This window comes from Paenibacillus sp. LT-B23 (genome assembly GCF_059417685.1).
In genome coordinates, this window is sequence record NZ_JBSQBM010000010.1 from 1 (window position 1) to 115,343 (window position 115,343).

Consider the following 115,343-nt stretch of genomic DNA (forward strand, 5'->3'; position numbering starts at 1 on the left):
CTCCACTGGACCTACCGGAGCCACAGGCACCGCAGGCGCTACGGGCACATCTGGAGTCACCGGGCCCACTGGGGCTACAGGTGACACTGGAGTCACCGGGCCTACCGGACCCACCGGGGCCTCTGGGGGTTTAGCCAGCGCACTAAGCCGTACCAATACGGGACCTAATACCGTCCTGCTCGGCGGCGCGATCACCTTTGCTACAGCAGGCGCTTCTACGGGAACATTTATCACCGTAGTTAACAACACTACCTTTGGACTGACCCAGCCGGGTCTTTATAAAGTAAGTCTAGTGCTCAGCACAGCGACCCTGACCCTGCTGTCTACCATCACTCCCTCATTCACCGGAACAGCTACTCCCAGCCCGGGAAGCTACTCCTTCCCAGCGGTTCTAGCAGGTGGCGAAATCGTTGCATCTCTTCTGTTTCGGGTTACGGTACCCGGAAATTTACAATTTCTTGTATCCGGGTTGACCTTATCACTGGCAGGAGGGACCAGCTCAATGATCGTTATTGAGTACATTTCCGCCTAGCTCTCTTCTTCAAGCCTGGGCGGTCAACACCTGTTCTGATAACGCCCCTCCTTTTCCGGCAGCCTCCAAGGTGGCCTGTGCTTCCACATGCCGCCCCATTTTTGCCAAACAGATGGACATGTAGTACAGCGCATAGTTGCTGCCGACTCCCCGCAAAGTCACATATTTCCATGAGTCCTCGCCCATACGGAGACACTTTTCGAATTCATAATAAGCCTCCAGCCATAGCCCCTGATCCAACAGATACAATGCTTTATAAAAATACAAATCTACATAGTCCGGGTACAGTTGCAGTGCTTTGTCAATTCCCGGCCATATGCCCTTCAGGCTTCCGTGACGAATTAAGGTATCGTACTTTAGCTTGTAAACAAGCGCGGGCGGTAGCTTTCCCTGTTCCAGAAAACCGGTAATCGCCAAATTAATCAGTTCAAATGCCTGCTCCCATTGCTGCAAACGACTGTATTCACTTGCCAAATGGTAATCACACCAAGGGTCATATTCAGCCTGTGCCTTTTCCCGTTCCAGCAGCCGAATATTCCGCTTTGACTTTTCCTTCACCTCTACGACCTTCTCTGCATATCCATAATGGTGTACAGTCACGGGCAGCAGTGGTGCTTCTGGGACATCCTGTTTTCCCGCCGGAGGTTGCAGCCTTTCATGAATATCACGCACAAACCGATACCCGATATCATTGCGGAACAAACGAATTTGCGGACAACTGTATACAAAACCGTCCATCTCGTTCAGTACCTTCAAAGCAGCCGTGTCTGCACGGATCGCCTTTACAAACTCGCGCAGCTGTCCACTCTCATCGTGATCCAGTTCTTCATCCGCATCCAGCCATAAAATCCACTCCCCGGTGGCACGCGCTATTCCCGCATTTCTTGCTTTCGCAAAGCTGTCATCCCATTCGCGCGAATCAACGGATGCCCCCATAGAACGACAAATGTCCATTGTCCCATCCGTGGACCCCGTATCCGTAATAATGATCTCATCCACAACATCCCTGGCGCTTTGCAAGCAAGCTGCGATCCGTTCCGCCTCATTTTTTACAATCATGCACAGTGAAATGAACGGCCGGCTCATGCCTTCCCCCCCTTTCATCAGACTTTGATTTTCTAATCTATTAGAGCGCTACCCCATTTATGATCATCTCCATACCTTCACTTGTTCAACCTAAATTGCTACATAATGAGCAAGCTATCCTAATAAAATGGAAATCATACCAAGTTTTTTGGGAGGGACAAAGAGCATGGTAACCGTCAGCTTATGCATGATTGTCAAAAATGAAGAAGAAGCACTTCACACCTGCCTGAAATCAGTCCATGATCTGGTGGATGAAATCATTATCGTCGATACCGGCTCTACCGACCGCACCCAAGAGATAGCCGCATCGTTCGATGCCCGGATATACGATTTTGAATGGTGCGATGATTTTTCCGCAGCCCGCAACTATGCATTTGATCAGGCAACACAGGACTATCAATTCTGGCTGGATGCCGACGACATACTGGAAGAGCAAGACCGACTGGCATTTCTCGACTGGAAAAAGCAAGCCACCCTCTCTTATGACAGCATTACGATGGATTATGTGCTATCGGTAGATGAACAGGGGCAACCGCTACATAAGCTCAAAAGAAACCGGATTGTCCGCCGGGACCGTCATTTCAGATGGATCGGCTTTGTGCATGAATTCCTGCATGTGACCGGAAGCACCTTTCACAGCAATATGGCGGTGACCCATAAAAAGACACGTGCCTACACTGACCGTAATTTATATATTTATCTCAAGCACCGGGAGCAGGGCACCGCATTTTCTGAACGAGATCACTACTATTTTGCCAATGAACTGTATGACAACGGACGGACGGTAGAAGCCATACAGCAGTACGAACACTATTTAAGCCTGAATCAGGGATGGATCGAGGACCGGATTGCTGCTTGCTTTAAGCTGGCGGATTGTTACGGCCGACAAGGCCAAAAGCAGGAGCAGCGCATCGCTCTGCTTCGCACGCTTAATCTCGACATACCACGCGCCCAGTTCTGCTGTGCCTTTGGCAATTTATTGATTGAAGCAGAACAGTATGCCCAAGCCATTTACTGGTTCCGTCAGGCTACACTGATCGAACCGCCACAAGATTCGATGGCCCTAACCAATTCGTCCTATTACACCTGGCTCCCACACTTGCAATTATGCCTGTGTTATGACCGGATTGGTGACATTGATAAAGCAAAATTGCATCACCGTATGTCCCAGTTGCACCATCCTAACCATCCCAGCGTTTTATATAATGAACAGTATTTCTCACAGCTACAACAGGGATGAGGAAGACGGGGACCGGGTATGGCATTCCATGCAACTGACTATAGCCATGATGCAAATTCGGAGTGAAGGGAGAGATTGAACTTGTCTATGCCCGGTATTCCCGACATCAATCCCCTCATCTCTCTGACGAGAAAAGAAGTTATTCATATGATACTCGCATCCATTGCCATGGAGGAAATGGGCCTGTCCAACATACTTCATGCCGAAGGTGAAAAAATACAACGGTTCGTAAACGATGAGGACGTTTGCCTGCAAGATATCCTGCGATTGAATCGAAGCGTGGAGCGAGTATTGCGAGGGGTGGTGAATAACCAGATTCTGCTCCAGCACAAACTGGAGGACGTCTTAATACTTGAGGAACAAAGCAGGTCTAACCGCTACCCTGACCCGAACCATAAAGGGCAACCCTGCCCGAAAAAGAGTGGTGATCACAATTCATGCCACAAAAAAGAACATTGGGAATGCCACGAAAAGCCTGATGATGAATGTGACGAAGAATAAAGGACATAGCAGCAATCTGCCAGATGAACCTTATGCCCTCCAGCTTTTCCGGGCTGCAGCCCATCTCAACACAGGCCTAGCCGCTTTAGCCCAATCCCAAAGCCGGATGGTTTCCTTTTTGTCGGACAAAACAAACGAAAACATCTCCTCTCCCTTGTGGCTGCAATTGAATCATTCTATCCTCCAGCAATTGGAGATATCACTCCTGATCCAAATGGAAGTCGGAAATCATTGGAACACACTGATATCCACTTTGCATGATGACATCTGGCTCCGTCTCGAATACAGAAGTATCCTGTTCGAAATTTCTTCTTCCATAGATGCTCTGGAGACGGCTGCATCCCTCTTATTCGAACAAATCATCCGCTTACAATTTCTCCTGTCCGTCGTCCCTTCTACCCGCCTATATAAGGATGCCCCTCAGGATTCCCAGAGACTATACCATCAGATTGAACGCTCCCTTCACCTTTTGGAGCATGGGCAGCATCTGATGCATTGGATCAAAAAGCAGATCAACTCCTCCACTTCTTCGGAAAGCTCACAGTTCCATCCGGAGGTGCAGCAAGCGAGGAGAAGCAGCAGTCTGGGCTGGCTGCAATTATTAAAGTTCCAGTGGGATTCAGGCCATGCGGCCTCCACGTTACCACCGGGTCAAATGAATCATTTACCCCAAGCAATCGAGCAATTGCAATCCGTTTACAAAATTTATTCAGGCGATCCCGCTGGCTTCGACGCCTATGTACAGCAACAAAAGCCTGTCACTCCAAAAAGACAGCCTACCTTCGGAAAAGTATGGCTGTCCCCCCTGCTTCCATATTCTAAACATTTCCGATAGCCACAACGTATGAAACACATCAGATTTATGTCATAAGGAGGTTTCACATGTCCTTTCCTAATATTCCCAACGTAACACCTACGATTAACCTAACACGGGATGATGCAATTAATCTGTTGCTGTCATCCATTGCCTTTGAGGAATTGGGACTGAGTCATATCATCAATGCCGAAGGTGAAAAAATTCAATATGTACTCGGTACGATACCTGGGCTGACCGGAGGAACGGCTACCATTGCTGACGTCCTCGCAGTGGACCAAAGTGTCAAAAGCGTGCTGGACACCACCGTGAAGAAAGAGCTGCTGCTACAAGCAAAGCTCGAAAATGTGCTGGCCGCTCCCACGTTGGCCGGACCCACCGGATCGACCGGTCCGACGGGGCCTGCGGGCGGTCCGGTGGGTCCGACAGGGGCCACGGGCGCGACAGGAGCCGCAGGGGCCACCGGGGCGACGGGAACCGCAGGGATTGCGGGGGCCGCCGGAGCTACAGGGGCCACCGGAGCTACCGGAGTTGCTGGCTTAGCCGGCGCCACCGGATCAACGGGTTTGACCGGAGGCACAGGCCCTGCGGGTTCAGCGGGTGCGGTCGGACCTGTAGGACCTGCCGGAGGCACGGGAGCCACAGGGGTGACGGGAGCCACAGGGGCCGGGGTGACGGGGGCTACTGGTATTTCTGGTGCCACGGGTGTAACTGGAGCCACAGGCATTAATATCACCGCTACGAATGCTTTTGTGGCGAATACAACTGGCGGCTTGATAACGGTATTGCTTGGTGGAACAAACGTGACCTTCCCCGGTCCGCCCCAGACGCTGAGCGGAGGCATTACCATCAACGGCACGAACGATGTGCTGACACTGGCGAGTGCCGGAACCTACTACATTACCTATGAGGTGAACACAACGGCTGGTCTTCTGCTAAGCACCCGTTTGCTCATTAACGGCGTGCAGGCTCCAGGCTCCGTCATTTCACCCGTACTCTCCCTCTCTTCTTATATCAATACCGTTATTGTGAACGTAGCAGCCGCAACAACCGTCAGTGTGCAATTTTTCGGGGCCGCAGGCGTGGCTACTCTGATTGGAGGCGGCGCGACAGGCGCATCTGTGACGATTATCCGACTTAATTAAGATGCGCCATCATCTGCTGCCAGTACATCATCTCTCAAATGAGTTACCTATAACCATGCTTGCTCATCTGTATAGGCGCTGCGAAAGGCGCTTCCAACTGGAGCGCCTTCCATTTTACCGATTCATTTTCTTAAAATCTGAAGCCATAAACGCTCAAGTAATACAATAGGCTTATCTCGTCCCCTTCCATACGTTGGATTACAGTGATACACACGCCGTGAAACTGTTCTAACGGAAAATGTACTTAGGGTATCCATTTCCCATTTCCTCAAAACACTTTCTTCCGATCTCGTTCCCCCTTCAAAATTTCCACAGACTCGTGGAAACGGAGCGAATGGATTATTTCGCGTTCACGCAGAAACTTCAGACTATCCTGCAAATCCACATCATCTGTCAAATCAATCAGCCACTGATATGTAGCCCTCGCCTTTTCCTCTGCCGCAATATCCTCATACAAATCCGCGATTGGATCACCCTTGGCTTGAAAATAGGTCGCTGTAAAAGGAACTCCGCCCGCGCTCTGGTAATACAGCGCATGATCATGCGCCGCATAATATTCCCCCAGCCCGGCTGCCTTCATTTGCTCAACACTCGCATCCTTGGTCAGCTTGTAAATCATAGTCGCAATCATTTCGAGATGCGCAAATTCTTCTGTACCTATATCATTAAGTACGCCGATAACCTTATCCGGAATCGTATACCGCTGATTCAGATACCGCAAAGCCGCCGCCAGTTCGCCATCCGCTCCGCCATATTGCTCCATGAGCAATTTGGCCATATGAGGATCACATTTGCTGACACGTACGGGATATTGCAGCTTTTTCTCATATACCCACATTTATGTTCCTCCTTTATAAAAGGTTGTACCTACCTATACCTGCCACGGCCAAGGGGATTGGCTCCATTCCCAAGGATACTTGGAATAGGCACGGCCAAAATTTTGCAGAGGTCCGTACAGGAGCTGGTACTCATTGGCAATCCCCGTCCTTTCCTGCGTCAGCTTATTGAACTGTTCGATAGCCTGTAAATCATCCGGGTGCGTATTGAGATACAAATTCAGTTCCACCAATACAAAATCCACCGTCTGGAGCTTCTCCAGCAGCGCATAAAACTGTGCATCACCCGGCTTGGTCTGGGGCGCATATCCTTGGTATGGGTTTCTGTCATACTGATTGTAGCCCTCAGTATGGTTTTGTTGTTGAAACGGGTTTGAATAGGGGCTTTGATTCTGGTTCTCAACCTGGTTTCGATGCTGAAGATGGTTTTGGGCCTGACCCTGATTTGGATAATCCATTTTACTCGCCTCCCCCCTGGTTTCTACAAGACTCATAAGGGCTGTATAACAAGGGCCATAGCGTTCCCTTCCTCAGCGCCTCTTCTGGACTGAATTGAGGCAGACCTGGGGGCTGAAATTGTACAAACAGGTTCGGTGGAAGCACATAGGTTTTGCACAAAACGGGCGGGCACGGATCGAACGGACCGACAAACGGGGCAAACTCACCATGCTGTGGAAATTTCACGGGCCGGGACCTCCTTTAGTTGATCTATCTGCTTTACTATCCATCATATGCCGCATGGCCCAAGTCTCGAACACAAAATTACAGATAAAAAAAGAACCTTCAAGACCACGATAACGTGGTGCTTAAAGGCTCTTGCATTTACACTCTTTAATAGCTTTCATGCCGGAACGGAACTGACCCAAACCATGTCTATGGATCAGGACTCATCGTTGGAAAGTTCATCTTCGATTACAAGGTCGGGCTTGTGGTGAATCCTCACTCTCATAATACGAAGCCTTGTTGCTTCTTCAACCTCAAAGGTCAGGTTATAAAACTCAATTTTTTTCCCTTTCACCGGGCTGCCTTCCAGTTCTTTAAACAGCCAGCCCCCGATGGAATCCACTTCGTCGTCTTCAATGTTCACTCCAGTTAGATCATTGACATCCTCAATGAGCAAACGGCCGTCCACGGAAATGATATTATCCTTAATCTCCACGCTTGGTCGTTCATCCTCAAATTCATCGTAGAGATCCCCGACGATTTCCTCTAATATTTCCTCCGCTGTCAGTAGTCCGGCCGTTCCGCCGTACTCATCGACCACGAGAGTCATCTGGGAATGCTTTTTCTGCATAAGACGCAGCACGTGACTTACTTCCATGGATTCTGGCACATTCAAAATAGGGCGCACCACCGAGGCCAGATCCAGTTGCTCGCCCTGCTCAGCCAACAGAAGATCGGTAATATGAACAAAGCCGATAATCTGGTCCTTATCCTCAACCGCTACCGGGTAGCGAGAATGCTTGGTATCACTGATGATTTTCAGATTTTCCTTAAACGATAAATTCGTATACAAGCAGTCCATATCCGTACGAGGAAGCATAATTTCACGGGCCAGCAAATCGGAAAAATCAAAAATATTGTCCATCAGCTTGATTTCGTCCTTATCAATAACACCGCTTTTGGCGCTCTGATTCATCAAGATACGGATCTCTTCCTCCGAATGCGCCGCTTCTGCTTCACTCGCAGGCTGGATGCCGAACGCCCGTAATAGCAAATTCGCAGCGGCATTCAACACCCAGATGACAGGCAGAAATATCTTGTAAAAAAGCAGCAAAGGAGCGGATAAAAACAAGGCCACACCTTCGGTTTTCTGGATCGCCAAAGACTTTGGAGCCAGCTCACCCAATACAATATGCAAAAAGGTAATCACGCAAAATCCGACGACAACGGATACCGTTGTAATCAGTGTACCGTCAGTTACACCGAGTTTGTGCATGAGTGGCTCGATCAGGTAGCCGGATATTGCTGGTTCACCAATCCAGCCCAAGCCCAACGAAGCCAGCGTAATGCCTAGTTGGGTGGCGGACAGATAAGCATCCAGCTTCTGGTTCACCTTTAGCGCATAGCCTGCCATGCGATGCCCCTCACTTTGGAGCTGCGTCAATCGGGATTGGCGCATTTTGACCAGCGAAAATTCCGCTGCCACAAATACACCGTTCAGAAAGACGAGCAGCAGTACCAAAAGAAGATTCACCGTTAGCAATCCCCAATGAAACTCGGTATGACCTTCCAATACGAACTCCCCATTTCTATAGTTGTAATGCTTTTCTGGATTTAAAATCTACTCCCTTGTAATACATATCTGCTACGAGCAGATTCGGTCCACAGCAGGCAGCGGCATCACAATGACAGTTCACAGTCTGATTCAACGGATGCTCATTCAGCCATTCACCGAAAATATCGTCCAGACCGCGCTCCTGAATATTTCCGAAAGCCGGAATGTCTGCGAAATCCGTCACATATACGCTGCCCGTGAACATATTCACATTTACGCGGTTTCTTCCGTCCGGATCATTACGCACTGTAATATTCGGTTCTTGGCGCAGTCGGCGAAGCAGCTTGCGATCTTCCTCCCGGTCCGAACAGGCAAAGAACGGCAACGTGCCAAACAGCATCCACATATCCTGATTACGCACATCCAGCAGCTTATGAATGGAGTTGCGCATATCTTCGAGTGAAAGGACAGGTAAGGCAGAGGCAAAATTCGATGCGTACATCGGATGAACCTCATGCCGTCGACAGCCCATTTCATTAATCAACTGATGAATACCATCCAGCTTCGTGTGAGTACGGTAATTAATCATGGATTCGGCAGAAATAAACATACCCATTTCGCTCAACCTGCGGGCGTTTTCCACCATTTTCTCATAAAGGCGAACAGCCCCCGCGCGTGGAGTCGGACGTCCGGTATTTGCAAAACCCACTTCATAAAAATCGTCGGCATTCAAATAATTAAACGATATATGCATGACATCCAGATAAGGGAGCATCTTCTCATATCTGCGAATATCCAATGTCAGGTTGGAGTTGATTTGCGAGCGAATGCCACGCTCTTTGGCATATTTCAGCAGCGGAACGATCACTTCGTCCACCGTTTTATCTAGCAAAGCGGGTTCTCCGCCTGTCATACTGATCGTCTCCAGATGCTCGACTTCATCCAGTCGTTTCAGCATCAGATCTAATGGAAGGAAGGGAGCCTCCTTCATAACAAGCATGTCGCCCACAGCGCAGTGCTCACAGCGCATATTGCACAAATGCGTCACGGTCATTTCCACACTTGTCAGCAAATGGCGACCATGTGTACGCAGCGAGACAATCGGATCCCACGGATCATACACTGGCGATATTTGTGGAAGTGTGTTGTTTTGTAGAACTGTCATTATTTTTCACCTTATTTCTGTTATTAACCTCAAAAGACGTATGAATATCATATCATGATGTGTAAAGTGTCTGCATGTTTTCTTCCACTTCATCTGCTAATCCACGTGTATTGCTCCAAAAGGGGAAGCTGTAGCGCCCAGTGTGTTGGTAATCATCACCGAAAGAGATACAGACAGATCCACATCGTAAGGTGCTTTCAGTTCCTGTCCATCCCGATCCCTCACAATGCGAATAACGGGCCTTTGCGGGATTTTGGAGTGTATGCGTACCACAACCCCTTCTTCCCCCGTATTTAGCACTACGGAGAGCCCCAGCGGGTATATAGCTACACAATCGCGGAATGCCTCCAGCATCCGTTGCTCATACAGCGTGCCTGCACCTGCATACAGTACCTCCATCGCTTCATAGGGCAATAATGCCTGCTTGTATATGCGGCTTGCTGTCATCGCATCGTACGAGTCTGCCAGGCCGATCCATTTGGCGTATTCGTGGATTTGGTCTTTCTTCCAGCCGTTCGGATATCCACTGCCGTTGATACGTTCATGATGCTGTAATGCACAGTGAGCAGACAGCAGGGGGATTCCCGGCTCGTCTTTAAGCAGCTTGTAGCCGATCACCGTGTGCGTTTTCATGTGCTCGTATTCCTCGTCCGTCAATTTGCCCGGCTTATAGAGCACTTGGGGTGAAATTTTCATTTTTCCAATATCGTGCAGTAGTGAACCTATGCCCAGCTCCATGAGTTGGTTGTAATCGTAGCCACTGGATATTCCCAGTACAAGGGAATACAGACATACGTTCAATGAATGATGATACAGATCCTGATCTGCCGCCCCGATATCCATCAGCATAATAATGGCGTCCTGACGGCCTCCGATATCGTCCAGAATGGATTCCATCACCTTATAAAATGACTTGCCAAAGTATTGGTGCTTATGATCCACGGAGTAGGAGGACAGACCCTGAAACTGCTTTTTGATCTCCTGTAGCGCCACAGCCCTCGTCTGTTCATGGATCATTTCGGGGATCACGATATCTTCTGTCACCGCATCCTCAATGTATACATATCCAATTCCGACTTGGCCTAGACGTTCAATCAATCGTGAAGTAAGCTCAACACCTTCCGAGAGCAACACCATTCCATTTTCATTGTATATTTTTTTACCCAGCTTCATGCCGGCTCTCAATAATGTAACAGGTACCAGTCGCAGCTTAATCCTCTCCCGATTGTTTTGATACCTGAAGCCACCTAGCTGCAAAACACTCTTCCATCGCGCCCGGACGCTTCAACTCCATTTCAATCAAATCCCGCAAAAATTCTGGAAGCATAAATCGGAGTTCCGTTCCGTTCGCAAGCACCTCATAACCTGCTCTGAAAGTGAACATATCCAACGTACCCACCGTATATTGCTCATTTTCTTCCAATGAGCGACCCGCTACACGTATATCCGTCACTTTATCATAAGGAGCGCGGGCCGGATCATATTGAATCTCCAGACCTTCCACACACATCGTACCCAACACTTTACCTCTAAAGCCAAATCCCGTCATTTTCTTGTCAGCAAATTCCGGTAGCAAAGACTGCTCCAGCGAGAGCCGAATATCTCTTCCCCACAGCTTCATGACACAGGCATTAATCGGCGAAGGGCATAAGGAATGCAGCATTCCTTTACTGACATCACCTTGAGGTAAAGAGCCAAGCAGTTGGCCCGCATTCACTAGAGAAATAGCAGTTCCCGTAAAATGTGACACCGATTGTGCCAGCAAATTTCCGAAAGGAGATTCCCGATCATATGCGATCTCCAGTTTCCGATCCGTCACCGTAACCGCTCTCTCCATCGCACGATCTGCCTGTCTGCGATGCAGTACAATGGCCGACGCTACCTTTTCATCCAGCAGTGTGTGATCTACAGGAACTACGCCGCCTGACGTAACCCGAAACGGTTCATGACTACTGCTGCGGCTTAGGGTCACTTCACCCAGCAGGGTTCCATACTTGCCAGCTCCGCATAGAACTGTGTTCCCGATCCACAACGGTTCCTCCAGCACATGATGGGTATGCCCTCCAAGAATCACATCAATCTCCGGAAACTGCGATGCCAATTTCTTATCCGAAGGTAAACCCAGATGCGACATTACAACCAGAACATCGACATGCTTTCTCAGGGACTGAATTTGCTCGCCCAATACCTCAAACGGATCGAGTGCATCCCAACCCAGCAATTGATAGAACTCACCGAAAGGAGCCGTCACTCCGAGCAAGCCTATCTTAATGCCAGTCTTGTCCAAAATGAGCGAATCCGTCATCCACGCAGGCTTCATTCTTGTGGCGTTCTCCCTGATATTGCCGCATACGACCGGGCAGTGAATTCCTGCATATGCCTGTTCAAGAATATCCGGGGTAAAAGTCAGACCCTCGTTGTTACCAATCGTAATCGCATCGTACCCCGTCAAATTGATCACATCCACATTCGCCCCACCCAGCGTTCCTTCCGTTTCAGGGGCCATCCGGTCCATGTGGTCTCCCATATCCAGCACAAGCAGCGCATCTCCTGATGCAGCTCTTCGTTCATGAATCATCGCGGCTATCGAAGGCATACTGCCAAAATGACTATGTAAATCATTGGTGTGCAAAATGGTTAACGTTTGCTGAGTCGTCATCTCCATAACCGCCCTCCTCTATAGTTTATATATCGACTCTGTTGCTTCTAATGTTTAAGGATACCATGTTATTTCGCATTATGGTACATGTCGGCGGGGGTGAGCTACAACCTACGATTTAGCTACTCTGTTGTCTCAGGATAGAGACCCGGGGAGAAGCAAGGTCACAGTGTCTTCGTATGCCTCTGAGAAGAGACGGGTTCCTGGGACCCATTTTACAGCTAGGAATAATAGTAAATTAGTCGTTGTCATCCCATATAATTCTTGATATATTAGGTTTGCTTCGTATTTTCGACAAATTTACGACAATAAGGAGGTTAAGCACATGAGAGTTCACGTTACCGATGCCAAGCCAGGAGATCGTCTCAGATCTGATACATACAATGAACACGGCGTACCCGTCTTGATTCAGGGTACCATGCTACAGCACGACGATATTTCCAAGCTCATCATGCACGGTGTCGATTATATCGACATTGATGCCGGTTCAGCGAGCATTCCGGTTGACTTTGCCCCCGATGTTCCCGCTTCCCCCGAATCCCTTAAACGTGCCGTTCCCCTCATGGAGCAGACTATTCATGGCTTTGAAAGCATGTTTCTCAAAGCTGCCTCAACCGGCAAATTTGATGAATTCCGAGTCGATGAGCTGCTCAGCCCCCTCGTTTCAGAGCTGGCTCATCAAAAAGATGTCGTATCTCTGCTGCTCATCATGGAACGGGGAGATCACTATACGTACAATCATTCTCTCCAAGTGGGTGTACTGTCGTATTACATTGCCACATGGCTTGGATATACAGAAGAAGAAGCCTATACCGCTGGCAAGGCCGGATATTTACATGATATAGGCAAGTCCATGATACCGGATGAGATTCTGAATAAACCTGATAAGCTGACGCCTGAAGAATTTCAGGAAATGAAAAAACATTCCCTCTACGGATATAATATAATTCGCAATTCAACCAGCGATGAGATTTCAGCCATCGTCGCCTTGCAGCATCACGAAAGAGAAGATGGAAGCGGATACCCGAATGGACTGTTCAAGGAGGATATTCACCCTTTCGCTAGTATTACGGCGATTGCGGACGTATATAGCGCTATGATCTCTAACCGTGTGTACCAGACGAAGCAGGAGCTGCTCACCGTACTGCGCGAGCTGCACAGCATGAGCTTCGGACATCTTAACCCGGAAGCCACTCAAGTCTTCATCCGGCGTATGCTTCCGAACTTTATTAACAAGCAGGTCCTACTGACTTCGGGTCAGACCGGAACGATTATTTTGAACAATCCTGCTGATTATTTCAGACCTTTGGTGAAAATTAATGAAAATGAGTATGTAGATTTGTCCAGAGAGCGACATGTATCCATTGATGAAATTTTTCTGGAATCCTGATCTGCAACTGCCCATACTCCAGCTACGCGAACGAAAAGAGACTGTCCTTGATCTGTAGGTTCTTCCCTACGAAGGACAGCCTCTTTTTTATGTTACGGACAAATGCCTGATAGTCAATCATGGCTCAGCCCCAACATAACCCTCGTAAAGCGAGAATTATCCTATGGAACCTTCCATTTCGAATTTTATCAAGCGATTCATCTCTACCGCGTACTCCATCGGCAGTTCTTTGGTGAATGGCTCGATAAAGCCCATAACGATCATTTGCGTCGCTTCCGCTTCGGTCAAACCACGGCTCATCAGATAGAACAACTGATCTTCCGATACCTTGGATACCGTTGCTTCGTGCTCCAGCGTAATGTCGTCGTTCATGATTTCATTATAAGGAATTGTATCCGAGGTCGACTGATTATCCAAAATCAACGTATCACACTTGATATTCGATTTTGCCCCTTGAGCCTGACGCCCAAATGAAGCCAGTCCGCGATACGTTACTTTACCGCCATGCTTACTGATCGACTTGGATACAATCGTCGATGTCGTATCTGGTGCCAAGTGGATCATTTTCGCCCCTGCATCCTGATGCTGGCCTTTGCCTGCCACTGCAATGGACAAGACCATACCTTTAGCTCCACGGCCTTTCAGCACAACTGCCGGGTATTTCATCGTCAGCTTGGAACCGATGTTACCATCGACCCATTCCATCGTTGCATTTTCTTCTGCAACCGCACGTTTGGTCACCAGGTTAAAGATGTTTGGTGCCCAGTTTTGGATCGTTGTGTAACGAACGCGTGCGTTTTTCTTACAAATGATTTCCACCACTGCGCTATGCAGCGAGTTCGTGCTGTAAATCGGAGCCGTACAGCCTTCTACATAATGAACGAAGCTGTCTTCGTCGGCAATAATGAGTGTACGCTCGAATTGTCCCATGTTTTCCGAGTTAATACGGAAGTAAGCCTGCAATGGAACTTCACATTTTACACCCTTCGGTACATAGATAAAGCTTCCGCCTGACCATACCGCACTGTTCAGTGCTGCAAACTTATTGTCCGCAGGAGGTACAACTGTCGCAAAATACTCTTTCAGAATTTCAGGATGCTCACGCAGCGCCGTATCAGTGTCCATGAAAATAACGCCCTGATCTTCAAGTTCCTTTTGCATGCTATGGTAAACAACCTCGGATTCATACTGTGCGGATACACCAGCCAGAAACTTTTGCTCCGCCTCAGGAATCCCCAGTTTATCAAAGGTTTCCTTAATTTCCGTAGGAACCTCTTCCCACGTTTTTCCTTGCTTCTCGGAGGGTCTTACATAGTACTGGATATCGTCAAAATCCAGATCATTCATATCTCCGCCCCAGTTTGGCATAGGCATTTTTTCAAACTGCTTTAGTGCTTTCAGACGGAATTCCAGCATCCATTCTGGCTCATCCTTAATTTTGGAGATTTCCTTTACGATTTCCGGAGTGAGACCCTTACCTGTTTGGAAAATGGATTTGTGCTCGTCACGAAAGCCATATTTATACTCTTCCATTTCCGGTGCTTTCTTGGCCATGTTTCTCAAACCTCCTCTATTCTAGTTAAATTATTGTTCTTCATCAATTCCTTTGCGCAGCGCGTTCCAGGCCAAAGTCGCACATTTGATACGGGCCGGGAACTTATTGACACCTGACAAAGCTTCCAGCTCTTCATAATCGTCGAATTCGGTGGCTTCACCCTTCATCAGAGAAGAGAAGCGATTCGCCATATCCAGCGCCTGATCAATCGTTTTTCCCTTAACCGCCTCTGTCATCATTGAAGCGGAGGACATGCTGATTGAACAGCCTTCCCCTGTAAAACGGGCATCCTCGACAACGCCATCCTTCGTCTTGAGTTGAAGAGAAATCCGGTCACCACACGTAGGATTGTTCAAATCGACCGTGACCACGTCATCCTCAAAACGTCCGCGATTCCGCGGATTTTTATAATGATCCATAATTACACGTCGGTACAAGTCATCAAGTTGCATCGCCAAAATACTCCTTCGTTTGGATTAAGGCGCTGATCAAAACGTCGACTTCCTCTTCCGTGTTATAGAGGTAAAAGCTGGCTCGCGCCGTTGCACTGGCTTTCAACCAGCGCATCAATGGCTGGCAACAGTGATGGCCTGCACGTACAGCCACCCCTTTACTATCCAGCACGGTCGCTACATCATGCGGATGTACATCATCCAGATTGAATGTTACGAGTCCTACATGACGTTCAGCAGGACCGTAAATCGTCAAGCCATCCACTTCACGGAGACGTTTGAGAGCATAGTTGGCCAGACGGCTTTCATGCTGTGCAATCGCGTCCAGCCCGATGCTTTCCAGAAAATCAATGGCAGCTCCCAAACCGACAGCTCCGGCAATGATCGGGGTTCCGCCTTCGAATTTCCAAGGTAGCTCCTTCCATGTGGATTCATACAATCCCACATCGTCGATCATTTCCCCGCCGAACTCAATCGGCTCCATGTTTTCCAACAGCGCCTTTTTGCCGTACAATGCCCCAATCCCTGTAGGACCACACATTTTGTGACCAGAAAAGGCATAGAAATCAGCATCTATGTCTTGTACGTCTACTTTCATATGTGGCGTGCTTTGCGCACCATCTACGACGATGATCGCACCTTTGCGATGCGCAATAGCGGCAATCTCTTTGACCGGGTTCACAACGCCAAGCACATTCGAGACATGTGCGATCGCTACAATTTTAGTGTTTTCAGTGATGGTATTCTCCACGTCAGCTAGATCAACGCTACCATCCTCTTGAAGCGGAATATATTTTAAGGTTGCGCCTGTGGCTCTGGCTACCTGTTGCCACGGAATCAGATTGCTGTGATGCTCCATCGGTGTGATGACAATCTCATCACCTTCCTGACAGTTGGCTCTGCCATAGGAAGAAGCAACCAGATTCAGCGCCGTTGTCGTTCCTCTTGTGAAAATAATTTCCTGGCTGCGCTTCGCATTCAGAAAGCGGGCTACCTTCTCCCGCGCACCTTCATAAGCATCCGTAGCACGACTACCCAAGGTATGGACACCGCGGTGAACGTTCGAATTATCATATTCGTAGTAGTGCTTGATCGCCTCGATGACCGCCAGCGGTTTTTGCGAAGTGGCCGCATTATCCAAATAAACCAGCGGATGACCGTTAATCTCCTGATGTAAAATCGGGAACTGTTCACGGATCAATGCAGTATTCATTGGCCTAACTTCCTTTCAACAAGGCTTTGCAGCTGCTGTTGAAGTCCTTCAAGCGGAATTTCAGAAACGACAGGTGCCAGGAAGCCATAAATAATCAAGCGTTCAGCTTCTGCACGGCTAATCCCGCGGGACATCAAGTAATACACTTGTTCACGATTCACCTGACCGACCGAAGCTGCGTGACCTGCGGTCACATCATCCTCATCAATCAGCAGGATCGGGTTAGCGTCACCACGCGCTTTCGGGCTCAGCATGAGAACACGTTCTGTTTGCTGGCCGTCTGCTTTGGTAGCACCTTTTTCAATTTTTGTAATACCGTTAATAATGGAAGATGCATTTTCACGCATAACTGCGCGTGTAATCATCTGGCTGGATGAACTTTTGCCAAAATGCTGTGCTTGTGTCGTATAGTTCAGCTTTTGCGAGCCGGAACCTACAGCAATAATCTTGGCATCCGAGTTGGAACCATTGCCTTTCAGCACGGACATCGTATTGCTCGCTGTATTGCCGTAGTTCATTTCTCCGACAATCCATTCGATAGCTGCGCCATTACCCAACGTAGCGCGGCGGATCGAAATATCCGTTACTTGCTCTCCAAGCTGATGCACGGATGCATAACGCACCTTGGCTCCTGCATTGGCTACCACTTCTACTGCTCCATTATGAATGACAGGTGCTGCCAAATCCGCAGATACATAGTTGTCTACGTACGTTACGGAGCTATTGCTTTCTGCAATGAGCAGTACGTGAGGTGCAAAGGTTGCTGTCGCATCGTCTGTCAGGAAAACAGCCTGAAGCGGAACATTTAACTCCACATTCTTCGGCACATAAGCGAATACTCCACCGTTCCAGATCGCTGCGTGCAGCGCGGACAATGAATTTTCATCCGACTTAATGACCGTATTCAAATGAGCTTTAACCAGATCACCATGCTCCTTAACCGCCGTTTGCAGATCCGTGAAAATAACGCCTTGCGCTGCCAATTCCTCGCTCAGCTTCACATATACCGCGCCGGAGTTGCGCTGGATAATCAGACCGCCCTCCTGCTGATCTTTTACCAGATCGGCAATCGCTGCAGGAACCTGCCCCACCGATGCAATTGCCTCACTGTTTGTATGTTGACCGTAATCGTTGAGATTCCAACGTTCGATTTTGGTTTTTTCAAATACCGGAAGCTCCAGTTTGCCTGCAAGCTCAAGTGCTTTTTGTCTGTCTGCGGTCAGCCATGACGGCTCGCCGTTACGTTCGGACAGAACACGCAGTTGCTCGGAATCTACCGGAAGGATTGTTTGTGTACTCATTAGTTTACCTCCTCGCTTCCGGCTTACGCCTCTTGTCCTACAGTTTCATCAACGATACCCAGTTCTTCCTTGATCCAGTCGTAACCGTCCGCTTCCAGACGCTCAGCCAGCTCAGGTCCACCGGATTTAACGATGCGTCCTTGCATCATGACATGTACGAAATCTGGCTTAACGTAATTCAACAGACGCTGGTAGTGAGTAATGATGAGGAAACCGCGCTCTTCGGAACGCATAGCATTGACACCGCTAGCCACGATTCTCAAAGCGTCAATATCCAGACCGGAGTCGATTTCGTCAAGAATGACGATTTTCGGATCGATCATCATCATTTGCAAAATTTCATTCCGTTTTTTCTCACCACCGGAGAAACCTTCATTCAGGTAACGGTGAGCAAACTCAGGATTCATTTCAAGTTCCTTCATTTTGCTTTCCATTTGGCGGATAAATTTAATCAGGGAAATTTCCTGTCCTTCTTCACGGCGTGCGTTAATTGCACTACGCAAAAAGTCGGAGTTGGTTACCCCTGCAATTTCACTCGGATACTGCATAGCCAGGAACAATCCCGCACGTGCGCGCTCATCCACTTCCATGTCCAGAACATCTTCTCCGTCCAAAGTTACTTTGCCATCTGTGACTTCATATTTGGGATGCCCCATCAAAGCAGAAGCCAATGTACTTTTACCCGTTCCGTTAGGACCCATGATGGCATGGATTTCTCCGCCCTTCATTTCGAGGTTGATGCCTTTCAGAATTTCCTTGCCTTCAATGGTCGCTTTGAGACCTTCAATCTTAAAGTTTGTAGCCATATTCGGAATACCCTCCAAAATTTGTAGTGTGGTGTCGAAATCAGAAAGTATATTTAAACAGGGGAGCCCCCTGATTTCAAGCAAGCGAAATATTTAAAAATTTATTTATAATCATTCTAAACTGATTCTCAATGATTCTCAAGTTATTTTATAATAAATATCTTTAAGGGTGCAACCAACAGACACACGTTAAGCGACTTTCTTCATAAAATATTCATACTAACTCAGCTCACAAATGGCAAAATACCCATCTAAATACGAAGTGTGTTTAAAAGCCAACATGCTGAACAATGAAGAAGAAAGGTGCATTTTACCGTGATTTTCTGCTTCCTATTTTATATTATAGCGTAATTATTCATCATTACCGCATATCCCATCATAATCGTACCCCATCTATGAAAAAACATTAAAATGCTGTAAATTGTCTTTTTCAGCCATAAAAACGCTACCGACAACATGATGTCAGTAGCGTTTTTACATGTGTAGCGCTTATTTCAGAACACGGTCCCACTTCTATCGGGATAAGAATTTAACTGTCAGAATCAAGCTTTCAGCATCATTGTTATGGTTAGCCCAGATAAGAGCGAAGCATCCACATATGTTTATCCAGATCCGCCTTATAACCAATCAGCAAATCTGCGGTTGGCTGATCAGAAGTACTTTCTGCCAATTCAATCCCTTCCTGAAATTCCTCACAGACGGTGGCAAAGTCCTCAATCAGCGTTTGTACCATTTTCGGCGCATCCTCATTACCACTTGCCTCGTGAATCGAGGACAACTCCAAATATTCTTTTAACGTTGCGGAAGGAGAACCTTTCAGCGCCAGCAGGCGTTCAGCGATCTCGTCCATTTTTAGCGTAATTTCATTATATAGCTCTTCAAATTTGACATGGAGTGTAAAAAAATTGGAGCCTTTCACATACCAGTGATAGTTATGAATCTTCACATATAGCACATTCAGATTAGCCACCTGACGGTTTAACAGTTCTTCCACCGATTTCGTTTGCGTATTTTTCGAGTTGCTTGTTGTTTTAGCCATAATAAATCCCTTCCTTTTTCATCAAATTGATCATTCAGGAACGTTTACACATTCATCCACCGTCATTTTGACGGGAAGACGCCAGCGGGCACGGTATTTCGCCTGCCGGACGTCTGTTTATTATTTACCCTTCCAGTATAGAGACGAAACAAAATAACAGAGTTCCTGAGTGCTCTTCCGGCGTTTCGTAAAAAAAATGTACAAAATTCAAGCGTTTTTCGTTATACTTGGCTCTATCCAAGCAAAATGGTTGGTTTAATCTTTTAGTATTTTTGGAAAATCGACTTAAGCACATTTTATGGAGGTGACTTCGTTGTCCCAATATCATCCTTTAACAACAGAAGAAGCAATTGAATTCGTGAAGGGCATCCCCGGATTTTTTAGTCAGGACGCCCGTCTGGAATGCCGAGAAATCGGTGATGGTAACCTGAATCTGGTTTTTCATATTACGGATTCTGAATCTGACAAGAGTATCATTGCCAAACAGGCGCTTCCCTATGTGAAAATTGTGGGTGAATCCTGGCCGCTGTCACTGGATCGTGCCCGTATTGAACGCGAGGCACTTCAGCAGGAGCACCACATTTGCCCTGAGCTGGTTCCTGCGGTACTCGGCTATGACGATGAACTCGCCTTGACTGTGATGGAGGATCTAAGCTCATACACAATCATGCGCAAAGGATTAATCGAAGGAAACACATATCCGCATTTCGCTGACCATATTGGAGAATTTCTGGCACGTACGCTCTTTTTCACCTCGGATCTGGGCATGAATCAGCAAGACAAAAAAGAGCTGGTCAAGCGCTTTATCAACCCGGATCTTTGTAAAATCACCGAGGATCTTATTTTGGATGAGCCTTATCGGTTTTCGGACAATAACAACTATGGTTCGTACATCGAAGACGAGGCTGAGGCACTTCGTACAGATCATGCCATTCATCTGGAAGTGGCTTTGCTGCGTGAGAAATTTCTGACGCGAGCAGAAGCGCTACTGCATGGCGATCTTCATACGGGTAGTATTTTTGTAACAACGGAGTCCACTAAAGTCATTGATCCCGAATTTGCCTATTACGGACCGATGGGCTTTGATATTGGAGCAGTAATTGCCAATCTGCTGTTGAACTACGCAGCACAGCCCGGATGGACTACTGGTGAGACAGCTATGCAGCAACGGCGTGACTGGCTTTTAGAGACTGCCATTCAGGTATGGGAGCGGTTTGAGAGCGGGTTCCGCAAACTGTGGGACGAGCATGTTACCGACCACATGGCCCGCACACCGGGATATCAGGACTTGTACCTCCAGAAAGTGCTGCAAGATACGATTGGCTTTGCAGGCTGCAAGGTCATCCGCCGCATCATCAGCTTGTCGCATGTGGCCGATATAGATACGATTGCCGATCCTGCGATCAAGGAAGCAGCGGAAAGACTGGCGTTATCTATAGGAAAAGCCTTGGTTCTCCACAATCGCGAGGTGCATTCGATCCATGAATTGGGAGACATTATTCAGACAGCAACGGCTGCCCAAACTAAAGGAGCTTAATGGATATGAGTGAAAATAAAGAATCTGCGACTAAAGCTTCCAATGAAGCAATCGTGCCTGGTCAGGCTCTCTCGTCGCTTGTATGGAAAGGTGACCACTTGTCCATGCTGGACCAGCGCCTGCTGCCCGAATCCATCGTGATGCTGGATTTGTTCACAGCCGAGGAAGTGTGGGATGGCATCCATGCCATGAAGGTACGCGGTGCGCCGGCCATTGGTATGGCTGCGGCCTACGGCGTCGTGCTAGGTGCTTCCGCTTACGGCGGAACCGATGCTGCTGGATGGCTGGAACATGTACACAGCGTTTGCGGGCATTTGGCTACATCACGACCGACCGCGGTGAACCTGTTCTGGGCACTGGACCGTATGAAGAAGCGGGCCAAAGAACTAACGGCCGAAGCGACCGGAGGACGGGTCGAAGATTGGAATGCCGGATTGGAGCGTGAAGCAATATCCATTCAGGCAGAGGATGAGGAAGTATGCCGCCTGATCGGCGTCCATGCTTTACCTCTATTCCAAGACGGCATGGGCGTGCTCACTCACTGCAATGCAGGCGGGCTGGCGACAGCGAAGTATGGGACGGCGCTCGCTCCCATGTATCTTGCACATGAGAACGGCATACGCCTGAAAGTGTTTGCCGACGAAACGCGTCCTGTGCTCCAAGGGGCGCGACTGACGGCTTTTGAACTTCAGCAGGCTGGTATTGATGTAACCCTGCTGTGTGACAATATGGCTGGCATGGTCATGGCCAAAGGGTGGGTTCAGGCCGTCATCGTCGGCACGGACAGAGTCGCTGCCAATGGCGATGTTGCCAACAAAATCGGGACTTACAGCTTAGCTGTGCTGGCCAAGGCGCATGGTATTCCTTTTTATGTAGCTTCACCGCTATCTACAATTGATTTGCACACGGCAACAGGCGTAGACATTCCCATCGAGGAACGCCCTGCTGAGGAAGTTACCGAAAGCTTCGGCAAAAGGACGGCTCCACAGGGTATCAAGGTCTATAACCCGGCTTTCGACATTACACCTCAGGAATACATTACCGCCATCATTACCGAAAAAGGGATCGTTCAAGCTCCTTTTAGCGACAGCCTGGCTGCTTTATTTGCAGATTAATTTGTCTGGGCCATGTAGCTCGTATGAAGGTTGAAACGTTTTACTTGATAAAATGTAACTTTTCTATTGAAAAAACCGGAGCGAAGTTGCCCCGGTTTTTTCGCGTTTTTCTACCTTCGTAGAGCAAAAGCTCCACCCCTTAGACCAGCTTCAAAAGCGCCTCATACCCTGGCATACCCGGCTTAATCCCAAGCTGCTCCGCTTCCGTCGTCACCGACTCCATAGGCGCTTCCAACAATTCGCGCAGCGTTTTTACACCCACAGCTCGTGCGGCAAGAATTTTCCGATCTCCCAGCCGTTCATTCAGCAATCCGACATCCAGTGCGCCGCACATGATGTAACCACGGGAATTGGAGATGGTCAACAGCGTTGTTTTAGGCAGTTTGACCTCAACTCCGATAAATGTATGCTCACCCACCTGTACGGGTTCCATGTGTATCATTGTCCTCACGTACACCTCCTCTTTGTTCATCCGGGATATTTTATGCAGCATTTGCGCGTGAGTGTGGACACCCGTGGATATGTATTGAATTTTAGTACACTAATTTTTGTAAAGTCATTTTCCTAAGCCACGTCAAATTTGACACGTTTCGTTTGATACAAGGTGCATGAAATTGGCATACACCCTGTTCATTTAATTAAGTATGTAAAAAGTGTACTACTGTCAATAGAATGGAAACTGGAAATCGAGAAGTTCAAGCGGGTTTTCAGTACAAGTATTCATACTGATTTAAAGTTTCACAACATGGAGAAGAAATGAATTTGATTTATTCTAGGATTCTCAATTCTCTGTGTCCACTTTCTAATCTAAATCCAGGATTTACAAAATTGGACTTCCAATGAGTAGTAATTCAATTATCTTTAGCATATGTTAAATTGCATCCCCTTTATTCAGACAGGATAACTCTACAAAAAAGCCCACCTCTTTATACAATCAAAGAAGTAAGCTCAGATATAAATTATTTTGTAACATCAATTATTTTCTTAGCAATCAATCGACACGCTTCAATACTTTTATCGAACTCCTTTTTAAAAGATTGTGCAAATATAAAATGAATTTGTTCGGCTAATTCATCTACAGAGTTTGTTTCATTACTTTTCTCATAAATTTTACGTATTTCTGAATAATATTCATCCTCTAATAAAGGATATATTTCGATTGGATTCCATTCATTAATGATTTGTACGATATCAGTGTCCATTTCTATATACCCCTACTCTCCAAATAACGATTTAGATAGTGCTTTATATGCATCATCATACTTACTCTTAGGAATAACTGTAACAAGTGTCCCATCGCTAGCAACTACAGCGGCACCTTCTTTTGAAAAAAACAAATGCTTACTACCATTATTCTGGGAAAGGGACTTCCCATTCTCTACCCAAGAATCTGCCATTTCTTTTGTTACGCCTCGCTCTTGCATTCTTTCTAAAGCATGATTTGAAGAATTAGACCAATTTATATGTGTTCCCGGATTCTCAACCAGTGTCCCTGATTTTCCAAAAGTATCACCTATCTGTGCAATTTCACCTTTTCCCTGAGTGTTAGGCACACTTTCTGCCTTAGCTCCCGAAGAAGGAATGGATTTTGATGAACCCCCACCTTCTCCCTTCATCATCTGCCACAATTCCGCTGAGCTTTTCCCTATTCCGCTTGCGCCTTTATATGCAGTGGTGCCTCCATGAGCCGCCAAAGCCGCCGATCCAATCAATCCCGGGATTCCCACGATGCTCCCTACGCCTGAAGCTGAAACAACGGCTGATAATGTTTCTCCACCCGCTCCAACCACCACCTCACCAGCACCCTGTAGTGTTGTAGCTACGTGACCGAGAATTTCACCTACTTTAGCTGCCATTGGATGATCATAGTCCCGTTCTTTATCAGGTAACATCCCCAAGGTTAAATCTTCCTGAATAGCTCCTTTTGCTCCCTGAGCCGTATCCCATAATATTTCACCTTGAACCCTGCTAGCTTCCATCTGAGCTTCAGCCTTGGTAATTTCTTCTTTACCGATCTGTTCAAAGATTTTATGTAACCAACCTTCACCGCTGGATGCCGTTTTAATAGGTGCACCATTCCCCGGTACATCCAATACGACCTTTTCTCCGTCTACCTGTGTGAAGTTTTTTGAGATAAAAATAAGTTCCTGGGCTACCGTAGATAATCGTTCAAGCGTCACACTCATGGATTGTTGTGCTCTTTGGAAGTCTTGGAAGAATCGCTGACTTGTCAATCCATCCCATCCACCTTGGACGAACATCATTTGCCGATTCAGTTGGTCACACATATGTCCCATTTGCTGTTTGCCCTGCAAGAACTGGTCAGCCACTTGCATCAGCTTGTCAGGTGGAACCAATATTCTGCCCATTTGATCACGCCCACTTTAATTTAGATGGAAATAAGCTTATCAGAAGGGGCGATTTAGGGATATCCATCTATTATCCTGAAATTCCCTTTTTAATAATGTGACAAATGGACTGAGATAAAACAGAAACTACCATGACTAAATAGGTACAAATACATATAGTATATGGGAACACCAAAGGTCAACTTGATAGTTGGTCATTTAACTAATACTAATGAAAAAGAAAACTATTTTAATCATTGTCGGAGCCGTCTTAGCAAATCAAAAAGGCTAGACGGACAATCCCATCTAACCTTCTGTATTGATCATAAGAATTTAATGATCTGCTTCAATAACTGATGTGAATTTAAATCATCTTATCCCTATTAGGGATGATTAAATTTCGCCATGATGTGTCGGTTGATAACTAGACCCTTTATCTGGAAATTGTAAAGGTATAGTCACTACTGCTACTAACATAAAGCTGGCTACTAAAAAGGTTAGAATAATTTTACGTTTCATCTTCATCCACCTCATTAATCAAATTTCTGAAAACTGCCCTTGTCTCAGCAGAAGCATGTTCTTGAAAAAACTCAAACAGTCTCATACATTTAATTATATACGATTTATTATTGATTAATGTAGATTTTTCCAAACAACTTAATAAAAATCTAAAACCATCAGAAAATCTTCCTTTGGTCAAATAGTAAACTGTTAATTCCTTCGAAAAATGTATAAAACGTTCTGTTATGAATCGTTGCGTATAAAAGCTTTCGATGCTTTGTTCCTCCAGATAAGATGAAATATCCACCTCAAATTGCTTTAGAATATCATCTACATCAAAATGATATTGGTTAGCAGCCTCAACTATAATATCAAGTGCGGGAAGAACTTCATCTTTTCTTGATGAAAAATAAGCAACATAATCGGGAAGCACGTTTACTTCACCCGCAAGAAGCCTATTCACATAGGTATTGGCGTTTGCCCACTCCTTAAATTGATTTTTCCATTTTAGGGTCGTTTCATCTTCTTCTTCCACCCAGCTTAAATCGGCATATTTCTGGATATGCTGGAGCCCTGTTTCATAATCTTTCTTAGCATCACAAGCTTCAGCACGAATTAAATGTGAAAATGCCCAGTATACAAATGGAGGGTAAAAAGACTTCTTTCTATGTTCGCTCTTTGCATGATACTGTTGATCGATTTTGTATTGTATTTCTGCTTTATTTCCCAAAGTTGTAGCAAACTTATTGGCCTTATCCCACTTACGCAATGAACGACATGTATTCACTAAATCCCTTAACGCATCTAGCTGATCCGCTTCATCCAAGCGCTCAACGTAAGTTTGAAACTGAACTACCGCATCATAGTTTTCCTCTTGATTATCACCTTGTCTAGCCACAAATAATCGGTACTGGCACACAGCCAGACGTTCTGAATATTGCTTTTTCTCACTTACAGCTACATTTTCATAAAGTATAGCTGCCGCCTCATATAACTCTTCTTTAAAGAGTTCTTCAGCAAGTTCGAATAAGGATTCTGAGTATCCCAACTTGTCCATCAATAAGTTTACAACTTCATGAATACAGTCCAATTTGTTTAATCTCGCACAATTATGTAAGAAAGGACTCATTCGACGCCAATTCGGGTTAGCTTCCGCTAAATACTCATGCACATATCGTTCATAATAATAGCCGACAGGATGCCCCATTGCTTTTGTGATTCGATCTAGTTGATCGACTGAAAAAGTGCGGTTCCCATTAATGATGCTGCTCATCGTACCAGGATTCATGTCTACTTCTCTGGCTAAGTTGCTTAGAATTAAATCATTATCTTTCATATGATTGGTTATCTCTGTGAGTATCGTGGCTGTATTAGACAAAATAAACCACCCCTTAAAAGGAACTTGTTAGGAATCAACTCATTAAAAAGAAGGCTATTGCAATCCAATGATAAAACAGACTTACTGCAATACATTGTACCATCTTCTGGAACAATATCATATACCTCTCATATATTTACTTAAGATACCTTTTCGGATTAACTCCTTTTTAAAAGATTGTGCAAATACAAAGTGCATTTGTTAGGCTCATTCTTCTACAGAATTTGTTTCTGGAGCTGAAACGACAGCTGATAATGTTTCTCTCCACCTGCTCCACCCCGTACTTTATAACTTTTTCAAAAACTGTGGTGGTACAAAATCAGAAAGCCAAACCTCGTTGTTTGCATAATAAAACTTCACATTATTAGCTAGAGCACTTGTCGTGTTAACTTCCAGAATCGCCAATTCTCCACGTCTACTGCCTGCTAACGTTGCAAATTCAAGGGTCTCGGACAAATGGACGTACTCTCTCCCCATTGATTTAATTCCTTCTGTAAGGATCTTCTCTATAACCATAGTATTTGTACCATGATAGAGAACAATTGGGGGTTGAAATTCCTTATAGTATAGTCTTCCCGCGCTGTGGCCGTAGTTAGCCCGTATGTACCCATTAACAGTTTCATATCGCTTTTTTGCACAATTCGTTACGACTTGATTGATATCCTCTTCTCTTATATCCGACCACCTATTTTCTGATTTTATTGCTTCAACTAAATCCTGGACATCACAATACCCTTCATGGTTCAACTTAACCCCAAATTGTTCTGGTGTGTGCCTAAGTATTTTGCTCATGAATTTACTAAGTCTCTCTTCTTGCTTAGGTGACAACATAACTTTCTCCCTTTGAATTAAAACCGAAAACACCCCTTATCAACATCATTATTACAACCTTTCGATTCATAAATCAGTTTCAAAGTGTAACTTCTACAATATCGCCATGAAAGCGACCAAAATGTACCGCCCTATGAATGAATAAACCTTTTATTATAGGAACAATATACCATATAACGGTACACTTGTTCGATCATTTATTTAGGATATTAAATAACAACACTCTACAGATGGGTTTTAGACGATGGATTGAAGAAAATTCACGATCTGCTCTTTATGATGCCTGTCATGATACACGAACATTTCTTGCAAAAAGCTTTCCATTGTATACGGCTATTATGGAATTGACTTATAAAAACTGATTCTGAAACCATTTTGAGCTTCCAAATCAACCGCTTACCCATCTGAGATCTCAGCAATCGTTGCCAAGTGAATTCCTCCTGTCTCATATTAGAGCGAGAAGTTCTAAATCAGATTGATTTCAATTCGTACAAGCCATTTTGAAGCGAAAGACTGGCAGGACATGTACCTTTAATCAAGACTTTGGTGTTGTACTCGCGTGGCATCCTATCGTCCGGGAACCAAGGCCGCTGCTTGTCTATTACAATTAATAATCCTTCCGCGTCCCCTAGAGGAGTGAATTGCGGCCCAGCTCCACCCCATGAATCAAGTTGGAACACTTCTGTGATGGTTTTGCAACATTCCGGAACATTATCGACTGGAAGGCCAATCTCACTTATACGAAGTAGAGCCTTTGGCCCGAAAGCTTCATCTACAGCGTTATCGAGTGAATGGTGAGCGATGAACTCGATGAGGTTATGATCTGGATCATAGAAGTAAAGTGCTGTTGCATTCCAGCTTTCGAAAAGAAACTCATCCTCTCCGGTTCTTGAAATCAATGAGATACCCCGGTCGATTACCCATTGTTTTGCTTCAATGAACTTATTGGTTGGAATCGCAAACGCAACGTGATAAAACTCATCCTCCATGAGGGAATCTTCCTGAAAAGCAAGAACCGATTCGCCAGCTCCAAATGATAACCGTGAAGCGGTTTCCTCCAGAACCTCCAGACTCAAGAGAGAGCCGTAAAAATCTTTCATGGCTTCAAATCTGTGTGTATTCAAGAGCACTTCTGTTATTTTCATCGCGTTCGTCATCCTCCTTAAAATAAATGATTTTTGCTCAAGATAGCTTGATTACATAAGCCGTAGATTGATATCCAGTGTCCTTCATGACCCCTGTTGGAATCAACAGCTTTTTACCGGAAGGGCTCCAGCGTAGCTGGTCACTTATACCATTATCGCCCAAGACCGGAGTTTGCTCCCCTGTTTCTGCTTCTGTAATGAAAAAACGGTATTTATCTCCATCCTCAGAAACCGCATAGGCCAGCTTGCTGCCATCCGGCGACCAGCTTGTTCCAAACAGTTGCGTACCCGTAGCCAATGTGGACAGCTCTTTCCCTTTGATATCGCAGAGTACCAATACGTTCTCCCCGGGTTTGGTGTGTTTAACAACCGCCAGCTTGCTGCCATCCGGGGAAGGAAGGACCACCCAGACATCTTTTTTCAGGACTTCGGATTGCCTGGTTTCTGTATCATAGGCGATCATTTCCCCCATAGCGACATAGTAGATCGTATTTCCCGACTGAGCCACGCTAGAAACACTTCTCTGTCCAGTCTTGACCGCGACTTCACTTTTTCCATTCACGTCAGCCCTGATAATGTCCCCTTCCATATTGGGAAAAATAAAGTGACCTGTATCCTCCCATACGCCTTCCCCGGCCATAAACTCCGCATCGTACATCTTCACGGAAACGCCAGTTTCAAGATTCATGATGTAGCCTATTCCTGTGGATTCATACAATTGCTGATAAAGCATATGCTTCCTGTCAGGGGACAGCTTTGCAAATCCGTAGCTTTTCTCCCCCTCCAGCAGCGGCGTCTCCCCACTGGAAGCAAGATCATATTGATAGAGGTTATGTGGATAACGTTTTTCTCCCTCAATTATCACGGGGGAAAGCTTCCTGTTCTCTTTATCAACCGCAAGCGCGCCTTCACTCACCCAATCCATCCCGCGCACACCCTCGATCTTAGCAATGCCCTCCAGCTTCAACTTGGTGTATACGGATTCAGTGGTGTTATCCATCACGGTAATCTTTTTGCCGGACTTCTCTACGACCTGCCGCGCCTCTGTGTTTCCTGTACTGCACGCAGTCATGGACAGAAGAATTGCCGTGGCGAGCAGAATGAGTCCTGTCTTGCCCAGCTTGCTGTGGATATTTGCGTTCATTGCATGATTCCCCCTAAAAACGTTGTACAGCATGGACATGATTGAATTCGATTCATACAAAACTCGCTGTGGAGCCTAATCATGATGAGTCCTGTGTAGCCTTAGCCTGCTCTAAGCATACCGGAGGAGTATTTCCAAACCACAGCTGCTTGTTTCCAAGTTGTAAACTTTTTGCGTAGCTTTGATACAGAGTGCAGACCTGTTAAGATGTGGCCGGAAAAGATAGCTCAAAAACCGAACCTTCGCCTTCCGAGTCCAGCAGCGTAATGCTTCCATTCTGCTTCTCGACCAGATTGCGCACCAGTGACAGTCCCAGTCCCGTGCCGCCCGATTGCCTGGATCGGTCGCGGTTGACCGTGTAGAAGGGCTCGAAAATCCTCTCTCTGGCTTCCTCAGGAATGCCTATGCCGGAATCACGGATCGTGATCCTTACCCGGTTGTCCCTAAGCTCGCTGTGAACATGAATAGTTCCTTGAGGAACATTGTATTTGATCGCATTATCCAGCAAATTAATAAAAATATGCATAAAGCTCTCTTTATCAATCCAGATGTGGGCTGGCTCCGCATCGCAGGAAATAGTGATACCGAAGCGCTCTGCCTTGCCACTCATACGTGCACAAACATCCTGCAGCCCCTCTGCAACCTCCAACAGCTCGGCCTGTGACTCAAAATCATATTTTTCCAGCGCCGACACCTGTAGCACCTTCTCCACCATTTCATATAGCCGCTGAGTTTCCTTGGCGATGCTGGCCTTGGCTTCCAACAGCAGCTTGGGATCATCGTCGTACATATTCAGCAGATCCACGTAAGCTTTAATGGAGGTCAGCGGTGTCTTGAATTCATGGCTAATATTGCCGATATATTGCTTCTGCTGCTGCTCCAGCGCCTGGAGCTTGTGGATAGCCAGTTGCAGCTTCCGTTGCTCTTCATCCTTAGCAGCAATACTCTGCTCAATCTCCATGCTCATAAAGTAGATGCCCTCGGCCAGCTCGCCCAGTTCATCCTTTCTCCTAAGTGGAGGAGCCTGAATATATTCGGCGCGGCGGATATCCTCTGCCGCCTTTTTTAACCGTCCAATGGCTGCGGCTGCCCGGTTAAAATACAAATATCCAATGATGAAGCTTAGCAAAAGCACCGCGATCCCTGTAGTCAGGAACAAATTCTGGAGGGTTCGTAGAAAACTCTGCGAGCTTTTGAGTGAATATTGCAACTGAACTACCCCCATTTGTTCCTCTGGCCCTTGGAGCGGCGCCAGATACAGGAGTGTGTCCCCCACAACCTCATATGCAATTTTATTTTGCAATGCATAGGCCAATGCAGCATTTACTCCACTCTGCTGGTCCACCGCTGGATGATCTTGAATTGAGGTGCCCACCTGGAGTCCCTGCGCATCATATAGCGTGACTCCCAGTCCGGTAAATCCGGCCAACTCTGTAGCCAGCCCCCGGCCCCGCTGTTTCATAAATGTCTGTGGGTCCAACCGCGTACCCGTATAATAAGTCTGCTTCACTCGCAGATTAACCGTTTTGACGTGCTGGGCCAGATAAACCTCGGTTTGAGTCTGCTGGTTCTTTTCCACCCCTTGAAGAACGAAATAGCTTAGCACGCCTAGAGCAAGAATAAGCAGTACAGCCAGGAACAGACTAAATTTCAGCTTGATGCTAATTCTCATGGATAATCACCGCTCATCTTTTCTTTATTTGTCTCCTTTTATCTCACTCAAAAGCCTGGCATTTACATTCAACGCTGAAAATTGAAATAGCACTTCCTTTTCATCCAATACCTTACTTTTCGCTATTTCCAAATAGAGCTTGGGCTGGTCCCGAAATGCTCTTGCACTTCCAATAGAGTACGCCTTCTTAAGATAATCATGCGCCTCCAACGGTTTGCCTTGAAGAAGGAGCGTTTCAGCCATCAAAATATAAGGATTGGCATCCACAATTCGATAACCGGTGATTTCCAAATCAACAATCTCTTCATTTAAAAGCTCTGCGGATCGCTGAGTTTGACCGTTAAAGTTGAGAATTTGAACGTATTGATGCAAGGTCAAGCTTGTAATTCCCCATTTATGCTTAGGTTCAGGTATCAGGTCCCAAGCCTTTTGCGCTTTTTCCTCAGCCATTTTACTGTCTAATGGGAGTCTACCAGCGGCTTCCTCTCCAAGCTCCCAAATAGCCTCTTCCAACTGCAAATCCAAGTCATAATACATCCGAATATTCATCGGTTTACCTCCAATTGATCATTTCATTCTCAACATAATTCAATACCCCATCCGTTTTCATCTACTTCTTTTGGTTATGGTTCAATGCAACGACAATTGTGATGACTAATCCGATCAGCGTCACCAGCAATGTACCGAACATTATCATTAATGTCAGTGCATCTTTAACCTCCACAGGCATCACCTCCTTGGCAGGAGACTAGCCGACCGCCCATCTAAGCCAATAGAATGGTTAAAAACATGATAGCACACGATATTAGTAGCCTGAAACCAAGTCTCTGGCTTCGTCTTCTGCCTTTTCAATAGCTTCAGCTAAAGTCATTTCAGGTTTCACTTGTTTGTACTGAATGGCTTTACTATATGTACCCCCTGCCTCGCTCCACTCCCAATATGTATGAACATCCACAGACTCCAAAAAGTAGACCGATAACGCCTCTACAGGGTTTACAGCATATAAATCCATGAACTTCTGGTTTGAAAGCTGATCGCGCTTAAGAAATTCATTTTTCATATTGTATAATAGATTCAATACATCTTCGTCATTCACATTCACGATGCGATTCACAAATGCATTGCGTCTTTCCACGTTATTCAATATGATTTGGATAGCGTTGCATATATGCCAAGCCTCCGGGCCAATACTGAGCATATGAATTAAATCGTTCGTAGTAAGGTCAGGATGAAATGGGGCTGGCTGAATTATTCGTGTCCACACTTCATCGTTCCCATTCTCAAACACTTGAATCGCATCAGTAACATTCACCCCAATGGTCTGCCATTGGCGGTTGAGGGCATCTGTAATGTGATAGTAGTGCAGCCCGGCTTCTTCGTTTTCTTCTGTTTGCTCCCAAACCTGTTCCATACGAACAATGGTTTTGATGGCTTGTTTGTTGGCTTTAGTGTTTTGCATCATGGTATCATCCCCAATTCTATTTTTGGAAAAATGGCAATAGCAAAGCCAAGGGTATGTTGTACATCCCTTTGATAAAATGATAATATGTTACGAACTAATTGCACTTTCATGGTGCAACTTTACATAAACACAATATATCATATGCACTTTCATAGTGCAATATTTTATTCTAAGTCATCTGGAGGCCTCTATGGATCAACAAAGCTACATTTTACATTGCAAGTTGGATGAGATTTTAAAACAGCACGATAACATGTCTGTTCTGAAATTATCTGAGGAAATTGGACATCGCAGAACTACTATTATGGAACTGGTGCACAATAGCAATATGGAAAAAAAGAAAATATCAGCTACCTTAATCACTAAATTGTGTGTTTATTTCGATATCACTCCTAATGATTTATTTGAAATTCGTAAACTTAATGAATAACATTTAGTGTCATACAGTTTGGACGGAACCTCTGGAGGTTTTTTAATGGATAATAAGGATTGGGTCTTATATTGTAAACTGGGAGAAATAATTGAAAAGCACAATGTGTCTGTATTGAAGCTATCTGAGGATATTAACCATAGAAGAACAACGATTATGGATTTAATGCATAATAAAGACATGGAGAACAAGCGTATACCTGCCTCTCTTATCACTAAATTGTGTGTTTATTTCAATATCACTCCTAACGATTTATTTGAAATTCGTAAGCTCTAAATAAAACGGGGACCCGTAAAATATAGACTCTGAAAAGAGTTATTTTTACGGGTCCCACGTTTATGTAATTAGTAAATAATTATCATTAAAAAGCTCATTCCGATCTCCGAAGACGCTTTATAAAGGAAAGCACTCCCCAGACGAACAACCCCAAAATGCCACCAACGATTAGGAGGGTAATTAGAATAGTGGTCCATTCAAAATGCAATCAACATCACTCCATGCATTATTTTATGGTCATCATGTAGGGTACTCTTCTAATGTCTCTCCATATTTTAACTCACGTTTACTTCCTCTGCATTCGATTTGAACATTTTTACTTCAGCATTTTGCATAATTCGATTCCCAACGCTCGAAAGTACAATATATAGACGAACTAAACCGTTTCAATCTATATATTGCTGATTTGAAATCGCTCTTGGGATTTATGCAAAATGCTCATTTTTATGATGATTGTTAAAAAAGCCAGAAGTGTAAACATTATTCCGCTCCAGATAAGCTGGTGTATTCCCAAGTGTGAGATAAACCAACCGCCAATTGAAGCCCCTATAGTAATGCCAAGATTAGAAAATGAAACAAACAAGCTGTTTCCAAATTCGGGAGCTTCTTTCGTCTCTGTCGTTAGCCATGCTTGGCTAATAATAAGCCCTCCGGAATGCACTGCCCCCCAAATAAAAAATTCCCAAAAATCATGATGATTCCAAAGACCATCAACATGATACTAATCCATGACCCATTCATATGGGTGACCTGACCAAGATATTCAGCAAAGTAGCTGTACACAGAGAACATAGCTGCAAAGATAAAAATAACGGTCACGATATTGAACCATAATTGAGGTTTACGTAGTATACCGAGCTGTTTTCCATAAGACATTTTCTCTTTAACCGGCATAGAAGGAAGCCAAATGAGGATTCCTGTAAAGGCAATCATGCTGACAACAGCCCCAAACAAGAAAGCGGCTTCTAACGATATTTTTTCTGCGAGATAAGAAGTTAAAGGTACGCCAAAAGCAAATCCGACCGTTATTCCGGCGAAAACCTTGGTGACTGCTTTACTGCTTTTTTCCGGCGGGACAAGTTTGGCTGCGGTCACTAAGGCAACCGAAAAAAAGACAGGATGAAAAATAGCAGGGAGAATGCGGAAAATGAGCATCATATTGAATTCGGTCGTAAAAGCATAAACCATATTTGAAATCACAAAACTGAGTACAGCCGTTAAGAGAATGACTTTGCGATTTATACCGGAAACGAGTAAGGTCAGGAATGGACCTGAAATAGCAACGACTAAAGAAAATACACTTACAAGCCCGCCTGTGAAGTCGATATATTAAAATTTTGAGTGACCTGGGGTAAAACACCTATAATCCCCATTTCCGTTGTAATAATGCCGAATGCGCCTAAATGTTCGGTGAAAATATAGTATTAGACTGGGACCATTGATTTAATACGGTTTTTGATTTGAAGAATCGTCAGCACATGAAAAATAAGTTTTAGACTGCCGCTGTTGTCATTCAACTAACGTCCCCCGATAGCTTAACATCGGTATCAGTCGTGGTGAGTTCACAAACTAATTCTTCAAATGAATCCATTTTTTTGATGGGTAACTTGCAAACGAAATATAGATGCATATTATAGGTTGTCAACAAAATTCAAATAATTTTCAGTGCTTTTTTCCACAGTTTCTTCAGATCGATCATATTCCTCACCATAAAATGCAAAGAACGAACGATAATCTGCATCGCAATATAGGAATGTCATTTTAAATGGAACCAGTATTTGTTCAAGCGTATATTGATATCTTCCGTTTTCGTGATAATCTAGCTTTTCGATTCCTGCAGATACACCTAAAGCAACTTTACGATTCTTGAATTTATCTCCTCCATTTGAACCAAAAGCCCATCCATAAGTTAAAACATCGTCAAACCATTTTTTTAGGAGAGGCGGACAATTAAACCAATATATAGGGAACTGCAAAACAAGATTACCATGAGATTCAACCAATTTTTGTTCCTTTTCCACGTCGATGTTTCCATCAGGGTAAACTTTAGACAACTCGTGAACAGTATACTTTTCTGGATATTTTTTCAGTTCTTCTACCCATCGCTTATTAATGACGGATGTTTCCATGCTGGGATGCGCTACAATAACAAGAGTTTTCAAAGATTTGTCCTCCTTAAGTATTATTTATATCTTGATAATAAAATGAACGCTAGAAATATGAAAGTATGCACTTTTAGTACAGATACTTACATAGAGGTAAGTGTTTTTTTACTGGTTCCACGCTTTTTATCACCAGAGAATTAACATAGAGGATTCCGCCATGCTATCCTGCTCGTTAGCTTAACGCAGTACCGGCAGTCTAACACTTTATTTTCTCAGTCTACATCTTTATTTTCCGAGTCTAATACTTAATTTACTTTGAACACTAAAGCCAAAATAATAATAAGCAAAGAGTTATCCTGTTTCATAATTAAAAGTAAGCCTCCATCATATTTATATATACAGATTCATAGATATATTTTACAAAAAAAACCTCCTTTCTGTCTATAGTTCCTTTTGAATGTACTCGGCAAATTCCTGTATTGTCTTTTCGTTCCGACGATAGTACGTCCACTTCCCAATTCGCTCAGACTCCAACAAACCAGCTTTTTGCATCGTTAATAAATAACTTGAGATAACAGACTGTGCAAGTTCTGCTTTAGCCTGAATATCCCCCACACATACACCAATTCGAAGATTAAGCCCTTGCTTTAAATAAGCCTGTTCATCAAAAAATTCCTCTGGATTTTTTAACCACAGCATAATTAGACGGCGTGTCTCATTAGACAAAGCTTTATAAATCAATGACGGTTCCATACAGTACATTATATCTACTTTATTAGATTTGTAAATATAAAATCCAGATAGCTTTGCAGAAGAAATGAATTAAAACTGCAACTGTCTATATAAAAAGAGGCTGTTTCCCCCACGGAAAATCCGCTTGGAAACAGCCTTTTTGCGTACCACTTCAACTACACTGACTTACTACGATTGGAGCGATACATCAAGTACAGGAAATACGGCGCACCGATCAGAGCGATCAGCAGCCCGGAAGGAATCTCCGTTGGCGCAAGCACCGTCCGTCCAATTGTATCAGCCAGCACCAGCATCACCGCTCCCAAGATGCTTGACAGAATAATGGAACGGCGTACATGGTGCCCGATCAACGTACGCACGATATGGGGAGCAATCAGCCCGATGAAGCCAATCGTACCCACGCAGGCTACCGCTCCTCCCGCCAGCAGCACACCCACTGCCATCGCCAGCAGCCGGGTGCGACGCACCGGAAGCCCCAGTCCCATGGCGCTGCTATCGTCAAATACCAAAAGATCGAAGCGGCGAGCTAGCCACCAGGCTACTGGCAACAACACGAGCAGAAAGGCCAGAATCGTCGTCACCTGCGCCCAGCTTCGAGCGTAGGTACTGCCCGTCAGCCAAATATAGCCCGTACTGCCCCACAGCGAGCCTTGGATAATTAGCACCTGAATTCCGGCTGCTCCGATCGCTGATACGGCGATGCCGAGTAATATGACAACAGACGGATTCAGATGTTTGTTCCAGGATAGAAAGAAGATCACTGCCGCTGAAACTGCCGCTCCGGCGATCGCAGCAACTGGCAGCACATAAACAGGCAGTCCGGGCCAGACGATGATTACTGCAAGCGCGCCGAATCCCGCTCCAGAAGAAACCCCGATGATCGAGGCATCCGCCAAGGGATTGCGAACAGCTAGTTGGATCAAGACACCGCTCACTGCAAGCGCGATACCAGCCCCGGCCGCCACCAGCGTGCGTGGAATTCTAAACTGCAGCAAAGCCGAATTCGCGCTCTCGCCGCCAAACAGCCCGGACAGCAGATCGCCCACCGGAATGCGCATTCCTCCAAACATCAGGCTGAATACAGTTAGCAGCACGGCCCCACACGCGAGCAATGTGACCAGCCTGCCATACGGTAATTTCCGAGAGCGAACACCTATGTTCATTGAAGACTGTCCGCCGATGCCAGAAGGCAGTTTCATCCTCCACAGGATAAGCCAAATTAGCCAAGGGGCCCCGATTAATGCCATTACTGCTCCGGTCGGCAGATCCATGCTTGATTGGCGGACCATTTTCGCCAGCACGTCAGCGCCCGTCAACAACAGTGCTCCCCACAGGAAGGAACCAGGCAGCACCCAGCGATGCATTTTCAGGCCGCTTAAGCGCACCAAATGCGGAGCCACTAAACCTACAAACCCGATAGGTCCAATGACGCTGACTGTAATGGTCGACAGCAGGACCGCCAATACAATTCCCGCCGCCCGGGTCAAGCCCACCTTTTGCCCGAGGGACGTGGATGTGGACTCATCCAGATCCAGCACATCGAATTGCCTCGACAGCAAAACTGCGATAACCGAGAGTCCTACAACCCAGGGCCAAGCATAAGTAGTGCCACTCCAATCGTTTTGCACCAACGAACCGGAACCCCATAGAAACAATCCCTGCGTTTCAAAGGAGTAAAAAATATGTAATGCTCCGGTAAACGAACCGAGCACCATAGACACAATGAGGCCAGCAAGCGCCAGCCGGATCGGACTGCCAGCTCGTCCCCCGCCCATAAAGTAAGCAAGCACCGCCGCCAGCAGGCCACCGATGGCGGCAAACAGAAACGGAGCCTGATGCAGCAATCCGGGAAACATCACCGCGCCAAGCACAACCACAAAGTAGGCACCGGCGTTGATTCCAAGTGTATCAGATGCCGCCAACGGATTTTTGGTGATGGCCTGCAACAATGCACCAGCGATCGCAAGTGCACCGCCAGCCAAGATTCCGATAACCGTGCGCGGCATCCGCAGATCCCAAACCATATTATGATCTAGCGTATTCTGACGCTGGGTCAACGCCTCAATTACTGTGTGCAGCGGGATCGGGGCCTCTCCATAGCACAAGCTTACAAAAAAAAGCACAATGAGGACAGCCAATCCACCCCCAAAAATGCTTCCTACACGCCAAGCCTTCGACAAATTCGTTCTGTCTGCTCGGGTCATTTCGTCAGAACTCCAACCACCTGATCAACCAACACTTTGGATGAGATTGGGCCCCCGAACGTCCACGTTGTTCCGTCCAGTGGATAGGTCCGTTTTTCTTTGACGAAATTCAGTTCTTTCCAGACTGAATTGTTCTTCATCGCGGCTCCGAATACATCGTCCGTCTTCTGCGTAATGTAGATAAAATGACTGTCCTGTACCGCCGGAAGAGCCTCAATACCAACTGTGCTGAATCCATATTTCTCGGTTTTGTCCGACTTCCAGTCATTCACCATACCGATTTTCGCAAGCGTTTCCACTACAAGCGAGTTATCCTTGAACATCCGTAGGCTGGCAGCATTTTGAACTGTGGAAGCCTGAGCCAGCGCATAGTGGAAGTCTGCTTTATCCGCTTTTTCCAATGTAGCCTTTGCTTCAATATAATGCTGGTCAAGGTCAATTAGGACTTTATCAGCCTGCTCCGTTTTTCCAGTAGCCACAGCGATCTGCTTAAAGATTTCAACCATGCGATCATAATCATAACCTTTTCCCTTGAAAAAATCGTATTCTATCGTTGGTGCGATTCCCTTAAGCTGTTCGTAGATCGCTGCATTATTGTCTGTGTTTGAGATAATAAGGTCCGGCTTGAGCGCCGCGATCGCTTCCAAATTCGGTTCGCCCCGTGTACCGATATCAGTGACCGAACCAGCCAGTTTCGCCTCCGGCGTTACCCACAGCTTGTAGTTTTCGTTGTCCGCATTACCAACAGGCTGCACACCCAGCGCGATCAGGTCTTCGGTAAACGTCCATTCCAGGACAACAACACGTTCCGCTGGCTTGTCCAGCTTGACTTCCCCGTGATCGTCTTTAACCGTAACCGCCCCGACCACTTTGCTGGTCTGCTCAGACCCCGAAGTGGCTCCCGGCTTCGAACTATCCCCGACTGATCCGCAACCCGCCAATACAATAGCAAAAACCGTAAACAATAATAGGCCATTTAACATCTTTTTCATTTCTCTCATTCACCCCTGCATGTATATGTCTCATTAGAAAATGATAATCATTATCAGTAAAAGAGTATAGGGGTTGATGATTTTTGTCAACAAAGATTGTACTAAAGAAACGTACTATGTCGCATTGGAAAGCTCCATCTGCCCGCTACCCGGAATTCCAAATTGAATCGCAAACGGGTTCCGTATATGATAGCTTTATCATTGTTTTTAAGGGAGGCTTCATTTACGTGGCAGTATTAATCAACGAGCAAATAAAAGCTTCCGAGGTCATGCTCACTGGACTCAACGGTGAGAAGATCGGTATCGTCTCGAGAGAGGAAGCCTTGGCTATGGCCCGATCCAAAGGAATGGATCTGGTCTGTACATCACTCATGAGCAGTCCTCCGCCATGTAGCCTAGTAGCTAAGGGCAAGGGAAAAGCGCTCGCGCAGAAGGAAACCGGAACACGCAAGGCGAGCGGTGGCAACATCGCTGGAAAGAGCAGTAAAGAAAAGGTCAAGGAGCTTCGCTTCACTGCTCATATCGAGGAACATGACTACGATACAAAGCTGCGCCAAGCAGACAAACATCTGCGCTCCGGCAAGCCGGTGCAGTTGGTCGTAAAATCGTCCGGCGCGAAGGAAGCGGCCGCCGCCAAAGCGGTGTTAGAGCGGCTATTGGTCGATCTGAAAGAAGCCGGAATAAAGGAAACCGGAATCCAGACGGGCGGCAAAGGCTCACAGGTGAAATTAAATCCGCGTTGAGTAAATCAGTATCGTTTCTTTATCCGGCGAACCCCATCTCAAAGCAAAAACAGGCTGTTTACACAGAATGAAAAACGGGCCGTTTTGGCCCCCTTCTACCTTCCTCATCAAATTCATAGTGATAACCATACAGCAGGGTCCCTGTTTTCCACACACTCAATTATCGAAAAATTTAACTTGCTGGTGACGTTACGTCACCAAGTATACTAACCTAGTAGGCTATACTGGAAAATCAATGCATAGGAAGGAGGGAGAACCTGTTGAGCAAAGGAGATTATTTATCGACTGGGCAGCTTGCCAAAAATACAGGTATGACACTCCGAACTTTGCGATATTACGATCAGATTGGACTATTGACCCCGGAAGACCATCATTCTGGCTCTGCTCGCAAGTATACGGTAAAGGAACTGAAACGACTGCAGCGGATTCAGACGTTGAAGTATGTCGGGCTATCTCTTCAAGAAATTAAAGACATCTTAAACGCAGAGTTGATATCCGATGGAGACATCAGACATTCGTTGGAAGCACAGCTCGATATTCTCCAGAAGAAGATCGCTCATACGGAACATATCGTCCATGCTATTCGAAAGGCTTTGGAAAAGTTGGCCGATGGAGCAGATTTGGATCGCTTCGCGGAGCTTATACAAGCCGTACAGAAGGAAGAGAATTGGGGGGATCAATATCGGACGGCCACCCGTTTGCAAGCACGGATTAATCTTTACGACAAGTTCAGTACGAATCCTCAAGGCTGGCATCGTTGGGTTTTTGATCAACTGGAAGTGGCACCGGAAGCCCATATTCTCGAGTTGGGTTGCGGTGACGGGACCTTTTGGTTAAGAAATGCCGAACGAATTCCCAATAGCTGGCGCATCACGCTTACCGATATCTCCAGCGGAATGGTGGAGGAAGCACGTTGCCGCTTAGGAAGCAGCAATACAATGTTTAAATTTTTGTCGGCTGACGCCCAACAGCTCCCTTTTCACGAAGAGCAATTCGATGTGGTGCTTGCTAACAATATGCTTTATCATGTCTCGGACATCCCCAGAGCGATCGAGGAAATGCACCGTGTTCTAAAGCCCGGTGGACTAGTTTGCACGTCGACGATGAGTACGCAACACCTTCAGGAGCTTGAGGACTTGGCGGCTTCCTTCGACCCCGATCTTCGCGTATTAGACCAAGCGATTCATCGGTTCCACCTAGGTAACGGAATGGACTTGCTGTCTTCATGCTTCTCAAATCTTCTGTTGCTCCATTACGACGACCGCCTGATGGTAGACGAAGCGGAACCCCTGATCGATTATATGATTTCGACTCCGATGAATGCAAGGGAACGACTTGTAGGAAAGGCCATCGATATGTTTCGTATCCATGTCAACCAAAACCTGAAGCAGACTGGAGTCCTTCAACTGACGAAAGAAAATGGAATATTACTAGGGAGGAAATGAACATGAAAGCAACGGGGCAACAACCAGGAGTACGGATCGTCAAAGAGGAGCTTTTATCGGATAACTGGTACATCTTAAAGAAAGTCACGTTCGAGTATGAAAAAAACAGTGACCAATGGGAGACACAATCCCGTGAAGTGTATGACCGCGGCAACGGAGCAACAATCCTTCTCTATAATCGAAAAAAACAAACCATAGTATTGACCAGACAGTTCCGAATGCCAACCTACCAGAACGGTAATGAGACGGGAATGCTTATCGAAACCTGTGCGGGTCTGCTCGATAAAGAGACACCTGAGGAAAGTATCCTGCGGGAAACGGAGGAAGAGACAGGGTACCGTGTGGACTGTGTACAAAAGGTTGGTGAGGCCTACATGTCGCCTGGATCGGTTACCGAAATCCTGTACTTTTTTGTAGCAGAGTATAACGAAGATATGGCAACAGGACTGGGTGGTGGACTCGAGGATGATCAGGAAAACATTGAAGTGGTAGAGCTTCCTTTTATTCAGGCGCTCAATTTGGTCAAAAGCGGAGAAATTCGTGATGCCAAGACGATTTTGCTGCTCCAATACGCTCAAATCCATGGTCTTTTAAAGGAAAAAACAAATTCGTTGCATATTCTTATAGCGGGACCTTATCGTTCTGGAACGTCAGATGATCCCGTGCTGATCGAGAAAAATGTTCAGTTCATGAATGAAATTGCTCTTCAAGTTTATGAAACTGGGCATTTACCGGTTCTAGGGGAGTGGTATGCATTGCCCCTAATCGACACAGCTGGTTCCACTTCTTTGGGAGATGAGGTTTTCAACCGCATTTTCCATCCGTCCTCCATTCGCCTGCTAGACCACTGCGATGCAGTGCTTCGAATTGGAGGACCCTCGCAGGGTGCTGATGAAATGGTAAAGGTCGCAAGAGAGAAGCAACTGCTTATTTTCGAACATCTTGAGGATCTCCCACCAGTAACCCAACCCTAGACTTAGTCCATCTATTGCTAAACCTAAATCACTCTGAACACTTTACATGCTCCAACACTTACCACTCAAATGAGCTTGCCGTTATTTATGCTAGGGTTCCACCGTGCTATCTATAACGGCAAGTGAAAAAGAGCATCCCGACAGAATACCCCTTCCCTGAAATCACTTGTCAGCGCAGATGAAGCCGCTAACGGAGTCTTATGTTATCCACTTTTCTTCACTTTCCATACATATTACAATTAAATTCCTTTAGAACATGCTTTCTGAATGTAAAGAGACGGTATAGATTTTGAAATATATTTACAAATAACCACATTAATTCCTTACTATTTTATTGTCTTCGCTTAAACCGAAAAAATCAAAAGGAAATATTTAAAATTCAAACTGCTTGATTTCACCCTCACTCTCGTTTATTCTCTGTATATGTATAGTACAAGTTGGTATTTTCATCAATTGGTGATCACTTGCAGGACTTCACAAAACTTTATCTGACGGGGTTCTTGTGCATCTTCGTTCTACCATGCACCTCCTCATTTTTCGTCTGGGATATTGTATACAGTATTTTCGCGTTTGTGTAGGTGAATGAATGTGAACACACCATTGATATACAGTTTATACAGGACCTATTTTTGTTAATCTCCATAACAGAGCCTAAGGTACTATGACAGATTACGTTTTAATGATATATTGATAGGTACTATAAAAGACTAATTACCCAGGGCTTGGGCTGGAGGATGTATGAAAAAAGAATCAAATCAAGACGAAGCCAGTTATTTATTTAATGTAGATGTATTAGTTAAAGGTCGTTCCAATGTAGAGGCCCTTCAGTTCCTGCTTAACCTCTTGAGCCAAAACGAACAAATTGCGGATAGCCGGATTCAATCCGGTATCGAACTTGGTAATTTAATCGAAGCTGCACTGTATCTAAAAAAACAGTCAGCCGCTAACAGCTCATCTGACGCTGCCGCTAAGCTTGCGGAGAAGTTCTCCAAAAAAAAATTAGACGCGGCTATGAACAAGCCACCTGTCGTTCAAGAGATCAAACAATCCCACGTACAGCCGAAGCCTGCAACACAACAAGAACTTAGCACCCATGATTGGATTAAACGTTATATACAAGATAATACGCTTGTACGGTTAATCGTGAACCGCTATGGCGGACAACGAAGCATCCCGTGTCGCATACTTAATTTGGATCATGATAATAGCTTGTTGAGTGTGTATCATGTGGATGAGAAGCAGGTTTACTCCTTTAAAATGAATGAAATTGATGAAATCACATCGTAAAAGTAAAACACTTACATCATGAAATAAACACGCAAAAAGAGAATCGTTTGGAAAAACGTTATGTCTTTCCAAGCGATTCTCTTTTTTGTGATATAATCTGGGAAGTTAAACTAATCCTCTTTCTTCAAACCCAAGGCAGCTAATGCCAGCAAAAGCCAACCTGCGATAAAACACACGCCCCCCAGCGGGGTAATGGCACCTAACACGCGAATCCCGGTCAAGCTCAGCACATATAAGCTGCCGGAAAACAAAATGATTCCCGTAAACAGCAGCCGGGCTGCCCATTTTAAACGAGCCGACGCTCCCCACTGTCCCGCAGCCAATGCAATGATCAGCAAACCGACAGCATGAATCATATGATATTTCACACCGGTTTCATACACGGCCAAAGCGTCCGCGTCGATCCGCGTTTTCACGATATGAGCCCCAAACGCTCCAATAGCTACCGCCAGCAGCATCATTATAGATCCCACAATTATCCATCTGCGTTGCATGTTTGTGTACTCCTTTTCATCTCATCCTATAATCCAAGCTATCTCTTTATTTTATCGAATCCATATGAAGTTTACCAGCTACTCCATTTAAATTTGAACCTTGCAGAATTCCATGATTAAACCCTGCCTTTTGGAGGGTAATGTGTAAGGTCCCTTGCTTTTTTGTTCATTTTGTGGAAAATTAGTACCTGTTCGGATACTGTTCAAGGAGTTGAAAAAATGAGTAACCAAGATCCTAATCTGCAAAAGCCTGTTGCGTCTGAGGAGCATCCTGTTTTTTCAGAAGCTCCCGTCTTCCAGCCTCCAGTCAAGCTCAAGCATTCCGGTCCCGGTATTGCTTCTTTTATTATGTCGCTCGTCAGCCTGATCGGGTATATCATTCTGGCTGTTATGGTCATTAATCTGTTGGCTCATTTCAGCCAATACCAAACCCTGGACCCGGAAGTTGTTCTGCAACAAACCGGAACCATCCTGCTTCCTTTTGTATTTTTAGGCAGTCTGTTATTGAATTGCGCCGGGCTTGTGGTCGGCATTATTGGAATTGCGTTGAAGAACCGTAAGAAAGCCTTTGCCATTGCAGGGTTAATCATTAATGCGTTCATTATTCTGGGCTTCATTGCACTTCTGGCCATGGGTCTTGCCGTTCCGAGTAACACAGCGGATATCTATCCTTCCTCTGTGCAATCCTTATAATTTCTCCGCATCACACAGAGAGGATTCAATGTATGAACAAAATCAAAATTTTTGCGGACAGTACCAGTGATATTCCAGTCCAATGGCGCGAACAGTACGAGATTGGCATTGTACCATTGTATACGGTGTTTGGGGATGAATCATTAAGGGATGGTGTGGATATCCAGCCAGAACAGTTATTTCAGCGCGTAAGTCGTGAGGGACATTTGCCGCGAACCGCCGCACCTTCTCCATCGGACTTTATTCAAGCCTTTGCTCCCTACATAGAACAAGGGGACGACATTTTATATATCAGTCTGTCTTCCGAGCTGTCCTCAACCTACCAAAATGCGCTGCTCGCTACCTCCGAGTTCCCGGAAGGCCGCATTACCGTCTTTGATTCCCTGAATCTGTCGTGCGGCTTTGGGATGCTCGTGATGAAGGCCGCACGCGCTGCAGCCAACGGCAGTACAACGGAACAGATTGTGGACATGTTGACGAGAACCCGCCCCTTGATAGACACGGAATTCGTGATTGATACGCTCGAATATCTGTACAAAGGCGGAAGATGCTCAGGGATGCAAAACCTGATCGGTAGTCTGCTCAAAATTCGTCCGGTGATCAAAGTAATAGACGGAAAAATGACACCTGCGTACAAAGTCCGCGGCAAACGTGAAAAGGCGCTGGATCAGATGCTGCAAAATGCCCTGAACCAGCGGGAACATATGGATAACGATATTATTATTGTCGTACATGCTTTGGCTAAGAAAGATGCACTGATGCTGCAAGCCCGTTTGCAGGAAGAAACGGGAGTGCAAGAGGTGCTGCTGGCAACAGCCGGATGTGTCATTTCCAGTCATTGTGGTCCACAGACGATTGGTATAATGTATGCCAAAAAAGAATAGTTTCGATTGTGAAGTCCCTTGCCTCTACCAGGTAAGGGCTTTTTTGTGTTTTCCAACAATTTAGCAATGAATAACTTTACTATTTTTGATAGTATTAGTCGTCATGTGACGAACGATTCGTCTGACAATCTATCATAAAAAAGAAGGTTATAGTGAATGAGCCCCATACGATCACGCTTGCTAACCAAACTTACCCTGTTGGCGACTGCCGCCATGACTATAATAACTACATCCGCTTCATGTTTAACCGTTCCCGCAGCCGCAGTCGGTGTGGTTTTTCAGGATATTTCAAACAGCTATGCTTATCAATCGATCTCCTCACTGCACGCCAAAGGAATTTTGGCAGGTACACGACCCGGCTACTTTTCTCCCAAAAAGGCGGTTACGAGAGCCGAATGGGTTACCGCGCTGGATCGCACACTCGGTCTGGAACCTGTACAAGCATCGGTCTCCTCCTATCGGGATGTATCCAAACAAGCCTGGTACTACGGATGGATTGAAGCAGCCTCCCAGCTTGACGTGGTGCAGGGCGGAACGTCCGCCACGTTTCACCCCAACAGCCCTGTAACCCGGCAAGAAGCAGCCTTGATGATCGCACGCCTCATACGCTCGACGGGATCAGGAGCAGCGGTTTCCACTTTTACAGACGCCAACAAGATTGCAGATTGGGCTCTTGAAGCTGTAACCACCGTGAACCGTTATGGCTTTATGAAAGGGGAAGACAACCAATTTCGCCCCAAATCTTCCCTGACCCGCGAAGAAACAGCAGCACTTCTGGAACGTCTGCTGACGTATTCAACACAGCATGCTTCCAAAACAGCCTCCACGGCATCTTCCATCCGACTAGGCTGGCAATATGACCAGAGCGTTCAACAGTTTGAAAGCTCCGTGCTTCAATCTAACATCAACACCCTATCACCACGCTGGTTTTTTCTAAACGAAACGGGTAATATTAGCGATCTTACAAACACCTCACTCCTCACCTGGTCCAAACAGCATCAAAAAAAAGTCTGGGCGATGGTAGGGAATCGTTCGAATCTAACGATGACGCACCAATTCCTGTCCAGTGAGGTTTTACGGAACAAAACCATAACTCAGCTTACGAATGCCGTATCTACACATCATCTGGATGGGCTTGTGATTGATTTTGAAAATGTAGCTGGTCAGGATCGTACTCAGCTCACGTTGTTCATCCAACAATTAAAAACCAAGTTAAAAAGCCTGAATGCTGTACTGGCAATCTGCGTATCTCCTGATTACGGTACAGACTGGACAGCTGCCTTTGATTATAAGCAGCTTGGCGCTGCGGCAGACTATTTGATTCTGATGGGATATGACGAACATTGGGGAGGCAGCTCGACACCCGGCTCCGTATCCTCATTACCGTGGCTTCGTGAAAGCGTACGGCGCTTTCTACTAACCACCGACCCGGATAAAGCGATATTGGCATTGCCTCAATTCACACGAAACTGGACCCTCAATGCGAGTGGTCAATCGGTCGCTTCCTCGGATATTTCACTGATTGAGCAGAACCAGCTTGTGTCCCGTTCCTCTTCCAAACCGGTCTGGCATGAGGATATTCAGCAGTATACGGCTTCCTACAAGGATACTCAGCTTCATAAGCTATGGCTGGAGGAAGGGCGATCCTTCACCCGTAAATACCGTCTGGGACAGGACAAAGGCATTGCAGGCTTCGCCTATTGGTATCCAGGCGGGGCAAGTTCTGATCTATGGTCCAGTGTGAAAAATGCAGACCGTTTCGCACAGCGTGGTTTGTAAAAGCCAAAAAACCTTCAACTTCACTTTTAGCGTGAGGTTGAAGGTTTTTTCACATATATTTTATCGCCCGTCTATGATCGGTATGCAACGATTCCGTTCACAACCGTCATGCGTGCTTTAACGTTAAGTAAAGCCTGTGGCCGCTCAGACAAGTCCCGGTCAATGACCGTAAAATCGGCGGCTTTGCCTACAGCCATCGAACCCCGTTCATCCGCTTCTCCCGCAGCCACTGCACTCCCGAGGGTAAAGAGATGAATAGCTTCGTGAATGTCCAGCTTTTCATCTGGAAGATAACCCTCATGCGTCTCTTCCGGCTTGGTGCGGGTCACAGCGGCATGCATACCGAGAAAAGGGTCCAACGGCTCAATCGGCGCGTCACTGCCGCCAGCGCATGGAATACCTGCGTCCAGCAGCTTCTTCCAGGCATACAAATATTCGGTACGTCCCGCGCCAACCCGATCCAGCACCCACGGGAAATCACTTGCTACAAAACGCGGCTGGATGTCCGCAATCAGCGGCAGCTTCGCCATTCTCTTAACTAAATTGGCAGTCAGCACCTGTCCGTGGATCAGACGATCCGGCAAACCGCTTTCCTCCGTTAGCGCATGGGCTTCCATCGCTGTCAAAATCATATGCGCTGCCCCATCCCCTATCGCATGTACAGCGACCGGAAAACCTGCGGCTCTGACAGCCGCCACCATCTGATTCAGCTCTGGTTGCGGTTGAATCGCCATGCCGCTGGTATGAGGAGCATCACTATAGGGCGCAGACAATAGCGCAGTTCTTCCACCAATCGCACCATCGGCAAACATTTTTACCGCACCGATTTTAAACCACTCATTTCCGCCACCAGCACGCAGCCCTTTCGCTTTCACTTCCTCCATAAACGGATGATAGATAAGCTGATGCGTACGAAAAGCAATGCCTTCCTCCCTCAGCTCCCTGTAAATCCGCTGCATGGTGTCCACGCTGCCCAGAAAACGCAAATCCTCCGTGTGCGCAGCCGTCAAACCGAGCCGTAGTGCATCCAGACAAGCTCGGCGGATTGCATCTTTTTTAACCGAATAATCCGGCTCTGGCTGCACACTTGTAAAGGCAGTGGACGCTTCCTCATAAATCAATCCGTTCAACTGTCCATCATCATTTCTTCCGTAGGCACCCGAATCCGGATCAGGAGTGTTCTCGCCAATACCAGCACGCCGAAACGCTTCTGAATTCGCCAGAAACGTATGAAAGCAAGTACGAGTCAAATATACCGGGTGCTGATCCGTAATGGTATCCAGCTCCGATAAGGTCGGAATCTCAACAGGAATAAACGCATTTTCGTTCCAGTTCAGCCCTAAAATCCATTCTCCCGGCGGTGTTACCGCAACCCGTTTGCGCAGCCTATCCAGCATTTCTTCCTTCGAAGTAACCGACGTAAAATCCAGCATCACCAGCTTCATGCCATGCATGGACAAATGCATATGGGAATCGGTCAAGCCCGGCAACACATAAGCGTCCTCCCAATCTACCGTGTCATATTCCTTACCCGACAATTGCAATTCAAGCTCCCGTGCTTGTCCGATGGCCTGTATGATCCCGTTTTGTACAATGACTGAATCTCCCTTGGCAGCCCATTCCCCATACAGCTTGCCGTGCTTGAACAATGTTAGCGTCAACGCAGCTCATCTCCCTTTTTTTTCAACTATATAAACCCAACTAAAGAGTTACTATAGCGCCACTGCGCAGTCGGATGGTGCTTCATATCACGCCTGTGCTGCCGATTCCAAACATAGTGTATGTATGTCTACCTGCTGCACCAGATCGGCAAAGTGGTCATGCGTTGCACAGACAGCCATTTTGTAGTGTCCATCGATCTCATACTGTTTAAAATGACAATACTCGGTGGTAAAGCCTACCGTCGTAAAACCGATCAACGGACGCTTACTTAGATCGAATGAAAATGACTTTAGCGGCAAAGTTAATCCCTGCCCTTCGGCCTTCACAAAGCTTTCCTTGAGCGTCCACAGATCGTAAAAATAGGATAAGCGGCTCTCCGCCTTCTGACGCATCAACGCATCATACTCCGTGTCCGAAAAGCACACCCTTCCCACCTCAAAATCAATAGGACGGAGCTGTTCAATGTCGATTCCGAGCGAATGATCATCCACGGCGCATACCACCCATTTTCCCGAGTGAGAAACATTAAAATGGAATGCGGGTGCATTCAACAAGGAAGGCTTGCCGAAGGAATTATATGTAAACTGAAGACTGGCGTTGGAAACCTTCAATTGCCGACAGGCCAACCATCTTAACAACACATCGGCGTATAAGCCCCTTAAAGCATCCTCCCGATGTAAAAAACGATCCAGCTTCTGTCGCTTTTCAGTCGAAACCCGGTTCAGCAGTGACTCGTAATGACCGTCTGCCTCCGGCTTGCTCGTGTCAATCGCATATATTTCCATGGTCGGCCCCCTATACCGTAATAAATATCATCCCATTCATAACTTCACCGCTCTATTGGAAATTCATTGGAAGTTTATCATCTGCGGTGTACATGGTCAATATACTACTCTAGCACTTTCAATTCAATATGGATACAATTGGGATATAACCCTCTTGTTGCTCACATCGCATCATCAGACAGGTGATAGGCATCATCATGAAGAGCTATTCAGTACAAACATTATTGTAAGCGCTTTAAAAACATACAGAGGAGGACGAAACAATGAAATATGATTTTGCCGTCTTACTGTGTATTATGCTCGCTGTTTTGCTGTCGTTGAGCATTTTCCAGATGTTTTCACCCAAGATCGCTTCAGCCGCTCCAGCGAATGTTGTGAATGGCATTCAGTTTAAAGACACTGCTGGAAACGTGGTCCATGCCCATGGGGGCGGTATGATTAAGGTAGACGGTTACTACTACTGGTTTGGTGAAAATCGCAACCCCAATGGCACGTTCAAGGCGGTATCCGCCTACCGTTCCTCTGATTTAAAAAACTGGGAGTTCCGCAAAAACGTGCTGACCAGCAGTTCGGCAGTAGAGCTGAATGTTTCGAATATTGAACGCCCAAAAGTCATTTATAATGAGAAAACACGCAAATACGTATTGTGGATGCACAAGGAAAATGGAGTTAATTACAACGAAGCCCGAGTGGCAGTTGCCTCTTCGGATACAGTAGACGGGGAGTACACCTATCAGGGCAGCTTCCGTCCACTGGATTACGATTCACGGGATATGACTGTGTACAATGACAACGGTACGGCGTATCTGATCTCAGCTACTCGTGTGAATGCTGACCTGAACATTTATCGTCTGACACCGGATTTCCTGCAAGTAGAATCGCTGGTGACCACGCTCTGGCCGGGACAATATCGTGAAGCTCCGGCGATGTTCAAAAAAGGAGACGTCTACTTCCTGATCACATCCGGGGCAACAGGCTGGAACCCCAACCAGGCCAAATATGCTACGGCATCCAGCATTGAGGGAACGTGGAGCAACACGATTAACTTTGGAGACAGTACGACCTACGGTTCACAATCGGCCTACGTCATTCCGGTAGAAGGTACCCAAACGACCTCGTACCTGTATTTGGGGGACCGCTGGGCGGGAGCATGGAGCGGGCCTGTGCAGGATTCACAATATGTATGGCTACCGCTGCGTTTTCCAACCGGGACTTCCCTGGCTATGGACTGGTTCGACAGTATGAACATCGACACCGCCAGCGGTGTGGTTCAAGGTGTAACCACGCCAATCGTCATTGACCCGGACGGATATTATCAGTTGGTAAGCCGCAAGAGCAACAAGCCGCTGAATGTAATTGACGGTGCAACAACAGACGGCGCGGATCTGGAGCAGCGTGCAAATTCAGGAGCACCCAGCCAGCAATGGCAGCTCAAGGATGCGGGCGGCGGATATTACAAAATCGTCAACCGCAACAGTGGCAAGCTGATCGGCGTTGAAAACGGAGCGACGACGGACGGTGCGGTCATCGAGCAATGGAGCGACGGAGGCTGGTCCAGCCAGCAATGGCAACTGGTTTCTGTAACGGGAGGTTATTACAAACTGAAAAACCGGGCAACGGGCAAGCTGATCGACATTTCCGAAGGCACTACCTCCGATGGAGCCAAAGCGATTCAATGGGGGGATAACGGCGGAACGAATCAGCATTTTCGTGTAGTGAAAGTAGATTAGTTCATTCATCATCGAACGGACATCATCATTGAAGTAGAAGTCTCAAATTTCCAGTTATTTCAAAAGAGCCGTCTTCCTAGCAGATCACTGCTAACGGAAGAACGGCTTCTTTTTGCGGGAAAATGATGGTTGAACCTGTATGTGGGCTATCCCTTGTCCAGATCGGCTTGAAGCACGTCTGCCTTCCCCTTCGCGATATCCACAGTCCACAGCATCAGTATACCGATAGCGAAAAAGGCAAACAGCGATAAAATACCCCAGCGCGAGGAACCGGTTAGCTGACCGACCAAGCCAAAGATAAACGGGCCGAAAATGGATGAAAACTTGCCCGTAATGTTCACGAAACCAAAAAATTCACCCGTCCGGCTGGCTGGCATCAGATCGCTGAATAAAGACCGGGAAATGGACTGACTGCTCCCCTGTACCAGACCGACCATAGCCGCCAGCACATAAAAATGTAGCGCCTGAGTCATGAAAAATCCAAGAATGACGATCAGCATGTAAATCCCGAGCGAGAACATGAGCATCCGGCGCGATCCCCAGCGTTCGGCCCATTTGCCAAGCAGCAGCGTACAGGGAAAGCCAATAAATTGGGTTATCAACAGCGCCGCAATCAGATCCGTCGTGCCAATCCCAATCCCCGTTCCGTAAATAGCAGCCATTAATATAATCGTATTAATCCCGTCATTGAAAAACCAAAAAGATAGCAGCAATTTAAGCAATTGTGGAAAACGCCGAATTTGGCGCATCGTGCCCTGAATCCGCCGAAATCCGGCCTTCCAGTAAGCAGCTTGGAATAAAAGGCTGCCTGTTTGCCTTTCTTGGTCTTGTCTTTCCCCTTCACCGCTCCAGTGCCGCTGGCGACCTTGAAGCAATAAAGGCAAAGAAAACACCAACCACCATACCGCTACCGAAACAAACGCAAGACGTGTTCCCTCCAGTGTGTTTCCTAATCCGAACCATTGAGGCTTTTGGATCATCAGCATGTTGACCGCCAACAAGATCCCTCCACCAATGTAGCCATAAGCGTAGCCTTTGGCCGATACAGTTTCCCGCTTACCGGAAGGCACCAGATCGGGGAGCATCGCATCATAAAAGGTATTGCCGCCCGCAAATCCGATGGTCGACAAGACCAGCAGCGCGGAAGCCAGCAGCCAGTCTCCTTCTCCTACCAGGCTAAAGCCCAATGTGGCGACGATGCCAGTCCCCGTAAAAATTCGCAGGAAAGACAGCTTGCTGCCTGTCAGATCGGCAACTGCCCCGAGCACAGGGGACAATAACGCTACACATAACATACCGATTGCATGTGTGTACCCCAGATAGGAGGATGCGGTTGTCGCATCCAGCGTCGAAGCTGCAACAGAGCTGTAGAAAATAGGCAGCACTGCTGCCAGTATCGTCGTTGCATAGCCTGAATTGGCCCAATCGTAAGTAATCCACGCACGCACTGCTTTTCGATTCACATCGCTCCCGCCCTTTACATTGAACTCATCTCAGGACCATTGTCATTTATTGTATCAGTAATCCATGACACAAGGTCGCGATGTTTGTAAACCTGCGGTGCTCTGGCAACCCACATGACAGGACGTTACAGTTCCCACGGATAATCTGTCGTCAGGAAGCTCGCCAGTTGCTTGCTTTCCTCCCTGCGCTGACGTCGTATCGCTGCACGTGACGGCGCGGTCTGGTGCAGTTGTAATTCCTCTTCTGTCTCTGGAATGACCTGCGGCACGATCACTTTACGGTTGTTCTCGTCCAGCGCCACAAAGGTTAGGAAGGCGGTGGCTGCGATTTTCCGGTCGCCAGTCATCAGTCCTTCGCGGATGACCTTCACGAAGACCTCCATAGAGCTACGGCCTGTCCAGGTTACAAACGCCTCCAGCGTAACGGAATCGCTCGGATGGATGGGCAGCAAAAAATCCACCGAATCCGTAGATGCCGTGACCGTATTCGTGCGGCATAGCTTGGAGGCTGCGATAGACGCAATATCGTCGATATACGACATCAATCGGCCTCCGAAGAGCGTGTTATGATTGTTGATATCGTTGGGAAATACACGGGACGTCTTGAAGCAGTAGGTTTCTCGGATGTACTTGCTTTCCATGGGTTCTCTTCCTCTCTTTTCCTCGTAGCTATCTTTTTATATAGTGGTGGAAGCCTGTTTTAGACTGTGCTAATCATCCCACTAATCCGCATAATAAATCAATACATAAAAATCCGCATCCTCATCCGACTCATTACGGTACGTATGAAGGTCAGTTACTTGAAATTGCACAGCATCCCCTGCGCTCAGTTTAAGCTGTTGTCCCTGCATTTCAAAGTACATTTCCCCACGGATCATGAGTATCGATTCTTCTCCCAGATGCTTCTCTGCCTGATGTGTAAAGCCCGGCTTCAGACTTACCGTGAACACCTCAAACTTCTTTTCCGAATGATACGGGAAGATAGGGTAAACAAAATAGTTGCCGTTCTCATCAATCACCGGATACAGGTCTTCCCTGCTGATTTTAGTGATTTGCGGGGAGTCCTCTTTGAGGAATGTGGAAAAGGACACATGCAAACCGTTGGCAATTTTCCAAAGTGTGGTAACCGTAGGATTGGACTTCCCCTTCTCAATCTGGGCCAGCATTCCTTTGCTGACCCCTGTCAGTTCAGCCACTTTATCCAGGCTAAGTCCTCTAGTCTTCCTGATTTGAGCCAAATTTGAGCCGATAATATACTGCATTGAATCCACAGACCCTGCCTCCTCGTATCCAAAAAGTCTATACAAGAAGAATACACAAAAGTAGGCTCGTTAGCTATAGAGATCGTTCATTATAACATACAATTGTATAATATATTGATCATTTTCAAGGTTCCGTTATATACTATAATGAAATTTAGAATGGAGGGAAGGTTGAAATGTCTATAGCTTCGGGGTTGAGCGAAACGGAGCGCGATCCACTCCACTTTTTACAAGGAGTCAAGGATTGTATCCCTACGTTGCTCGGTTATGTGTGTATTGGCTTCGCGGCAGGCATTGTGGGGGCCTCGTCAGGTGTTAGCACGATGGAAATTGCCCTGATGTCGGCGCTTGTCTACGCAGGAGCTTCCCAATTTATTATGTGCTCAATGTTGGCTACAGCCAGTCCCCCCTCTGTCATTATTTTAACGACATTCATTGTGAATGCCCGCCACCTGTTGTTAAGCGCATCGTTGGCTCCTTATTTCTCAAAATATTCATTGTGGAAAAATATAGGGATTGGCGTTCTTTTGACAGACGAATCCTTCGGGGTAGCCTCTGATAAACTGGCCAAAGGTGGACAGATCAGTGATCGCTGGATGAACGGGCTCAATATAACTGCTTACCTCGTCTGGATTGCCTCCTGTGTGGCAGGAGGGATTCTCGGGAACTGGATTTCCCGGCCAGAGGCATTTGGTCTGGATTTTGCCTTGCCGGCTATGTTTCTTGCCTTGCTCATTTCGCAGCTACAAAGTGTCCAAACCTCCAAGCTCAAGCACCGTCTGCTGCTCGTGCTGTGTATGGCTATCCTGATGTACCTTCTATCCTGGTGGGTGCCATCTCATATCGCCGTTATTGTAGCTACTATGATTACCGCAACGATTGGAGTGTTAACTGACAAATGAACATTGATCCATATGTCATGTACATCATTATCGGCGGTATGATCGTCACAGCCATCCCGAGAATCATTCCCTTCGTCGTGCTGCAAAAGCTGGCGCTGCCCAAGCCTGTGCTCCAATGGCTGTCCTACATCCCTATTTGCATTTTCACGGCGCTCGTGATGGAACATCTACTCGTTCGAACGGAAGGTTCCGTCACTTTTAATTGGCAAGTGCTTATTGCTATCCTTCCTACACTGGTGACTGCCTTATGGAGCAAAAACCTGCTGGCTACCGTTGTTGTCGGTATTGTGAGTATGGCTGTCGTTCGACTGCTGTGGATGGGATAGAAAAAAAGGTGCAGTCCCGTTTTACGGCTGCACCTTTTTAGATATTCATTCTGCGTTCGTTACCCTGCTCCCTTATACAAACTTGCGATGATGCTTCTTGCCATCGTATGAGAATAAGGCCAGCTTGCCTTCAATCATCGTTTCCAAATGAACGGTCCGCCCCCACAACTGATACACATACGGTAGCGTACGCTCCATATATTTTAAATCCAGCTCAATCCCTTCAAACTGATGCTTGAGCTTTAACTCGCCAGTGTGCAGATAATCTCCATCCTCAACGACGATATAAGGGGAGCCGCCATTCACACGCGAGAATACGAGCTGGTCCCGTATGTTCTCCCACGATTTATCTGTGATTTTCCAATCTGGTCCCCGTTTCTCAAATACGTACAGATCCAAATCCTCGGTCAGTTGCTTGGTCATGTAATTGCGTATAAAAGAGGTGTCTGAGTCAAACTCCCGTACCTCGAACATTTTAGCGCGTCCTTCGCCTGGTTTGCGTCCTTGTCGCTCCTGCTCTTCACGGGTTGGGTTATCCCATCGCTTTTCAATATCCTCAAATATTTTAAGCCCCAAATAATACGGATTCAGGCTTTGCTTGGAAGGCTGTACGACAGAAGCATTCAGCAGTGCAAATTCAACGGTTTCATCCCCGGTCAAATCCAATTCCCTGACAATCCGCTGATGCCAATAGGAGGCCCAGCCTTCATTCATAATTTTGGTCTCCATCTGGGGCCAGAAATACAGCATTTCGTCCCGCAGCATCGTCATGATATCCCGCTGCCAGTCCTCCAGCACTTCTGAAAATTCCTGAATAAACCAGACGACATCCTTCTCCGGTTCCGGCGGGAACTGTCGTACCCGAATGCCTTCGCTCTCGGACGGATCAGGCTGCTCCTGTACCGTGTCCAGTGACCACAGATCATCGTAAGGCCCGTCTGGGCGCTTCCGTTTTCCCGGTTCCTTTTGCTCACGGATTTTAAGCTCCATATATCGCTGTTTATCCAGATGCTGCGGTTTGATCAACTGCGGATCAATATGCTCCTGTATAGCCAGTACCGAATCAATGAAGGATTCGACGGCCTTCGAACCGTATTCCATTTCATAACCGTTAATCCGGTCTGCCGTAGCGGACATACTCTCCACCATATTGCGGTTGGAGGCTGAGAAGCGGGCGTTGTGCTTGAAAAAATCACAGTGCGCCAGCACATGGGCGACAATCAGTTTATTTTGAACCAGAGAATTTCCATCTAGCAGGAAGGCGTAGCAGGGATTGGAGTTGATGACCAGCTCATAGATTTTGCTTAGGCCAAAATCGTACTGCATCTTCATCTTGTGAAACGTCTTTCCAAAACTCCAGTGGCTAAAGCGCGTGGGCATCCCATAGGCCCCGAACGTGTATACAATATCCGCCGGACAAATCTCATACCGCATCGGATAGTAGTCCAGCCCGAATCCGTTGGCTATCTCCATAATCTCAGCAATCGCATATTCTAGCTCCTGATGGTCACTACTCATCCCACTGTTCCCCCTTCCCGTTTGCGAAAAAAGGTACGCAAGGCTTGGTATACCTCGCCCTTTTCCTTGATGACATAGTACATAAACTGATCCTTTTTAATGTTCTTGTAGGCTGACATCAGTGTGCTGCTGCGGTTATATTGATTCACTTCTCCATAGCCGAACATATTGCTGCGCTTCATAAGCTCCTCAATCAGCTTCACGCACCGTTCGTTATCCGAGGTCAGATTGTCGCCATCCGAGAAATGGAAGGGATAAATATTATAATGGGAAGGAGGATAGCGCTTGTCGATAATCTCCAATGCCTTGAGATAAGCCGAAGAACAGATGGTTCCGCCACTTTCTCCACGGGTGAAAAATTCTTCCTCGGTGACCTCTTTGGCTTCGGTATGGTGCGCCAGAAAGACAATCTCTACCTTTTCATATTGGCGGCGCAAAAAGCGGGTCATCCAGAAAAAGAAGCTGCGGGCGCAATATTTTTCAAAAGATCCCATCGAGCCTGAAGTATCCATCATCGCAATGATCACCGCGTTGGATTGGGGGATGGTTTTTTCCTCCCATGTTTTGTAACGGAGATCGTCCGGACTGATATGATGAATGCCCGGATTGCCCTGACGTGCGTTGCGGCGCAGATTTTCGAGAATGGTTCGCTTCTTGTCAATATTTGCCTGCATGCCTTTTTTGCGTATATCATTGAATACGATGGACTCAACCTCAATCTGTTCCTTGTCTTTCTGCTGCAAATGCGGTAATTCCATGTCCTCGAACAGCATATCTTCCAGTTCTTCCATGCTGACTTCCGTCTCCATGATATCGTGTCCGGGCTGGTCTCCGGCTTTCTCGCCTTTACCGGGCTTCTGGGAAGCAGGATCGCGTCCGATGACATCCCCCACCTGACTGTCGCCGTCCCCTTGGCCTACATGCTTTTGCTTCTGATAATTATAAATGAAGCGATATTCGTCCAGACTACGAATCGGCACTTTAATAATCTGCTTACCGTCTGACATGATAATATTTTCTTCCGTAATCAGATCAGGCAGATTTTGCTTAATTACATCTTTGACCTTCTGCTGATGACGCTGCTGGTCTTGGTACCCTTTGCGATGCAGCGACCAATCTTCGCGGGATACGACGAATGAATATGGCTGACGTGGTTCCGGCATTGTTAGGCACCCCCCAAGTGGATACACGGCACAGTTTGGCCTTGTTGGTTATTAAGTATATTCACGGGGATGTACGATATGTGATGGAAGCCAAAAAACCTTTCCAATTTCAGGGCACCTTGGTCAAGACCCCATTTTATAGACACTGAAAAAAGCCCCTAGGCTATAAGCTGCTTCCGATACTCTTTCGGAGGCAGCTTATTTAACTTTCGTTGTGGTCGACATTGGTTGTAAAATCGAATATATTCTTCTATTCTCCTTTGTGCCTCATCCATATTTCGGATATCATATGGGTAGAGCCCTTCCGTTTTGAGATGCAAGAAGAAGCTCTCCATTGAGGCATTATCATAACAATTGCCTCGGCGAGACATGCTGATTCGGGCACCAACCTTTGGCAGCATGTCTTGATACGCATGGGACAGCGTGATATCTGTGACCCATTTTTGATTGGGTTTGTCCGCCTTGAAATCCTGTTTTAGCAGATTTTTCGCCACACGACCCTCCGTAGAAGAAGTATAGTTGCGGCGATGCTTCCGACGAATTTGTGAGCGGATTCCCAAGACCTGCATGAGCCGGAGTACCTTTTTATGGTTCATCCAGATTTCCAAACACTTTTTTAGCATATCGTTTTCCCGTTTTAACTTTTGGACGTACCTGTCCTGGTCCATAAATCCGAATTCACCGAGCTCCTTGTACTTCCGCATCCATTCTTTCAACCGATGTCGATCTGCAATCCCGAACTTCTCCATGAGTTTACGATATGTCCAACCTTCTTCGATATGAAGCCGTATGGCCTCTACTTTGGTTTCAAACGTATACTCTTTAAACTTCTGTCCTTTTTTCGCTGGCATAAAAATGCATCCCATAGAAATTCATCGGATAAACCAGGGGTTTATTCCAATGTCTATTCTAAGGGATGCACTTCAATTTAGCTGGTAGGGTACTTTTTTTGTGTTTTATTAATTTGATAAAGTAAAGGCCCTCCATTGAAGGAAGGCCCTGCTTTCAGACGCTGAGTATGACAACTCGTATTCAACTTAGTTTGAAAAGTCAACCCACGACGGTTAGTTAATGTCTCCTGTGTACTGACCAGTAGTACCCCAAGCTTCGCCTTCAACTTTGTTACCGTTGGCTCTGAATTGAATTAAGTATTTCCCTGAAGGCATCCCATTAGGGAATGAATTAACGCTAGTCCACGTTAATGTGTCTCCTTTGCCAACAGTTTTATAGACATATTCTCTCCCGTTACCCTGCAAGCTCCAAGTGAGATTTGATGTCCCTGTATTCTTCACTTTAATCTTTACATGTCCATAACCTTTTTCAACAGTTAAGTCCATCGTTGGACTTGTCCCACCAAGAACCGAATGTACCTCTTGACCAGTTTGTTGGATAACTATACCTCCATGATCCTTCGAGACTTCAATCCCCGTAACTGGTGCGGCAGAAGCAGCCAGCGGAGCTACTGCTGTAAGAGCCAATACACCAGTAAGAATAATTGCTGTGTTTTTCAATTGTTTCATGGTACATGTACACTTCCTCTTCTATTTTTTTGGATTACTACATAAGATTAACATAAAAAAAGGAATATATTGTTTATTATTTTTAAGAAATCGGAAAAATGCAACTACTGAACTATTTTTCAAAAGTGTGCGACATTAATTTCAAAACAAGAGCGAATACCTCACAAAAAGTTACAAAAGTTATTGACAACTGTTAAATTATGGACAACAATAGGATGAAATAATATAAAAATTTTGTAATTTTTATGTGAAGGGTGGATATGACATGTAGCATACACCTACGATTCGAGCGGAATTAGACAAATACCTAAAACAAGAGGGTTTGAGCCTAACGCAATTCGGGAATATTGCAGGCATTAACAGAGGAATAGTAAGTGGCATTGTAACTGGTAATAGTCCTATATCTGTTAACCAGCTTGATCTAATCACTGAGGCTATGGGTTTACCGGAAGGATTTTTTTACGAACGATTCATAGATGACTACATCATCGAACGTTCTCCCAATATGCGTCGAATTGAGCGGTTGCTATATCGTTGTGCAGAGCTGGACAAGCTGGATGCGATCAGTCGAATCGTTGGACAAATCATGGACAATATACTCTATTCACCTAAACTATTTGAAATTGCAGAAGCGCTATTAGCACAAGGACGACATGCTGCTGCGCTGCTGCTCTATGAGAATGTAGCAGAAGTGGAGAAGTACCAACATTCTGAACGCTTGGCAGTCTGTCAATTTCGTATATTCACGATTCAGGTTGGAGACGATCAAAGACAAAATCTTAGAGTAGCAACGGTATTTGAGGTTTTTGTTGAGCGACTGGATGAAATAGACCAGCTTGATGCATTAAAGGATTTGGCAAACGTGTACAGGTCCTTGCGTAAATGGGACAAGGTTGACGAAATGGCAAGGAAAATGAGAGGAAAAGCGGAAGTCCAATATTCAATGAAGCATCAGCAAAAGAATCGAAAGAACAGGGAGCATGAAAAGGGAACCAGGGGACCGTTATTTGGATATATTGCTTATGCCGACTTATTGTGTGCCAGTGTTTGTGAAGCCCAAGGCGATTATCAGCAAGCTCTACAATATACATACGCCTATGCGGATTTAGATTGGGTTAAAGAGAATGACGAGGATACAAAACACTGGGTAAACTTGTTCAGTCAGTGGGCGGAAGGAAATACTTACGTATATAAGCTGTTGTCTGGAGATATAAGCGTGCTTCAAGATTATGTTGAATATATTGCAGCAACATCAGGCTCTAATGAACAAGAGGAAATCTCCAAATTGTTGAATGTTATAATTGCAGCCAACCAATTTGAATTGGAAGTGGATGATATACTTCAACGGTTTGAAACGGAGATTAATTCGTTTTCTGAACAGTCTCTATCCGATGATATGTATACCCAACAGGTGATACCGGACTATATCGCGTGGTTTGGTTACGAGTTAGCTTATTATGATTTACATCGAGGTTCTTACATTGGTGGTTTTAAACATTTGATGTATTCAATGGTAAGTTATCATAAACTAAATAATGAGACTTATTTTATAAATTGTATGGGTTTATTTTTACATTTTCAGGATTATGCGGTTCCAGAAACTAAAGCAGCATTTTTAAATCTAATTGAAAAGGTGTGGATGAACAATGTTGAAAAAATCGGTACTGCTGCTCATAGCGGTTAACTTTTTGTTTATTGTTAATGTGCCAGATCAAGCTTTTAACCACCACCATAGCATTCAGCCTCAAGTTACCATTGGAGGATTTTAAAGCAAAAGCTCTGCTAACCTTAATTGGTCGGCAGGGCTTTTTGTTTTATTAGACTATAAACTCCGTAAACACCAGACAACGTAATAACCCCGATTGGTAGGGTGTCTTTTGTTTACCTGAATGCCCTGTCACAGAACGTATTTATACATATATTAAGGTGTACAACAAGTAAAGGAGGTTCAAGCCATGAGTGGATATGAAGGTGGAGCAGGTTATGGTGGATACGGAGGATTTCATTCTATAGGTGCAATCTTGGTATTGTTTATCCTGTTGGTAATTATCTCAAAAGCATTTTGGGTATGATTGGACTGGGGGCTCTGCTGGCGTAATGCTGGCAGAGCTTTTTTTATTGAGGTGATCGGCATGAACCATACATATAAAGTGCTAAAGTCGGATATAGAACTATTTGCAGCTGCATTAAGCCAGGTAAGAGTATATGTAGTCCAGCGGTTGAGTGATAATATGGTGGAAGTTGTAGATTATGGTGGGACGGTAAGAAGATAACGCCAGATTCCATTAAAGATTAACGGATGCTATTTTATGAGAAAGCAGTTTGAATTTAGAGTAGATGTAAAAAAGGACTCCACTGGAAAATAGCCTGTTTGGAGTTCTTTCTCATTTGGCAATAGAAACTATGTAACAAAAAAAGCGGGAAGAGAGTCCTCCCCGCTCAAAACAATATTAATGTTTTTTCTTTTTGACATTTACGTTGAACAGATTGGCAGCCAGCGCATTGCCTTGTGCACGCGCAAACGCTTTTTGTTTTGACCAGATAGATATGCTTTTTCTTTTCACATGGTGTTTGGAATGTCTTCTACTCATGGATATCACCTCCCTTCATAGGAAACGAAGGTACGGATGGTCTTAGTGGTGCTTTTTGCGTTTGGATATTTTGATGTTCAGTGCATTGGTTGCCAGCGCATTGCCACTTCTTGTTCTGGCATCTGCGGATTGAAAAATTTTAACGACCAGGAATTTGTTTTTACCGACACGGTGTTTGAACGTTTTTACTCTTGTTCTGATCATCTGCATGTCCCCTTTCCTTAGGTCTGCTTTATTTATATTCAGTGGCGATAGCGAAGTATCAGCATGAATCTATTAACAGCAAAAAGAAACTATTACCTAATAGATTGATTTCCTCGGTCAAAATGCCAGTCGTCAATGCGTATTGCTGTTCCTAAAAGGATTTTTTATTCACGAAGTGTCCCATATAAAACTATATTAAACTCAACATATACGAAAACAGATAGTATCAGTATTGGATAAAACTTGTTCGTACTTTGGAGTGCAGATAAGCAGCATAATTGAGCACGTAGAGGGTAAATAAAAAAAGCCCTCAGCATGAGGGCTCAGGCTGTCGAGAAACCCCCTGTTTTTCTGCAGGGGGTTTAAAACTGTCTTAGTGGTCTAAAAACTAGGGTCCTCAGATCGTTTTAAATCGATTTTTGTTTTAAAAGATGCGTCTCCCCATATAAAAATAGAAGTGTCGAAAAGTCCTCTGGACTTTCTCGACACTCTGAGCCCTCAGCATGAGGGCTTTCGGTATAATCTGGATTGTGTGACAAAACGACTATAAAGGGCGGTCGGCTAATCTCCCGGAAGGGAGGTGATGCTTGTGGAGGTTAAAGATGCTTTGACATTAATGATGATGTTCGGCACGTTATTAATTACGTTGATCGGATTAATCGTTACGATTGTTATTTCGCTGAACCAAAACAAAAAGAAATAGACCGCCCCCACTATGGTCAAGACCCCATTTTATAATATGCACATTAGAACAGGAGTGTCGATATAGATGAACATCCATTCCAGCTTTCGTGAAGTACGGGAAAGTGACCAGCAGGTATTCCCCATCGCATGGATAGGAGTCCAGCCCTATACAACTGGCGTTCGTTCACAGCATCTTTTCCGCCTTATAGCCAATTCCATACACCGTCTGCAATAGCGACTGATGCGGTTCGAGCTTCTTGCGCAGGCGCTGGATATGAATATCCACGGTCCGCGTTCCCCCTGCATAATCGAAGCCCCATACCTGCTCCAGCAGCTCGTCCCGTGTGTACACCCGCCCGGCATGTGACACCAGAAGCGCCAGCACATCAAACTCCTTGGGTGTCAGATCCAGCGTTGTTCCCTCCAGTTCAGCCGTTCTGCTGGACGGACGCACGCGCAACGGGCCAAGTGCCGTTTCTGATCCTTCTGGTGCAGGCGCTCCCTCCCGTTCAAGCCTCCGTACCAGCGCCTTGATGCGGGCGAGCAGCTCTCGCAGATCAAAGGGCTTGCTCATAAAATCGTCCGCGCCCAGCTCCAGCCCGAGCACCTTGTCCACGATATCGTTTTTGGCAGTCAGCAGCAAAATGCCAATGCCCTTCCGACTTTCCAGACGGCGGCACACCTCATATCCGCCCAGCTTGGGCATCATCACGTCGAGCACCAGCACATCCGGGTGAAATAAACGGACTTTTTCCAATGCGTCTTCCCCGTCAACAGCGGTTTCTACCAAATAACCTTCTCTTTTCAACCCATAGGCTAGCGCATTTCGAATGCTGGGTTCATCGTCCGCTACTAATATTTTTTTATCCATGTCTTTTCCTCCCTGCTCCATAAACCAACCGTATCTGCCTACTGATGTTCCCGCAAATAATAATGGATCAGACAGGTATGGCATATGAACTGCTCGCGTGGATCGTTGAGATCAAAATCCGCAATGTCACGAATCCGTTCCAATCTGTATTTGACCGAATTACGGTGTATAAAAAGATAATTCGCCGTATCCATCAGACTGCCCCGATTTTCCAGATAATAAAATAACGTTTTAAGCAAATCACTGCCATGAGACCGATCATACTGCTGGAGTTTGCCCAGCTTACGTTCAAACAAATCGGCAAATTCCTCTTTGTTCATTGCTTCCCCAAGCATATAGTGCATTTCGATATCTCCGAATTTACATACACGTCTATCGGGATACAGCCGCTGGGATACGGTGATGGCACGTCGTGCCTCATTATAGCTTTGCATCAGCTCCCACAGCTTTTTGGCACTTCCTATGCCTATATAATAATCGCCCGTTCCCAATGCTTTTTCACTGTTCCAGTTCTTCAGCGTTTCAGCCCAGGTTAGTCCCTGATCAGCGCCAGCCCCGTCATGATGGTCATTCGAATGAAGAGTAGGCAGAAATAATATTGCCCGATTGGAACGGAACTCAATATGAGAAACCACCCGTCGCCGGGTGGATTCCTGAATCAGCAATCCGGACAGAATCTCTTCTGGCGGAGCGGTAGCGCTTTCCAGTACAGCGACCTCCCAATCATATGCCGGGTTAAATCCCAATTGACGCCCTCGGCGCTCAACCTCATGCCGCAACGGCACCGGAGGGGTCATCAGCTCATCGATAAAGTTACCCCGCAGTCGGCTTTCCGTATCTTCTACCGCCTTTTCACGCATTAATTCCAACGCCATGACCAGGCGTGCCTGCTCAATCCCCACCTGCTCCATATCATCCAGCTCGTTGCGGGCAATGACCAGCTTGGCAACTGTGCGTTTATCGACATTAATCGGAAAATAGCGGGAATCCTGCGCCTCCGCCCAATTCCACTCCTGTGGTGAAGTAACAATGGCTCGGCCTCCATTATCTATCAAAGCAACCGGGGCTTTAAGCAGCTCTGCTATATTATCGCTTACAGCCTGTATACCGCTGTTCTCCAGCACCATCGTTGTTAAGGTCCGATATATTTCTTCCGAACGTCGCAGCAGCTCTGCCTGTCGATTCAACACCATATCCATGACTCGCTGTGTAATATCTGTATATGGAATATCGACCGGAATCTCAATCACGGGCAGGCCACAGGCATTGCTTTCCTCCAGCGCACTGCGGGGAATTTCCTTGAGAAAGCGGGTCGGTTTGATCGCAAGTGCTGCGGCCCCGCCCTGATGCAATAATTGAATAATTTGGCACAATACCTCAGGCTCATGACGGATGGAATAAGCGGTTGTCATCAATAGTACTCCTTCCCTGATCCAGCCCTTCAAGTCAGGGACCTCCATAATATCAATAAAACGGACAAACCGATTTAGCCCTTGCTCTCCGCTTAGTACCTTCGCCTCCTTCAATACGGGCATTGTCATAAGCTCCTGAACGGTTACACCCGGTATTTTCATATGGACAGACCACCTTGCTATTTATTTTGCGGTAACGGCACATATATTTAGGATTTTGCAAAGTTCTCGCCTAACTTAATTTTCAGGATAGTGTACCAAAAAAGTTTACAAAACAAAACCTTTTACCGGATGGAACGCAAATAAACCGCCTTTTCAGGAAAAGGCGGTTTATTTCATACCCTATTATTTTATGAGCCAGGCTTATCCTGCCTGAACTTCCTCATTCTCCCGCTCCCAACGCACTGATGCGGCTGCGCCGAGCGCCACAATCGGATCAATGGCACGGATGCCCAGCCTGCGCTCCAGCTCCGGTGCGAAGTTCATCGTCACAAAACCCGTACAGGCCAGCACAATGGCCTCTGCACCCTTCTCCTGAAGCCGCAGCGCCGCTGCCATGGCCTCCTCCTTACCTTGCGGAGTGTTCAGGTCCAGCGTCGTACGTACACCCTCGGGGCGCTCTGTGCCGATATAAGACTCACCCAAGATACGGCGGATCAACGGGGGGGCCTCCTCCAAAATGGTCAACACACCGACACGACTGGCCGCTGTCAATGCCAGATGCGCCGCGCAGGAGCCTGCGCCGTATACAGGTACATTCACTGCCTGACGGGTTTCCTCTAGTGCCGGGTCAGCCGCGCAGCTAATGCCAATGGACGTGCAGCCCTGCTCGACGAGCTGTTGCGCTGCGACCACAATTTTAGGCACCGATTCCCGATCCGTTGCATCATCATAGATTCCCTGCGGCTGGTCAGGGATACACACACTGGTGACAGGCAGTCCGTAGCGCTGCTCGATAACTCGGCCGTGAAGGCCAATAGCTACTTCGTCTTGCATAGTAAGCACTCTGATAATTCCGAGCATGATGAATTCCTCCCCGTTTTTACAGCTCCTGCTGTTTCTTATTCACCTAGTCCGCCTAGCGCTCCAGCAGTTGCCCTGCTTTCATAATCAGGCGGTCATCCAGATACACATCCGGTCGCTGAACGACACCGTCAATATGTACACCCGCAGCGATGGTCCCACCAAAAGTATTATTGCTGCCAAAGGCCACATGAATCGTGCCGTACACCTTCTCATCTTCCAGTACGACACCTGTAATACGTGCTTTATCATTTGTTCCAATACCGAACTCGGCCAGCATTCTGCCGTCACCGTCGCCCAGTATTTCCAGCAGGGGCTGTCCGGCTTCCCCTTCTGCGGCTGCCAACCTGCCGTTTTCGACCGTCAGCAGTAGCGGCTCCTTCAAGGCACCGATTCCCGCAACAGAGCCGTCCACAACAATCTGGCCTTGCGCCGTCCCCTCAAGCGGAGCAATATACGCTTCACCGGAAGGAAGGTTGCCGGATTCGCCAGGGTTCAGATACATGCCCGTGCTGGGCACGCCGTTGCGACCCTCAATGCTAAAGCTCAGGCTGTAACCATCCTTTTCAATCCGCACCTGCTTGGCAGCCGTCAATAATGTGGTCACCTCTTCGGTCAACGCCTTGACCTTCGGATAATCAGCAGCAATCGCCCCGTTCATGAACATGTCGTCCGTCATGCCAGGCATCGTCGCCAGACGCGCTCCAGCCGCTGCGGCTTGCTTGCGGGCATGGGTATGCGTCAGCGAATACCGGGTGACACATACGACAACGTTGGAGCGGAGCATAGCTTCGGCAACAGGTGCCGGAGGCTCCTCCCCCGATTTGGAGCGTACCTTCATCGTCAAAATAGCAGCTTCAGCCCCCAGCACCTTGCCAGCTTCATAAATGGACTCGCCCAATTCCTTTTTATCATCGTCCGTTACGACCAGAAGCGTCTCTCCAGCGGTAAGTCCCAGACATTTTTGCAAAACATTTTTACTAATTTCAACACGTTGTTGGCTCATTTTTTTACCTCCTATTTTTATACGTATAAGCTGACCTCCAAATATTCACATAGGAATGGAGTAGGCGGAATGTTGCTGTACAAGCGATCGCGATCGCCTGAAAGCTTTCCGTAGGAAAGCTCGCATCGTAAGCCTAAGCTGCTCCCGGATTTCTACCGTAGTGCATTCATTCCGGAAATCCGGGGGCAACAGCGATGGGAAGCACCATCCGCCTGTGTAGTGACCATCATGTAAATTTTCAGTCAGCTTATATGCTTACACCATTTCCGATACCAGCTTGCCGATCAGGGCATTGGACAATACGACTGGAACCCCCGCGTAACGCGCCGCCAGTTCTCTGTGAACATCCGTATACCCCATACAATCCAGCACGATAAGATCAGCCTGATCCTTGAACTGCCCGGCAGCCTGGCGAAATTCCTCTTCACTGCTGCTGTAAGGCGAGGCCGCCGCAAACCCGGGATTCATTCCGTGAGGACTGAATTTGAGCTTGAGATTGTCCTTCTGCTCTTCCAGCGGACCAATCAGGCCGACCCGCCGTCCTCCGGACATCGCCTTAATCACAGGAGGAAGCACATGGTCCGGCTCGATCAAAAAGGCGGTTCGGGTATGCAATCCCGGAAATACGCCGGTACACAGCAATAAAATCGTACGAATGCCCTGTTCCTCCATGCGCGTAATTTTCTCCTGAAGCAGCGGCTGGATTTTTTCGCGTGATATAACTACCGACTCTCCAGTCATCAGGCGGGAGGTCAATACATATTCTCCCGGGGACGGAGAGAGATGCTCTTGTATATAAGCAAAAGAAAGACCGTCCAGCGCACCTGCCTGTACCAGTTCTGCACGTCCTTCCAAAGCCCGTTCCACAATTGGGGCTACATCTGTCCGGGGCGCTTGCCCAATCGTAATCATCCCAAGCTTATCCATCTTTAATCCCCTGCTTTCGTATCCATTTTATTTTACGCTCCTGACGACAAAGGGCAAGCCTGTGGCCTGCCCTGTTTAGCATCAGCCGTGGTTTTGCGCACTGCCTGCTGTCTGAAGTATCTTCATGGAGCCGTACAATTCGGTAATTTTGACAAATTCCTGCGGGTCATAAAATGCACAAGTGCCATTCGTAAATTCCTTGGCCGTTTCAATGGAAAAACGTACAGCAGCCGCGATATCAATCTCATGACTCGCTCCGGTGCCACATCCTGGTACAGCAGCCTGCGCTGTAATAGCCACACCGACTACAGGCGCATTCGTCGCTACAGCAGGCTGCAAAATCGAATTAATATGGTATAAGTCATTACCGTACGGCGTGATATCCTGCGTGGTTACTGGAAAAGTAACAGGCAGTTGTCCCGTAGTCTGTTCCATCAGGCGCAGCAGATCCTCACTGACTCGCAATATATAGCCTTCCTTCACCGTGGGTGAAATGGCGATTCCCTTATGGTTAATGACACGATTGCCCTTGGTTGTATCAATAGACAAAATAGCTTCCATCTCGGGAACAATCTCATGACGATTCATTTCCAAAATATCCACAGGGGAGTCCATAAAATCAACCGGCTCATGCGGACGGGTAGGTGCATCCGGGCAAATATGTGTAGTTACGATCACATCACCCTTCAGCTTGTCACCTTTGATCTGCATATCCGCCAGCTTAAGCCCGGCAGCCACCGCCGCAATAGCTCCATCCGCATCAGATACAAGACCAATCCGGGAAGGACGTGCGCCGATTCCGCCCAGGCGTCCGACAATGCCGAATGTCGGTGCTGTACCTCCCGAGCTTTTACCTTCTGTACCCGGAATAAGTACTTGTATAAAATCCGTGCTTCCCTTGGCTCCGATTACCTGTTTTACGGTTACCACAATATCCTCGTATCCGGCGAAAAGCTGCTTAACCCGCTCTCCGTTTACATAGGCGCTGTCCAGCGCTTCGAATACGGTTAATGTCTGTTGAAGTGCCATCTTTGCATTCCTCCCGAAATCATTTATAGATAGGACAGTATAGGCTTATGAATAATTTGCTCAATCGGTTGCAGCAGCTTGGTATTAAACATAGTTGTACTCAGCAGCAACTTTTCCTTTGGAACCGCAATGACAGCCAGTCGCTGTCCTTTCGTTACGGCGGCAGTGATTACAGGTCTGCCTGTATCCAGATCCAGTGTCATGATCAAATCTGGAAAAGTCGCCAGTCGCTCTCCGTCAAGCTCCAGGGACATGTACTCATTCCAGAAGGTCATTTCGTAGGCACGGCCGCTATCGGTAATACGAACCAATCCGGCATCAAAGCCCCCCGAAGTTTCAAGCTTGCATTCTGTTACTTCTCCTGAGACGATCACCTTGCCGCCCAGCTCAGCGACCACGGCTGCAATCGCTGCTTCGCCCTGATGAGCCAGCATCGCTTCTCCGACAGCAATTGCTCGGGAAATGGCTCCCGGCGCACCGTTGGCTCTCGCGTAAGCAGCCGTCACCGGATTCCGCGCAACCGCTACAAGTCCTCCAGCTTCTACCGAGGCTTTACGAATCAGCGATGCAGCATGGTCCAGAGAGCCTGAAATCCCTACCTCAATATAATGCTCTCCGCGTCCGCCCACCGCAGCCTGACGGCTAACGTAATCTGGCAGCTCGGTCAAATTCATGGAGCCCATTGTACCCGTCGGATGTGCCCGGCCATTACATGCAAAATCCACAACCGGAATACCACTCAAAGCCGACTGAAACCAGCCGTTAATCGTTGTCTCGCCGCCATTTTCATTCGTATGCAAAGCCCGGACACCCTTTCCTGTCATGGAGGACACCATTTCCAGCGCCTTCACATAATGAACAGGCTTCACATATTTATTCGGAGCAGCCGGGGCACCAACGACAGCCACGGTGACGAAGAGATCGTCATCTACGAAGCTTTCGACGGATACCAGCTTCGGCTGTCCCACTTCAAGAGCCAGCTTTCCGATCCGCAGACCTTCTTCAATCCAGCCTCCGCCTCCTCCGCCCAGAACAGCACCGCCATAAACGGCATATTCAACAATTCTCTCATCCAGCTTCAAAGCGTCCATCTGCATCATCTCACTTTTTTAGTTTAAATACGGAATTAAAGAAGTTGTACAGCGCATCCCCTGCGATGAAACCTGCGGCCAGAATCGTCATGGAAGAAACGACCTCTTTTTTTGCGAAACGGGTTACGAGGAAGCGAATTGCGATGCCGGCCAGAACAGCCCAACACGCGTTCGCTGTCGCAATCAATAGCCCTGTCGCGAACATAACACCCAGTTGGCGCTTGGAGCCACCTATGAGTTGGAGAATCGCTCCCGGTATCGCCCACAGCAAGAGCTGGCTTGCCACACCCGGTGTAGCTCCAGCCTGAATGGTGGATACATATACTTTATCAATCGGTGGCACCAGATTTTGCGCAAAATAACTCGGATAAGCCAGAGCTACAGTCACCAGTGCAACAGCGAAGGCGATCAGAGCCGTTATATACTGTTGCTTTCGACCTTCCCGTTCCAGTTCCTTATCCTTACCGTTGCCGCGCAGGATATAGCCTGTTTTCAAATCAAAGCCCATATCCGCAAAGGCAGGACCTGTAGCCGCGCTAAACCCGGCCAGCAATGCCAAAGCCACTGGCGGAAAACCGATCATCATACCGCCAAGCAAGGTAATGAAGGCGACCGCAAAGGCGGGGAACCACCCGGAATGCATGGCGGCAATGCCGACGATAATTTCATGCACGAACGCGGCAAAGGCTGCAAACACGATAAAGCCGATCAGCATGCCTACGGACATGTGCGTAACCAGTCCACCGATAATGGCGATCAGCAGGGAAATCGCCAGATACGCGATGAATCCGAGTCCAAGCGTACGACGAGCCTCTGCAATCGGACGGGTGTATTCTTCATCCTGCGAAGAGGCTTGCACGGGACTCCCATCCACGACAATGCTACTCGTGCCTGATGCTTCATTTGAAGCTTTATCCGAAAGCGCGGCGGTACTGTCCTTTTTCTTGCCGGAACGGCCGAATACAAGTACAGCAGCCTGAATCAGCGCCACAATGCCCGCCCCGATCATCACTCCATGGGCAATGTATAGCGCATTTACATCAATCTGAAATAGCGGCATGGAATACTGGCGAATCAATAAGCCGACACCAAACATGCCCAAGGCCCAAATGTTACCAATAAAAGCCACACCAAAGGCAGACATCGGAATACTGAGATAAGAGCCGACTACCCCGATCAGTGCGCCAACACCCAGCAATCCGGCACGCTTGCCGCCCTTGTCCCCGGCTCTGATGGATTCCGCTGTCGCAACACCTGGAGCCCAGGTACCCGAGGCGGGGAACAGCCTGGAATCAAAAATTTTGTACAGTATCGTTGCATCTGCGAACATAGCCAACGCCGCACCTAGCAGCATGGGTACGACCAAATCAGGGGTTCCCATGAGATATGGAATTCCAATCGGAATCAGCAGGCTATTGGCCGCCCCGAAGGTAGCCGAGGAAATCGCCGTCTGGACCAGATTTTGACGATGTACCGATTTATAACGTAAAAACCAGTTAAACGGGATACGTGCGATCAGCATCGCGATTAACGCTCCGATGATGGCCGTATTTGGGGTCACCCCCAGGCTGGTTACGATCTGCATTCCGATAATAGCTCCCAGAACACTTGTAGCCACAATGAGAATAAATGCAAAAGGCTCAAACGTTTTCGGGTGGTGTTTTTCTTTTTCGTTTTCCATATGACCCTCCTGTGGCTTAGACATGATGTGATGTATTTCTTCCTCTGTTGAGTAGGTTTAACTTATGTTACTGCAACTTTCCTTCCATAAACAATGTTCGTCCTGACCAAAACAAAGGCTTGTTTATTGTGCATACAGGATAAAAGCCGATATATATAGCGCTACCATTACATTTTATTCCTTTATCGTGTCAATAAATATAACATGAATATAGAAGGAAAGCGTATAGCCCTTTAAAACAGCACCTATTACCTCATCATGAATAGACTGATAACTAACAGAGGATCACCTTTTTCTATAATCACAAGTCAAGTGAGGTTCTTATGACGAAATCCTATACCAAAGCACAGATTCGCAAAATCACCAGTCGTTTCGGTCTGATCCCAGTAAAATCAAGCTTAGTCTCATCACTGTACCGAAAAAATGCAGTAATCCGGGTGAAAACGAAAAAGGGAACTTATGCATTAAAGCCCTTTAGCCGTACTAGGATGGTCCGCTCAAATACAATCCAACAGATGGAGCAGGCTGCAAGCATGATCAGGCTTTTGAAAAAGAGAAAGTATAGCTACATGCCCCGGTGGCTTCCAACACATTCCGGGAAGCTGTGGACTATACATCAAGGAACGCCATTTTATGTAAGTCAGTGGATTAAAGGACGAGGATTGGAGAATGCTGAAGATTTTGAAAAGCTTGGGTGGGCACTTGCCACACTTCACGCCTCGTCCACTGGCTTGTATCGGATTGGAAGGGGGAAATCCCCTACGTTTCAGCAATTGCGGATATGGAAAAACCAGGACCGTCTTTTTCAAAGAAAAATAACACAAATCAGCCGTCATAACAAAGAATACGGCAACTGGTACAACGCTCACGGCAAAGGCTGCAACCGTTTAGCTAAGCGGGCATGGAAGGATTTGCAGGACACATCCATTGTTAAGCTGCTTCAGAAGGAAAACCGTTCTCCCTCTTTAATACACAGCGACATCACGATCCCCAATGTCATTATTTCAGATGATGGTCAACTCAAAATCATTGATTGGGATCGAGTTAGGTTCGGCTCAGTCTATGTAGATCTGGCAAAGGCCCTTATGAATACGACCCAATTCAATCCTGAATTTGTGCAATCCCTGCTGAAGGGATACCAAAAACGCAAACCACTAAGCCGAACTGAACGAAAAATGGTTACAGCCTTGTATAAACTGCCACGCGAAGCGTGGCATGCCTCCCTACACCCGAATCGCTCAAGAAACCGCGAGATCCTGGACAATTGGGATCAATCATGGCCCCTTCGTTTACAAATCATTCATATTTTGCAGGAATGGGCGCATGCATAAAAGAAAGTGAGGATCAAAATGTCGATTTTATCGAACGTTGAGCAGATGTACGGAATCAAAATTCAACGTACTCGTCAAAAGAAGGACATACACAAGATTGAGACCGCCGGCATGACCTATTGTTTAAAGCCCTACAAATTCCCAGAAGATGAAATTCGTTTTATTACAGGTGTGTTGTCCTTCCTGGATGAGCGCGGGTTTACCCGTAGCCAAAAGGTCTATCCGACAGTGCAGCAAACCGCTTATATGACCCATGAAGGCATTTCGTATACATTAACCAATTGGGTTGATGGAGGAAGACCAAAATTCACAAAAAAAATAGATTTCAAAAAGGGAATTTCCACCTTAGCCAAATTTCACTCCAGTGCCGTAGGCTTTCCTGTCACCGAGGCTCCGGCAGCCAGAATACGTTACGAAGGCTTGGGTGATGAAATTGCTGGATACAAAAAGCGCCTCAGTCCCTACAAAGGCACAGCACATCTCGTGGCTCTCTGTGAGGAAGTGACGCATCGTTTACAGCAGCCCAAGGTTCGAGAAGCAATCGACTCGGAGCAAAAAGCCGGCGCATTTATACATGGCGACTACAATTATCCCAATCTGATTAAAGACAGACAGCTCAAGATTCATTTAATCGATTTTGAAAATTGCTCCCTGCACGTAAGAATGAAAGACTTGTCCCACCTTCTGCATCGAAATTGTCTTTGGAACGGGACCAAGATGCTGCGCGCGGTCGACTACTATCAACGATATCGTCCGTTAAGCGCCCATGATTTACATTTGCTTCACACACTTTTGATCTCTCCCTATCATGTGGTCCGCAACATCAGGATAGGCGGCATCCGTTCTGCCAAACGTGTTATTCCATCATTCGTCCAGTTAAACAAATATCGACGTGAACTTAGAGCGCTGCTATAATCTGTCGGCTTGGAATTAAACAGGAAAACAGACCTGGCGAAACGGTCTGTTTTTTTATGTTCTGACAACGATTTATGGGAAATCTACATGCCACTGAACTAAGTCCACTTGCTGATTGTACCGGTACAATCAAAAATTTATAGCATTGTTATCAATACGCCCCCCTTCTACAATGAGGCTAAGACCCAATAGATCATTTGTTCCGAAAAGAGAATTGGTGAAACTAACAACAGAGGTGACTCCACATGTACATTATGACAAAAGAAGAAATAAAGGCTTATCTAAACAGGATCGGAATTGAAGACATTCTGCCTCCTACTAAATCCTATTTATTTGAGCTGCATAAGGCCCATGTGAAACATCTTTCGTGGCAAACGGTGGACATTTTTGCAGGAAAGCCGGCAGCCATTGGTTTTCAAGAATCCGTTCAACTTATTTTACAGGGGAGAAGCGGTTATTGTTTTCATCTGAATGGTGCCTTCAGCGCACTACTACATTCACTAGGCTACAAGGTCCGCCTGCATCGTGCCGGGGTTCAGCCTTTAGGAACAGAGCCACGCATCAATTCATTTCATCTTGGGTTAACCGTGAACTTGCTAAATGAGCAGCACGAAGATGAAGTATGGATTGTTGATGTCGGTTTAGGCGATATGCCATATGAGCCTGTTCCACTCCGTATGGGCACTTATGAACAAGCACCTCTTCAATATAAGGTTACGGAGTCCGGGGTTGTTGCAAAAGGCTGGCGGTTAGAGCATGATTCGCTTGCTTCATTTGTCGGCGTTGATTATGACCCTACGGTTGTTCGGGATTTGGAAGAGTTTATGCCAAAACATCATTTCTATAGCCGCTCAGCGGATTCTCCATGGTTCAACCTGTTTCTGATTCGGCAAAGACAAGCATTAGAGACGAATGAACTAAGAGGTTGTATTTGGAAAAAAAACGGGCTGAACGGATTGGAAAAAATAGAGCTGGATCATAAATCGCAGTGGCTGGAAGTGTTGGCAGATGTATTTGGTGAGCCGCTTGTTAACTATAGTCCCCAGGAACGGGACGAGTTATGGAAAAGAGTATTTGCGGCTCATACTGAATGGAAGAAATCAATCATTTCCTAATAAAGCATTACGCTCTTCCTCGGTTGCGTTGATTGGACCGCCACGGAGGGGGAGCGTTATTTTCCTCAAAAAGCTCTCCCCGGGATACAACTCATTCTATCCTTTCACACCTACATCATTTCGCTGGAATGATGAAGCGCTTCCAATTCCTTCACCATATTTTCGATCAGCTTTGTGAAGGAAGCCAATTCCTCGGAACTAGAAGCCTGTTGTCGGGCGCTGGCTGTGGTAGCAGCCGTTTCGGATTGCACACTTTTCAGCATATGGGCAATATCCAGTACCTTGCACTGAATTTGCTCCTGCGCCTGCTTGGAATTGGATGCCAGCTTGCGTACTTCCTGCGCCACAATCTGAAACCCGCGTCCTGCTTCCTGCGCATGTGCTGCTTCAATCGCCGCATTCAGCCCCAGCAAATGCGTCTGATCCGACAGCTCGCGAATCGTGCCGCTCATCTGCTCAATATGCTTGATCTCATCGCCCAACTGCTGTACCAATTCTTCCGTATGTTCCTGCGAAGAGACCGTTGTACGTGCACTATCTGCAATGTTATCTGTATTTTCACGTAATTCAGCAATCATACCAGTCAAATTTTGAGCAATTCGGGACACAACGGTTAATACTTGTGTCTGTTCATCGGCCAGTTCGTTAATTTGCTCCTTTTCCTTCTTCTGATAGGCTTCCAGCACAAGCTGGGAGTCCAGATTGAACATTTTGGAAAGAGCGTGAACAATCGGATACCAATCGTCGATCCCCGAATGCTTCAAAATATCTACTGCAATGTCCAAATAAGTTATGTATGTGCCCAAATAATAGTCAGAGGACAAACCAATGCGTGAATGCACCTGCCCTACAAAAAGACGGTGCTCAATAAACGGCTCATCTATTTTTCCATCTGCCAGAGAAAGCCAATATTCTCGTTGTGTTTGCTTTAATCGTTCAATATTGGACCATTTGGAGATAATCGACATGAGGTGCGGGACCTTTTCCACATGATCATAAAACCGATCCACCACCTCAGCCACAATAGACTGGAACAAACCCTGATGGAGATGCAATAAAGCCAAGTCCTCATCCGTAATACCAATATATTGAATCTGTTTTAATCTACTTTCCGCTACATCAATCATAAGTTCCTCCAAATAAATAGTTTACATCAAATTAACATTACCATATTTATCGGCGTATTTTTGGAAAATGTTATAAATTCATTGGATTCATTGTGATTTTTTACATATCTATGATGGACAAGCACCTGAAATGACTCCCTCATGATAAAAAAAGAACCCGACAGCAAGCACTGGAAACTTACTGTGCATGCTACCGGATTACTCCACCCTCTTGCTTTTGCTTATCTTAAGCTTACCGAATTTTATCGATTTAACAGACTGCCTACATATCGAAGCAGGTCGTTGGCACTGGCACCTGTATAGCCGTGTTCCTCAATCAACCGCTTAATCACCTCATTCATTCGTTTGAGCTGATTAGCATCGGGTGTTTTGGTCGAGGTCGTAATTTTCACAATATCCTTCAAATCAGCGAACAGCTTTTTCTCAATCGCTTCTCTCAGCCGATCATGATGATGATATTCGAACTTGCGTCCCTTGCGTGAGTAAGCGGAAATCCGGATAAGAATTTCTTCGCGGAACGCCTTTTTCGCATTTTCCGATACCCCAATCTGCTCTTCGATCGAACGCATCAGCCGCTCATCCGGGTCGAGTTCTTCATCCGTAAGCGGGTCGCGGATTTTTACCCAATTGCAGAAGGCTTCGATATTATCCAAATAGTTGTCGAACAGCGTCTTGGCTGATTCCTCGAACGAGTACACAAAGGCTTTCTGGACTTCTTTTTTCGCCAGGTCGTCATACTCCTTACGGGCCACGGAAATGAAATTCAGATAGCGCTCCCTTTCTTCCTTCGTAATAGAAGCATGCTGATCCAGACCATCCTTGATAGCTCGTAAAATGTCCAGTGCATTGATGGATTCTACATTTTGCTTAATGAGCGCACTGGAAATGCGATTGATGACGTACCTTGGATCTACCCCGGACATGCCTTCCTCCAGAAACTCATTTTGCATTTCCTTCAGATCGGCTGTCTTGTAGCCTTCCACCTCTTCGCCATCATACATGCGCATCTTTTTGACCAGATCCATGCCCTGCTTCTTCGTCTCCTTCAGGCGGGTAAGCACGGAGAAAATAGCAGCCGTCCGCAGCGCATGAGGGGCGATGTGAATATGCTTCATGTCACTTTGTTCAATGAGCTTGGCGTAAATCTTTTCTTCTTCCGAGACTTTAAGGTTGTAAGGAATCGGCATCACGATCATCCGTGATTGCAGAGCCTCGTTCTTTTTGTTTGCGATAAAGCTTTTATACTCCGATTCATTGGTATGAGCAACGATCAATTCATCTGCACTAATTAACGCAAAACGTCCCGCTTTAAAATTACCCTCCTGAGTCAGAGACAGCAAATTCCACAAAAACTTCTCATCGCATTTCAGCATCTCCTGAAACTCCATCAGTCCACGGTTGGCTTTGTTCAGTTCTCCGTCAAAACGATACGCGCGTGGATCGGATTCCGACCCATACTCCGTAATCGTAGAAAAGTCGATACTGCCCGTCAAATCGGCAATATCCTGTGACTTCGGATCCGAAGGACTGAACGTACCGATGCCGATCCGATTTTCTTCCGATATAAACACCCGCTCCACGCGGACCTTTTCAATATCTCCATCAAATTCTGTGCGCAATCTCATCTGGCAGGCTGGGCACAGATTGCCTTCAATCCGCACCCCCAGCTCCTTCTCAAAATCCGGACGCAGCTCATGAGGAATGAGATGAAGCGGATCTTCGTGCATGGGGCAGCCTTCAATGGCGTATACCGCTCCCTGATCCGTCCTCGAAAATTTCTCCAGACCGCGTTTGAGCAAGGTGACCAGCGTGGATTTACCTCCACTGACGGGTCCCATCAAAAGTAGAATACGCTTGCGCACATCGAGCCGACGGGCTGAGGAATGGAAGTATTCCTCCACCAGCTTTTCAAGCGCCCGGTCCAGTCCAAAAATCTCCTGCTCGAAAAATTTATATCGCTTATGTCCCCCAACCTCTTCTACACCAAAAGATTCAATCATCTTGTAAACCCGTGCATGAGCGGTCATCGCCGGCGTCGGGTCTTTCTTGAGTATCTCTATATACTCTCTAAAAGTGCCGCTCCAGGCCAGACGGTTGTTTTCCGCCCGGTACTCCGCAACGCGTTCAAAAATATTCATGCTCGGTTCCTCCTATGACTGCGTAATGACTATCCTCCACTCCGGATGGTTAATGGCTACACTCGTCCACGCCTTTCAGGATATGATGCAATCCTCTTAAAAAAAGTGTAATACATACCTATGCAGATTGATTTCAGAATTGACCTTTTTTTTGCGACAGATTCCCCTGCTTTTTCGAAAAACAGAGAGATACACTGTGCTAAAATATACAACAACGACGCGGACCTGACGCATTATGGTACAATATAAACTCGGAATAATGGGATAAAGGAGCGGGAGAAGCATGGCGGTTCGGCATGAGACGGAGTTGTACGCTCCGATCAAAGCCTTTTTTGAGAGCTCGGGATACGAAATCAAGGGAGAAGTGCGTAACTGCGATTTGGTGGGTATAAAGCCAGAACAGCAGGAGCCACTGATTGTGGAGATTAAAAAGACGTTCAATCTGGCGCTGGTGCTGCAAGGCATACAGCGTCTGAAGCTAAGCAGCAATGTGTATGTGGCGGTGGAACGAAACCGTGCGAAAAAAGGGGCTGTCAATCAGCGCTGGAACGAGCTGGTCGGACTGTGCCGCCAGTTGGGGCTGGGCTTGCTCACCGTCACCCATTACAAGACCAAGCCGCCGCTCGTAGAGGTACTTTGCAAGCCTGCGAGTACGAACGGTGGTGACCGCAAAACGGCGGTAGCCCGCCCCGGCTCGCGCAAGGAAAGGCTGCTGCGGGAGTTTCACGCACGCAGCGGCGACCACAACACTGGCGGCAGTACCCGACGCAAGCTGGTCACGGCCTACCGGGAAAAAGCGCTGCGCGTGGCCGCAGCCTTGCAGGGCCTGGGGGAAGCTGCCCCGGCGCAGCTCGCCCGCACAGCAGCCGTCAGCGGGGCAGCAGCCGTGCTCCAGCGCAACTACTACGGCTGGTTCGAACGCGTAGCCCGTGGCCGCTACAGGCTAACCTCGTTTGGCGAAGCCGCCCTGAGCGAGTATGCGGCGGTACTGCAAGAGCAAGTCATCGAAACGGCCGCCGGCAAGGCCGTAGAGCCAAATGATGGCAGCGGACAACGCCTGATCGCGGAAGCACCAACCGCATACTCTGCCGCTGCGAATGCGGAGGATCTCTGAATATCCTGCCGCTTACTTCAGGCGCTCCGAATGCAGACGATCACTGAAAAGCCTACAGCTTACTTCTGACGCCACGACTGCCGGAAGCTATGCCACAGCAAGTAGATCGTTCGGCCCCTGCTAGCTTCGCGCAGTGAATTCACTGATCGTCTCACCAATCAAGTTCATGCCCATGAGTAGCTGCTCGCGGCCCGGATGACTGAAGTTCAGGCGAATATGGGACGCGCCTTCGCTGCCAACCGCACACAACTCCCCTGGCATAAAGGCTACACCTTTGGGTAGAGCCGCCTTTAGCAGCAGTGCGCTGTCCAGCCCATCGGGCAACCGAACCCACACATACATGCCGCCGGACGGAATGTGGTACGACACATCTTTCCAAAACGGGCGCTTGAGCAGCTCCAGAATTAATTGCAGACGCGTCGAGTACTCTTTGTTCAGCATGGCTAAATGCTCGTGCCATTGAAAACGCGAGCTGGTCAGTAACTGGAACAGGAGCCGCTGGTTCATCGTACTGGACTGCATATCGGCCAACTGCTTCAAAGCATACATACCTTCGATCAACGGGGCGGGGCCTGCCGCCCATCCGGTTCTCAGCGCGGGCGCAACCGTTTTGTTGAATGAACCGATATATAGCACCTGGCCGCCCTGCCCCGCATGATCCAGCGCAAATAGCGAAGGATAGGCTTCTGCAAATTTCCGGCTTTGCCCATGCGGGCTCTTGTCGCCGGATTCATTTTTTTGTTTAAAATGAAGCTCTCCATAAGAATCGTCCTCCACGATCAGCACCTGATGACGCCTGCACAGCTCCAAAATCTCCTGACGCCTTGCCGCGCTCCATAAGGAGCCGGTCGGGTTCGTAAACGTAGGTGTAGCAAAAAAAAGCTTGGGATGATGGTGAACGATTAAAGCTTCAAGCTGATCGGGAAGCACACCTTCTCCATCAGATTCTACGGGAACGATCTGCGCTCCCTGCATCGACAGCACTTGCAGACATCCGGGCGACGTCGGATTTTCGACCAACACCGGGTCGCGTTCATCCACCATCAGCCTTACAATTAGGTCAATGGCCTGCTGACTGCCTGTTGTCAGGAGGATTTGTCCCGGTGGTACTCTAACTCCTTTGCGCTGTTCCCACTCTCCTGCAAGCCACGCCCGCAAAGGAAAATAGCCCTCCGGTTCACCATACTGGAGGGCGTCAGGGCCGGAGCCAAACACATCATGAGCCGCTTCTTCCAGCAGCTTCACCGGAAAAAGCTCTTGTGCAGGCAATTCTTCAGCCAAAGATATAAAGGAGTGTCTTCTCGCATTTTCCCGGATATGACGCACTGGAGAAGCCAACATTGCAGCCGTTCGTGAAGCAAAGGAATATTGCATGAACATCCTCCTTCTGCTGAAAAATAGGTCACGGCTTCCGGGCTGGCGCGTCAGGCATATAGCTGCTTGGTCTGACGCGCATACAGGGCATAACGTTCAATCGCCTGCGCCCGGCTGGACACGCCCAATTTCGCATAAATTTTACGTAAATAATTATCAATAGAACGCCGACTGACTTCGATCTCAGTAGCAATTTTGTCATATGTAATTCCTTGTACAATACGTTCCATAATAAAAACTTCAGTTTGTGTCAATTCGTCAAAAGGCTCAGAAGCCATTAGCGGCATAAAAGGCCAGTTCCCACGACGAATCCAGTCCATCGGTAACGAAGCAAATCCTTCGCGCAAACCGTTGATCAGATGGATCAACTGGCTTGGTGACGCCTGTTTGGATAACATTCCATTCGCTCCCAGCGAAATCAGCTGTTGGAAGAGCGTAATATTATCCTCATCCGTCATAATAACAATATGGCTGTCTGGAGACAAGGCCCGTATTTGTGTTAGAAACGGTTCCGCCGTTCCCTCAGGCAACCTGTAATCCATTAAAATGATTTCCGGCCGAATGGAGCAAGCCAATTCCAGACCTTCCGTTCCGGAGGAGGACATCCCTCTGACAAGCAAATCCTGCTGGTCTTCCAAAATAAGTTTTGTACCCAGCATGCTTGTAGGATGGATGTCTATGATGACCACCTGCCATACTTTTCTCATGTCTAAACCTCCTGATTTCACAAAAAAATACATAAAAATACATAGTTGGCGAAAATGAATCTATATTTTGGGGTTGCATATGTAGAAATTGCGCAAATGTGAACGTATAAGAAGCGAAAACCGTTTAAGGAAATTGTATCCTAGGACTTCCTTCCGATGCAATCTCTTTTTCCAAATAATTTTATGCATCTATTTCGTTTTTGCGAAATAAATAGGCCCATGATAGAATTGGAACTGCAAAATAAAGACTGGAAATTTGATTTTACACGGGAGTTGAAAATCGCATGCAAGCTTCACCTGAACACCCTCCTGCCGAATCCCGGCGAGGCACTTCAAGAAAGGGGATGCCCGTAAAGGCTTTTCTGCTATTTTGGTTCCTACTTATTATACTAGGTGCTCTCGCAACCTATCTGTACAGCAATCATTTGAAGCAGGAAATGCTGAACGAAATGCAAACCCATACGGACCAGCAGATTCAAGCGCTCAAAACCGACTATGAAAAACAGTTGGCCGCGCTTTCCAAGGAAGTAAGCGGATTAGAGGGCAAAGTTCAGTCCTTCAATGAGTTGCTGACCTTTACCAAGGATAATGCAAACAATAAAACCGACAACAGCAATAAGCTTTACACCCAATTAAACGAAGTTAAGCAGCAGCTTAATACCCTTCAGAAAAAAATGGACCTGCTGAAATGAATATGGATACAAAACAGGTAAATCGTTTCTTCATGTTGGCCCTTGCTCCTTTTATCGGTTTGTTGGGGTGTGTTTTGTTAATTCATCCCACATTTAGCTTTTCCGGATCTACTGTCCCGAGTCTGCAAAAAGCCGAGGTCGTTCTACAAACGCAGTCCGTAGGCAACCAGCTTGATGAAGCCAAACAAACGGCAACATACACCTTGTCCACCATTCGCCGAACATCGGAGCTGTACAAGCAAACGACCCAAACGATGAATCAGCTTGTTCAAACGGCCTCTACCCAATCCAAGCGTCCCGAAAAAATCTATGATCGACGCATCACCGCCAAGCTCGGGGTTCCCTATGAGCGGGTAGACAGCAACCGGATTACTATTGAATTGTTTAAGGTGAACCCGGGGATTTATCGTGGCTATGCCATGAAGGTCAAGCTTAAAGATCCTGCCGCTATGAAAATGTCTCTGGGGAGCGACAAACTGGGCGGCTCCGAAACGACCATGCGTGCTGTCCTGAGACATGGAGCTGTCGCTGGCATTAATGCAGGCGGCTTTGCGGATGGAGACGGCAAACGCTATCCATTAAGCACTACCGTCATGAACGGCCATTACCTGACCGGCTTTCAGTCCAGCTTTAAGGATTTGTCCTTTGTCGGATTGAGCAACACCGGCAAGCTTATCGGCGGCAAGTTTTACAGTCAAGGCGCTCTGGACAGCCTGAAGCCTGTCTTTGGAGCTACCTTCGTTCCCGTTCTGCTGCAAAGAGGCCAAAAGATGCCTATTCCAGACAAGTGGAAGGTATCGCCTAAACGGGCGCCACGTACAGCCATCGGCAACTATAAAGATAACCAACTGCTCATTATTGTCGTAGACGGCTACAATGAAAGCGGAGGTTCAGGCGCAACGTTGGAAGAACTACAAGGGAAAATGTACAATCTCGGCATTCAGGATGCTTATAATCTGGACGGGGGCGGCTCCTCCTCACTCATCCTGAACGGTAGGGTCGTGAACAAGCCGTCGGATGGAAATCTCCGTCCAGTCCCTACTCATTTTTTGTTCTATAAATAGAAGCTTATCGTTTACAGGCATGTAAACTACTTTTGCTTCCTCATACTCTATAAGAAAAAAAGCATCACGAACGAATGTCGTGATGCTTTTGCCCCATTTTAGGAGTACTGTGTCATTTCCGTCAAACATTGAGCACAAATATAACGGTCTTTAAAATTGTTCACTTGCTCAACTGATCCGCAGAATACACATTTCGGACGATAACGCTCCAAAATAATATGGTCGCCCTGAACCAAAATTTCGACAGGGTCTCCCTCATTCATTTGATATCTTTTGCGTAGTGACTTGGGCAAGACTATTCTCCCCAGCTGATCAACTTTACGCACCACACCGGCAGGTTTCATCGTGATCGTACACCTCTCCTATTCATTATACTTGCAATTTCTTCCCTGCGAAAAACTAGGTACAAAGACACTATTCTTTATGTAGTATTCGCTGTCTTTTTGTCGAATCCTGCTGATCACAGGAAATTTTATTACATTTTTTCATAAAATCATGAACCATATCAAAGTATGGTACAGAATGTCTGTAATATTTTTATCGACCGGAAAGTCCAATATCATTAGCTTTCTCTGAGGATTTTACAAATTAATGATTATAAACTTATTTTCAAACGTTACGTCAGGTTCATCTTAACAACAGAGACGTGAGGCTTGATTAGCAACTAAGGTCCTGGTTCTTTATTCGTAGTTATGCTTGCTCACTTGATATTATTCATGATAAACCCGGAAAATCCATTTGCCGCAACGCTTCATATACGATAATCGCAGCGGAATTCGACAAATTCAGCGATCTTACTTTATCTGACATAGGCATCTTGATGCATGTATCCGGATTAGCCGCCAGAAGCTCGGGAGGCAGCCCTTTCGTTTCTTTGCCAAATACCAGAAAGTCTCCATCCTGAAATGCAATATCACTATAACGCTGATTTGCTTTCGTGGTGGCATAAAAAAAGCGACCTTCCTGGTACTTCTCCTGCACCTCAGCAAAAGATTCATGGTATTCAATGTGGACCGCATACCAGTAATCAAGTCCAGCCCGTTTTAACGTGGCATCGTCGGTACGGAAGCCCAGCGGCTTTACCAGATGCAGATGTGTTCCGGTAGCAGCACACGTTCTGGCAATATTCCCTGTGTTAGCCGGGATTTCCGGCTCAACAAGCACAATATGTAATGGCATCACGTTTCGTTCCCTTCATGTTTGAACTGAAAAAATTTACACATTCTATTATTTTAACAAAATCGGCGGGATATGAACATCAAATGAGAAAAATTATCGCTCCTCACCACTAAAAGCCTTCCCCTATACACATTCAGGGAAGGCTTTACTTTGGTTTTTTCGATTTCCAACATTTGTGTATCGAAATATATGTCCGTTACAATCAGCTATGACGCTGCTTAAAGCTATCCATAAACTCGGCCAACGCTTGACAGTTCTCCAGCGGAACAGCATTGTAGATCGAAGCGCGAAGGCCTCCTACACTGCGATGTCCCTTCAGACCGACGAAACCAGCCTGCTCGGATTCCTTAATAAATTGCTTTTCCAAGTCCTCATTTGCGAGGCGGAAGGTCACATTCATAATGGAACGGTCAGCGACGTCTACACAACCACGGTAGAAGCCTTCGCTGCTGTCAATACGGTCGTAGAGCAAAGCAGCTTTCTGCTGGTTGATGCGTTCAATACCTTCCAGGCCGCCTTCTTCCTGAATCCATTTCAGTACCTCATTCACCATGTATATAGCAAAGGATGGAGGTGTGTTGTAGAGAGAATTATTTTTTTGGTAAGTGCTATAACGCAGCATCGTAGGAACGTTGTCCGGTGAAGATGTTAACAGTTCTTCACGGGCGATCACGACTGTTACGCCGGAGGGTCCCAGATTTTTTTGTGCTCCAGCATAGATCAGTCCGAATTGAGTAGCATCAAACGGCTTGCAGAAAATATCACTGGACATGTCCACAATCAACGGCACAGAACCGGTATCCGGGAATTGCTTGAACTGTGTACCTTCAATCGTCTCGTTGGACGTAATATGCACATAAGCAGTATTGTCAGGCAAGTCCAAAGAATCCACATTCGGAAGACGCATATACTTCTCATCAGCGGAAGACGCAGCAATATGAGCCTTGCCCACAAGCTTGGCTTCTTTATAAGCCTTGTCCGACCAGCTACCTGTCATGATATAGCTTCCTGTCTGTCCTTCACCCAAGAAATTTAAGGGCAGCATAGCAAATTGCGTACTAGCACCACCTTGAAGAAATAACACCTTGTAGCCTTCTGGATTGCCTAGCAGAGATAACAGACGTTCCTGCGCTTCATTATGAACAGATTCATACACAGCTCCACGGTGAGACATTTCCATAATGGACATACCTGTTCCCTGAAAATCTACGAATTCAGCTTGTACACGTTCCAGCACTTTGAGCGGCAATGCCGCTGGTCCTGCATTAAAATTATAGGCTCTCTTACTCAACAAATTCCCATCCCTTCTCTACTCTGGTGCGGATATTATCGCTATGATAGCAGTATTCATAAGAGCGTTCAAGACTTGTTAAAAAATGTTTTCGATTTCATTTATGATGTGACAAAGATGTGAATGTAAGTATATTTAACATCTTAACCTTGTGGTATTTAATTTAATGTTAAAAGGTCCCCGGCTTAAAAACCGGAGACCTATCTTGAACATTAACCGTTACCAGAGGCTAATGGTTAATGTTCAAGGCAGCTACGCTGCTTGTTTTGTTAGCTAGTGTTTGTTATTCAAGGCAGCTACACCGCTCATTTATTAACTGCTATTAGCAGTCAAAATAAAGGCTGTATTCGTGCGGATGAACACGGATGTTAACCGATTTAGCTTCAGAACGCTTGAGCTCTACATAGTTATCAATAAAGTCCTTCGTAAATACGTCGCCTTCTGTCAAGAACTCGTAGTCAGCTTCCAGAGCGTCCAAAGCCTCATCCAGCGAAGCAGGAACACTGCGGATTTTACCAATTTCAGCGTCAGACAGCTCATAGATGTTCGTATCAAGTGGACCATATCCCAATTCGATCGGGTTCAGTTTGCGCTTGATGCCATCCAGACCCGCCATCAGCATTGCAGAGAAGGCCAGGTAAGGGTTAGCTGTAGAGTCTGGTGTACGGAACTCGATCCGACAGCCTTTAGGCGTAACAGCCGCTACTGGAATACGGACAGCTGCAGAACGGTTACCTTTGGAGAATACCAGGTTAACTGGAGCTTCATAGCCTGGAACGAGACGCTTGAACGAGTTCGTGCTTGGGTTCGTCAAAGCGATCAGCGCTGGTGCATGGTACAGGATACCGCCAATGTAATGAAGGGCCAGTTCGCTCAGGTTAGCGTAAGCACCTTTTTCGTAGAACAAAGGAGTGTCTCCATCGAAAATGGATTGGTGAACGTGCATACCGCTTCCGTTGTCTCCAAAGAGTGGTTTTGGCATGAATGTAGCTACTTTACCGTATTGACGAGCTGTGTTGTGTACAATGTATTTATAAACAAGCAGATTATCAGCTGTTTTCTTGAGTGTATCAAAACGGAAGTTAATTTCCGCCTGACCTGCCGTAGCAACCTCATGGTGATGGCGCTCAATTCTCAGACCTGCTTCTTCAAGCAAACGGCACATTTCACTACGGATGTCTTGTTGGGTGTCTACTGGCGCTACAGGCACATATCCGCCCTTCACTCCCACTTTAAAGCCCAGATTTCCGCCCTCTTCCTTGCGATTCGTGTTCCAAGCAGCTTCTTCGGAATCCACGAAAAAGGAGGAGCTGTTCATACTGGTCTCATAGCGCACCTCGTCAAAGATGAAAAATTCAGATTCAGGTGCAAAGTTAACTTTCGTACCTACACCAGCAGTTTTCAGGAATTCTTCTGCTTTTCTTGCAATGCCGCGAGGATCGCGGTCGTATTTTTCGCCGTCTGGCGTAGCAATATCACACAGAATATTCAGTGTAGGATGCTGAGTGAAAGGGTCGATGAAAACCGCTTCCGGATCGGGCAGCATAACCATGTCGGATTCCTCGATGCCACGATAGCCGGGAATGGAAGAACCGTCGAAAGCAACACCGTTAACAAATGTTTCTTCATCTACTTCGGAAGCTGGCAACGAAATATGGTGAGCACGGCCGGACAAATCTACAAAGCGAAAATCTACCCACTCAATATTATTTTCCTGAATTGTTTTCAATACATTCTCAACGGACATGTCTTCTTCCTCCCAATTTTCCGAACATTAAGTCTTATACAACCCTGAAATGTTCATGATCGAATGTTTTTTTCTGTCGTCATTATAAATCTCAAACATGACACGGGTCAATAGCTATGTAAGGTATTTTTTAAACTAATGTTAGCTATGCTTACGCTCTTGATAACATTTGAATAGCACAAAAAGCCCGAAACACCGGGCTTTTGGGGCAATTTTAATCGAATTACTGCGTTGCGGCAAAACTTTTATGCATTAATGTTAAGTATTGGTTTTAAGAAATGGTACTAGGCGTATGAAATGTTTTTCCTACAGCTGGAGCCAGTAATTCCAAATCTTTCAGCAAATCTGAAAATTGATCTGGGAACAAGGATTGTACACCATCGCCCGTCATCGAATTGTCGGGATCTGTGTGCATTTCAATAATTAGTCCATCTGCTCCTGCAGCTACCGAAGCCTTCGTCATAGGAACAACCAGCTCACGACGCCCTGTGCCATGGCTCGGGTCCGAAATAACCGGCAAATGGCTCAGTTGTTGCAGAACAGGAATAGCTGACAAGTCGAGCGTATTTCTGGTGTAAGTTTCAAATGTACGGATTCCGCGCTCACACAGCATAACATTCGGGTTACCGCCCGCTAAAATATACTCGGCAGCATTCAGGAACTCATCGTAAGTCGAACTGAAACCACGCTTGAGCAGCACTGGCTTGCCGCAGGTTCCCAGCTTGCGCAATAGATCAAAGTTTTGCATGTTACGCGTACCTACTTGTAAAATATCCGCATACTCTGCACAGATATCCACGTATTCGGGTGTCATAACCTCTGTAATGGTCAGGAGGTCATGCTTTTTGCCCGCCTCGGCCATCATGATCAAACCTTCTACACCCGTTCCCTGGAAGCTGTAAGGACCCGTACGCGGCTTAAAAGCACCTCCACGGAGAACTTGCGCGCCCGCAGCTTTAACCAATGCAGCAATTTCGTCGATCTGCGCAGCAGACTCAACAGCACATGGTCCACCCATAATCACAAGCTCGCCTCCGCCGATATTCACACCTTTGATAGAGATAACAGTATTTTCGGGATGAAAATCACGGCTCGCCAATTTGTAGGACTTCGATATTTTGACTACATTCTCTACACCCTTCATTTGGCGCAGGTGTTCAGCCAGCTTGGGCTCTACACTGCCGATCAGCCCGATAATCGTACGATCCGATCCATGGGAAACGTGAGCCTGCAAACCTTCTTTTTCAATAACTGCAACAATAGCCTGGATATGTTCTTCAGGTGTTTGGACACCAGCAATAACGATCATATTTTTCTTCCTCTCTATAAAACATATTTTATGGATCAATTAAAGATGATATTATGACACTTAAACGCTTGTTCGCTTTTAAGCTTTTATTCGTTAAAGTAAATATACCTGTTTTGCCTGTACTCGTCAAGACTTAATTATCCTGAATATTGGTCTGCATTTTCGCTCCTTATGATGCTGATTTAATCCGGCGGGCTACCTTCCAATCCGTAAAAAAAGCCGCCGTTCAGGATTTCCTCCCGAACAGCAGCCATCATCTGTTACATGTTATTTCGTCGTTTTTGACTTTTCACGCACAGGAGGCAGCAGCTTCTTCATATCAATCGTCCGCTGAATCTCCCATGTATCCGGGTTAGCCGGATCATACTGCTCCAGGTACAAAATAACCTCTTTCGTAATCAGCGTAGGCGTGGAAGCTCCTGAAGTCACTGCTACCTTGTGAACGCCCTCCAGCCATTCCCGCTTCAGCTCCGTCACATCGGAAATACGATAAGCTGTTGTACCTGCAATTTCCTCGGACACCTGAGCCAATCGGTTTGAATTGTTGCTGCGCGGATCACCAACGACAATCACCAGATCCGCCTGCCCGGCCTGTTCCGCCACCGCTTCCTGACGCACTTGCGTGGCCAGACAGATTTCATTGTGTATCTCGGCACCGGGGAACTTCTCCAGTAGCTTTTTCATAATGTGCTTGATATCCCACTGACTCATGGTCGTCTGATTCGTGATCAGGATTTTGCCCGCAGACAATGTAAGGCTGTCGATCTCCTCTTCCTTCTCGATCAGATGAACATGGTCGGGAGCAATGCCAATGGCCCCCTCCGGCTCGGGATGATTCTTTTTGCCGATATAAATAATCTGATATCCCTCGGCAGACTTCTCCCGAATCAGATCATGAGTCTTCGTCACGTCCGGGCAAGTTGCATCAACCGTAGTCAGCCCCTTATCACGAGCCAGCTTGCGAACCTCAGGGGATACACCATGGGCGGTGAAAATAACGGTACCACTCTCCACCTGGCTTAAAATCTCCATGCGGTTAGGGCCGTCCAGTGTAATAATTCCTTCATCCTCGAAGGAATTTGTGACATGACTATTATGCACAATCATGCCTAGTATATAAATAGGCCGAGGTAAGTCCAAGTTTCTGGCCGCCTGACGAGCCAATACCATGGCATCGACTACGCCGTAGCAGTAACCCCGGGGCGAAATTCTGAGCACTTCCAAAAATAGCACCCGCTTTCTTCGACACAGTAGACAGCTCCAAAAACTGGGTAGCTGCGGCATCCAAGCCTTTACCGGCCAATTCTATGATGTAGTTGCCTTCCTATTATAGCCTATTCCAAAGGCGCGGAAAAGCTGACCGGAAGCCAGATGATAAATGTCGTCCCTTCACCTTGGCGTGTAACCACTTCCACGGACCCGTGATGTTCATCTATTATCCACTTGGCAATGGACAATCCCAAGCCAATTCCCTCTGTCACCCCGCGTGACTCATCCGCCCGATAGAAGCGATCAAAAATAAAGGGAACCTCACTCTTGTCCATCCCGATGCCTGTATCACTAATTCGCAGACCTACCTGTCCCTGATAGACAATAGCATCAAACCGGACTGTGCCTTCGGGTGTATATTTGAACGCATTGTCTATGAAAATAAACAGCATTTGCTGCAAATAATCCTTGCTGCCATCCATATAAACGCCATTCAGTATCGAGAAGTCGCCCACATTCCATTCTGAGGTTCGCTCCAAAAATTGAGCACGCCGGGCAACCTCACTTACGAGTGGCTCCAGCGCTACCGGGGCCTTCTCGAATGTTTTCCCTGTATCTGCTCTGGCAAGCGATAGCATATCACCAACCAGACGGCTCATCCGTTTGCCTTCATCCGCCATATCACTCAGGGCCTCCATGGAGAGTTCACGAATCATCGCTTCATCCATATTGGGGCGGTCTCCCGGCTCTGTAGTCCACATTTTAAGCAAAAAATCAACGTTACCCCTGATTGTCGTAAGCGGCGTACGCAATTCATGAGAAGCATCGGCTACAAAGCGACGCTGGGCTCCATAAGCATCCTCCAGCTCCTTATAAAAAACCTCCGTACGCCCCAGCATCTTGTTAACCGTCGCGATCAGTTGCCCAATTTCATCTGGCGGTCCATCATATTCAATGCGGACACTCAAATCATTACTGGACTGAATCTGGTTAGCCCCTTCAATCACCTTCACTAGCGGCTTCATGGATTTACGAGCCAAAAAGAGACCCGAGGTTGCGGCAGCGAGCAAGGCAAACAACGAACCGTATACAAGCACATTTTGCAGTCTGTTCATCAGCCGATCCTGAGAGCCTGTAAATTGTCCCACCTGTAACAGTCCAACCACTAATCCAAGTTCCTCGGATTTGATCGGTTGCTGATAAATCATAAAGGGATCGCCATCCACACTCACACGTCGAACTCCTTCATTTTGAACTGCTCCAGCAGCTGTGGACGGAACCGGGAAAGTGATGTCTAGATTCTTCATATTTTGCGTTGTCTTGGTCACTCCGGACGTATAATTGTAAATTTGTACATATAGCTGTGATTCATCAATTCCACGACCCTGCACCAAGCCTAAATCGAGATTGGGGACTTCAAACAGTCCTCCTTTGACAGTAAGCAGTAGTTGCTTGTTAATCCGTGGCGCCTGCGTCATAAGCTGACTGTTCACTTCATTATATGTGTAGTAATATACTAGTCCGTAAGTAACCAGACCAAAAATGACTAGTACTATAGCCAAGATGCTCGAATACCAGGCTGTCAGCCGCCACCGAATAGACATATTACACATCACCTCTTAAAATATAGCCAGCTCCCCGAATTGTACGAATGAGTCGTTTACCGCCATCCTGCTCCGTTTTTTGTCGTAGCATGGCAATATATACTTCCAGCACATTCGATTCTCCGCTATAGTCATAGCCCCAAATTTTGTCCATAATCAGATCACGCGACAGAACACGCTTGGGGTTTTGCATGAACAAATGGAGCAGTTCAAATTCTTTAGCCGTCAGTTCCAAGCGTTTGCCGCCACGAACCACTTCACGGGATTCGTTATCCAGTTGTAAATCCTCGAAGGTAAGCCGATTTCCGTTATTGTCCTGTTGTTCGGTTTTACGCCGCAAAAGCGCTCGAACTCGTGCCAGCAGCTCCTCTAGAGCAAACGGCTTGACGAGATAATCATCGGCCCCTAGATCCAAGCCCTTAACCCGATTCTCAACCTCATCCTTGGCTGTAAGCATCAGAACAGGTACCGTGCTTCCACCCTCCCGCATGCGACGGCATACCTCAAAACCATCGACCTGCGGCATCATTACGTCCAGCACGACCACATCAGGCTCAGCTGTCAGCATTTTATTTAATCCCTCTGCGCCATTGGCTGCCGTCAGCACTTCGTAGCCTTCGAAGGCCAGCCCTCTGCGCAGCATGGACACAATTTTTTCATCGTCATCAATAATCAAAATGGTAGAACGCATACACCATCGAGCTCCTTTATTATCTTCTTTTCACTCTATTGTAGCAGGAGTAGACGCGTGTAGCATCTTGCCGCCGCATACAGCAAGAAACGGAAGGCAGCTTCCTTCCGTTTCTTTTCACATTTTCACTTTTATAGAATGATTCGATTACTGTTGGAGAGTCGAGCTAAAGTCGTTTTTGTTACCCACTTTTAACTGAATATCCTTTTTCTGTCCAGCCCGTTCAATGTTAAGCGTCAGTGCTGTACCTACTTTTTGCTTTTGAATGAAATCGATCAGCTCCTGTGATGTGCTGTAAGGAGTACCATTAGCACCGATAATCACATCATAAGGACGCAGATCGGCCTGATAAGCTGGCGATTTGTAGATAATATCCCGCACAACTGAGCCTTCGGTCAGGGTTGTACCCAATTCCTTGGCTACTTCGGGGCTCAGGTTCAACAGACTTGCGCCAATAAAAGGAACGGGTTCTTTTGGAATAGGCTGATTAGTTTTCAGCTTATCCACAACTTCCAAAATCGTATTGGACGGAATCGCAAACCCGATTCCCTGTGCATCAGCGCTGACAGCTACGTTCATGCCGATAACCTGTCCTTGCAGGTTCAGCAAGGGGCCACCAGAGTTCCCCGGGTTAATGGATGCATCGGTCTGAATTAAATGTTTATATTGAGTCGGTTTTCCCGTCGATTCACTGTTAATCGTAATCGTACGTTCCTTCGCGCTCAGCACTCCGGCTGTTACCGAATGCTCAAAGCCTTCAGGGTTACCGATGGCTACCATCCATTCACCGACTTTAGCATTGTCGGAGTTGCCTAGTGTTACCGTCGGGAAGTTATCCTTGCCTTCAATTTTCAGCACAGCCAAATCCAGGTCTGCATTTTTGCCCAGCACTTTGGCTTCATACGGCTTGTTGGTTCCCTCTACCGTAACCTGAACCACATTCGCGCCTTCAACAACGTGATTGTTCGTCAGGATGTAGCCTGATTTATCGAAAATAAAGCCGGAACCAATACCAAGTGGTGTCAATTGTCCGCTATTGTTACCTTCATTGTCATTGTTGCTGCCGTTGTTTCCGCTATTACCACTGTCTCCATACTGATTACCGAAAAAGTATTGATACAGCGGGTCATTGTAATAAGGGCTGCTTTGTCTGCCACTGCTGCTGGATTGCTTGGCCAGCGTTTCAATTTTAACGACTGCCGGACCGGCCTTGGCCACAACAGATTGAACGTCTGCGGTACCGGAAGGCATCACAGCCGGAACTGCGTTAGGAGACTGACCTGTCGTTCCCGAACTAGTCGTTGCTCCGCTTTCAGCTGCCGCCGACGTTAACGCCGTCTCGGGTGTAAACATATTGGTACGGTCGGCTGTATACATCAAAACCGTTATAACCAGCATCCCGGCCAAAAAAGATAGGAAAATCGTCTTTACCTGGGACTTGGGCTTATTCTGTTTAAATTGCCAGTTACCGCTGTTCCGACCCGAGCCGTCTTGTTGTTGCTCAGCCCCGGCACGATGGTATGAAGAAGGAAGTGGCCTTACTGCCTGCGGTGGCGTAATCTCAACGTCCTTCTCTACAAGCTTCCCATCCTTGCGTTGTCCATCTGATTGAACTGAAGAAAAGGGACCGTACGAATAGTAATATGAGGAACCATTTGAATCATTCTGCCGGGTGGTATTATCGGATCCAACCTGATCGTTGTCATCCCGGCGTCCAGAATTATTATTTTTAAATTCGTCCATTGTATATCTCCTCCCAAACCCTATGCTTCAAGGTGGTGTTGTTTAGCTGACTTTATTTTGCACTTTAAACCTTAATTCCACCTTAAAAACAATTAAAAAGGAGATAAAACCTTAGCCCCATAACTCGTCCCCCCTGTTCAAACACGAAATGCCCCGGATATATATCCGGAGCATTGTCAATCGTATATGCTTTCTTATTTCGTGTTAAAGTTTTCGTCGAATTTTTCATTCGGTGTTTGAGCATTGTTTTGAATTTTGTTGCGGCTGGAGTTTTGTACTTTTTGTGCTACAGAGTTTGTGCCGGCTTGATCTGTTGCGAATTCTTCGCCATATTTCTCATTTGGTGTCTGGTAGTTGTCCTGAATTTTATTTTGTTCGGACTTTTTCACCTTTTGAGAAACGACACCTACCGAGTTGTCTTGGGCAAATTCCGCTTTGTACTGACTACCTGCGTTTGCCTTGTTGCCTTGATTCGTGTACGAACTTCCGCCTTGATTTGCCATAATTCTCAACCTCCCAGTATGTTTTGAGGGATAAGCTTATCCCGCAACATAGTATGTGAAGCCGGAAAGGACAATATACACGAATTATATGGAATCATCCAGCGTAGCGGCCGGAATGGTTTTGTGCGTCTCGATCACCTTTTGGAGCGAATTCAGCATCTTCTCCGTACATTTTCCGCTTCCTTTTCTAATGATTTGCACATCCACTTCTTTCTTTCCCCATTCAGAATACACTTGCCGGGTTGTTTTGAAGTACAGGTCAATTTTATTGCCTTTAATGGCTGATCCTGTATCTGCCACAATACCGTAGCCGTAACCTGGAATGTACAAAATGCTGCCCAAAGGAAATGTTTTGGGATCGGCCGCAATCGTGGACAGTGTGTTTTTGTCACGACGCACTTTAACACCGGAATACGTAATACCGTAACCGGGATGACTTGGCCGCTTGCCAGTGGATTCATAGCCTGCTGTATATCCTGTTGCCATGACCGTCATGGTTGTAATCACCTGCTCCTCACGTGGAGCCAAAACAGGCGTTGATTGCCCTTTCTTATGCTGGACCGGCTCTTTATGACCGTAAGCCTCATTGCCGGGCAATACCAGACAAGTGGTGGTTAATACGGTTCCCAAAATCCGTTTCCATACCAACATGGATCTCATAAAAAACCTCCCCTTGAGGCAAAGGTTTTCCAGAAATCCGTTGGTTTATACGAGCACTTAATTATTTTTGAACATCCTGCCCGGGATAGAGCCTGCTGAGCTTCATTTTATCTTCAAAAATATGCAGGAGCGTCCGTACAATGGGGGTGTGCTCGTCGTCTGTGTGTAATATAATGGAAGCAGGAGAAATCGAAATAAGTGTGCTTACGATTCTGTCCTCGACCTCCATTTCCAGTTCAATCCCCGGCATCTCCACAATAATGTCATCTCCATCGGGTGTCGGTATCGGCACCATGGAGCTATCAAGGATAGTAAAATCATGTCCACCCTGATGAAGCACATGTACCAGCGGAACTTTACTTTCCTGAAAAAACACAAAGTACTTGAGCAATCCCATAAATTCTTCATACTGCCGATCCGCCCAAAATTCTTCCATGGCATAGTCGACGATTTCCTCAAGCTCTTTTTTGTATGCGTTCAATCTGAACTGTATAAGTCCTTCCAGATTTATCACGCGCAGCTCCATAAAATCCTTTTCCAGTAAAGCAGACAGTTTGCCGTGACGCTTCATACGCCCTCTTGGGCCATCATCCTTTAACAAAGAATGCACCATGCTGCGAATCTGCTCCGTATCCTCTTTCTCCAGCAGCGAGCAGGCGTTGGCGAGGATCAGATCAAGCATTCCCCATTCCTTGACTTCGATAATATAATCCGCTATTGCGGAAGCCATGATGCTGTATACACAGGGGAGAAAGCTTTCAAACGCCGGATTGCTTTCTGTCCCCTTGCAGGTCCATGCCACTTTGTTTTCGAGTTGTCTGAAAGTGAATCGAAATCCGCGCCGTGACATATGTAGTCCTTTGTTTCTGCTCTTGACCACCTGATAAAAACGGTCGCTTTCCTGATTTCCGTCTGTATGGGTCCACACTGTAAACAGTTCCATTGGCTCACTCCTTTCGATCACTGATTACAGTATATGGCGGGCTCGAAAGGGTTATACGAAGTGAACGACTGGAAACAGGATACAGCATAAAATGAGAATAAACGGGTTTCAAAGAGAAGGTTTCGGTGTTATAAAGAATGGCTGCAACTCAGGACAAAACCAGAAGACGTTTGAATATTTAGGGTAGGGTATGTTAAGGTTATAGTAATATGAATTTTTCACAAGAGGGAGGGGATTAGATGTCAACGATGCTGAACATGCTGCGTACACTCATGATTGTCATATTGAGCCTCGTTCAGATTTTGTCCCTTCCTGTGACGTTTCATGCGGAAGATACTACTCAATCCCTCCAGTTTACTGCGGGATCTTCTCTCATGCCGATTGTTGAAACTTCTTCGTTGGAAACGGACTCCCATGAGCTGGAGCATCACTCCAAACCAGCCATCCGTAAATCCTCTCCGGTCCTTCATCTGGTGATTGCTGCGGCCAAATCACTTCCCTTTGTCATTTTGGTGGCGTTGGTGCTACTAATGAGTATTCCAAAACTGCGCTTGCCTTTCATTCCTGTCATCTACAAGCTGAAAAAGCAACTCTACTTGTTCCCCATTAAATTCACCTCCAGTTATGTGGCTTAACCCCTTTTACATGCACATCATATTTGCATGTCTTTTTGTAAAATTTTCCTAATAGTTTAATAAGTAAGTCTGTTCTCTGTCTGTTTTTATGCCAATTAATGTAATTTTATAATATGAAGAAACAGTTCCATGTCACACCTAATGTATGTGATTTATTTCCCATACCCATTTTAAACAAATGTAGAATACAGGAGGCTTTACAAATGGATATTCGAGAGTCTATTTTGCCAGGAATCGGGATTAAGTATCGAATAGATGCGGAAAGTGGCGATCGCATTGTCATAATTATTCATGATGACGGCAGACGTGAGCTGTATCATTTTGATTATGAGGATTTGGAACAAAGTATTTCCATGACGACCCTGAGTGACCAGGAAGCGCGATTGGTGGCCTCCATTATCGGTGGCATGACGTATAAGCCCAAGCAGCTTGAAAGCGTAGAAATGACGTTCGACGATTTTATTATTGAATGGTACAGAGTGGAACCTCACTATGCTAGTGTTGGCAAGTCCATCGGTGAGCTGGATGTACGCCAAAATTCAGGAGCTACGGTTATTGCCATTGTTGAGAAAAAAGGGAACAAGTATGTAAATCCCGGCCCGGAAGTAATTATTAGCGAGGATGCTACTGTGGTCGTGGTCGGGGAACGTGATCAGCAAAAACGCTTTAAACAAATTCTTATGAACGGAAGCGGGTGATTGGATGGATCATCTGGTATTTGAGGTTGGATTGGCTATTGCTCTGATCGCCGCAGCCGGACTTATCTCCACCAAACTGCGCTTATCGGTCATCCCTTTTTATATTCTGATTGGAATGGCCGTTGGACCGCATGCGATGGAGCTGTGGCATTTTGATTTCCGATTTATCGAAAGCGCGCCTTTTATTGATTTTATGGGAAGAATCGGGGTGCTATTTCTTCTCTTCTACCTGGGAATGGAGTTCTCGGTAGGCCGTTTGATTAAATCAGGCCGTTCCATCGCGGTGGGCGGCACCATATATATCGGCATTAATTTTACGTTGGGACTGGCGCTCGGCTTTCTAACTGGTTTTCCCATTGCAGAGACACTGGTCATTGCCGGGATCACGACGATTTCCTCCAGCGCCATTGCTGCCAAGGTGTTGGTCGATCTGAAGCGAACCGCCAATGCTGAAACTGAAATGATATTAGGCATTATTATGTTTGAGGATGTCTTCCTCGCCGTCTACATCTCCATCCTCTCCGGATTGGTTCTCAGCGATTCATCCTCGCTCGGGGGTGTGCTGTTATCTGCGCTAATCGCGCTTGGCTTTATGCTCGCAGTTATTATTATCGGTCGGAAGGCCGTCCCTCTGTTAAATCGAATTCTTCGTATTCGCTCCAATGAGGTATTCGGACTTGTTATTTTTGGCTCCCTGTTTCTTGTGGCAGGTTTTTCGGAAACGATTCATGTGGCGGAAGCCATCGGAGCCTTACTAATTGGACTCGTGCTGGCCGAAACAGAACATGCCAAACGGATTGAGCATTTAATTGTTCCTTTCCGCGATTTCTTTGGCGCTTTGTTCTTCTTCAGCTTCGGACTATCTATTGATCCACTGTCTCTGGGCGGAAACGCGATCTGGCTTGCGCTGGCAGCAGTCATTCTTACGTTAATCGGTAACATTTGGGCCGGGATGCTGGCTGGACGTACTGTCTCTCTGTCACCCAAGGCGTCGGCAAATATCGGTTTGACGATTGTGGCCCGCGGTGAGTTCTCGATCATTATGGCTAATTTGGGCAAAGAGGGCGGTTTGCTGGATATTGTTCAGCCCTTTGCAGCTATCTATGTACTTATATTGGCGATTATGGCTCCGTTACTGGCAAAGCAGTCAAAACCTATTTTTAATATGATGAATAAAGTTTTCAAATTCAAGGACTCCCGCCTTCGAAAGGAAGAGAGGAACTCGGTGTAACTGAAATGTAAAAGCTGGATACGACAATCCAATAGGAGGGAAGGCTATGCCGCACGCTGTAAAACATGCCGAAGCTCTATGAGGCGGCTTGTGAAGCCCGCTTCGGGAGATGCGAGCAGGTTCCCTGTCTTTTATACGGTGATTGGCGGAATTACGGCATCCGTCGGTCTGGAATTGTTTTTGCATCCGCACGATATGATCGCTGGTGGCGTCACAGGCATCTCCAGACTCATGTCCCTTTACACACAAGAGCATTTTGGATTACTGCTATTCATTTTGAACTTGCCGCTCATGCTACTGTATTCTCTGTCGACCCACAAACCCATGCTGCTTCGGGCGCTTCCCGGTTTGTTCGCCTTTTCAGGCTCAGCCATTATTCTGTCCCCTTTCCCGGCAGTGAGTGGCCACCCGGTAGTATGCGCTCTGGGCGGGGGGATCTGCATCGGACTTGGCGCAGGGCTGGCGGCCCGTCATGGAGGTTTGCTCGATTCTCTGGGGTTGAACGAATCTGACGATGGCCGACCGTCCAATCTGTTGCTGACGCATCGGAAGATTCCGTTGATACAAATTGTGATGCTTTGTAATGGTTTGCTGCTAATTACGGCTGGCTTCGTGCTAGGCTGGGAGCCAGCTCTGTATTCAGCCTTATCCTGCCTTGCCGCCTATGAAACGACCCGACTAATGTTTACCGGTCTGAACCGTATGGTATGTGTCGTCAGCAAGAATCAGCAGACCATCGAAGAAGCCTTATACCGCAGGCTTCGTATACACAGTACGCCTGTGGGAAATCCTGCACAGATAGAGGGCAAAAATAGAGGTGAACTGGCAGAGGAAAAAGATGAACAGGTCACCGTTTACAGCGTTCACCTATTAGATTTGCAACGCTTTAAGGCAGTCATCCAAATGACAGACCCGCAGGCAGAGATTATGTATATGAAGCGATGGGAAGTATAGCAAAGCCAAGTATATTTACCGTAATACGCCTTTACTCCATTGTCATGCTGGTTGGCAATATGATAAAATATAGCTAAGATGTATACACTAAAAAAGAGTAAGGATGTTGTAGCATCCTCACTCTTTAGCAACAGCCGCTTATAAGGGCGGTGGCTGTGTTAACAAAGGCGCTGAAATAGACCGCTAACCTTTTCCAGAGGGCGGTCTATTTCTTTTTGTTGAAGGAAATAATCAAGATCACCAACGTTGCAAATTGAATCATCAACATCAGCGTATCTTTAACCTCCACAGGCATCACCTCCTTTGCAGGAGACTAGCCGACCGCCCATCTAAGCCATTCTGTTGTTAAGGGATATTATACCATATAGATATTATTAAGAGGAAGAAAAACGCCTGTTTTAAGTCTAAATTTGAGATTAGTACCCTGATACATAGTTTTGTGACTCATCTTCTGCCCTTTCAATAGCTTGAATGAAAGTAAATAAAGGTTGATCTCTTTTGTACTGAATAGCCTTTTTACCTGTGCCCCCTACCGCCCTCCATTCCCAGTATTTATGTACATCAACCGTCTCCAGAAAATAAACTGACAAGGCTTCGATTGGATTAACTGCATACATTTTTATGAAATCCTCGTTGGAAAGTTGATCATACTTAAGATACTCGTTCTTCATTTTATAGAGCAGAATGGATATATCTTGAGCATTAACATTTACAATTCGATTTAAGAATGCATTGCACCGTTCGACATTATTCAGTATGATTTGTAAAGCATTGCGAATATCACGAGCATCTGGGCCAACGTTGAGTATATTGATTAAATCGTTAGTCGTCAGATAAGAATTAAACGGTGCCGGCTCAATAATATGTGTCCACACATTGTCGTTCCCTTGTTCAAATACTTGAATAGCATCAGAGACATTAATTCCGATAGTGCTCCATTTGCGGTTTAGGGAATCTGTAATATGGTAGTAGTGCAATTCTGTATCGGTATCTCCCTCATTCTTCTCCCAAACTGGTTCCATACGAGTAATATCCTTAATCGCTTGTTTGTTGCCTTTTGCCTGTGGGGTTACATATCAAAGACATATCTATATTAATGCGATTTGAGGAAAAAGAATAATCTATAATTATAAACACATCAAAAAACGCTTATCTACACTAATCCCTCTACACGGATTAATGATAGATAAGCGTTTTGTCGTGATTACGATACATTAACGGATGTATTCCTAATTTTGCATAATAAAGTCATGTTCGATGCTGCTGGCACAGTCAAAGGTACGAATAATATTATAGCGGGTATTGCGTTGTGCCGGAACATGACCCGTTTCAAGCCCCCGCTGGTTAAACGGCTTCATAACTTGAGCAAAGCCGAATCCCCTCCTCGGCTTTGAAAAAGAATCTGCTTAGCAAAAAATATGGACTGTTTGATTATTATATTATGGATGTACTAACTCAATCCAATCACTGATATACTAACGAAAACAATCCAACATTATAGGAGTGGTTGAAAATGGATAAGGTTCGTTACAAGATAAGAGAAGTATCAGACAGTTGCAAAATTGATTCTTTCTTGAATAAAGCGAGGATTGGGCATCTGGGTATGGTTGATGGTAAGTTGCCATACGTTGTTCCGCTCAATTATGTTTGGTCAAACGGAAAGCTTTATTTTCATGGAGCTACAGGCGGGAGACGAAATCAGGTGATGAGTACAAATCCAGAGGTTTGTTTTACAGTTTGCGAAGAATATGGAACTATTACTGATCCAGTACCAGCCAAGACAGACACCGCATATATGAGTGTTATGATTTTCGGCAAGGCTGAGCCTATTGTCGATCTGGACGAAGTTACACATATGTTGCAGGAAATGATTCGAAAATATGTGCCTGATTATTATAACCGCCCATTAGCCAAACAGCACGTTGACAAATATAGGTCCGCTGTATTCGGAGGTCCAGTTCAAGTATACCGAATTGACCCCTATCATATAACGGCGAAAGAAAATCCAATCGAAGAAGAAAAAATGTATAGACCAGCAAAAAAAGTCTAATAGCTGTCTCTAATGAAAACACTTATTTTTGCCAATTTGCATGTGTCTTTCTTTGTGATCTCCATTCCTGAACCAATATAGAGGTTACTTACATCTATAAAACAGGGTTTGGGATGAAAGTTAAACCAGCCAGGTCGAGTAATGACCAAAAGCCATGGATCCTAATCATAAGGACTGTGGCTCTTTACTGATGTTAGAACCAAAAATTTTGATAAGAAGATCAGAAATGCGAAAAGCTAAAATACTTGCACAAAATACATGGGTGAGAAGCAGAAAGAGGGTAGAACGAACATGGGCCATTTAGTCGAAGAAAATCTTGAATCCGTACGACAACGGATAGAATTGGCTTGCCAAGCTTCAGGGCGCAAGAAAGAAGATGTGAAATTGTTGTTAGCGACAAAAACCGTACCCCTTGAAAAATTAAAAATTACCATTCAAGCGGGCGAAACTTTATTTGGTGAAAACAAAGCTCAAGAACTTTTGGGGAAATTACCACTTATGCAGCAGTACAACCAGGTGGAATGGCATTTTATCGGACATCTGCAAACGAATAAAGTAAAAGACGTTGTAAAATATGTCAAGCTCATTCATTCTGTGGACCGTTTGAGATTGGGGCAGGCATTGCATCATCAGCTCTTAAAAGAGAACAAGACCATGGATATTTTGGTACAAATCAATACGTCCTACGAAGAAAGCAAATTTGGCGCTCCGCCAGAAGCAGCACTGGAGTTAGTTGAACAATTGTCTCAATTCGAAACGTTAAACATTAAAGGCTTGATGACTATTGGAAAACTGAATGCCTCAAATGACGAAACCAGACATTGCTTCCGATTGTTAAAACAAATTCAGGCACAGATTATGGTGGAAAAATTTCCACGTGTAGAAATGGACACTCTTTCGATGGGCATGTCAGGGGATTTCAAGGTTGCCATCGAAGAAGGAGCTACAATCATACGCGTAGGGACAAGCGTATTTGGCCAACGTTATTTGCCAGACACGTATTACTGGAACGAAAACGCGCGTCAGAACGATTAGGAGAGAGGCAGGAGAGAGCTTATGAACACAACATCAACTTCACTGCGCGGCCGCGATTTAATTTCACCCACTATAGCTGCTTTAATATCTGTCATTGTCAATTATGGGGGTACATTTATTCTCGTATTTCAGGCAGCAAAAGTAGCAGGTCTAAGCTCTGAAATGACCGCTTCATGGATATGGTCGATTTCTATTGGTGTGGGTGTAACTGGTATATGGCTAAGTTACCGATACCGTGAACCGATTATTACCGCTTGGTCAACACCAGGCGTAGCTTTTCTTGTTTCGGCGTTAGCTGTAACCCCCTATCCAGAAGTGATTGGCGCCTATATTATCTCTGCTTTAGGATTTATTATTTTGGGGTTATCAGGGATGTTCGACCGTTTCGTCCGGCTAATCCCTCCAGGCATTGCTTCAGGGCTGCTGGCAGGTATTTTACTTCAGTTTGGCATTTCAGCCTTTGGTGGCGCGAAAGTTGACCCTCTGCTTGTAGTTGTCCTGTTTTCTGCGTATGTAGTATTAAGAAGGTTTACATCCCGTTACGCTATCGTGGGTATTTTGGCAATCGGACTTATTTATTTAATTAGTGTGGGGAAAGTAGATTTCAGTAATATCAAATTGGCAATTGCATCGCCGGTATTTGTCGTTCCAGAGTTTTCGTTTCATGCTTTATTGGGTGTTGCATTACCGCTGTTTATTATTACCTTGACGGGACAATATATGCCTGGAATGCTAGTGTTGCGAAATGACGGATTTAAAACGAGCGCGAATCCGATTTTGACTGTAACGGGTTTGGGCTCGCTCTTAACAGCGCCATTTGGCTCACACGCCTTTAATGTAGCAGCAATTACAGCGGCGATTTGTACAGGGAAAGACGCGCACGAGGATTCAACAAAACGTTACATTGCAGGTATTGCCTGTGGCATTTTTTACATTGTTGTCGGCATTTTTGGTGTGACGCTGGCTGCTCTGTTTCTGATTCTTCCTGCTACCTTTATCGCGACATTAGCAGGATTGGCACTCCTGGGTACAATTGGTGGTAGCCTTGCCAACGCATTAACAGATCCCAAGGGACGTGAGACAGCATTAATTACTTTTTTGGCAACAGCCGCAAATGTTACATTACTTGGAGTTGGGGGTGCATTTTGGGGACTTATTACAGGTTTGGCGGCACATATTTTGATATATGGACAATTTCGAAAAAAGCAATATAGTACGAACGTAATACAACAAGCTGAGCAGAAGCAATAGAAGGCTTGAAAAGTTTACGGGTGCGATTTTTGAAGCCACGGCACAACATAAATATTACGCATTAATTGCAGAAGTATTCAAAAATCATCGGATTAATTAAAATTAGAGCTTACCGATCATATGTTTACGACCGCGCGGCGATATTATGGAGAAAAGGAGTACACGGATTTAACCATAATTATCAATCAAATCAATAATTGGAACCGGTTTTCGATTGCAATGGGAAATGAAGCGGAATAACGCGGAGGTGCTGGAATTATAAAAGCATCTCCGCAAGGCGATAAATACCGACTTCAATTGCCTCCTCATCTACTTTAGCAAAACCAAGTACCCATCCTTTTCGATCGCTATTTAGACAATAATTGCTCAGGGGATAAACACGTATTCCTTCTTTGAGCGCTTGATTCGTCACAGCTTCTTCGTCAAACGATTCCTCAGCTTCGAGAAGCATGTGCAATCCTGTTTCTACCCCACTGAGTTTAAAACGCTTGTCTAGACCAGTAGCAGCTATGGCCTTTGTCATGGCTGCATGTCTGCGCCGATATACATTTCTGACTCTTCTCATATGGCGCATGAAATGCCCGTGTTCAATAAAATGAGCAAGCGTCAATTGTTCCATAATTGGAAGATGACGATAAGTGAGTGCATGGACTTGAGCAAGCTGTCGGATGGCTCCTTTTGGCCCAACAATCGCCGATATTCGGATTCCAGGAGCAACCATTTTGGAAAAGCTCATCATATATAACGTATTTTGGGGTTGATGGCTGAATAACGTAGGAAGCGGGTCCCCACGATATCGAAATTCACTATCATAATCGTCCTCAACAATCCAAAATTGATGTTGCGTAGCCTTACGTAACAATTGTTGCCTCCGGGGTTCCGACATTATGACTCCAACTGCACACTGATGCGAAGGCGTGACAAAAGTTAGCTTGGATTGTGGATGAATGCGATCTACCTGTAATCCGTACTCGTCAACAGGAACGGGCACAACATTCATACTTCTATATTTCATGGTCATCCAAGCTGCAGGAAAACCGGGATCTTCAACAGAAACCGTGTCTCCTTCATTTAATAGCGCTTGGGCGATCAAATCAAGGCTATGCTGCGCTCCTGAGGTTAGCATAATTTGATCCATATGCACATGGATTCCTCGTTCAAGTGACAAATACCGTTGTATCTGTTCGCGCAGTGATACAAAACCATAGGAGTTACCATAAGCCCAATTCGCCAAGTCCATTTCTGTAGAGGCTTGTAAAAATGATTGTCTCCATGTTCTTTGAAAATGTTGGTCCAAATAAGGCTCGTGGGGACAGAAATCAATCTCCACATTTTGCTCTTCTTTGCCTCTAAGCCAGCCGTGTAGATGATTGACTGCAGCGTTTAATACAGGTAATTCGGGGGTGACTGGCCCTTGAGGCATAACATCTTCAAAAGAGCCTGTTATATAGCTCCACTCACTTACCCTTGTTCCACCACGCCGAGATGTCACGGTGTATCCACGGCTGAATAATTCCTCATAAACAATCTGTATGGTTGAGCGCGAGACACCGACTAATAAAGCGAGCTCACGAGATGGGAGTAGCAATTCCCCTGGTGGCCATTTTCCTGTTCTAATATTATGAATCGCTTGGTCTAGAAGTTGCTGCCATAGGGGACGTTGGTCGTTTCGGTTAACTTTGAGCATAAGATTCACCTTCATATGTATTTGAATTCAACAGGTGGATTGCTTAAATGACTTATTAATGTATGATTATAACACTCCATTAATTAATATACTATCATGACGATAGCTGCCTTTCAATACGATAGTATTTAGAAAAAGAGGACAACTAGAGCGTTTCTCCAAACTTTAAGCAGCCAAATCATGATGGAAACCAACGTCAAAAAAACTTGTCTATCATTAATCCTTCCATTTGGATTAATGATAGACAAGTTTTGTGTTACTATCGCAAAATAACAGGTTATATGCTCCATTATGTGTTAATTTAGTTATGGTGTGTTTGTCTTAATTTTGCATGATAAAATCATGTTCGATGCTGCTGACACCGTCAAAGGTACGAATAATATCATAGCGGGTATTGCGTTGTGCCGGAACATGACCCGTTTCGCGGATCAGCTGTAAAATGGATTCGATGTTGACTTTGTACGTTGCGCCTGCGGCGGAAACGACGTTTTCCTCAATCATGGTACTACCGAAGTCGTCGCAACCGTAATACAGTGATTTTTTGCCGATTTCTGGTCCCATGGTTACCCACGAAGACTGAATATGCTTGATGTTATCCAGTACAAGACGGCTGATTGCAACAGTCTTCAAATATTCCTCCGGCGTCTGGCGTTCCTTTTTCAGGTTTGTGTTATCCGGCTGGAAGGTCCATGGAATAAAGGCCAGGAAGCCTTCGGAATCATATTTATTTTCAATGCATTCGTCCTGGGCATCACGAACACGCAGTAAATGCAGCGCACGCTCCTCCATCAACTCGCCAAAGCCGATAACCATCGTGGCCGTCGTGTTCATACCCACCTTGTGAGCGGTCTGCATCACGTCCATCCAATCCCGCCAAGAGCCTTTGAGACGGCTGATTTTGCGGCGTGTGCGGTCATCCAAAATTTCTCCGCCCCCGCCTGGCAGGGAATCCAATCCTGCTTCATGAATGGCTCGAATCGTATCTTCCATGGACAAGCCGGATTTTTCCTTCATCTTATGAATTTCAGCCGGCGAGAAGGAATGCATCGTAATATCGGGAAAACGCTCCTTGATCGCTTTGAGCAAATCGGTATAGTAACTGAACGGCAGGTTAGGATTCACTCCACCTTGCATCAGAATTTCGGTGCCGCCTACACCCTGCGTTTCTTTGATTTTCTGGAAAATCACTTCATCGGGCAGGACATAGCCTTCATCTGAACCCGGTCTACGGTAAAATGCGCAAAAGCGGCAGTATACGTCACAGACGTTCGTATAGTTAATATTTCGTCCGATGACGAAAGTTTTAATCGGATCAGGATGCATACGGTTCATCACTTTATTCGCCGCGTGACCGATTTTTTCTACCTCGTCTGACTCGAACAAAGCAACAGTGTCCTCTAAATTCAGGCGTTCGCCGCGCAGAGCTTTATCTAAAATATGGTCGATTACACTCATGGTGTATCCTCCTTCGCTTTCACAGGGGGACGAAATGAAAGACAGGACTTATGAACGAGAATGATTTCACAAACCTGCGTTCGAACCCTGTCGTATTATATGTGTTCATGACTGGCTTTGTATTTGTCTGTGCTATATAGCATAGTAAAACCTAATGATAATACTAACATATCTTTAGGTAAGGAACCATACTTATTCCCGTTTCTTTCTGCTTTCTACCCAGGCGATGATGGCGACGAACAAGCTATAATTCTATGGTACATTGTCCCATGGAAAGGGAAAAAGGGTTGTGCAGCACGTTCATATTGTCCTCCGCCATGTCGCGCTTACACAAAGCAGCAAGCTTCCCACTACACAGAAGCTTGCTGCTTTTTTAGATTTTATGTTTATTATGCCGTGTTTTTTTAACGAAGAGCCTCATTTAGATCACTGATCAGATCATCAATATCCTCCAGACCTACGGAGAAACGTAGCAGACCATCCGTGATTCCCCGCTCCAGACGTACACTATGTGGCATTGCCGCATGTGACATCATCGCCGGATACGACAAGATACTTTCCACGGCTCCCAGACTTACCGCCACAATCGGAATTTGTATGCGATTGAGTACCTCTTTTGCACGCTCACCGGAGCCTACATCAAACGAGATAACCGCACCGTATCCACTGGATTGGCTTTCATGTACGGCACGCCCCGGATGATTTTCCAGGCCCGGATAGTATACCGCCTCAATGTCACTACGCTCGTTCAGCCAATTGGCCAGCTTCGCTGCACTCTTTTCGCTGTGAGACATACGTGCTTCCAGTGTCTTCATCCCGCGCATAAGCAACCACGACTCCTGTGGGGCCAATACGGTTCCAAGTCCATTTTGAAGCTGCTTGATTTGTCTGCCCAACGACTCCGTACGTGCTACCGCAAGACCTGCCAATACATCGCTGTGGCCGCCGAGAAATTTGGTTGCACTGTGCAACACGATATCAACACCTTGCTCAATTGGACGTTGATAATAAGGTGTCATGAATGTGTTATCCAGCAGCGTCAGAAGTCCTTTCTCCTGGGCCCAAGCCGTTATCCCTGCCACATCGGTGATTTTGAGGGTTGGGTTGGATGGCGTCTCCATATATACAGCCTTCGTATTTTCCTGCAACGCTTCTTTCACAAGGTTGATGTCCGTCATATCAACGAAGGTGGTTTCGATATTCATCCGTTTTAAAATAGAAGTCAGCAGGCGGTAGGTCCCTCCATATACATCTTCCGAAACAATGACATGGTCCCCAGCGGACAACAGCATAAACGTACTGGATATAGCCGCCATACCCGATGCAAAGGCAAAACCTCTCGCTCCACCCTCCAGTAAGGCGATGTAGTCCTCCAAAGCTTGCCGTGTCGGATTGCCAGAACGGCTGTAGTCATGCAGCGGAGGATTGAAAATATCATGATGGTGAAAGGTGGACGCCTGATAAATCGGTACGCTCGACGCACCCGTAACACTATCGATTTCAGAGCCAAAATGCAGCAGCTTGGTAGCGAATTTCCGTTCTTTTCCCGACTCTTGCCCGATTTTCCGCACGTCCTCAATCATTGCTGTTCCTCTCCTTCGATTTCTTGACGTGCCGCTTCCAACGCTGAACGCAAATCTTCAATTAAATCATCCGTATGTTCAATACCGACGGAGAAACGCAGCAAACGATCATCCACCCCAACCGCATCCCGAATCTCAGCCGGTATATCGGCATGTGTCTGTACAGCAGGATAAGTCATTAACGATTCCACACCGCCCAAACTTTCAGCAAAAGCAATGAGCTTGATGTTTCGAAGCAAGGGCTCCACATAACGGGCATCTTTTACTTTAAACGAGAAAATACCTGTGTTGCCGCTGGATTGTTTGTTTTGAATCTCACGCCCTGGGTGACCTTCAAGCCCTGGATAAAACACCTCAGCCACCGCCGGATGCGTCAGCAGATAATTGGCCAGCACTGTCGCATTATGCTCATGCCGATCCATACGCAGCGCCAATGTTTTCATGCCCTTCATCAACTGATAGCTATCACTCGGAGAAAGTACAGCCCCAATGGAATTATGCAGGAAGGAGATTTCGGCTGACAGCTCTTTACCCTTGGTTACGATCAAGCCTGCCAGCACATCATTGTGTCCGCCCAGATACTTGGTTGCGCTATGTACCACAATATCGGCACCCAGCTCCAAAGGACGCTGGAAATATGGTGTTAACAGCGTATTATCTACAATAGTAAGCAACTGACGTTGTGACGCCCATTCGGCTACAGCCCGAATATCCGTAATCATCATTAATGGATTCGTAGGCGTTTCTATGAATACCGCTTTTGTATTTGGTCGACATGACTGCTCGATGGCTTCAAGATCATTCGTATCCACATAGCTCGCCGTCACGCCGAATCTGGATAAAATACGTTCCAGCAGACGATACGTGCCTCCATACAGATCCAGCGATACAATCAGATGATCTCCTTGTCCAAACAGGGCAAATACCGTTTGCAGCGCCGCCATACCTGAACTGCATGCAAAGCCTGCATCACCGGATTCCAGTGCAGCGGACGCCTCTTCCAGTACTTTACGTGTCGGATTGATCGTCCGAATGTAATCAAAACCTGTGCTTTGGCCCAGACGGGGATGGCGAAACGCTGTAGACTGATAAATCGGAAAATTTACCGCTCCGGTTACCGGCTCTTCGATTGAACCAATCTGTGCTAATCTGCTTTCAATTTTCCACTGTTTCTCACTCATATGAATCCTCCTGTTCATTTCCACATTAGGTGCTATAACATATGCTGCAAAATTGGATTATCATATCTATACTGCTGCGCTGCTGCAAGGTGGTACTGCGTAGATATAAACGTTAAGCCCCTTTTTAAATCTGGGGCCCGATATCGAAAGGGGTTTCTTGGTATACATAATAGTTGAGCCAATTTGAAAATAATAAATTGGCATGCGCACGCCAGGTTGAGGGCGGTGTACGCTCAGGGTCATTGTTGGGAAAATAATTTTTTGGTACTTCAATATCCATCCCTTTGGCGACATCACGATCGTATTCCCATTTCAGAGAAAGTGGATCGTATTCGGAATGCCCAGTCACAAAGATTTGTTTGCCATCACGCGTAGCTACCAGATACACTCCGGCTTCCTCAGATTCGGATAAAAGCTCCAGTTCGGCAATATGCTCAATATCTTCGCGCCGAACCTCTGTATGCCGGGAATGAGGTGCATAAAACAATTCATCAAAACCGCGTAGCAACTTCACTTTAGGTTTAATAACGCTATGCGGAAAAACGCCAAAGCATTTGTAATCAAGTCCGTATTTGGGAACGCCGAAATGATGAAACAGCCCCGCCTGCGAGGCCCAACAGATATGCATGGTCGAAGTTACATTCGTTTTCGTCCATTCAAAAATTTGCCGGATTTCCTCCCAGTAGTTCACATCTTCAAACTCAAGCTGTTCAACGGGTGCTCCCGTAATCACCATGCCGTCAAAACGGCTGTTTCTGATCTCCTCAAACGTTTTATAAAACATGTTCAAATATTCCTGCGATGTATTTTTAGATACATGCGACTTCATGTGTACCAGCGTAACGTCCACTTGAAGCGGGGTATTGCCGACCAGACGCAACAGCTGAGTTTCCGTCGTTTCTTTGGTAGGCATCAAATTCAAAATGGCGATGCGCAACGGACGAATATCCTGATGATAGGCCAGGCTTTCATCCATTACGAAAATATTTTCGCCCTCCAGCACTTCCTTGGCAGGTAGTGTATCCGGAATTTTAATCGGCATGTAAACTCACTCCTTGTTCGGTGAAGTTTTTGCGAAAATCGTCATGCTGAGATGCCGGGCATATAATAAAAAGACCTTCCTCGGTTACGAGAAAGGTCATATTTGTATCCATATGCGCCTCTCTCATCTGTCAGGGCATCGCTCTTTGTAAGAAGCGCGCGTCCTGCAAGAATTAGCACCGTGCGATTAAAATCGCCGGTTGCCGGGTATCATCGGGCTAGTCCCTCCACCTGCTCTTGATAAGATTTCGCTATATTCAGTTTGGGTTCATAAAAAGTTCTTGTTGTTCACTTTAATGCATCCGCTGGGCTTCGTCAAGATGGGACTTGTAATTTTCCACCCCTGCATTCACATTTCGTCTTACATTTCCATATGTTAAATCATACATTACCCCATCGCCGAAGCTCTTGTCACTACTGTTGATTTAGCCCATGATTTTGCGCTTGAAAGGCTGTAGGCCGAGCGTTATACTATACAAGTGCTATTGGCGAAAATATAAAACAGTGGTGCAGATTTAGAGTGCTCTCTGCGATACTGTGGCAAACTAAAAAGAACATTTGTGAGGTGAATCCGGAATGGAAGGCGACCCGAGTCCGAATAGGCGGCGATCCCTGAACAACAGCATAGGAATGACTTCAGCTTGCCGAAAGACGGGACGCCAGGCTCTGCATGCTCCAAAAGCCTCTTGCTTTTGATGAGGATGCCGCTTACCCGATCCGGCTAACTGGCTAACTGAGTCCATTCCTTATGCTTTTAGGTACACGTATTTTCCGTTACGACGGAGCATAAGGAGTGACATATATGAAAATCCGTTTGGTAAACAACGGGGTTTTTACCCCTGTCGAAGAAATTGAAATGGCGCTTACTCCGCCAGCAGAAGGCTTTTATTGGATTGATGCCGATGTTGACGATCTGGCAGTGCTCCAACCTTTGTTCTCCATGCATGATCTCGCGGTAGAGGACTGTTTGAGTGAAGAAGAGCAGCGTCCAAAGATTGAAATTTACGAAAGCCATTATTTTATCGTTGTAAACAGCATTCGTTTTGATGATGAAGAAATATTTTTACGTGCTTTGAACATTTTTCTCGGCCGCCATTTCATCATTACGGTGACTAAGCAGAAAATCAATGAGCTACGCACCCTCAAGCCTATGTTGTGGGAGCAGGAGGTCAGCCAGCCTGACCGTTTTATGTATCTGTTGGTCGACTTGATCGTTGACAACTATTTTCTGGTTGGTGACCGGATTGAGGTTCGCATTGAGAAGCTGGAAGAAGACATTCTGATGCATACCAAAAAATCGCATTTGAATGAAATTATCGGCTTACGCAGTGAGATTCTGTGGCTGAAAAAAGTGCTTGGTCCGCAAAAAGAAGTCATCAATACGTTGAACAAACGGGATTTACGGCTGATCGACGATCAATTACAAAAATATTTTAGCGACATTTATGAAAATGCCGTGAAAATTTCGGAGACTTTCGAAACTTACCGCGATCTAATGGGTAACCTTCGAGAAGCTTATCAATCCAGTATCGCTAACCGTGCGAATGAAATTATGCGCGTGTTTACAGCGATTACAACTGTATTTATGCCGTTGACGGTGATAACCGGAATTTATGGTATGAACTTTGATAATATGCCTGAGCTTCATACGCGTTATGGTTATTTTGTCGTCATTGGTATTATGGTGGCGCTAGGGGTTAGCATGTTCTGTATTTTCCGCAAGAAGGATTGGGTTTGAAAAGAAAAGGTTGAAGCAGTAGCCGTATCCTCACAGGATATAGCTACTGCTTTTTTTGTGTGATTATTTTATATTTGCGCGATGTTATCCCGCATGTCGATCTGATGCCACCTGATGGCGAAAACGGATACGAATCAAACGCAGCCGCTCATAAACTTGATCCAGCCCCGTTTCCGCGGCCTGTTCCTCACCATATACCCGCAGCATGACGGGCTTGAGCAGCGTATCCCCCAGTTCTTCGTACGCAGACCAGATCGCCGTCTGCTCTTCCTCAGATACGTTCACCAGTTCCTGACGGATCAGCTTTTCCATATCGATTCCATCTCGATCCAAATGCTCCACTGCTTCAATCATTTCTCTACGATGTAACCCCACCTTCAGTCCAATATGCTCCAATGTAAGACCGTCTGAAATACCTTCAATAATGGTTTTTGTCAGACTGAATTTATTCAGTTCCTGCTTATATTGGTTCTCTTTTTGCTTGTACAGCCACGATAAGAAAACTTCCTCATCCAGCGTCTCTGTTACCCAATTTAGCGGAAATGGCGTAGTCCGGTCATTTTGTGTCGTTATAGCCAGCAGTTCTGGCCCATATTGAGATATTTTACCCTGCCCCATCCCTGGTAGCTCCAGCAACTCCTCCTCGGTATGGGGAAGATAGACGCTAATCAACCGGAGCAGACGATTGGTGGCAATAAAATAAGGTGCCTTTCGCTCGGCAGCCGCCTTTTGCCGCCTCCACATCGTCAATTGCTCATACACATCATCACGCGGAAACAAATCGCTATAACAATACAGCTTTTGTAATGTTTGTCCACGTCCTGCTGACCCTGACCCTTCCTGCTCATGGAAAACACCATGGATTAAGGGTCTGTAGCCCTCTGCCATCTTCAGCGCCAGCTCATGGCGGTATACATGCAGCAACTCCTGCCACAAGCTGCCCTCATACCAAAGATCCTCTGTACTTTCATCCAAACTGTGTTGTGTGCTCCATCCTGCACTCCATACCCCATCATGTTGACCAATCCATACCTGGGCAAATAGCTCATGGCCCTGTTCATTCCGTTTGGACAAGCGGTTTAAAAATACAATTTCCATGCTTTTTTCCTCCATGCTTATAATTGGGTTACAGTCCGGTACAACGCCAAACGCAAAAAAAGCACCTATCCCGCGTATTCGCAAGAAAGGTGCTTCCCTTTTTGAGCCGTACTATACTGTTGCCTATATGATAACCGTACCTTGGATCGCCGTCAACCCAAAATTATCATTTGTTCAGCTTTTCCTTTGCCAAGGCAAGAGCACCGCACAATCCGGCATTGTCTCCCAAGCCTGGGGCCACGATATATTGATCAAT

Annotated in this window: 113 protein-coding genes, 1 pseudogene and 1 riboswitch (1 of these 115 running past the window's edge); of the genes and pseudogenes, 37 read left to right on the forward strand and 77 right to left on the reverse strand. The window is 46.3% G+C overall.

The features are described from left to right. Positions 1–532: BclA C-terminal domain-containing protein (locus ACWXW9_RS13690; protein ID WP_494929848.1), on the forward strand; the 532-nt coding region annotated here is incomplete at its 5' end. Between the two features lie 9 nt (positions 533–541). Here the strand turns inward: ACWXW9_RS13690 and ACWXW9_RS13695 are convergent. Further along, entirely contained in the window at positions 542–1,618 is a 1,077-nt protein-coding gene (locus ACWXW9_RS13695; RefSeq protein ID WP_494929849.1) for a glycosyltransferase, read from the reverse strand. A gap of 166 nt (positions 1,619–1,784) precedes the next feature. On the opposite strand from ACWXW9_RS13695, the gene ACWXW9_RS13700 reads away from it, so the two are divergent. The 4 genes from ACWXW9_RS13700 (at position 1,785) to ACWXW9_RS13715 (ending at position 5,318) form a co-directional block, all read left to right on the forward strand. Further along, the gene (locus tag ACWXW9_RS13700) at positions 1,785–2,858 is read left to right on the forward strand and encodes a glycosyltransferase family 2 protein (RefSeq protein ID WP_494929850.1); all 1,074 of its coding nucleotides are present in this window, start codon (positions 1,785–1,787) and stop codon (positions 2,856–2,858) included. An 87-nt stretch (positions 2,859–2,945) separates the two neighbouring features. Continuing rightward, the gene (locus tag ACWXW9_RS13705; protein WP_494930016.1) at positions 2,946–3,359 is read left to right on the forward strand and encodes an alpha-helical endospore appendage domain-containing protein; all 414 of its coding nucleotides are present in this window, start codon (positions 2,946–2,948) and stop codon (positions 3,357–3,359) included. Continuing rightward, the gene (locus ACWXW9_RS13710; RefSeq protein ID WP_494929851.1) at positions 3,346–4,194 is read left to right on the forward strand and encodes a hypothetical protein; all 849 of its coding nucleotides are present in this window, start codon (positions 3,346–3,348) and stop codon (positions 4,192–4,194) included. The genes ACWXW9_RS13705 and ACWXW9_RS13710 overlap by 14 nt, the downstream gene beginning before the upstream one ends. A 47-nt stretch (positions 4,195–4,241) precedes the next feature. Next, positions 4,242–5,318: a BclA C-terminal domain-containing protein gene (locus ACWXW9_RS13715; RefSeq protein ID WP_494929852.1), complete on the forward strand. Its 1,077-nt coding sequence runs from the start codon at positions 4,242–4,244 to the stop codon at positions 5,316–5,318. 268 nt (positions 5,319–5,586) lie between these two features. Here the strand turns inward: ACWXW9_RS13715 and ACWXW9_RS13720 are convergent, their stop codons facing one another. The 7 genes from ACWXW9_RS13720 to ACWXW9_RS13750 form a co-directional block, all read right to left on the reverse strand. After that, a complete protein-coding gene (locus tag ACWXW9_RS13720) occupies positions 5,587–6,156 on the reverse strand; it encodes a manganese catalase family protein (RefSeq protein ID WP_013309567.1) in 570 nt (189 codons plus the stop codon). Positions 6,157–6,189: 33 nt separating this feature from the next. Beyond that, positions 6,190–6,612 carry a spore coat protein CotJB gene (locus ACWXW9_RS13725; RefSeq protein WP_494929853.1) on the reverse strand — a complete coding sequence of 141 codons (423 nt, stop codon included), beginning with the start codon at positions 6,610–6,612 and terminating at the stop codon, positions 6,190–6,192. A gap of 1 nt (position 6,613) precedes the next feature. Then, a complete protein-coding gene (locus ACWXW9_RS13730) occupies positions 6,614–6,838 on the reverse strand; it encodes a spore coat associated protein CotJA (protein ID WP_494929854.1) in 225 nt (74 codons plus the stop codon). Between the two features lie 196 nt (positions 6,839–7,034). Next, complete coding sequence (locus ACWXW9_RS13735) at positions 7,035–8,390, reverse strand: hemolysin family protein (protein WP_494929855.1); 1,356 nt, start codon at positions 8,388–8,390, stop codon at positions 7,035–7,037. 16 nt (positions 8,391–8,406) lie between these two features. Then, entirely contained in the window at positions 8,407–9,537 is a 1,131-nt protein-coding gene (gene yfkAB / locus ACWXW9_RS13740; protein ID WP_494929856.1) for a radical SAM/CxCxxxxC motif protein YfkAB, read from the reverse strand. Between the two features lie 96 nt (positions 9,538–9,633). Next, on the reverse strand, positions 9,634–10,794 hold the full coding sequence (locus ACWXW9_RS13745) for an HD-GYP domain-containing protein (protein ID WP_494929857.1): 1,161 nt from the start codon (positions 10,792–10,794) through the stop codon (positions 9,634–9,636). Continuing rightward, positions 10,748–12,202 (reverse strand): bifunctional metallophosphatase/5'-nucleotidase, encoded by a 1,455-nt coding sequence (locus ACWXW9_RS13750; RefSeq protein ID WP_494929858.1) that lies wholly within the window; start codon positions 12,200–12,202, stop codon positions 10,748–10,750. Before ACWXW9_RS13750 ends, ACWXW9_RS13745 begins: the two co-directional genes overlap by 47 nt. Positions 12,203–12,521: 319 nt before the next feature. Here ACWXW9_RS13750 and ACWXW9_RS13755 point away from each other — a divergent pair, with 319 nt between their 5' ends. Beyond that, a complete protein-coding gene (locus ACWXW9_RS13755) occupies positions 12,522–13,586 on the forward strand; it encodes an HD-GYP domain-containing protein (protein ID WP_494929859.1) in 1,065 nt (354 codons plus the stop codon). 156 nt (positions 13,587–13,742) lie between these two features. Here the strand turns inward: ACWXW9_RS13755 and sufB are convergent, their stop codons facing one another. The 6 genes from sufB to ACWXW9_RS13785 form a co-directional block, all read right to left on the reverse strand. Then, the gene (gene sufB / locus ACWXW9_RS13760) at positions 13,743–15,140 is read right to left on the reverse strand and encodes a Fe-S cluster assembly protein SufB (protein WP_494929860.1); all 1,398 of its coding nucleotides are present in this window, start codon (positions 15,138–15,140) and stop codon (positions 13,743–13,745) included. 30 nt (positions 15,141–15,170) lie between these two features. Next, on the reverse strand, positions 15,171–15,593 hold the full coding sequence (gene sufU / locus ACWXW9_RS13765) for a Fe-S cluster assembly sulfur transfer protein SufU (RefSeq protein WP_494929861.1): 423 nt from the start codon (positions 15,591–15,593) through the stop codon (positions 15,171–15,173). Then, positions 15,583–16,806, reverse strand: a complete 1,224-nt coding sequence (locus ACWXW9_RS13770; RefSeq protein WP_494929862.1) for a cysteine desulfurase — start codon at positions 16,804–16,806, stop codon at positions 15,583–15,585. The genes sufU and ACWXW9_RS13770 overlap by 11 nt, the downstream gene beginning before the upstream one ends. Then, positions 16,803–18,107 (reverse strand): Fe-S cluster assembly protein SufD, encoded by a 1,305-nt coding sequence (sufD, locus tag ACWXW9_RS13775; RefSeq protein ID WP_494929863.1) that lies wholly within the window; start codon positions 18,105–18,107, stop codon positions 16,803–16,805. Before sufD ends, ACWXW9_RS13770 begins: the two co-directional genes overlap by 4 nt. Positions 18,108–18,130: 23 nt before the next feature. Next, complete coding sequence (gene sufC / locus ACWXW9_RS13780; protein ID WP_025685365.1) at positions 18,131–18,913, reverse strand: Fe-S cluster assembly ATPase SufC; 783 nt, start codon at positions 18,911–18,913, stop codon at positions 18,131–18,133. Positions 18,914–19,481: 568 nt separating this feature from the next. Continuing rightward, on the reverse strand, positions 19,482–19,952 hold the full coding sequence (locus ACWXW9_RS13785; RefSeq protein WP_494929864.1) for a Dps family protein: 471 nt from the start codon (positions 19,950–19,952) through the stop codon (positions 19,482–19,484). A 313-nt stretch (positions 19,953–20,265) separates the two neighbouring features. On the opposite strand from ACWXW9_RS13785, the gene mtnK reads away from it, so the two are divergent. Continuing rightward, positions 20,266–21,489, forward strand: a complete 1,224-nt coding sequence (gene mtnK, locus ACWXW9_RS13790; RefSeq protein WP_494929865.1) for an S-methyl-5-thioribose kinase — start codon at positions 20,266–20,268, stop codon at positions 21,487–21,489. Positions 21,490–21,494: 5 nt separating this feature from the next. Continuing rightward, positions 21,495–22,604: an S-methyl-5-thioribose-1-phosphate isomerase gene (gene mtnA / locus ACWXW9_RS13795; protein WP_494929866.1), complete on the forward strand. Its 1,110-nt coding sequence runs from the start codon at positions 21,495–21,497 to the stop codon at positions 22,602–22,604. A 139-nt stretch (positions 22,605–22,743) separates the two neighbouring features. Here mtnA and ACWXW9_RS13800 read toward each other — a convergent pair whose 3' ends face one another. The 12 genes from ACWXW9_RS13800 to ACWXW9_RS13855 form a co-directional block, all read right to left on the reverse strand. Further along, positions 22,744–23,046 (reverse strand): YunC family protein, encoded by a 303-nt coding sequence (locus ACWXW9_RS13800; RefSeq protein WP_134914362.1) that lies wholly within the window; start codon positions 23,044–23,046, stop codon positions 22,744–22,746. A 517-nt stretch (positions 23,047–23,563) separates the two neighbouring features. Then, positions 23,564–23,806, reverse strand: coding sequence for a DUF1871 family protein (locus tag ACWXW9_RS13805; protein ID WP_494929867.1), 243 nt, complete (start codon positions 23,804–23,806; stop codon positions 23,564–23,566). A gap of 12 nt (positions 23,807–23,818) precedes the next feature. Further along, positions 23,819–24,973 (reverse strand): WXG100 family type VII secretion target, encoded by a 1,155-nt coding sequence (locus ACWXW9_RS13810; protein WP_494929868.1) that lies wholly within the window; start codon positions 24,971–24,973, stop codon positions 23,819–23,821. 372 nt (positions 24,974–25,345) lie between these two features. Continuing rightward, the gene (locus tag ACWXW9_RS13815; RefSeq protein ID WP_494929869.1) at positions 25,346–25,471 is read right to left on the reverse strand and encodes a hypothetical protein; all 126 of its coding nucleotides are present in this window, start codon (positions 25,469–25,471) and stop codon (positions 25,346–25,348) included. Beyond that, entirely contained in the window at positions 25,461–26,831 is a 1,371-nt protein-coding gene (locus ACWXW9_RS13820; protein WP_494929870.1) for a transcriptional regulator, read from the reverse strand. Before ACWXW9_RS13820 ends, ACWXW9_RS13815 begins: the two co-directional genes overlap by 11 nt. 285 nt (positions 26,832–27,116) lie before the next feature. Further along, entirely contained in the window at positions 27,117–27,662 is a 546-nt protein-coding gene (locus ACWXW9_RS13825) for an RNA 2'-phosphotransferase (RefSeq protein WP_494929871.1), read from the reverse strand. Positions 27,663–28,132: 470 nt separating this feature from the next. Continuing rightward, entirely contained in the window at positions 28,133–28,807 is a 675-nt protein-coding gene (locus tag ACWXW9_RS13830; protein ID WP_494929872.1) for a VOC family protein, read from the reverse strand. 37 nt (positions 28,808–28,844) lie between these two features. Next, the gene (locus ACWXW9_RS13835) at positions 28,845–29,951 is read right to left on the reverse strand and encodes a TolB-like translocation protein (protein ID WP_494929873.1); all 1,107 of its coding nucleotides are present in this window, start codon (positions 29,949–29,951) and stop codon (positions 28,845–28,847) included. Between the two features lie 202 nt (positions 29,952–30,153). Further along, positions 30,154–31,623, reverse strand: coding sequence for a sensor histidine kinase (locus ACWXW9_RS13840; protein ID WP_494929874.1), 1,470 nt, complete (start codon positions 31,621–31,623; stop codon positions 30,154–30,156). 24 nt (positions 31,624–31,647) lie between these two features. After that, positions 31,648–32,148, reverse strand: a complete 501-nt coding sequence (locus tag ACWXW9_RS13845; protein ID WP_494929875.1) for a hypothetical protein — start codon at positions 32,146–32,148, stop codon at positions 31,648–31,650. 85 nt (positions 32,149–32,233) lie between these two features. After that, complete coding sequence (locus ACWXW9_RS13850) at positions 32,234–32,347, reverse strand: putative holin-like toxin (RefSeq protein ID WP_222934653.1); 114 nt, start codon at positions 32,345–32,347, stop codon at positions 32,234–32,236. Between the two features lie 81 nt (positions 32,348–32,428). Then, on the reverse strand, positions 32,429–33,085 hold the full coding sequence (locus tag ACWXW9_RS13855; RefSeq protein WP_494929876.1) for a hypothetical protein: 657 nt from the start codon (positions 33,083–33,085) through the stop codon (positions 32,429–32,431). 190 nt (positions 33,086–33,275) lie between these two features. On the opposite strand from ACWXW9_RS13855, the gene ACWXW9_RS13860 reads away from it, so the two are divergent. Both ACWXW9_RS13860 and ACWXW9_RS13865 read left to right on the forward strand, forming a co-directional pair. Beyond that, positions 33,276–33,515 (forward strand): helix-turn-helix domain-containing protein, encoded by a 240-nt coding sequence (locus tag ACWXW9_RS13860; protein WP_430043208.1) that lies wholly within the window; start codon positions 33,276–33,278, stop codon positions 33,513–33,515. A gap of 45 nt (positions 33,516–33,560) precedes the next feature. Further along, positions 33,561–33,791 carry a helix-turn-helix domain-containing protein gene (locus tag ACWXW9_RS13865; protein ID WP_430043210.1) on the forward strand — a complete coding sequence of 77 codons (231 nt, stop codon included), beginning with the start codon at positions 33,561–33,563 and terminating at the stop codon, positions 33,789–33,791. Between the two features lie 391 nt (positions 33,792–34,182). On the opposite strand, the pseudogene ACWXW9_RS13870 reads toward ACWXW9_RS13865, so the two are convergent. From ACWXW9_RS13870 to ACWXW9_RS13890, 5 genes and pseudogenes are all read right to left on the reverse strand, one after another. Next, positions 34,183–35,209 (reverse strand): annotated as a pseudogene (locus ACWXW9_RS13870) (MFS transporter). A gap of 213 nt (positions 35,210–35,422) precedes the next feature. Further along, positions 35,423–35,953, reverse strand: a complete 531-nt coding sequence (locus ACWXW9_RS13875) for an NAD(P)H-dependent oxidoreductase (protein ID WP_283655318.1) — start codon at positions 35,951–35,953, stop codon at positions 35,423–35,425. 384 nt (positions 35,954–36,337) lie between these two features. Further along, positions 36,338–36,649, reverse strand: coding sequence for an ArsR/SmtB family transcription factor (locus tag ACWXW9_RS13880; protein ID WP_283655317.1), 312 nt, complete (start codon positions 36,647–36,649; stop codon positions 36,338–36,340). A gap of 155 nt (positions 36,650–36,804) precedes the next feature. Then, complete coding sequence (locus ACWXW9_RS13885; protein ID WP_494929877.1) at positions 36,805–38,853, reverse strand: iron ABC transporter permease; 2,049 nt, start codon at positions 38,851–38,853, stop codon at positions 36,805–36,807. Continuing rightward, complete coding sequence (locus ACWXW9_RS13890; RefSeq protein ID WP_494929878.1) at positions 38,850–39,845, reverse strand: ABC transporter substrate-binding protein; 996 nt, start codon at positions 39,843–39,845, stop codon at positions 38,850–38,852. Before ACWXW9_RS13890 ends, ACWXW9_RS13885 begins: the two co-directional genes overlap by 4 nt. A 227-nt stretch (positions 39,846–40,072) precedes the next feature. On the opposite strand from ACWXW9_RS13890, the gene infC reads away from it, so the two are divergent. From infC to ACWXW9_RS13910, 4 genes are all read left to right on the forward strand, one after another. Continuing rightward, complete coding sequence (gene infC, locus ACWXW9_RS13895; RefSeq protein ID WP_494929879.1) at positions 40,073–40,588, forward strand: translation initiation factor IF-3; 516 nt, start codon at positions 40,073–40,075, stop codon at positions 40,586–40,588. A gap of 260 nt (positions 40,589–40,848) precedes the next feature. Then, positions 40,849–42,033, forward strand: a complete 1,185-nt coding sequence (locus ACWXW9_RS13900; protein WP_494929880.1) for a MerR family transcriptional regulator — start codon at positions 40,849–40,851, stop codon at positions 42,031–42,033. Between the two features lie 2 nt (positions 42,034–42,035). Beyond that, a complete protein-coding gene (nudK, locus tag ACWXW9_RS13905) occupies positions 42,036–43,007 on the forward strand; it encodes a GDP-mannose pyrophosphatase NudK (RefSeq protein WP_494929881.1) in 972 nt (323 codons plus the stop codon). A gap of 738 nt (positions 43,008–43,745) precedes the next feature. Continuing rightward, the gene (locus ACWXW9_RS13910) at positions 43,746–44,294 is read left to right on the forward strand and encodes a hypothetical protein (protein WP_494929882.1); all 549 of its coding nucleotides are present in this window, start codon (positions 43,746–43,748) and stop codon (positions 44,292–44,294) included. Positions 44,295–44,404: 110 nt separating this feature from the next. Here the strand turns inward: ACWXW9_RS13910 and ACWXW9_RS13915 are convergent, their stop codons facing one another. After that, a complete protein-coding gene (locus tag ACWXW9_RS13915) occupies positions 44,405–44,788 on the reverse strand; it encodes a DUF423 domain-containing protein (RefSeq protein ID WP_134910466.1) in 384 nt (127 codons plus the stop codon). Between the two features lie 219 nt (positions 44,789–45,007). Between ACWXW9_RS13915 and ACWXW9_RS13920 the strand changes: the two genes are divergently transcribed. The 3 genes from ACWXW9_RS13920 to ACWXW9_RS13930 all read left to right on the forward strand — a co-directional run bounded on the left by ACWXW9_RS13920 (position 45,008) and on the right by ACWXW9_RS13930 (position 48,144). Beyond that, positions 45,008–45,481: a hypothetical protein gene (locus tag ACWXW9_RS13920; protein WP_494929883.1), complete on the forward strand. Its 474-nt coding sequence runs from the start codon at positions 45,008–45,010 to the stop codon at positions 45,479–45,481. 32 nt (positions 45,482–45,513) lie between these two features. After that, complete coding sequence (locus tag ACWXW9_RS13925) at positions 45,514–46,365, forward strand: DegV family protein (protein ID WP_494929884.1); 852 nt, start codon at positions 45,514–45,516, stop codon at positions 46,363–46,365. A 156-nt stretch (positions 46,366–46,521) separates the two neighbouring features. After that, positions 46,522–48,144, forward strand: coding sequence for an S-layer homology domain-containing protein (locus ACWXW9_RS13930; protein ID WP_494929885.1), 1,623 nt, complete (start codon positions 46,522–46,524; stop codon positions 48,142–48,144). Positions 48,145–48,215: 71 nt separating this feature from the next. Here the strand turns inward: ACWXW9_RS13930 and ACWXW9_RS13935 are convergent, their stop codons facing one another. Then, positions 48,216–49,805 carry an amidohydrolase gene (locus ACWXW9_RS13935; protein ID WP_494929886.1) on the reverse strand — a complete coding sequence of 530 codons (1,590 nt, stop codon included), beginning with the start codon at positions 49,803–49,805 and terminating at the stop codon, positions 48,216–48,218. An 87-nt stretch (positions 49,806–49,892) separates the two neighbouring features. Further along, the gene (locus ACWXW9_RS13940) at positions 49,893–50,591 is read right to left on the reverse strand and encodes a 4'-phosphopantetheinyl transferase family protein (RefSeq protein ID WP_494929887.1); all 699 of its coding nucleotides are present in this window, start codon (positions 50,589–50,591) and stop codon (positions 49,893–49,895) included. A 263-nt stretch (positions 50,592–50,854) separates the two neighbouring features. On the opposite strand from ACWXW9_RS13940, the gene ACWXW9_RS13945 reads away from it, so the two are divergent. After that, on the forward strand, positions 50,855–52,321 hold the full coding sequence (locus ACWXW9_RS13945; RefSeq protein ID WP_494929888.1) for an RICIN domain-containing protein: 1,467 nt from the start codon (positions 50,855–50,857) through the stop codon (positions 52,319–52,321). A 146-nt stretch (positions 52,322–52,467) separates the two neighbouring features. Here the strand turns inward: ACWXW9_RS13945 and ACWXW9_RS13950 are convergent, their stop codons facing one another. The 3 genes from ACWXW9_RS13950 to ACWXW9_RS13960 form a co-directional block, all read right to left on the reverse strand. After that, the gene (locus ACWXW9_RS13950) at positions 52,468–53,784 is read right to left on the reverse strand and encodes an MFS transporter (protein ID WP_494929889.1); all 1,317 of its coding nucleotides are present in this window, start codon (positions 53,782–53,784) and stop codon (positions 52,468–52,470) included. A gap of 125 nt (positions 53,785–53,909) precedes the next feature. After that, complete coding sequence (locus ACWXW9_RS13955; RefSeq protein ID WP_014280639.1) at positions 53,910–54,425, reverse strand: acyl-CoA thioesterase; 516 nt, start codon at positions 54,423–54,425, stop codon at positions 53,910–53,912. Positions 54,426–54,506: 81 nt separating this feature from the next. Next, positions 54,507–55,055: a helix-turn-helix domain-containing protein gene (locus tag ACWXW9_RS13960; RefSeq protein ID WP_494929890.1), complete on the reverse strand. Its 549-nt coding sequence runs from the start codon at positions 55,053–55,055 to the stop codon at positions 54,507–54,509. 167 nt (positions 55,056–55,222) lie between these two features. On the opposite strand from ACWXW9_RS13960, the gene ACWXW9_RS13965 reads away from it, so the two are divergent. Both ACWXW9_RS13965 and ACWXW9_RS13970 read left to right on the forward strand, forming a co-directional pair. Further along, positions 55,223–55,948 carry an AzlC family ABC transporter permease gene (locus ACWXW9_RS13965; RefSeq protein ID WP_192512147.1) on the forward strand — a complete coding sequence of 242 codons (726 nt, stop codon included), beginning with the start codon at positions 55,223–55,225 and terminating at the stop codon, positions 55,946–55,948. Next, positions 55,945–56,274, forward strand: a complete 330-nt coding sequence (locus ACWXW9_RS13970; RefSeq protein ID WP_494929891.1) for an AzlD domain-containing protein — start codon at positions 55,945–55,947, stop codon at positions 56,272–56,274. The genes ACWXW9_RS13965 and ACWXW9_RS13970 overlap by 4 nt, the downstream gene beginning before the upstream one ends. Positions 56,275–56,346: 72 nt before the next feature. On the opposite strand, the gene ACWXW9_RS13975 is transcribed toward ACWXW9_RS13970, so the two are convergent. The 4 genes from ACWXW9_RS13975 to ACWXW9_RS13990 form a co-directional block, all read right to left on the reverse strand. Next, positions 56,347–57,792: a SpoVR family protein gene (locus ACWXW9_RS13975; protein ID WP_494929892.1), complete on the reverse strand. Its 1,446-nt coding sequence runs from the start codon at positions 57,790–57,792 to the stop codon at positions 56,347–56,349. Beyond that, positions 57,789–58,955: a sporulation protein YhbH gene (gene yhbH / locus ACWXW9_RS13980; RefSeq protein WP_494929893.1), complete on the reverse strand. Its 1,167-nt coding sequence runs from the start codon at positions 58,953–58,955 to the stop codon at positions 57,789–57,791. Before yhbH ends, ACWXW9_RS13975 begins: the two co-directional genes overlap by 4 nt. Before the next feature lie 158 nt (positions 58,956–59,113). Beyond that, positions 59,114–59,806 (reverse strand): integrase core domain-containing protein, encoded by a 693-nt coding sequence (locus ACWXW9_RS13985; protein WP_494929894.1) that lies wholly within the window; start codon positions 59,804–59,806, stop codon positions 59,114–59,116. Between the two features lie 213 nt (positions 59,807–60,019). Continuing rightward, on the reverse strand, positions 60,020–60,475 hold the full coding sequence (locus tag ACWXW9_RS13990; protein ID WP_494929895.1) for a hypothetical protein: 456 nt from the start codon (positions 60,473–60,475) through the stop codon (positions 60,020–60,022). A gap of 322 nt (positions 60,476–60,797) precedes the next feature. On the opposite strand from ACWXW9_RS13990, the gene ACWXW9_RS13995 reads away from it, so the two are divergent. Next, positions 60,798–62,159 carry a transcriptional regulator gene (locus tag ACWXW9_RS13995; protein WP_494929896.1) on the forward strand — a complete coding sequence of 454 codons (1,362 nt, stop codon included), beginning with the start codon at positions 60,798–60,800 and terminating at the stop codon, positions 62,157–62,159. Positions 62,160–62,430: 271 nt separating this feature from the next. Then, positions 62,431–62,547 (forward strand): sporulation protein YjcZ, encoded by a 117-nt coding sequence (locus tag ACWXW9_RS14000; RefSeq protein WP_160789428.1) that lies wholly within the window; start codon positions 62,431–62,433, stop codon positions 62,545–62,547. A 378-nt stretch (positions 62,548–62,925) separates the two neighbouring features. Here the strand turns inward: ACWXW9_RS14000 and ACWXW9_RS14005 are convergent, their stop codons facing one another. Further along, the gene (locus tag ACWXW9_RS14005) at positions 62,926–63,066 is read right to left on the reverse strand and encodes a hypothetical protein (RefSeq protein WP_176718127.1); all 141 of its coding nucleotides are present in this window, start codon (positions 63,064–63,066) and stop codon (positions 62,926–62,928) included. A gap of 42 nt (positions 63,067–63,108) precedes the next feature. Beyond that, complete coding sequence (locus tag ACWXW9_RS14010; protein ID WP_162833907.1) at positions 63,109–63,270, reverse strand: hypothetical protein; 162 nt, start codon at positions 63,268–63,270, stop codon at positions 63,109–63,111. A gap of 589 nt (positions 63,271–63,859) precedes the next feature. Here ACWXW9_RS14010 and ACWXW9_RS14015 point away from each other — a divergent pair. After that, positions 63,860–63,973 carry a putative holin-like toxin gene (locus tag ACWXW9_RS14015; protein ID WP_494929897.1) on the forward strand — a complete coding sequence of 38 codons (114 nt, stop codon included), beginning with the start codon at positions 63,860–63,862 and terminating at the stop codon, positions 63,971–63,973. A 165-nt stretch (positions 63,974–64,138) separates the two neighbouring features. Here ACWXW9_RS14015 and ACWXW9_RS14020 read toward each other — a convergent pair whose 3' ends face one another. The 8 genes from ACWXW9_RS14020 to ACWXW9_RS14055 all read right to left on the reverse strand — a co-directional run bounded on the left by ACWXW9_RS14020 (position 64,139) and on the right by ACWXW9_RS14055 (position 72,994). Beyond that, the gene (locus ACWXW9_RS14020) at positions 64,139–64,825 is read right to left on the reverse strand and encodes a response regulator transcription factor (protein WP_134910519.1); all 687 of its coding nucleotides are present in this window, start codon (positions 64,823–64,825) and stop codon (positions 64,139–64,141) included. A 38-nt stretch (positions 64,826–64,863) separates the two neighbouring features. Further along, on the reverse strand, positions 64,864–66,399 hold the full coding sequence (locus ACWXW9_RS14025; protein ID WP_494929898.1) for a PucR family transcriptional regulator: 1,536 nt from the start codon (positions 66,397–66,399) through the stop codon (positions 64,864–64,866). A 201-nt stretch (positions 66,400–66,600) separates the two neighbouring features. After that, complete coding sequence (locus ACWXW9_RS14030) at positions 66,601–67,260, reverse strand: aspartate/glutamate racemase family protein (RefSeq protein WP_494929899.1); 660 nt, start codon at positions 67,258–67,260, stop codon at positions 66,601–66,603. A gap of 55 nt (positions 67,261–67,315) precedes the next feature. Then, entirely contained in the window at positions 67,316–68,266 is a 951-nt protein-coding gene (locus tag ACWXW9_RS14035; RefSeq protein WP_494929900.1) for an aminopeptidase, read from the reverse strand. Between the two features lie 255 nt (positions 68,267–68,521). Further along, on the reverse strand, positions 68,522–69,193 hold the full coding sequence (locus ACWXW9_RS14040; protein ID WP_494929901.1) for an AroM family protein: 672 nt from the start codon (positions 69,191–69,193) through the stop codon (positions 68,522–68,524). 81 nt (positions 69,194–69,274) lie between these two features. Next, on the reverse strand, positions 69,275–70,222 hold the full coding sequence (locus ACWXW9_RS14045) for a DUF1177 domain-containing protein (RefSeq protein ID WP_494929902.1): 948 nt from the start codon (positions 70,220–70,222) through the stop codon (positions 69,275–69,277). A gap of 23 nt (positions 70,223–70,245) precedes the next feature. Further along, positions 70,246–71,313, reverse strand: coding sequence for an S-methyl thiohydantoin desulfurase family protein (locus ACWXW9_RS14050; RefSeq protein WP_494929903.1), 1,068 nt, complete (start codon positions 71,311–71,313; stop codon positions 70,246–70,248). Between the two features lie 10 nt (positions 71,314–71,323). Then, complete coding sequence (locus tag ACWXW9_RS14055; RefSeq protein WP_494929905.1) at positions 71,324–72,994, reverse strand: OPT/YSL family transporter; 1,671 nt, start codon at positions 72,992–72,994, stop codon at positions 71,324–71,326. 323 nt (positions 72,995–73,317) lie between these two features. On the opposite strand from ACWXW9_RS14055, the gene ACWXW9_RS14060 reads away from it, so the two are divergent. The 3 genes from ACWXW9_RS14060 (at position 73,318) to ACWXW9_RS14070 (ending at position 76,355) form a co-directional block, all read left to right on the forward strand. Further along, a complete protein-coding gene (locus tag ACWXW9_RS14060; RefSeq protein ID WP_494929906.1) occupies positions 73,318–74,325 on the forward strand; it encodes a phosphotransferase in 1,008 nt (335 codons plus the stop codon). An 18-nt stretch (positions 74,326–74,343) separates the two neighbouring features. Beyond that, on the forward strand, positions 74,344–75,240 hold the full coding sequence (locus ACWXW9_RS14065; protein WP_494929907.1) for a phosphotransferase: 897 nt from the start codon (positions 74,344–74,346) through the stop codon (positions 75,238–75,240). A 245-nt stretch (positions 75,241–75,485) separates the two neighbouring features. Continuing rightward, on the forward strand, positions 75,486–76,355 hold the full coding sequence (locus ACWXW9_RS14070) for an arylamine N-acetyltransferase family protein (protein WP_494929908.1): 870 nt from the start codon (positions 75,486–75,488) through the stop codon (positions 76,353–76,355). 110 nt (positions 76,356–76,465) lie between these two features. On the opposite strand, the gene ACWXW9_RS14075 is transcribed toward ACWXW9_RS14070, so the two are convergent. Both ACWXW9_RS14075 and ACWXW9_RS14080 read right to left on the reverse strand, forming a co-directional pair. Further along, a complete protein-coding gene (locus ACWXW9_RS14075) occupies positions 76,466–77,482 on the reverse strand; it encodes a protoglobin domain-containing protein (protein ID WP_494929909.1) in 1,017 nt (338 codons plus the stop codon). 242 nt (positions 77,483–77,724) lie between these two features. Next, positions 77,725–79,620 (reverse strand): PrkA family serine protein kinase, encoded by a 1,896-nt coding sequence (locus ACWXW9_RS14080; protein ID WP_494929910.1) that lies wholly within the window; start codon positions 79,618–79,620, stop codon positions 77,725–77,727. A 283-nt stretch (positions 79,621–79,903) separates the two neighbouring features. Between ACWXW9_RS14080 and ACWXW9_RS14085 the strand changes: the two genes are divergently transcribed. Continuing rightward, a complete protein-coding gene (locus tag ACWXW9_RS14085) occupies positions 79,904–80,734 on the forward strand; it encodes a DUF2161 domain-containing phosphodiesterase (protein WP_494929911.1) in 831 nt (276 codons plus the stop codon). A gap of 120 nt (positions 80,735–80,854) precedes the next feature. Here ACWXW9_RS14085 and ACWXW9_RS14090 read toward each other — a convergent pair whose 3' ends face one another. Continuing rightward, positions 80,855–82,108: an aminotransferase-like domain-containing protein gene (locus ACWXW9_RS14090; RefSeq protein WP_494929912.1), complete on the reverse strand. Its 1,254-nt coding sequence runs from the start codon at positions 82,106–82,108 to the stop codon at positions 80,855–80,857. 50 nt (positions 82,109–82,158) lie between these two features. After that, on the reverse strand, positions 82,159–82,815 hold the full coding sequence (locus ACWXW9_RS14095) for a response regulator (protein WP_494929913.1): 657 nt from the start codon (positions 82,813–82,815) through the stop codon (positions 82,159–82,161). 284 nt (positions 82,816–83,099) lie between these two features. On the opposite strand from ACWXW9_RS14095, the gene ACWXW9_RS14100 reads away from it, so the two are divergent. After that, positions 83,100–83,507: a hypothetical protein gene (locus ACWXW9_RS14100; protein WP_025682872.1), complete on the forward strand. Its 408-nt coding sequence runs from the start codon at positions 83,100–83,102 to the stop codon at positions 83,505–83,507. Next, complete coding sequence (locus tag ACWXW9_RS14105) at positions 83,504–84,571, forward strand: phosphodiester glycosidase family protein (RefSeq protein ID WP_494929914.1); 1,068 nt, start codon at positions 83,504–83,506, stop codon at positions 84,569–84,571. Before ACWXW9_RS14100 ends, ACWXW9_RS14105 begins: the two co-directional genes overlap by 4 nt. Positions 84,572–84,669: 98 nt before the next feature. Here ACWXW9_RS14105 and ACWXW9_RS14110 read toward each other — a convergent pair whose 3' ends face one another. The 12 genes from ACWXW9_RS14110 to ACWXW9_RS14165 form a co-directional block, all read right to left on the reverse strand. Continuing rightward, positions 84,670–84,915, reverse strand: a complete 246-nt coding sequence (locus ACWXW9_RS14110; RefSeq protein WP_014280616.1) for an AbrB/MazE/SpoVT family DNA-binding domain-containing protein — start codon at positions 84,913–84,915, stop codon at positions 84,670–84,672. 370 nt (positions 84,916–85,285) lie between these two features. Then, a complete protein-coding gene (trmL, locus tag ACWXW9_RS14115; protein ID WP_103048232.1) occupies positions 85,286–85,750 on the reverse strand; it encodes a tRNA (uridine(34)/cytosine(34)/5-carboxymethylaminomethyluridine(34)-2'-O)-methyltransferase TrmL in 465 nt (154 codons plus the stop codon). A 202-nt stretch (positions 85,751–85,952) separates the two neighbouring features. After that, positions 85,953–87,044, reverse strand: a complete 1,092-nt coding sequence (gene serC / locus ACWXW9_RS14120; RefSeq protein ID WP_494929915.1) for a 3-phosphoserine/phosphohydroxythreonine transaminase — start codon at positions 87,042–87,044, stop codon at positions 85,953–85,955. 319 nt (positions 87,045–87,363) lie between these two features. Then, the gene (glnA, locus tag ACWXW9_RS14125; protein ID WP_134910540.1) at positions 87,364–88,788 is read right to left on the reverse strand and encodes a type I glutamate--ammonia ligase; all 1,425 of its coding nucleotides are present in this window, start codon (positions 88,786–88,788) and stop codon (positions 87,364–87,366) included. Positions 88,789–89,059: 271 nt separating this feature from the next. Then, a complete protein-coding gene (gene aroF, locus ACWXW9_RS14130; protein ID WP_025682268.1) occupies positions 89,060–90,097 on the reverse strand; it encodes a 3-deoxy-7-phosphoheptulonate synthase in 1,038 nt (345 codons plus the stop codon). A 267-nt stretch (positions 90,098–90,364) separates the two neighbouring features. Then, entirely contained in the window at positions 90,365–91,321 is a 957-nt protein-coding gene (locus ACWXW9_RS14135; protein ID WP_044647438.1) for a 4-hydroxy-3-methylbut-2-enyl diphosphate reductase, read from the reverse strand. A gap of 110 nt (positions 91,322–91,431) precedes the next feature. Continuing rightward, positions 91,432–92,910 (reverse strand): sensor histidine kinase, encoded by a 1,479-nt coding sequence (locus ACWXW9_RS14140; protein ID WP_494929916.1) that lies wholly within the window; start codon positions 92,908–92,910, stop codon positions 91,432–91,434. A 1-nt stretch (position 92,911) separates the two neighbouring features. Then, entirely contained in the window at positions 92,912–93,601 is a 690-nt protein-coding gene (locus ACWXW9_RS14145; RefSeq protein ID WP_013309432.1) for a response regulator transcription factor, read from the reverse strand. Positions 93,602–93,748: 147 nt separating this feature from the next. Further along, entirely contained in the window at positions 93,749–95,344 is a 1,596-nt protein-coding gene (locus ACWXW9_RS14150; protein WP_494929917.1) for a S1C family serine protease, read from the reverse strand. A 194-nt stretch (positions 95,345–95,538) separates the two neighbouring features. Further along, positions 95,539–95,847, reverse strand: coding sequence for a hypothetical protein (locus tag ACWXW9_RS14155; protein ID WP_494929918.1), 309 nt, complete (start codon positions 95,845–95,847; stop codon positions 95,539–95,541). Positions 95,848–95,931: 84 nt separating this feature from the next. Next, a complete protein-coding gene (locus tag ACWXW9_RS14160) occupies positions 95,932–96,507 on the reverse strand; it encodes a 3D domain-containing protein (protein ID WP_494929919.1) in 576 nt (191 codons plus the stop codon). Between the two features lie 61 nt (positions 96,508–96,568). After that, the gene (locus ACWXW9_RS14165; RefSeq protein ID WP_192511479.1) at positions 96,569–97,450 is read right to left on the reverse strand and encodes a putative sporulation protein YtxC; all 882 of its coding nucleotides are present in this window, start codon (positions 97,448–97,450) and stop codon (positions 96,569–96,571) included. 239 nt (positions 97,451–97,689) lie between these two features. Between ACWXW9_RS14165 and ACWXW9_RS14170 the strand changes: the two genes are divergently transcribed. The 4 genes from ACWXW9_RS14170 (at position 97,690) to ACWXW9_RS14185 (ending at position 100,968) form a co-directional block, all read left to right on the forward strand. Next, a complete protein-coding gene (locus ACWXW9_RS14170; protein WP_494929920.1) occupies positions 97,690–98,085 on the forward strand; it encodes a hypothetical protein in 396 nt (131 codons plus the stop codon). Between the two features lie 203 nt (positions 98,086–98,288). Beyond that, positions 98,289–98,783: a cation:proton antiporter regulatory subunit gene (locus ACWXW9_RS14175; RefSeq protein WP_494929921.1), complete on the forward strand. Its 495-nt coding sequence runs from the start codon at positions 98,289–98,291 to the stop codon at positions 98,781–98,783. A 4-nt stretch (positions 98,784–98,787) separates the two neighbouring features. After that, positions 98,788–100,014, forward strand: a complete 1,227-nt coding sequence (locus ACWXW9_RS14180; protein WP_494929922.1) for a cation:proton antiporter — start codon at positions 98,788–98,790, stop codon at positions 100,012–100,014. 90 nt (positions 100,015–100,104) lie between these two features. Further along, positions 100,105–100,968: a YitT family protein gene (locus ACWXW9_RS14185; protein WP_494930017.1), complete on the forward strand. Its 864-nt coding sequence runs from the start codon at positions 100,105–100,107 to the stop codon at positions 100,966–100,968. A gap of 205 nt (positions 100,969–101,173) precedes the next feature. Here the strand turns inward: ACWXW9_RS14185 and ACWXW9_RS14190 are convergent, their stop codons facing one another. From ACWXW9_RS14190 to ACWXW9_RS14200, 3 genes are all read right to left on the reverse strand, one after another. Continuing rightward, on the reverse strand, positions 101,174–101,263 hold the full coding sequence (locus tag ACWXW9_RS14190; protein ID WP_007429455.1) for a putative holin-like toxin: 90 nt from the start codon (positions 101,261–101,263) through the stop codon (positions 101,174–101,176). A 121-nt stretch (positions 101,264–101,384) separates the two neighbouring features. Next, positions 101,385–101,990 carry a hypothetical protein gene (locus ACWXW9_RS14195; protein WP_494929923.1) on the reverse strand — a complete coding sequence of 202 codons (606 nt, stop codon included), beginning with the start codon at positions 101,988–101,990 and terminating at the stop codon, positions 101,385–101,387. Between the two features lie 207 nt (positions 101,991–102,197). Then, the gene (locus ACWXW9_RS14200; RefSeq protein WP_494930029.1) at positions 102,198–102,326 is read right to left on the reverse strand and encodes a hypothetical protein; all 129 of its coding nucleotides are present in this window, start codon (positions 102,324–102,326) and stop codon (positions 102,198–102,200) included. A gap of 155 nt (positions 102,327–102,481) precedes the next feature. On the opposite strand from ACWXW9_RS14200, the gene ACWXW9_RS14205 reads away from it, so the two are divergent. The 3 genes from ACWXW9_RS14205 (at position 102,482) to ACWXW9_RS14215 (ending at position 105,304) form a co-directional block, all read left to right on the forward strand. Beyond that, on the forward strand, positions 102,482–103,018 hold the full coding sequence (locus ACWXW9_RS14205; RefSeq protein ID WP_494929924.1) for a pyridoxamine 5'-phosphate oxidase family protein: 537 nt from the start codon (positions 102,482–102,484) through the stop codon (positions 103,016–103,018). A gap of 291 nt (positions 103,019–103,309) precedes the next feature. After that, a complete protein-coding gene (locus tag ACWXW9_RS14210; protein ID WP_494930018.1) occupies positions 103,310–104,053 on the forward strand; it encodes a YggS family pyridoxal phosphate-dependent enzyme in 744 nt (247 codons plus the stop codon). Positions 104,054–104,074: 21 nt separating this feature from the next. Then, positions 104,075–105,304, forward strand: a complete 1,230-nt coding sequence (locus ACWXW9_RS14215; protein ID WP_494929925.1) for a benzoate/H(+) symporter BenE family transporter — start codon at positions 104,075–104,077, stop codon at positions 105,302–105,304. Between the two features lie 256 nt (positions 105,305–105,560). Here ACWXW9_RS14215 and pdxR read toward each other — a convergent pair whose 3' ends face one another. The 5 genes from pdxR to metA form a co-directional block, all read right to left on the reverse strand. Next, positions 105,561–106,991 (reverse strand): MocR-like pyridoxine biosynthesis transcription factor PdxR, encoded by a 1,431-nt coding sequence (pdxR, locus tag ACWXW9_RS14220; RefSeq protein WP_494929926.1) that lies wholly within the window; start codon positions 106,989–106,991, stop codon positions 105,561–105,563. Positions 106,992–107,312: 321 nt separating this feature from the next. Next, positions 107,313–108,446 carry a cyclic dehypoxanthinyl futalosine synthase gene (gene mqnC, locus ACWXW9_RS14225; protein ID WP_494929927.1) on the reverse strand — a complete coding sequence of 378 codons (1,134 nt, stop codon included), beginning with the start codon at positions 108,444–108,446 and terminating at the stop codon, positions 107,313–107,315. A 404-nt stretch (positions 108,447–108,850) separates the two neighbouring features. Continuing rightward, entirely contained in the window at positions 108,851–110,029 is a 1,179-nt protein-coding gene (locus ACWXW9_RS14230; RefSeq protein ID WP_494929928.1) for a trans-sulfuration enzyme family protein, read from the reverse strand. Next, positions 110,026–111,210, reverse strand: coding sequence for a PLP-dependent transferase (locus ACWXW9_RS14235; RefSeq protein WP_494929929.1), 1,185 nt, complete (start codon positions 111,208–111,210; stop codon positions 110,026–110,028). Before ACWXW9_RS14235 ends, ACWXW9_RS14230 begins: the two co-directional genes overlap by 4 nt. Before the next feature lie 124 nt (positions 111,211–111,334). Then, positions 111,335–112,252, reverse strand: coding sequence for a homoserine O-acetyltransferase MetA (metA, locus tag ACWXW9_RS14240; RefSeq protein WP_149095296.1), 918 nt, complete (start codon positions 112,250–112,252; stop codon positions 111,335–111,337). 120 nt (positions 112,253–112,372) lie between these two features. Then, positions 112,373–112,498, reverse strand: a riboswitch (SAM riboswitch). Positions 112,499–113,053: 555 nt separating this feature from the next. Here metA and corA point away from each other — a divergent pair. Continuing rightward, positions 113,054–113,989, forward strand: coding sequence for a magnesium/cobalt transporter CorA (gene corA / locus ACWXW9_RS14245; RefSeq protein ID WP_025682353.1), 936 nt, complete (start codon positions 113,054–113,056; stop codon positions 113,987–113,989). 84 nt (positions 113,990–114,073) lie between these two features. On the opposite strand, the gene ACWXW9_RS14250 is transcribed toward corA, so the two are convergent. Together ACWXW9_RS14250 and ACWXW9_RS14255 are read right to left on the reverse strand one after the other, a co-directional pair. Next, a complete protein-coding gene (locus ACWXW9_RS14250; RefSeq protein WP_494929930.1) occupies positions 114,074–115,087 on the reverse strand; it encodes an HRDC domain-containing protein in 1,014 nt (337 codons plus the stop codon). Positions 115,088–115,253: 166 nt separating this feature from the next. After that, positions 115,254–115,343 carry the 3' portion of an ROK family protein gene (locus ACWXW9_RS14255; protein ID WP_044647418.1) on the reverse strand. It continues 789 nt past the right edge of the window, so 90 of the gene's 879 nt are visible here — the last part of the coding sequence; its start codon lies beyond the right edge, outside the window; the stop codon is at positions 115,254–115,256.

Bases quoted from the DNA above. Each gene is read 5' to 3' on its own strand.
- ACWXW9_RS13695 (WP_494929849.1), bottom strand. From the start codon at position 1,618: ATGAGCCGGCCGTTCATTTCACTGTGCATGATTGTAAAAAATGAGGCG.
- ACWXW9_RS13700 (WP_494929850.1), top strand. From the start codon at position 1,785: ATGGTAACCGTCAGCTTATGCATGATTGTCAAAAATGAAGAAGAAGCA.
- ACWXW9_RS13705 (WP_494930016.1), top strand. From the start codon at position 2,946: ATGCCCGGTATTCCCGACATCAATCCCCTCATCTCTCTGACGAGAAAA.
- ACWXW9_RS13715 (WP_494929852.1), top strand. From the start codon at position 4,242: ATGTCCTTTCCTAATATTCCCAACGTAACACCTACGATTAACCTAACA.
- ACWXW9_RS13720 (WP_013309567.1), bottom strand. From the start codon at position 6,156: ATGTGGGTATATGAGAAAAAGCTGCAATATCCCGTACGTGTCAGCAAA.
- ACWXW9_RS13725 (WP_494929853.1), bottom strand. From the start codon at position 6,612: ATGGATTATCCAAATCAGGGTCAGGCCCAAAACCATCTTCAGCATCGA.
- yfkAB (WP_494929856.1), bottom strand. From the start codon at position 9,537: ATGACAGTTCTACAAAACAACACACTTCCACAAATATCGCCAGTGTAT.
- ACWXW9_RS13750 (WP_494929858.1), bottom strand. From the start codon at position 12,202: ATGGAGATGACGACTCAGCAAACGTTAACCATTTTGCACACCAATGAT.
- ACWXW9_RS13755 (WP_494929859.1), top strand. From the start codon at position 12,522: ATGAGAGTTCACGTTACCGATGCCAAGCCAGGAGATCGTCTCAGATCT.
- sufB (WP_494929860.1), bottom strand. From the start codon at position 15,140: ATGGCCAAGAAAGCACCGGAAATGGAAGAGTATAAATATGGCTTTCGT.
- sufU (WP_494929861.1), bottom strand. From the start codon at position 15,593: ATGCAACTTGATGACTTGTACCGACGTGTAATTATGGATCATTATAAA.
- ACWXW9_RS13770 (WP_494929862.1), bottom strand. From the start codon at position 16,806: ATGAATACTGCATTGATCCGTGAACAGTTCCCGATTTTACATCAGGAG.
- sufD (WP_494929863.1), bottom strand. From the start codon at position 18,107: ATGAGTACACAAACAATCCTTCCGGTAGATTCCGAGCAACTGCGTGTT.
- sufC (WP_025685365.1), bottom strand. From the start codon at position 18,913: ATGGCTACAAACTTTAAGATTGAAGGTCTCAAAGCGACCATTGAAGGC.
- ACWXW9_RS13785 (WP_494929864.1), bottom strand. From the start codon at position 19,952: ATGGCTAAAACAACAAGCAACTCGAAAAATACGCAAACGAAATCGGTG.
- mtnA (WP_494929866.1), top strand. From the start codon at position 21,495: ATGAGTGAAAATAAAGAATCTGCGACTAAAGCTTCCAATGAAGCAATC.
- ACWXW9_RS13800 (WP_134914362.1), bottom strand. From the start codon at position 23,046: ATGATACACATGGAACCCGTACAGGTGGGTGAGCATACATTTATCGGA.
- ACWXW9_RS13805 (WP_494929867.1), bottom strand. From the start codon at position 23,806: ATGGACACTGATATCGTACAAATCATTAATGAATGGAATCCAATCGAA.
- ACWXW9_RS13810 (WP_494929868.1), bottom strand. From the start codon at position 24,973: ATGGGCAGAATATTGGTTCCACCTGACAAGCTGATGCAAGTGGCTGAC.
- ACWXW9_RS13815 (WP_494929869.1), bottom strand. From the start codon at position 25,471: ATGAAACGTAAAATTATTCTAACCTTTTTAGTAGCCAGCTTTATGTTA.
- ACWXW9_RS13825 (WP_494929871.1), bottom strand. From the start codon at position 27,662: ATGTTGTCACCTAAGCAAGAAGAGAGACTTAGTAAATTCATGAGCAAA.
- ACWXW9_RS13830 (WP_494929872.1), bottom strand. From the start codon at position 28,807: ATGAAAATAACAGAAGTGCTCTTGAATACACACAGATTTGAAGCCATG.
- ACWXW9_RS13835 (WP_494929873.1), bottom strand. From the start codon at position 29,951: ATGAACGCAAATATCCACAGCAAGCTGGGCAAGACAGGACTCATTCTG.
- ACWXW9_RS13840 (WP_494929874.1), bottom strand. From the start codon at position 31,623: ATGAGAATTAGCATCAAGCTGAAATTTAGTCTGTTCCTGGCTGTACTG.
- ACWXW9_RS13855 (WP_494929876.1), bottom strand. From the start codon at position 33,085: ATGATGCAAAACACTAAAGCCAACAAACAAGCCATCAAAACCATTGTT.
- ACWXW9_RS13860 (WP_430043208.1), top strand. From the start codon at position 33,276: ATGGATCAACAAAGCTACATTTTACATTGCAAGTTGGATGAGATTTTA.
- ACWXW9_RS13865 (WP_430043210.1), top strand. From the start codon at position 33,561: ATGGATAATAAGGATTGGGTCTTATATTGTAAACTGGGAGAAATAATT.
- ACWXW9_RS13880 (WP_283655317.1), bottom strand. From the start codon at position 36,649: ATGGAACCGTCATTGATTTATAAAGCTTTGTCTAATGAGACACGCCGT.
- ACWXW9_RS13885 (WP_494929877.1), bottom strand. From the start codon at position 38,853: ATGACCCGAGCAGACAGAACGAATTTGTCGAAGGCTTGGCGTGTAGGA.
- ACWXW9_RS13890 (WP_494929878.1), bottom strand. From the start codon at position 39,845: ATGAAAAAGATGTTAAATGGCCTATTATTGTTTACGGTTTTTGCTATT.
- nudK (WP_494929881.1), top strand. From the start codon at position 42,036: ATGAAAGCAACGGGGCAACAACCAGGAGTACGGATCGTCAAAGAGGAG.
- ACWXW9_RS13910 (WP_494929882.1), top strand. From the start codon at position 43,746: ATGAAAAAAGAATCAAATCAAGACGAAGCCAGTTATTTATTTAATGTA.
- ACWXW9_RS13915 (WP_134910466.1), bottom strand. From the start codon at position 44,788: ATGCAACGCAGATGGATAATTGTGGGATCTATAATGATGCTGCTGGCG.
- ACWXW9_RS13920 (WP_494929883.1), top strand. From the start codon at position 45,008: ATGAGTAACCAAGATCCTAATCTGCAAAAGCCTGTTGCGTCTGAGGAG.
- ACWXW9_RS13925 (WP_494929884.1), top strand. From the start codon at position 45,514: ATGAACAAAATCAAAATTTTTGCGGACAGTACCAGTGATATTCCAGTC.
- ACWXW9_RS13930 (WP_494929885.1), top strand. From the start codon at position 46,522: ATGAGCCCCATACGATCACGCTTGCTAACCAAACTTACCCTGTTGGCG.
- ACWXW9_RS13940 (WP_494929887.1), bottom strand. From the start codon at position 50,591: ATGGAAATATATGCGATTGACACGAGCAAGCCGGAGGCAGACGGTCAT.
- ACWXW9_RS13945 (WP_494929888.1), top strand. From the start codon at position 50,855: ATGAAATATGATTTTGCCGTCTTACTGTGTATTATGCTCGCTGTTTTG.
- ACWXW9_RS13955 (WP_014280639.1), bottom strand. From the start codon at position 54,425: ATGGAAAGCAAGTACATCCGAGAAACCTACTGCTTCAAGACGTCCCGT.
- ACWXW9_RS13965 (WP_192512147.1), top strand. From the start codon at position 55,223: ATGTCTATAGCTTCGGGGTTGAGCGAAACGGAGCGCGATCCACTCCAC.
- ACWXW9_RS13970 (WP_494929891.1), top strand. From the start codon at position 55,945: ATGAACATTGATCCATATGTCATGTACATCATTATCGGCGGTATGATC.
- ACWXW9_RS13975 (WP_494929892.1), bottom strand. From the start codon at position 57,792: ATGAGTAGTGACCATCAGGAGCTAGAATATGCGATTGCTGAGATTATG.
- yhbH (WP_494929893.1), bottom strand. From the start codon at position 58,955: ATGCCGGAACCACGTCAGCCATATTCATTCGTCGTATCCCGCGAAGAT.
- ACWXW9_RS13985 (WP_494929894.1), bottom strand. From the start codon at position 59,806: ATGCCAGCGAAAAAAGGACAGAAGTTTAAAGAGTATACGTTTGAAACC.
- ACWXW9_RS13990 (WP_494929895.1), bottom strand. From the start codon at position 60,475: ATGAAACAATTGAAAAACACAGCAATTATTCTTACTGGTGTATTGGCT.
- ACWXW9_RS14000 (WP_160789428.1), top strand. From the start codon at position 62,431: ATGAGTGGATATGAAGGTGGAGCAGGTTATGGTGGATACGGAGGATTT.
- ACWXW9_RS14005 (WP_176718127.1), bottom strand. From the start codon at position 63,066: ATGAGTAGAAGACATTCCAAACACCATGTGAAAAGAAAAAGCATATCT.
- ACWXW9_RS14010 (WP_162833907.1), bottom strand. From the start codon at position 63,270: ATGATCAGAACAAGAGTAAAAACGTTCAAACACCGTGTCGGTAAAAAC.
- ACWXW9_RS14020 (WP_134910519.1), bottom strand. From the start codon at position 64,825: ATGGATAAAAAAATATTAGTAGCGGACGATGAACCCAGCATTCGAAAT.
- ACWXW9_RS14025 (WP_494929898.1), bottom strand. From the start codon at position 66,399: ATGAAAATACCGGGTGTAACCGTTCAGGAGCTTATGACAATGCCCGTA.
- ACWXW9_RS14030 (WP_494929899.1), bottom strand. From the start codon at position 67,260: ATGCTCGGAATTATCAGAGTGCTTACTATGCAAGACGAAGTAGCTATT.
- ACWXW9_RS14035 (WP_494929900.1), bottom strand. From the start codon at position 68,266: ATGAGCCAACAACGTGTTGAAATTAGTAAAAATGTTTTGCAAAAATGT.
- ACWXW9_RS14040 (WP_494929901.1), bottom strand. From the start codon at position 69,193: ATGGATAAGCTTGGGATGATTACGATTGGGCAAGCGCCCCGGACAGAT.
- ACWXW9_RS14045 (WP_494929902.1), bottom strand. From the start codon at position 70,222: ATGGCACTTCAACAGACATTAACCGTATTCGAAGCGCTGGACAGCGCC.
- ACWXW9_RS14050 (WP_494929903.1), bottom strand. From the start codon at position 71,313: ATGGACGCTTTGAAGCTGGATGAGAGAATTGTTGAATATGCCGTTTAT.
- ACWXW9_RS14055 (WP_494929905.1), bottom strand. From the start codon at position 72,994: ATGGAAAACGAAAAAGAAAAACACCACCCGAAAACGTTTGAGCCTTTT.
- ACWXW9_RS14060 (WP_494929906.1), top strand. From the start codon at position 73,318: ATGACGAAATCCTATACCAAAGCACAGATTCGCAAAATCACCAGTCGT.
- ACWXW9_RS14065 (WP_494929907.1), top strand. From the start codon at position 74,344: ATGTCGATTTTATCGAACGTTGAGCAGATGTACGGAATCAAAATTCAA.
- ACWXW9_RS14070 (WP_494929908.1), top strand. From the start codon at position 75,486: ATGTACATTATGACAAAAGAAGAAATAAAGGCTTATCTAAACAGGATC.
- ACWXW9_RS14075 (WP_494929909.1), bottom strand. From the start codon at position 77,482: ATGATTGATGTAGCGGAAAGTAGATTAAAACAGATTCAATATATTGGT.
- ACWXW9_RS14080 (WP_494929910.1), bottom strand. From the start codon at position 79,620: ATGAATATTTTTGAACGCGTTGCGGAGTACCGGGCGGAAAACAACCGT.
- ACWXW9_RS14085 (WP_494929911.1), top strand. From the start codon at position 79,904: ATGGCGGTTCGGCATGAGACGGAGTTGTACGCTCCGATCAAAGCCTTT.
- ACWXW9_RS14090 (WP_494929912.1), bottom strand. From the start codon at position 82,108: ATGCAATATTCCTTTGCTTCACGAACGGCTGCAATGTTGGCTTCTCCA.
- ACWXW9_RS14095 (WP_494929913.1), bottom strand. From the start codon at position 82,815: ATGAGAAAAGTATGGCAGGTGGTCATCATAGACATCCATCCTACAAGC.
- ACWXW9_RS14100 (WP_025682872.1), top strand. From the start codon at position 83,100: ATGCAAGCTTCACCTGAACACCCTCCTGCCGAATCCCGGCGAGGCACT.
- ACWXW9_RS14105 (WP_494929914.1), top strand. From the start codon at position 83,504: ATGAATATGGATACAAAACAGGTAAATCGTTTCTTCATGTTGGCCCTT.
- ACWXW9_RS14110 (WP_014280616.1), bottom strand. From the start codon at position 84,915: ATGAAACCTGCCGGTGTGGTGCGTAAAGTTGATCAGCTGGGGAGAATA.
- trmL (WP_103048232.1), bottom strand. From the start codon at position 85,750: ATGCCATTACATATTGTGCTTGTTGAGCCGGAAATCCCGGCTAACACA.
- glnA (WP_134910540.1), bottom strand. From the start codon at position 88,788: ATGTCCGTTGAGAATGTATTGAAAACAATTCAGGAAAATAATATTGAG.
- aroF (WP_025682268.1), bottom strand. From the start codon at position 90,097: ATGATCGTTATTGCTGGTGTCCAAACACCTGAAGAACATATCCAGGCT.
- ACWXW9_RS14140 (WP_494929916.1), bottom strand. From the start codon at position 92,910: ATGTCTATTCGGTGGCGGCTGACAGCCTGGTATTCGAGCATCTTGGCT.
- ACWXW9_RS14145 (WP_013309432.1), bottom strand. From the start codon at position 93,601: ATGCGTTCTACCATTTTGATTATTGATGACGATGAAAAAATTGTGTCC.
- ACWXW9_RS14150 (WP_494929917.1), bottom strand. From the start codon at position 95,344: ATGGACGAATTTAAAAATAATAATTCTGGACGCCGGGATGACAACGAT.
- ACWXW9_RS14155 (WP_494929918.1), bottom strand. From the start codon at position 95,847: ATGGCAAATCAAGGCGGAAGTTCGTACACGAATCAAGGCAACAAGGCA.
- ACWXW9_RS14160 (WP_494929919.1), bottom strand. From the start codon at position 96,507: ATGAGATCCATGTTGGTATGGAAACGGATTTTGGGAACCGTATTAACC.
- ACWXW9_RS14165 (WP_192511479.1), bottom strand. From the start codon at position 97,450: ATGGAACTGTTTACAGTGTGGACCCATACAGACGGAAATCAGGAAAGC.
- ACWXW9_RS14170 (WP_494929920.1), top strand. From the start codon at position 97,690: ATGTCAACGATGCTGAACATGCTGCGTACACTCATGATTGTCATATTG.
- ACWXW9_RS14175 (WP_494929921.1), top strand. From the start codon at position 98,289: ATGGATATTCGAGAGTCTATTTTGCCAGGAATCGGGATTAAGTATCGA.
- ACWXW9_RS14180 (WP_494929922.1), top strand. From the start codon at position 98,788: ATGGATCATCTGGTATTTGAGGTTGGATTGGCTATTGCTCTGATCGCC.
- ACWXW9_RS14190 (WP_007429455.1), bottom strand. From the start codon at position 101,263: ATGCCTGTGGAGGTTAAAGATACGCTGATGTTGATGATTCAATTTGCA.
- ACWXW9_RS14195 (WP_494929923.1), bottom strand. From the start codon at position 101,990: ATGGAACCAGTTTGGGAGAAGAATGAGGGAGATACCGATACAGAATTG.
- ACWXW9_RS14200 (WP_494930029.1), bottom strand. From the start codon at position 102,326: ATGAAGCCGTTTAACCAGCGGGGGCTTGAAACGGGTCATGTTCCGGCA.
- ACWXW9_RS14205 (WP_494929924.1), top strand. From the start codon at position 102,482: ATGGATAAGGTTCGTTACAAGATAAGAGAAGTATCAGACAGTTGCAAA.
- ACWXW9_RS14210 (WP_494930018.1), top strand. From the start codon at position 103,310: ATGGGCCATTTAGTCGAAGAAAATCTTGAATCCGTACGACAACGGATA.
- ACWXW9_RS14215 (WP_494929925.1), top strand. From the start codon at position 104,075: ATGAACACAACATCAACTTCACTGCGCGGCCGCGATTTAATTTCACCC.
- pdxR (WP_494929926.1), bottom strand. From the start codon at position 106,991: ATGCTCAAAGTTAACCGAAACGACCAACGTCCCCTATGGCAGCAACTT.
- mqnC (WP_494929927.1), bottom strand. From the start codon at position 108,446: ATGAGTGTAATCGACCATATTTTAGATAAAGCTCTGCGCGGCGAACGC.
- ACWXW9_RS14230 (WP_494929928.1), bottom strand. From the start codon at position 110,029: ATGATTGAGGACGTGCGGAAAATCGGGCAAGAGTCGGGAAAAGAACGG.
- ACWXW9_RS14235 (WP_494929929.1), bottom strand. From the start codon at position 111,210: ATGAGTGAGAAACAGTGGAAAATTGAAAGCAGATTAGCACAGATTGGT.
- metA (WP_149095296.1), bottom strand. From the start codon at position 112,252: ATGCCGATTAAAATTCCGGATACACTACCTGCCAAGGAAGTGCTGGAG.
- corA (WP_025682353.1), top strand. From the start codon at position 113,054: ATGAAAATCCGTTTGGTAAACAACGGGGTTTTTACCCCTGTCGAAGAA.
- ACWXW9_RS14250 (WP_494929930.1), bottom strand. From the start codon at position 115,087: ATGGAAATTGTATTTTTAAACCGCTTGTCCAAACGGAATGAACAGGGC.